This is a genomic window from Acidobacterium capsulatum ATCC 51196 (genome assembly GCF_000022565.1).
Taxonomy (GTDB): Bacteria; Acidobacteriota; Terriglobia; order Terriglobales; family Acidobacteriaceae; genus Acidobacterium; species Acidobacterium capsulatum.
Window position 1 is genome coordinate 2,247,380 of the sequence record NC_012483.1, and the last position, 115,343, is coordinate 2,362,722.

The following is a 115,343-nucleotide window of genomic DNA, read 5'->3' on the forward strand; positions in this document are numbered from 1 at the left end:
ATCACTGTATGCGTTGCACCGGCCAGCAGGCGCAGCATGCGCGCTGCATCCTGATCGTTTTCCGGTTTGCCCAGCATTTCTCCGGTGGGCGACACGACCGTGGTGTCTGCCCCCAGAACAATCGAATCGGCGGGCTGAACAGCGTGTACAGCCACGGCTTTTTCGCGCGCCAGCCGCGTTACATAGGCGATTGGGTTCTCCCCTTCGCGCACCGATTCATCAATGCCGGCCACGGCAGTAGAAAATTCATATCCCGCCTGCGCCAGCAATTCGCGACGGCGCGGGGAAGCAGAAGCAAGTACGAGCATGGACTCGATTATTTCAGACGCGGCCGAGACCGTTGTGGGCTTGGCGCTGCAGAAATCAAGCAGAGTAGATCACCCTCTGAACTCGAGCCCTACGCGCGGTCCCTGCGCATCGCATACGCCCCAGGCCATCTGCGGAGTATTATGCGCAATGCCCCAGCGCCCATCAGGGCTCAACAGAATCATGCCGGCATGGCCTTGCAGCCGCCGCGCCAGATACGCAATGGCCGCTTGCGCCGCCTCTTCCGGAGCCATTCCGGACTGCACGCGATCGGTCGCCCATTTGCCCAGGACCAGTTTCATGATGGGCTCGCCCCACCCCGTGAGCGAGACGGCCGCACTGAGGTTGTCGGCATAGCATCCGCAACCGATGAGCGAAGAATCACCCACCCGCCCCGGAGCCTTATTCAGAGTGCCGCCCGTCGAAGTCGCGGCGGCGATACGGCCCTCAGAGTCAAGCGCTACGGCTCCCACGGTGTCATGGGAGGCCAGTGGATCGTCACCGGCAAAGGTGGTGTCAGGCAGTCCGGCTTTGGCTTTTTCCTGCGCCGACCGCAACCGCTCCCGCTCGCGGTCAAGCACCAGTTCGGCATTGTCGATCAAAGCCATGCCGTGCTCCTGCGCGAACTCTTCGGCGCCCTGGCCCACAAAATAAACATGATGGCTTTTCTCAAGCACCAGCCGCGCGGCCTGAATGGGGTTCTTGAGCCGCTCCACGCATGCCACGCCGCCGGCGAGCATGCGCGCGCCGTCCATCAATAGGGCATCCATCTGCACGCGGCCATCGCGGGTCAAAAAGCTGCCGGTCGCGGCATCGAAGGTAGGGTCATCTTCGAGAACCGTAACGGCGGCCTCGACCGCATCGAGCGCGGAGCCGCCTTTTTCAAGCACGGCATAGCCTTGGGCGAGCGCCGTGCTTACACCTTGGCGGTGGGCCTCGCGCGCATCTTCAGGAATGGCCCAGGCACCGCCGTGGACCAGTAAAACCGGGGTTACTTTTCGCATATCGGACCCCTGAGTATACGGGATGGCAGCCTGTTCACGCCTTTCTGCCATCTACTTATTTGTCCCCCTCAGCAGGTGCTTTTACGGCGTCGGTCGAGATGCCTGCCTGTAACCTTTTAGGCAAGATTTTTTCGCAAGGAGCATGCATGCATCACCTTACGGTTCTTCCAGCGGTTGTTCTAGCTATTTTGGGACAGATTTTCAAAAGCGGGCAGGGACAGACGCACAGAATTATCGTAGGGACCGCCGTGCTCCTCGGTGCGCTCTTCGTGGCGTACGGTATTTACTTCGTCGTTTTCCGTTTTGTGCTCCGACGCAAGATTTCGCTGATGAACCATCGCTTTATCGGCCGCTTCAGCCGTCCGGCATTCTGGATCTTTGGCATCGCGGCCGCGATGAGCGCCGTCCCCTTCTTCCAGCTCAACGATTCGATGGCCGGCACGGTTGAGCATATTCTTCACATCATTTTTCTTATTTGCATCGGCTGGGTACTGGTCGCCTTCGTTTATACCTTTGAAGACGTCATGGTGCGGCGCTACGACATGAGCACCGCGGATAACCTCAACGCCCGCCGTATTCGTACCCAGCTTGCCGTCATTCGCCGCATCGCGCTCATCTTCGTTTTTGTGTTGACGGCGGGTCTCGTACTCTACACCTTCAATCACACGCGCATCTGGCAATATGGCGCGGGCTTGATTGCATCGGCCGGACTCGCCTCTTTTGCACTCGCCAGCGCGGCCAAAACCACCGTGGGCAACATGCTAGCGGGCATTCAGATTGCCTTGACCGAGCCGATTCGCCTCGATGACGTGGTGATTGTAGATGGCCAGTGGGGCCGCATTGAGGAGATTACCTCGGCCTATGTCGTAGTGAAAATCTGGAATCTCGAACGCCTCATCGTGCCGCTCACCTGGTTCATCGAGAATCCATTTCAGAATTGGACCCGCACTTCCTCTGATTTGATTGGCACCTTTTATATCTACGTGGACTACACCTGCCCGGTCGATCCGCTGCGCAAAGAGTTTGAGCGCATATTGAAAGAGACGACACTGTGGGACGGCAAGGCGCAGGTGCTGCAAGTCACCGACCTCTTCAAGACGACCATGCAGTTGCGCTGTCTGCTGAGTGCAACTGACTCGGGCAAGCTCTTTGACCTGCGCTGCCTCGCCCGCGAGAAGATGATCCTCTTCATCCAGCAAAACTATCCGCAGCACCTGCCGACCCTGCGCTTTGCCGAGAACGCACGCGATCAGGAGCATTCACATGAAAATGCGCTTCGGAGCGCGGCACTCGAAGCGAAGACAAACTCGCCCGCACCTTGAGTGCAGATGATTCGCTGCCGAGGCTACGAGATTCTTCGCAGCCTCGGCAGCGGGTGAAGGTTGTGCGGAGTCGGAGAGATGAACGGCTCTTGCAGAGCCTTACTCTTTGACAGGCTTCAGCGCTCGCCACACCAGCCACCAGACAATCAGTCCAATGAACGCCAGCGAGCAGACCAGCAGCAGAATCAGGTGCTTGTGTACGAGTTTGCCGAACAGAACGATGATCTCAGGCCCGTATAACACGGTGAGCAGCCCCTCCACCATGTAGCGAATGGTGCGCCCGATAAACACAGCCAGCAGAAACTGCGGCGTTCTCATCTCGAAGACGCCCGCACCAAACACAAACAGCTTCCAGGGCGTGGGTGGCGGCATCATGGACGGGATGATCATCGCCATCATCTCCTGCCGTTCAAAGCGGTCGCGCAGCGCCTCAAAGCGTTTGCGATCAATACGCCGCAGCAGGAAGAGCTCGCCACCGGCACGGCCAAGGTAATACGGAATGAGAGCGCCAATCGAGGAGCCCACGCCGGCCATGATGGCGTAGATATAAAAATGCCAGCGGTCCGACCAGGCATATCCGGCCATGATGAGGTCCATGGGGAGCGGGATTGAGCTGGCGTCGATAAATGCGATCACTCCCGCGCCCCAGAAGCCCAGCGGCTTCACAAAGGCGAGGAGAAAAACCTTCCACTTCGTCAATAAGGCGATAAAGCGCTTCAATGGACTTCCTGATCTCGGGCGGTATCGTCGTGCTGAGTGTCGCCCTGCAGCAGGCGAAGCGCATGCGGCAGCAATGGCAGCACCGCGCGCAGTGAGGTCACAGCGCCGCGCGGACTTCCCGGTAAATTCAAGATGATTGACAAGCCCGCTGTGCCGCAAAAAGCTCGGCTCAAAACGGAAAAAATTGTCTCCTGACGGCCTTCGGACCGCATCAGCTCCGCCACGCCATCGAGCGAGCGGTCACACAGGGGCCGCGTCGCGTCTGGAGTCACGTCGCGCGGGCCAATCCCAGTGCCGCCGGTCGTCACAACCAGGCGCGCCTGGGCCAGGCAGCCAAGCAGCTCCGCCTGGATGGCCGCCACCTCATCGGGCACGGTGCGTCGCAAAATCACCGAAAATCCCGCCTCCGCCAATGCCAGCGCCACCGCGGGACCGGAAACGTCTTCACGTTCGCCCCGAAAACAAGAGTCACTGACGGTGATAACCGCGGAAGAAATCATCTTTCTCGATTGTAAGGGGAAGAATTCCTTCCGGAAGTTAGGGATTTTCCGCCTTCAATGAGAGAATTTGCAGAGGAGCCACGCAGCCCCCTTCGGAAGGGGTTTTGCTTCGCCCCTGTTGCAGATTCAGCATGCCGATCACTGAAGTCCCAACGAACCAGGCACCTCCTGAGCCGCCGACGCCCAGGAATACGCGCAACCGTTACGAAGACCTGGACGCCGATCATCTCCTCCACGTCATTGAAGACCTGGAGGACGCAAAGTCGTGGGGACGCGTGCGCGAGATGATCTGGGTATCGATCATTCTGCACTTGCTCGTGGCCTGGTTTCTCATCTACGGCCCCAAGCATCTCTGGCATGTTCGCGTGGTTACGCCGGCAGAGCAGTTGCGGGAGCATCCTCCCAAGCAACTCTCCTACATCCAGCTTCCGCCCGATCTGCTGAAGCAGAAGCCCAAGCAGACCAATATTATTTCCGACCAGAATCGAGTAGCCGAAAGCAAGCACCCGGTTCCGGTCAAGAAGACCCCGCAGCAGTTGGAAGCGATGCGCAGGGCGGGAGAATTGCGTTCGCCCGGACGGCCACAACGGCCTGCCCCGCAGCAGCGGCCCGCCCCAACCCAGCAGGCGCAGCGGCCCATGCCGCGTGGCGCGCAGCCGCAGGCCCAGCGCGCTCCCAAGACACCTCCGGCGCAACCGCTGCCCAACAACAGCCAGTCGAAGTTAAGCGCTCCCGCGCCCGCGCCAAAGATTCAGAACTTCCGCGCCAGCACCAGCGTCTCGCCCGGCGAGCAGCTTCAGCAGGCTCTTCGCGCGGCCTCGCGCGGCTCCTATTACGGAGGAGGCGGAGGCGGCCAGAACGGCGGCGATGAAGGCATGAATGCGCCCGTGCAGCACAACGGCGAGCAGGGAGCCGTCGAGATTCTGAGCGACACGATGGGCGTGGACTTCAGCCACTATATCCAAAAAGTCATCGAGGCCACCAAACGGGCCTGGTATCCCATCATTCCCGAAGAGGCACGTCCGCCCCTCAATAAGCAGGGTGAGGTTGCGATCCGCTTTGAGATTTACCCAGACGGCAGCGTGCACGTGATGCAGCTTTACGGCCCATCGGGCGATGTTGCGCTCGACCGCGCGGCCTGGGGTGGCATCACGGGCGCTTCACCCTACCCGCCGCTCCCCAAGCAGTTCAAGGGCAAATATCTGGCCCTGCAGTTCAACTTCCTATACAACGAAACTCCGGGTGGTCAATAGCCATGTCAGACTCGCAGCCGTCCCGCGAGTCTGGTCCCGGCTCGCAAAAACCAGCGGCAGGGCGTGATCCGGACCGTGTGCCGCGCCAGCAGGTGCGCGGCCTGATTCTGCTGGCGGTGCTTCTCGCTTTCTTTGCGCTGATGCGGGCCAACTGGCATGCTCTCTTCGCGCCCGGCTGGTGGCGCATCTTTTGAGCCGCGTCCCCGATACAGATCCTGTCTTGCAACCACTTCTGGTGGTGCTGCTCGGCCCGACCGCAAGTGGAAAAACTGCGCTCTCCCTCGCGCTTGCCGAGCGCTTCAACGGCGAGATTGTCAGTTGCGATTCGATTGCAGTCTACCGCGAGCTGGAGATCGGTTCGGCCAAGCCCTCACTCGCCGAGCGCGCCCGAGTGCCCCATTACCTCATTGACGTCTTTGGCCCGCAGGAATGGTGCACGGCCGGAGACTACAGCCGTCTGGGCCGCGCCGCGATCGCTGAGATTAGCGGCCGCCAACATCTGCCGATCGTGACCGGGGGGACAGGTTTTTATCTGCGAGCGCTGATCGACGGCCTCTTCCCAGGGCCGCCGCGCTCCGCCAAACTGCGCGAGCGCCTCGAACGGAGCGCGCAACGTCATCCTGCGGGGTGGTTGCATCGCCTGCTCCAGCGGCTCGATGCGGCCGCAGCGGAACGTATTCATGCGAATGACACGCCAAAGCTCATTCGCGCCATTGAGGTGTGCCTCGCCGCACGGCAGCCCATCACACAGGCCTGGCAGGCAGGCCGCGATCCTCTCACCGGCTACCGCGTGCTGCGCATTGGCCTCAACCCTGACCGGCAAGCACTTTATGCACGCATCGATGGCCGCGCCCAGTCGATGTTTGAGTACGGCTTGCTCGAGGAGACCAGCTACATCATGAAGACATACGGCAATACTCTGCCTACGCTCGATGCGCTCGGGTACCGGCAGGCGAAACAGGTGCTGAGCGGCGAGCTTGCGCTGAAGGATGCCATCGCGGCCGCGCAGCAGGGCCACCGCAACTATGCCAAGCGCCAGCTCACCTGGTTTCGACGCGAACCGGAGGTCCATTGGCTGGCCGGGTTTGGCGACGATCCCGCCATTGAGGCTGCCGCGTGTCAAATCATTCAGACAGCGCTCGCCGCGCCGCATTCCACACCGGAGAAGCCACAAGAGTGAAGAAGTCTTCCCGCGCCATCTTCACCGCCATCTTCGCGCCCGCCCCCAATCGCACGCCGTGGAGCCTCTTCGCTGGGCTCACCGTGTTGATTCTCTTCGTACAGGGCTACCACCCGTGGTCAAACGACGCCGGCATTTATCTCGCCGGTGTCCGCAAGTTGATTGATTCCGGCTTATACCGCTCCGATGCGCCGTTCATCGTCTCTCACACTCATCTGTCGATTTTTGCTCCCGCGCTGGCTCATTTCATTCGGCTTACCCACGCCAACTTCGCCTGGGCAATCTTCGGCGCGTACCTGTTTTCTACCGCGCTTTTTCTCTACGCCTGCTGGCAGGTCGCCGTGCGGCTGCTGACCTCTCAGCGCGCACGCCTTGGCGCTCTTTGGATGGCCGCGGCCCTTTATTCCCTGCCAGTCGCGGGTACCGCGCTGGTCATCATGGACCCATACCTGACTGCGCGCTCTTTTTCCACGCCGCTTGATCTGCTGGCTGTCTCCGCTGCGCTCGACCGCCGCTATATGCGCACCGGCATCTGGATAGTGCTTGCCGCGCTGCTGCATCCGCTCATGGCGGCCTTTGCATTTGCGTTCGTAGTGATACTGATTGCGCTGGACCGGGAACGGCCTCGCTTTGCCCTGAGCCTCTGCATCATGGGCATACTCGCCGCAGCTATCGCCTATTGGAATGGCCTCTTCGAGCCTATTTTTCTTGCATATCGTGAGGCATTGCTGCTCCCGGCACATACATTTCTTTTTCTTGGCCGCTGGCAGTGGTACGAGATCGCAGGAGCCGTACTGCCGCTGATTCTTTTCGCTGTCACCGCGTGGAAGTCTGGCCTTCGCAGCCGCATCGCCCAGACATGCCTGGCCGCGCTACTGACGGGGGCCAGCAGCCTCATCATCGCAGCCTCCTTTGTTCCCGTGCGCGGGCCATATCTACTGGTCCCCCTGCAGGTCATGCGCATCGATCACATCCTGTATGCACTCGGTGTCATCCTCTTTGGCGGATTGGTCGCGCACCTCACACGCCGCCACACATGGATCGCATTTGTCTTCTTTCTCCTGGCCTTCACCGGCATGGGCGTTGCCGCGCACCTGAGCTATCCAGGATGCCGCGCGGTCGAATGGCCCGGCCTTGCGCCCAAAAATCCCTGGTCACAGGCATTTCTCTGGATACGCGGCCACACACCACCCAATGCAGTCTTTGCTTTCAATCCGAGGCTCGTTTACCAACCCGAAGAAGACGAGCAGGGCTTCCGCGTACTGTCAGAGCGCAGCCAGTTGCCCGATGACAAGGACGCCGGAGTCGTCGCCGTCTTCCCCAGCCTCGCCTTCCGCTGGGCACGCGAGCGCAACGCAACGCTGCACATCAACGCCGAATCCGACGCCGAGCGCGTCAAAACACTCACGCCTCTTGGAGTCACATGGATACTGCTGCCCCCGAGTGCCGCGACACAATTCTCCTGCCCCTATAGCAACGAGGTAATCAAGGTTTGCCAACTACCGAGGCATTCATAGCCCGGCCCTCTCTGGCCAGTATCGCGATGGCCACCACGCCTGAGCCGGTTGGCGTTGCCGCCAGCCAAAACACCAAGGCCGGAGCATCTGCCCCGGCCTCGTGAATTTCCACTCTTGCGTTCTACTGCACCGTCAGCGCAATGCAGGCGGCACCCGAGCAGCCCGAGCTTGACGTCGCCTGCTGCACCTGCGTGCCGTTGGACGAGTAGGCTGAAACCACCAGAGTGTAGGAGCCCTTCGGCGTTCCGGGGTTTGGGAACGGCTTGTGCAGCAGGTAGCCATAACGCGCGCCGCACGCCGTCAATCCAGCCGTACAGACCGCCAGCAACGCAACCATGCCCATCATGCGAAGCGCATTTCCGTTCTTGCGGCGCAGCGCGACCACACCGAACAACGCAAATCCGCCCGGCAACAGGAAGGCGAGATAAGTCTGTCCACGATGGAAGGGCGTCTCGTTCTTTGAGGAATAAATGCCAGAGGCCGCGTAGGTATTAATCTGCATTGAGCTCGTCATCGAGCCATTGGCGGTGAGGGCGAGAGTGTCAGGGCTGAATGCACAATCCGCCTCCTGCCCGAGTGTGGCCGGCAGGAAGGAACAGGAAAGATCGACGGTACCTGCAAAGCCGTTTACGGAGTTCACCGTGAGCAGCACCGTGGTGTACTGCCCCGCCGTCAACGTGACAGATGAGGGCGTGGCCGTCACATTAAAACTCGCTACGGTGGACGTAGTATCTGCCGACACGGCCGCAGGCACAGAGGCCGAGAGCGCATAATCGCTGGTCACCGGATGATAGACCGCGGTTACCTGCGAAACGCCCGCAGGTAGCGAACTCACTGTGAGCGATGCCGTTCCATTCTGCACAAAAGCCGATCCCAGCGAGCCCTTTGAGGTCTCAAAGCTGACCGAGCCACTGTTCAGCGGAGCGCTGGTCATGCCGGAGACCGTCGCCTGCAGTGTCAGCTTCCCGTTCACGCTACTCGTGCTCAGGTTCGTGCGCGTCACCTGCTGCGCATGCGCAGCAGGAATCGAGAGGAGGGTAAGAACGGTGAGGAGCACCACATAGATTGCCGCGCTGGGTTTGCGCTCGCCCGCGCCATACGAAAACTGCCGAATCATTCGTTAGATCTCTGCTTCCTGAACCGCTGGGGTTGGTCTGCCCGTATTGTATAGGAGGCCACTCCACGCCTGCCCCGGAATTCGACTGGAAGCTTGCCTCATGGCCTGCTTTCCGCCGGGATAGCCCCCGCAAATGCGGCCGGCACGGTACGATATTCGGTTATGGCCCATCCACTCTCTGAGCGCTCTCAACTTCGGCACCTGACCGCCCAACTCGACGAACTGAAGCAAAAGGGTACGCACTTCCGCCTGCGCGTACTGGACGACATTCAGGCCCCAGTCTGCACCTACGACGGCAAAAAGGTCATTAACCTCGCCTCCAACAACTACCTGGGGCTTTGCGATCACCCCAAGCTGCGCGAGGCCGCCATCCAGGCAATACGCGATTACGGCGTCGGCTCGGGAGCCGTCCGGACCATCGCAGGCACCATGAAAATTCACATGGAGTTGGAGGAAAAGATCGCCCGCTTCAAAAACGTGGAAGCCTGCGTCGTCTTCCAGAGCGGATTCACGGCGAATGCCGGCACGGTTTCATCCATTCTTGGCAAAGAAGACTTCATCATCTCTGACGAGCTAAACCACGCCTCCATCATCGACGGCGCCCGTCTTTCCCGTGCCAAAATCAAGGTCTTCCGTCACAAAGATGTTGCCCACGCCGAAGAACTGCTCAAAGAGGTCGCCAGCGAGCCCGGCCGCAAGCTCATCATCACCGACGGCGTCTTCTCCATGGATGGAGACATCGGCCCCGTCGACAAGCTCTGCGATCTCGCGGACAAGTATGGCGCCATCATGATGGTGGACGATGCTCATGCCTCGGGCGTGCTGGGCCGCAATGGCCGCGGATCGGTGGATCACTTTGGCTGCCATGGCCGGGTTGATGTGCAGGTTGGCACGCTTTCCAAGGCCATTGGCGCACTGGGCGGCTATGTTTGCGGCTCCAAAGATCTCATCGACTACCTCTATCACCGCGCGCGTCCATTTCTCTTCTCCACCTCGCATCCGCCATCGGTGGCCGCCACTTGCATTGCGGCCTTCGACATTCTGGAGAATGAACCCGAGCGCATTGAGCGCCTTTGGAGCAATACGCGCTACTTCAAAGAGCAGCTCGGCCACGCCGGCTTTGATATCGGCGGCAAATCCACCCCGGCCAGCGAAACACCCATAACCCCGATCATCGTCGGCGACGGCCGCAAGACCATGGACTTCTCTCGCGCGCTCTTTGACGCCGGGGTCATGGCCACCGGCATCGCCTTCCCAACCGTTCCTGAAGGCAAGGCCCGCATTCGCACCATCATGACCAGCGAACACACCCGCGAGCAGCTCGATCAGGCCCTCGACATCATCGTGAAAACCGCAAAGCAGATGTCGATTCTGTAGCGGCAAACGACACAAGAGAGAAGAGGCCTGCACATGCAGGCCTCTTCTCTTGCGCCGAAGGCGCATCCGCTTCGACAGCCAGCCTCTACCAGATATGCACCCGCTGATCGGGCCGTAGATACAGCTTGTCGCCCGGCTTCACATCGAATGCCTTGTACCAGCCATTGATGTTGCGCACCGTCTCTGCCCGGTACTGCGCCGGTGCGTGCGGATCATTCACAATCTGCGCCCGCAAAGCTGCCGGACGCACTTTTTCCGCCCAGTTCTGCGCAAATGCAAGGAAGAACTGCTGGTCGCCCGTCAGCCCATCGACTACCGGAGCCTTCTTGCCGTGCAGCGAGAGGTGATAGGCCTCATAGGCATCCGACAACCCCGCCACATCGGCAATGTCTTCATCTATGGTCTGCTTGCCGTTCACGTGTACACCGGGGAAGGGCGAGTACTGGTCATATTGCCGCGCCAGCGCCGCTGTCACAGCCTCAAAATGCGCATGATCTTCGGGAGTCCACCAGTTGCGCACTTGGCCTTCGGCATCAAAGGTTGAGCCCTCAGCGTCGAAGGTGTGCGAAATCTCATGGCCAATCACCGAGCCAATCGCGCCGTAGTTGAAGGCATCCGGCGCCTTGGGGTCGTAGAACGGTGGCTGCAGAATAGCGGCCGGAAAGTTCAGCGCGTTATCCAGAGGCAGGTTGACTGCGTTCACCGTCTGCGGCTCCATGCACCACTCGCGGCGATTGACTGGCTGGCCAATGCGTGACAGCTCGTAACGGTAATGGAAGAGCCGCGCCCGCATCAGATTGCCCATCAGGTCTTCGGCCTTGATCTCAAGGCCGGCATAGCTCTCCCACGAGTCCGGATAGCCTACGCTCACCTTGAGGCTATCGAGCTTCTTGATGGCTTCTTTCTTCGTTGAAGGTGCAAGCCAGGTATTGGCCTCCAGCCGCTTGTGATAGGTAGCAATCAGGTTCGCCACCAGTGCCTGTACCTTGGCTTTTTCCTGTGCGGAGAAATATCGCTTGGCATAAATCTGCCCCACGGCATCGCCCAACACATCGTTCACCAGCATCACGCCGCGATGATCGCGGGGCCGCTGCTGCTCTGCTCCATTCAGAGTTTTGCCAAAGAAGTCGAACTCCGCCTCTGCCATCTTCGACGGCAGACCGCTCGCATTCTGTTCGATCAGGTGATAGCGCAGCCAGTCCTTCCATGCATCGAGCGGAGTGCCTGCCACCAGCGCCGCCTCTCCCGTAAACGCGGACGGCTCCCAGACGATGAATGACTTCTGATGCGCCAGACCCGCCGCCTCAAAGTACGTCTTCCAGTCCAGCCCCGGAGCCTTGGCGGCAAACTCCGCCTGCGTCCACGGGTTGTTTGCCTTATGGATATCCTCGTTTTCTTCGAGTGACCAATGCGTCTTCGCAAGGGCCAGCTCGAGCCGGTACACACGGGCCGCGCGTTCGGGAGCGTGATCAAATCCCGCCAGTTCAAACATGGTGGCGATGTGCTTCTGGTACGCCATACGAATCTGCTGCATGTGCGCCGAAGAGTCCAGGTAGTACGCGCGGTTCGGCAGGACCAGTCCGCCCTGCAGCAGGTAAGCCGTGTAATGGTTCGGATCGTTAAAGTCCGGAGCAACCCACAGTCCAAACAAGTTCAGAGTGTGAAAGTTCGTATCGTTCAGCGCGTCCACGTCCGCACGCAGCGTCTCGCCCAGCACGCGCGCCAGGTCCTTGCGCGAATGAATTGCATCAATCTGCCGCATCCTCGGCTGCAGCGGCTTTAATCCTTCCGCATCGATGGCCTGCGTGTCCATGTAGGAGTGGTACAAATCAGCGATCATGCGCTCGTTCGTAGCGGGCGCGGTGTTGGCCTTCTCTGCGTTCTCGATGATGCTCTTCACCCGTTTATCGGTGCGGTCCGCAACGATGGAGAAACCACCGACCGCTACGCGATCCGGCGGAATCACGGTGTGCTTCAGCCACTCACCGTTGGCATACTCGTAAAAATTGTTGCCCGGCTTCACCGAATGATCGATGTGATCGACCGCTACGCCATGGCTCTGCGCCAGCAGGCCGCTCGGCGCGCAAAGAAGAAGAGAAACCGCCAAACTTTGCAGAAACTTCATGAGCAGATTGTTCCACATACGAAGATTCGCGGGCGAGCCGGAGAAACCCCGAAAAAGCAGGGCAAATTTCATGCCAAAACACGAAAAGACCGCCCGGCAACAGGGCGGCCTTTTCTTTTAGGGAGAATAGTTCCAACGGAGGCAAAGCCATCAGAACTTTCTGGCGAAATACTATGTTTGGGCAAAACCAGTGTCAAGGCAAAATACCCTCGCCTGCAACCATTTTATTTATCAACAAGTTACAAAGCTACCTTCCAGGACATGGCTGAATCATTATTTCTCCTTTTATTCGCCACTGGTCCCGCCACCTGCCCCCTAGCCCCCTCAAAGGACACCGCTTATCCCTTACCTTGCACCAATGACGGTGCAATCAGGCCAGACGGACCGTCAACCTGGAACCCAGCCAGGTTCCCTGGCCGGTCTACTTGTCGTTGATGTTCAGGGCGATGAACTCTTCGTCGTGCAGGCTGGATGCCGGCTTGCCGCGCATCACTCGATAGATGGCGCGCCCGCCGCCCAGAAACAGCCCCAGCAGAATCGAAGCTCCGCCCAAAATCACTGTGAGCAGAGCCACCGAGGTGAGCATCTGCGCAGTCTTGGCAATTTCGCTGACCTTGGGCTTCAACCGGTCCATCGCGATGTGCTCGCGAAATTGCACCTGTGCCAACAGCGCCTTTGCCTGAGCCGGCGTAAACCCTCCGCTGGTCACGGCCACACGGGTTCCGGCGCGCTTGACCAGCAGCGCTCCCGGCGTGCCTTTCACTGCGCCCTGCTGCAGCGCTCCGGCAATCGCCGCCATGCGGGCATCGGCAATCTGGGGGGTAGGGTAGGCAAGCAGCGTGAGCGTGCCCTTGCCATATTGCGCAGTGACCGCTTCAGCATCCTGATCAAAGTGAATCAGCTCCGGCGGCAGCACGCCGCCCTCCAGTTGATACGCCGCAGGGCCGATCGCATAGCGCAGACTTGCAACATCGAGCCCCTCCTGCGGCAACTGCTCCGGCAGTCCTGGCGGAACTCCGGCTGACCCCGCCGCTGACGACAATGCCATGTCCAACTGCATCATCGCCGCCTTCTCGCCAGGCAGCCCGGACGCGAAGGCCGCTTCCACCAGCAGGTTGCCCTTCCACAGCAGCCATACGTCACCGCTCCGGGCTCCGTTGTACTGCGTTGCGGGGATAAACAGTCTTGGACGCCGCCCATCTTTACCGGGCTTGCTTAGCCTGGCCGTTGCGTAACGTTCCGCCGCAATCTGTTCTGGCTGCATGCCCGGAGCATGAAGAAGCGTGAATGCGCCATAGGCGCCGGTGGCATCAGGGAACTGAAAAGCCGATACCGTGACCTTCGCTCCAGCACGTACATAGCTGGCCTGGCTGCCGGTCTGAAAGCCGAATTCTCTCCACGCGGCATCGTCCTGCACTTCAGGAGTTGCCTGCTGCACGACGCCCCGTTTCCACGAACCAAAGCTGGCAGGCAGAATGAGGGGGGGATTCGCCGCCTGAGGGAGCGAAGAAGAAGTCGTTGCCGAAGGAGTAGCTCCAGGAACAACCCCCACGAAAGACCCCAGAGTCAGCACGCCAATCAATCGAAAAAACATAGCTTTACATCTGGAGAGTACCACTCGCCATCTGCACGCGAGCGACACCGGGTGAGATGGCTGGGTTTTGCGTCATTTATGACGCTGAAATTAAAAAGATGAATTTAGTCTGAATTCGGCTTCAATCCTGAAGCTCTTCTTAATAAATTCCTTCCTTTTCAAGAGGCTGTAACAATGTGTTGAACCTTCATTCACCAGAGAGGCCGCCGCCTTTCTCATACTGCGACTAAGCAGACAACTCTGCCGGAATAGTGCGGTGAAAAGGCTTCGACTCCCATCTCGATGGCAGCTCCCCAGGCTGGAGTATCTGCTCCTGGCTCTGCTTGTTCTTTGTTGGGGAACGCAATTCAAAGCCTCTCTCTACCAGGCTGCCTCCCACGGCCGGCGTGTTCCCGTTGCCAAGCTGCTTTCTGATACAGAAGGCAGTGAGACCATGCGGACAGCCCTGGCCGCACCTGACGTGCTGGCTCGGACCGGCTTCATGGGTACATTCCACGCAACCGCATTGCCCGCATCTCTTCCGGAGCTCGTTCTGGCAGCCGCTGTGCCCTTCGATTCGCCCCATCCTGACTGGCAACTTCTCGCCCAGCGGGATTCCCTCGGCCACTTCTTCCACCGGCCACCTCCCACGCTCTAAGCCGAGCCGCGCATTCACGCACCCGGGCGCATACTCCGTCAGGCGCGCATGCGGCTCTCTCATGTTCTGCCTTCAGGCGCACTCCGCTCACCTCAAGGCGAACCACCGCTCCTCTGATCCATTGCATTGGGCCCAGCGATCAGGAAAAGCGGAAGCACTTCACAAAGCACCAACAATTTTCGGAGGAACCAACTTGCGTCGATCTCTGACTCTCATTCTCGCGATAGCATCTCTGGGCTTCTCGCCCAGTTCTCATGCTCTTGCGGCATCCGCTGCCGCGCGGCAGTACGCTACTGTCACGATTCACGGCAAGATTACCGACCCATCCGGCGCCGTGATTCCGGGCGCGGCGGTCTCGTTGACCGACCTGACCAGCAACACCGTGCTCAGCACGATCTCCGGCGCCGATGGAAGCTATGAATTCAGCGGCGTGGTCGCGCACAATCAACTGCTGACGATCGTCAAGTCAGGCTTTGAAACCTATTCGCAGCAGATCGCCCCGGCTACCCAATCCACTGCGGATGTCACGATGAAGCTCGCGGCCCTCTCGCAGAGCGTCACTGTCCGCGGCACCATCAATCCTGAAGCCACGCCGGTGCCCACGCGCGGTCAGGTCATGCTCATGCCCGGCACGGTACGCGTGATTGACCGCAAGGAAATTGAGGCCAGCGGCCCCGTTGCGGGCGGCGCACAGATGGTGCAATCGACTCCTGGCGCCAACGTCATGGGCTACGGCCAGACCGGCTCGACCAAGTACACCATCATCCTCAACGGCATTCAGCAAGGCTGGGCAGGCGAAGCCACCAGCTTTACCGGACCCGGCTCGCTCGGCATCACCTTTGACGGCGTGCCTGTCGCCGATCCGGCCACCGGTCTCTGGCAGTCGGCCACCATGCCCCAGAACCTGGTCATGCAGAATCTTCAGGTCACTTATGGCCCGGGCCAGCCCATGAATCGCTGGTATACCGACATCGGTGGGCGCGTGGACTTCGTTCCCGTGCAGCCCACCGTTGGTCATCACCTCAGCGTTGAGGGCACCCAGGGTCCCGAAGGCCAGCAGAATTTCGCCTTCGTCGGCAATACCGGCCAGATCGGCGGATGGTCCACCGTCATCGGCGGCGGCCTTGGCCGCGGGGACAGCTACCTCCAGGGTCCTGACGGCTTTGGCAATCACTCCAAGAACGGTTCCATCTTCGGCAAGACACTCAAGACCTTCTCGCGCGGCAGCCTTGCCTTTGGCGCCTTCTACTCCAAGGCCGGAGGCTATCGCCCCACCGTCATTCCCACCACGGACATCGGCCTGACGATTCCCGGAACCACCACGCACTTCAGCCAGGCCACCAGCGGCTACTACACCGTTCTGCCCTTCGCAGACTACAACAAGTACGACACCAACGAGATGGCCATGGTCTATGCGCGTGAGCACTTCCAGGTCAGCCGCAGCATGTCCTTCCAGAACCTCACCTGGTACACCCACATTCGCCGCTTCCATCACCGCACGGCCGATGCTCTCAGCGGCGGCCCCCAGGTGGATGAGTGGAACAATCCCCACAGCAACATCTTTGGCGAAAAGATCAACGTGTCACAGGTGCTGCCCTACAACACCATCAACTTTGGCGGATACTTCATCCACGAGCTTTACAACACCCGCAACATTTTCTTTAACCCCAATGACGGTGCCAGTGGCCAGAATCAGGTGGTCGGTTTCGGCTCCAAATTCCGCTCCGGATACTTCGATCAGAACAACGTCACCTTCTATGCGCAGGACGACTTCCACCCCATCCCGCAGATTCACATCATTCCGGGCGTCCGCGTAGACGGCTTCAATACCAACTACAGCGATCAGGCCTTCCGGGATTTCACCTTCGCGGCCGGCGTAACTCCCTCCACCCACTGCTCGCTGTATCCCACCACGGCCGATCCTCTCAAAAACATTCTGGGAACACCGAATGCGACAGACCAGGGTTCCCTCTGCTCCTCACACGAAAGCCGCTCTGCTGTAGAACCTTCGATCGACGTCACCGTGACCCCGAAGCACTGGCTCACGCTGTATGGAGGTTATGACACCACCTATCGCTCGCCTTCCTTCGGTGGCGGCGGCGGTCTCTTCCAGAAGGTGAACCCCAAGTACTACATCCTGGCCGAAGGCAAGTATGCGCAGATCGGCGGCAAGATTCACTTCGTGAACGCACCCGTACTTCACAACTTCATTGCCGGCATCAACTACTACCACAACACCTACAGCAACCAGGAAATCGACGTCGAAACAGCGCTTGGCGTGGAACTCACCAGCGGCGGCACCTCTGAGTATCACGGTGTAGACGCCTTCCTCGATGCCGACCCCACCTCGCAACTGCACTTCTTCGTCAACTTCGCAGGCGAAGCCTCCAGCTTCACCACTTACGTCACCGGCGGTACGCTCGCTGTGTGCGGCAAGACATCCAACCCCGCCGGAATAGCAGCAGGCTGCCAATACTTCAACAATCTGCCGGTTTCCTATATTCCCAACTACACCTTCAACACCGGTATTTACTACGCCATCCAGCACCACGGCCGCGAGATCATCGAGCCGCGCCTCTGGCTCACCAGTACGGGTTCGCAGCATCTCTGGTCGAACCAGACTGGTATGCCTGACAAGACCACCATGCCCTCATACACCACCCTGAATCTGGGCTTCAACGCTCCCATCACCTTCCACAAGCAATCTTTCAATCTCAAGCTGGATGCCATGAACGTGGCGAACTCGAAGTACAACCAGTATGAGTACATCTCCAGCGGCGGCTATTTCGCCTCCATAGCACCGGATCCGAACAATCCGCCTGCGAACTACATCAACGCCTATCCCGGAGCCCCGGCCTCGGTCTACGGCACCATCAGCTACCAGTTCTGATCGTTCTCTTCAGGACGGCAGAGCGTACAGCGAGGGCGCAGGCCTAAGGCTGTAGCCGCGATTGAAACAGGCTTCTCCGAAGACCGCCAGGTCTTACGGGAAGAAAGAGAAAACAGGAAGTGCCTCTCTTGGCGCCAGCTCAGGCTGGCGCCGATTTTTTTGTCTCGAAGGCATTAGGCTTGAAGCGCCGCCGGAAAAGAACAATTCTCATTTCCTGGCAGATGGCCCGCGGGGGCACAAAAGGGGCATCCCGACGCACGTCTTGCACGAGCCGGAACAGAGTCTGATATCTATTTGGAAGAAGAGCTGCGGCGGGCGACGATCTTGAGCTTTTCTCTGTCAAGAAGTTTGCGAATTTGCAGACGCGCATGATTGTGCCAGGGGCCGTGGGGATCGAGCTTGATGTAAGCCGTCCAGTGGCGCAACGCCTGCCGCCGCTCACCCTGCCGCTCGTAGGCAAGCGCCAGATTGTAGTGGGCATCAGCATAACGCGGCACGAGACGAATCGCGGCCTGGTAAGCCTCGATCGCTTCCGTCATGCGCTGCAATTCGTCCAGCACGTTTCCTAGGTCAAAGAATGCCAGCGCATAATTCGGGTCTGCTTCGGTCGCGCCCCGGTAGAGCCGCTCCGCGCGGGCATAATCCTTGCGGTGGTAATAGATCGTTCCCAGGTTAATCGCCGACGGTGCGTGACCGGGGGCCTGCGCCAGAATCGCCTCATACAGCGCGACTGCTTCGTCGATGTTGCCGGCCTCTTCACACTGTACCGCCTCAAGAAACGCCGCCGGCGTATGGGGCGCTGGCTCACGGCGAAAGCGATGACCATCTTCGCGGGCCACATCGGCACCATGCTCAAAGTCAAACAGGAGCTGCCCGCCAATCGGGTCCATCAGCGTGCCGGAGTGCCGAAACACCACACGGGCACCATCGCGCGCCGTACCCGCCTCCAACAGCGGATTGCTCATGCCCGAAGCCTGCTGCATCGCCTGAATGCTGGCGCGAATATGCGACGCGGAGAGGCGCGTGGAGCAAAGGTCGCGTAGCTTGCGCAACTGCACAAGATGCTCAAAACTGTACGTCTCAATGTGAGGGAAGATGCCCGCGCGTTCCCAAGCGCGCAGTTGCTGCGCGTGAATGCGGAGGATGCGAAGAATATCTCGACGCGTGTACGAGTTGACGATGACTTCGCTCACTGCCGCGATTATCCAAGCACCTCTGCCACAAGGACAAGTAGCGTGCAATAAAAATCGTGGATAAGTGGGTACTAAACTTGATTCTTTTTGAGGAGGGGAAATCGGCTGGAGCCGACGACCGGACTTGAACCGGTGACCTGCCGATTACGAATCGGCTGCTCTACCAACTGAGCTACGTCGGCCTCTTTGAGCATTTTACTTGAAGCCGAGGAGATTGTGGGGGTTCCGGGCCGGTGGTTTTCCTGTCCATCGTACAAAAAGGCACGATGAACGGGCACGCGTTCCTTGGTGCCCACGTCCGGATACACAGACGTGGGCACCCTTATGAGACTTAGGCCTGAAGCGCGGCGAGCGTCTTCTCCAGGCTCGCCTTGTCTTCCACATTGAGGCAGCTCTGCGCGCGGTCAATCTGGCGCATCAATCCGCTCAGCACCCGACCCGGGCCGACTTCAACAAAGTGTGCCGGCTGCTTATCAATGAGATTGCGCACGGACTCCACCCACCGCACCGTGCCGGTAACCTGGCGAATGAGCGCGTCGCGCAATACGTTTGCGGTGGTGACCATGGCGGCATCGACATTCACGACGACCGGCATGTTGGCATCAGCGAAAGTCAACTCGTGGAGCAGCTTGGCAAGCTGATCCTGCGCCGGCTGCATCAGCGCGCAATGGAAGGGCGCGCTGACCTGCAGAGGTACCACGCGCTTGGCTCCCCGCTCTTTGCACAACTCGCAGGCACGCTCCACGGCGGCCGCCTCGCCAGAGATGACCGTCTGCTCCGGCGAATTGAAGTTGGCCGCCGAGACAATGCTTCCTTTCTCGAGCGCCGCAGCGGCGCAGGCCTCGGCCGCAGCCTCAGAGGAGATGCCCAGGATGGCCGCCATGGCACCCTTGCCCGCGGGAACAGCCTGCTGCATGTAGGCTCCCCGATGACGCACCGTGCGCACAGCATCGGCAAAGGCCAGCGAACCGGCGGCCACATTGGCCGCATATTCTCCGAGCGAGTGGCCCGCCACAAAGCCGGGCTGAATGCCGCGCTCCTGCAGCACGCGCAGGGCAGCCACGCTCACCGTACAAATGGCAGGCTGCTGAAACTCGGTGAGCTTGAGCTGATCTTCGGGTCCCTCGAAGCAGAGCTTCGAGACAGAAAAACCGAGAGCCTCGTCGGCCTCCTCAAAAGTGCGGCGCGCGACGGGAAACTGCTCGTACAGATCGCGGCCCATGCCGACAGACTGCGAATTCTGCCCAGGAAAAAGAAATACCAGTGTAGGTGTGCTCATGTTCGTTGTTATTTCAAATGATTGGGATGCCGGAGGGCAAGGTGTGGCCCACTGCTCCACTCAAAAATGACAGGCCACTTGCCTGCATCCGGATTGCAAAATCTACTCAGATCCTGCGTTGGCCCACATCGATGCGGTTGCCATCCGGGTCGGCGAAGACGAATGCGTCCTGCCCATAATCCTTGCCGGCAAGCGACCTGATAATGCGCACGCCGGCTTGCTGACAGTGCTGATAGAGCGCCGCCACATCATCCACAAACAGATGCGCCACATTGGTCGTGCTCGCCTGATGATTGCGCTTCCAGCTCAGGTGCAGTTCGGCGTCATCTTTCTTTAACACCATGAAGCCGACCGGCAAGCCGTTCTCAAAGACCTTCTGAAAGCCAAGCACACTGCAATAAAAGTGGTGAGCGGCCTGAATGTCGCTCACCTCAAGACACGGTGCCAGGCGCCCGTAACGGATGGTTGCCACTGACTTTTCTGTCATCGCGAAGATTTCCTTGTGGTTCTTTTGCGAGCAGATGGCGACGGTGCGCTTGCCCTGTTCAGGAGCGGTGTCCCGTGAAGCAGACTAGATGGTCCGGTAAAAATCAGGCATGGGAATCGGCTGGAGCCGCAAAATCGGCTTCCAACTGCTGATTGACGCCCGCCGTGGCAAACTCGGCTGCGACCCGGATGCCATTCATGATGGCCCGGTCATTCGAGGATCCATGACCGATGATGCAGACGCCGCGCACTCCGAGCAGAGGAGTTCCACCGTACTCTGACGGATCAAGTCGGCGCTTGAACTCATCGAAAGCCCGGCGGGAGAGCAGCGCACCCACCTGCGCGGTGACCGTGCTTTTGAGCGATATCTTGAGCATTTCGCGCACCAGCTTGAGGATGCCCTCAGAGGTCTTGAGCGCGACATTGCCCACGAATCCGTCGCAGACAATCACATCGCAGTGACCGTTATAAATATCGCGGCCCTCAACATTGCCAATGAAATTCAACGGCAGCGCCTTGATGAGCGGGAAGGCTTCACGGGTAAGATCGTTGCCCTTGCCTTCTTCTTCGCCGACAGACAAAATGCCGACGCGCGGGCGGTCGACCTTGAGCACTTTGCGGGCATACATCTCGCCCATGACGGCAAACTGCTCCAGATTGTGGGCCTTACAGTCGGTATTCGCACCAACGTCGAGCAGAATGGTAGGGCCGGTCAGCGTAGGCACCGCCAGCGCCAATGCCGGGCGATCAACGCCGGGCAGCGCGCCCAGCACCATCTTGGCCGTGGCCATCGCCGCGCCCGTGTTGCCGGCCGTGAAGAAACCGGCAACCTTCTTCTCGCGAACAAGCTTGAGCCCCACGCGCATCGAACTATCGCGTTTGGTCCGAACAGCCTGAGCAGCCTTTTCGTCCATGGCGATGCGCTCGCTCGCATGCACGATCTCAATCGGCAGGCGGGCACCACGAAGCGCCTGGGCCAGTAATGGCTCCAGAACGTCCTGCTGGCCCACGAGATGAACGCGGACCGGCAGATGACGGCATGCAAGAATGGCGCCTTTGATCTCCGGTTCGGGAGCCTTGTCAGATCCCCAAGCGTCGAGGGCGATGTCAGTGAGCATCAGCGCGCGAGACTAGCTGGCAGCTTCCTTGGTTTCAATGACCTCGCGGCCCTTGTAGGTGCCGCACTTGCGGCAGATCCGGTGGGGCAGCTTCGGCTCATGACAGTTGGGGCACTCAGAGATGCCGGTCGCGGTGAGCGCGTCATGCGCGCGGCGCTTGGAGGTGCGCGCCTTGGAGTGGCGGCGCTTGGGATTGGGCATTGCAAATTCCTTTCGTTCGGCAGCGCGGGTCAGCGTGCAATGCGCCCGGCGCGCGACAAAACCTTATTCTTCTGGCTTCAGCCGGCTGCGCAGGTCTGAGAGCGCTGTCCACCGCGGATCGGACGGAACCGTATCGCAGGAGCAGGAGCCGCTGTTCAGATTTTGTCCGCAGCGAGGGCATAGCCCTTTGCAGTCTTCGCGGCAAAGCGTCTTGGCGGGGAGGGACAGAATCACCTGCTCCCGCAACACGTCTTCCAGCAATAGACCGTCATTTTGATAATAACCGATTTCCGTCTCAGAATCGCCGATGGAGTGCTCCGTCGGACCGTCTTCTACCCCGATAGGACGAAAAATCAGGTCGAAATGACCGCTCACCGGATATTCAACCGGCTCCAGGCAGCGCGCGCAAAGGATCGCGAAACGCCCGGAGTACTCAGCCCGGACACGAATGTCAGAAACGATGTCTTTGGGGCCGCGATGCTCTTCAATGAGGTCAGCCTGGCCCTTGGCCCTCAAGGAACCATGCTGGGTCAACTCGATGCCAAAATCGATCTGGCCCGGAGCGAGCGATTCGTCGAAGACAATCGACTCTTTCTGGAGTTCCTGGAGTGTGAATTGCATGGGCGAAATCCTCGTTGGGGGCTCCTTTTAGCCTAAAGACGAGGCGCGGCAGGGTCAAATGCAAGTGATTGATAGGCTGAGGAGAAGGTTTTTCTCTTCTGCCATGACCAACGCAACCTCTCGCACCAACTGGGCTGGAAATTACCGCTACAAAGCCGCGGAGCTCGCCACACCGCGCTCGATGGCCGAACTGCAGGAATGCGTGGCGCAAGCCGGGCATTGCAAGGCACTGGGCACGCGTCACTCCTTTCAGGACATTGCCGACACCACCGGCACGCAGATCTCGCTCGAACATCTGCAGGGCATCACACTCGATCGCGCAGCCTCGCAGGTGACCGTGGAAGCGGGCGTGCGCTACGGCGAGCTGGCTGCGTGGCTCGAGGCCCAAGGTTACGCGCTGCACAATCTGGCTTCGCTGCCGCACATTTCCGTGGCAGGAGCCTGCGCGACCGCGACGCATGGATCGGGCCTGCACAACGGCAATCTGGCAACGGCGGTCGCGGCCGTGGACATCGTAACTGGTGACGGCACAATTCGCCGGTTCGCTCGCAACGAGAATCGCGAAGCCTTCCAGGGAGCCATCGTTTCACTGGGCGCGTTGGGCGTGGCCGCGCGGCTGACGCTCGATGTGCAGCCGAGCTTTCAGATTGCGCAAACGGTGTATGCCGGCTTGCCCTTCGCCGTCCTGAAGGATCACCTGCTCGACATTTACGGCGCGGCCTACAGCGTGAGCCTCTTCACCGATTGGCGCGAGGCGCGCGCCACGCAGGCGTGGGTGAAACGGCGCGTGGAGGCGGGAGCGCAAACGGCACACAATGCAGAATTCTTCGGCGCGCGGGCGATGGCGCACGACGTGCATCCGATCAGCGGGCACGAAGCCGTGCATTGCACGCCGCAGCAGGATGCTCCGGGGCCTTGGCACGAGCGACTGCCGCACTTCCGGCTGCAGTTCACACCAAGCAGCGGCGCGGAACTGCAGACCGAGTATTTCGTAGCACTCGAAGATGCCTATGCGGCACTGAGCGCAGTCGAGAAGCTGAAGGAACAGATCGCTCCCCTGCTGCTGGTGAGCGAACTACGCGTCATTGCCGCCGACGACTGGTGGATGAGTATGAACTACCAGCGCGCGAGCTTTGCGCTGCACTTTACCTGGAAGCCGGAGTGGGAGCAGGTGCAGCGCGTGCTGCCCGCCATCGAAGCAGCGCTGGAGCCATTCGGCGTGCGGGCGCACTGGGGCAAGCTATTCACGCTTCCGCCAGCAAAGCTCGCGGCTCGCTACGCACGCATCGATGATTTCCGCACGCTCATGCGCGAGTGCGATCCTAAAGGCAAATTTCAGAATGCATTTCTCGCGCCACTCGCGTCGAGATAAGGCAGCGGCATCTTTTTACCCACAGGCCTCCATGCTTCGTCCCTTGGCGGCAAACCATGGAGCGGCCACGCAGGGAGCGCGAGCCGTTCTCTTCCATAAGCGCTACTGTGCTTGTTGCAAAAGCCCGAGTGTCATGTGCGCGCTGTCTGTTTCCAGCAACAAACCCTGCGATGGACTTGCCTGATAGAACACAAAACTGCCGGCGGCTGCAGGTGAAGACAGATCAAATCCGGTGAGCGAACCCCTCAGGATTCCACTTGCAAAAGTCGAGAGGCTGCCGCTAAGGGCATAGTCGGCGAGGCCCGCGCCGTCATCGGCATAGCCGGAAAGTTGCGCCGATCCACTGGATGCGGTGAACATAAGCGGGCCGGTGAAATCAAGCGGCCCGGCAGAAACCTGGCCCGCGCCAGAGCCGTACAGGGTTGCGTTCAGCCCGTAGCTGCCTTGCAAATCACTGGCGTCAAGCGTGCCGTTCTGCTGCTCAAAAGCCTGTCCTGAGAAGTAGTCATTCGGATCACTGGAGACTAGCAGTCCATTGCCATCGCCGGTGAGATACCAGTTCATGGAGTACAGAAAAGACTTGTTCGTGCTGAGGTGGGTAATCACTACGCGCCCCGCGGCATCGACGGTGTAATCGCCCGCAATGGTGGAGGGCAATGCAGGCTGGCTCCCGCTGCGATCATTCCAGTTGATATCGCCTGCCACCGTACCATCGGAATGAAACGTGAGCACACCCGCGACCTGAAGCGGACCTTTGGTATCGACTCCATTACCGCCAAAGATATAGGAGGTGTTAGCCAGAGACGCGGTGCTGAACTGGCCGGTCGCGCTGCCCTGCCCCAGCGCCGTGCCGCCCAGCACACCCTCAAAAGACGTGCTGTAGAGCCCTTGCTGCACGCCCGTCTCAACCAGTTGCATCTCTTGAGGACTGGCGATGTATGCGGCAAGCTGCACCGGCTGAAATACGGCATTCACGCCCGGGTTGACCTGGATCACAACCCGCCCATAGGAATCCGGCGCGGAGACCGTGCTCTCCCCCACGGGCTGCAGACCATTCGCGCCCACCGCATAGTCCAAAACGTCGAGCTCGCTCCCGTTGCCAGAGATGCTTCCCGCTCCGTCAAAGTTGAGCACGCCGCCCATCGTGACCTCGTATTGGTTGAACTGATCGCCGCCGCTCAAGGTGAGCGCATAGCCACCGGAGGGCCTAGCCGCGCTGGTTTGCAGCGTGAGCGCGCCATTGCTGCCGGGGGCTCCGTTGAGGTTCGCCACAAGTCCCTGGCCGCTGGCGGCGAGAGTCCCGCTCAAAGTCTCCGTGCCGTATTGGTTCAACTGCAGAGTGACTGCAAGATTGCCATCGCCCGTGCTTCCATAGCTGCCTCCGGTGATGGTGTAGTGATTCGAATATGCCTCATAAGAATAGTTCGTCTGCCCGGAATAGGTCGGGCTGGTGGGCTCGTAGTCCACCGTATCCTGCTCGCCACCAGTGATCTGGCCGTTGCTGGCAGTAAAAGCTCCGGCTGTGAAGCTAGGCATACCGCTGAATGAGTCAGGCCCGGCGAGCGAGAAGACGTATGTCCCATTGGCAAGCGTGGGAGCAGGCGCTGTGATGGTGATCGTGGCCGAGGCCGTTTTGCTGGGATCAGTCTTCGAAATCGCAGTGACTGTCACCGTTCCGCCAGAGGGAATAGTGGATGGCGCAGTATAGGTCGTGACTTGTTCCTCGGTTGTTGCATCTGGTGAAAAAGACCCGCAATCAATGCCGTCGCAGGTAGCTGACCAACCTACCTCAGGATGAGCGCTGACATCGTTCTGGATGGCAGCACTGAACTGAAATATGGAACCCGCCTCGAGCGTAGCGGGCATGTGCGCGGGAAAACTCACGGTAATAGGCTGCGGGCCAACAACGGTGATCGTCGCCGAAGCTGAGACGGAGGCATCGGCCACAGAGGTCGCTGTAATGGTAACCGTGCCTCCCGAAGGAATCGCGACCGGCGCGGTATAGACAATCGCGCCTCCTTCATCACTGGCGCTGAAGCCGCCGCAGGCTCCCGTGCTCCCGCAGGCGACTGACCAGGTCACAGCGGTATTCCGCTGCGAGGAGGCAAGGCTGTCGGAATAAATCGCATTCGCGACAAGCGTCGCACTGGCATTCACCGCCAGCGTTTTAGGCGTCGCCGAAGAGAAGATCACCGCGCTCGGCGTTTGCGGTTGACCTATCGTGGTGCGCGGCGCATTTGCGGTACAGCCGGTGAGCCATAAAATGCCACCAAACGCCAGCATGCTGCAAAAAACTCCGCGCAGGTGCATTTTCACCTCCAGAATCGGTCACAGAGCGACCTTCTGCAGGTGAGACGTGGCAACTGCGGAGCGGGTTTCGATGATGACGGAATTGTTATTGCCTAGCAATTCCGCAGTCATCGCACTGACACACGTGTATCAATGCGCCGTGATGACATACCTGCCTTGCCCTCGCAGATGAATAACCGCACGGTGTCCGCCCTCTGCAGAAGAGCTGGGGACAGACTTTCCATTCACGAGCACAGCCGAGCTCCCAGTTGGGACTGGGACAGAAACGCTGGCGGAAACATCCGGCGGCAGGGTGACGACGGTTACGTATCCGTGATCATTACGTATGGAAACTCCCAGCAGACCATGCGGCGTCGGCTCTGCGCCCTTGGCCCACTGCAGCCCCACCAGGTCGGGCCGGATGCGGACCTGCGAAAACCCCGCGGCCGTCGGCTGAATGCCCAGAACCTGTTCCATCAGCCATGGCGTCACGCCACTCGACCATCCATGCGCAAGGCTCGTATGAAAGCCTGTCTCGTTATCGGCCTGCAGAGAGCGATGAAACAGGCTGCCCTTGTACCAGGAAGGATCATAGCCCTCCCAATAACTGGTAGCACCTTCGTCAATCATGCCGCCCCAGAACTTGCGAATCCACGAAAGCGCCTCCTCGCGGTGCCCCATCTTTGCCATCGCGCTCACCACGTAATAGTTGTAGTAGGGCGTGATGATGTACGGATGATAGAGATGCTGCCCAACGCCGGAAAGTGCGTTCCTCCAGATCGAGGGATACTGATCAGGCTCGGCAACGCCAGAAACAACAGCATACGCATTCGGCTGCCAGCGATCTCCAAAGGATCCCTGGCTATCGAGCATGTGCTGCTGCGCAGCCTCGCGAAGCTCGTCTGCCACATGGCCGAAGCGTGCAGCATTGCTTGTGTCATGCAGCGCATTCAGCAAATAAGCTCCATCGCGAAACGCAGCATAATACTCAAACTGCGTAGCCATGCGTGTTTGCGGGGTATCGCTGTGCATGCGAGGCGACCAGTCGACAAAAGGCCATGCATGCGTCGCATCTACAAACAGATGTTGCTGATCCAGGTCCTTCTCCATATAGGTGAGAAGCTCGACCAGACGCGCATGAATCGTTCTCAACTGATCGGCTGAACCGAAGTGAAGGTAATACTGTGTCTCGCCCGTCACCCAAAAGGCGGAGTATCCCGGGATACCATTCACATGATCCTTGATCGGATCAGGACCCAGCAGACGATTCAGCGTGTCTTCCATCAGAAAGTGATCTGCAAAAACGTCGTCTATGGTGCGCCCGCTGACATCAAGGTCGCCCATCCAGCGGCCACGGTCGCGCTTGGGCGCATCCCATATGTCGTCCTGCATGCACAAGTGCGCCGTATAAGCACCCACTTGCCACATCTTGTTCAGTTCCGCATCAGAAGACTCAAAGTACCCCTGATATTTGACCGGATACGCGATGCCATCCAGGCGAATCGCGCGGAAATGCAGATCTCGCCCACCCACAAAGCGCACCACAGCATAGCGAAAGGCGCTCTTGGGTCCGTAGGCTGTCACGCGAGGCGCAACATATACAGGATCGGCACCCAGCCACGGTCCGTGCAGCGCTTCATCTTTTGACTCGCCATACTGCACCGTGACCTCGGCGGGGCTGTTAGAAGCGGAGATCAGCTCGATCCGCCCCGTCACCTCGCGCCCAAAATCCAACACCATCTGCGGAGCATTCTGCGCCAGCACATGCTCCGCCGGCAGAGTGACCTCCAGATCGGCCTCGCTGCTATTCACGAGCGAAGATGCGTTCTGAATTTTCCCCAGCCCGTCGTAGACATCCTCCACGCGCATCGGCCGTAGGGAATAATGCGCGAGAAAAGGCGAGATGCCGTCATAGCCCGGCCACGCATACATCCCGGCATCTGCATTCCATTGAAAAAAGTTGATGGAGCTTTCCAGGCCGCCAAGATCATCGACAGAAGGCCACGCCATATCGTCAAAAGTTGGCGTCATCCAATTCGCTGCCACCGGATGCAGTGTGGCCCTCCACCGAGCGTCACTCATCACCAGCGGTGGAGCCTCTAGTCCACGGGCGCGGGGCACAATCATCGCGGCGAGCACTTCGCCATGCGTAAATTGCACGCCTCGCCGATCCTGCGCTCCGGTGCCGACATTCGGGCCACGTACCGCTTCGATCGCGAGCACATTGCGCCCGGAGCGCAGTGCGTGCGAAACATCGCAGAGGTACACCCGAATCCCCAGTTGAGAATCAAGATTCAACGCATATTGCCCCACCTGCCGGCCATTCAGATAAATCGTCGCTTCGCGAGGACCAGCAACGTACAACGTGGCATGCGAAGGAACACTGGCCACTTCAAATACACGGCGAAAGTAATGCGGAGCCAGATCCTCGCTGGAGCCGCTATCCCATCCCGTTGCAACATCAGGGCGCTCCGGCACCGCATCCGCTTTTGTCCAAATATAGTGCTCCGGCAATGGATGATGGCGAGCGGACTCCAACGCTGAAGACGGCAAATTGCGGGCTGGATCAAGCTGCGCATCAGGAATTTTACTGGGCCCATTTCCGGGGTCGCCCATGGGTACGACGGATTGAGCAGCCGCAATCGAGACAGCGGTGAAAAGAACAACAACGGCCCAACGCTTCATAAAAATAAAACTCCTTCTTTTGATCCACTGCCATGCAAAGGCGCTGGGCATTCTGCGAATGACACACCTCAGCCAGCCCGGGATGATCCTCTTTCCGCTGAAGCAACTCCGGGCATTCCCCACGTCGCGGCAATGATAGCGCTTACACTGCGTGATGCGCTATTCCGTCCCATCCACAAAGCGCTCCATCTCATTCCAGCAGAGGCCATTTCTGATGTGTCAGCGCGTATACTTCGGCTGCAATCTCCTCAGGAGGACCTCTCAACTCTTATGGCGCTCGACCGAAGAGCTTTTCTCACTGTAACGGGCCGATTCGGCATGGCCTCCACACTTTTCCCCGGAATCCTGTACACATTGGCGACACAAGCCGAGGCGCAAGCGGCAGCCAAATCCGCAGACTCAGCTCAAGGCTTCAGCTACGCAAAAATCACTCCCGAGATGGTCGAGCAGGCAGCCGCGCTTGCCGGAGTTCCAATTCCACAGCAAGACATCGCAATGATGATCGCCGGTTTGAATGACCAGCGTGACAGCTATGAGCCGCTACGGAAACTCAATTTGCCCAACAGCATGCCCCCGGCGTTTCTCTTTGACCCGCTTCCGCCCGGCGCTAAAGTTGATTCCGTGCGCGAAACGCCCATCTACAGCAAGGCTCCGGCCATCCGCACCGTGCCGTCAAATCTCGAAGACGTGGCCTTCGACACCGTTCCGCAGCTCGCCGAATTGATTCGTACGCGCAAGGTCTCTTCGCTGGATCTCACTGAGATGTACATTCGCCGCATCAAGCGCTACAACCCGCTTCTGCATTTCGTCATTACCATCACTGAGGAGCGCGCCATCGCGCAGGCCAAGGCTGCCGATGCAGAAATTGCCCGCGGCCACTATCGCGGACCGCTGCACGGCCTGCCATGGAGTGCCAAGGATTTGCTCGCGGTGAAAGGCTACCCCACCACCTGGGGTGCCGCGCCTTACAAAGATCAACAATTCGATTACGACGCCACCGTAGTAAAGCGGCTCGATGCCGCCGGCGCCGTGCTGGTGGCCAAAGCTACCATGGGCGCGCTGGCCATGGGCGATGTGTGGTTCGGCGGCATCACGCGCAACCCCTGGAATCCGCAGCAGGGCTCGAGCGGATCATCGGCCGGCCCAGCCTCCACAACCTCCGCTGGTTGCGTGGCATTCTCCATCGGTACTGAGACACTAGGCTCCATCTCGTCGCCCTCCACGCGCTGTGGCGTGACCGGCCTGCGGCCTACCTTCGGCTTTGTGCCGCGCACCGGCGCGATGGCTCTGAGTTGGACCATGGACAAGATCGGCCCCATCTGCCGCGCCGTGGAAGATTGCGCCATCGTGCTGCAGCATATCTATGGCCCCGACGGTGAAGACGAGACCGTACGCAACGCTGCCTTCAACTGGAACGCCGATTTCGACTGGAAGAGCCTGCGCGTTGGCTACCTGCACAAGGACTTCCAGCGACCCGCACCGCAGCCCGATCACCGAAGTGCGCCCCCCAACGAAACGCCTGCGGAAAGAAAAGAGCGCGACCTCATCAACGCACTGAGCAAGGCGTATCACAATATGCATGTCTACGATCACCAGTATGATGCCGCAGCGCTCGACACCCTGCACCAGATGGGCGTAACCCTTAAACCCTTTGAGCTGCCCAACCTGCCCTTTGAGGCCATGACGCCGCTACTCAGCGCAGAAGGTGCGGCCGCCTTCAGCGAGCTGACTCTGACAGGCCGCGATAAGCTGCTGACCGCGCAGGGCCCCCACGATTGGGCCAATACCTTCCGGGTAGCACGCTTTTATCCGGCGGTCGAATACATTCAAGCCATGCGCGCCCGTGAGATGGCCGTGCGCGCTGCCGCAAAAATCTTTGATGAAGTAGATGTGCTGGTCGCGCGCACCGGCAGCGAGCAACTCGTGATGACCAATCTCACCGGCAACCCGGCCGTGATTGTGCCCAACGGGCTGCGCGGTGCGGATGCGCCAGTGCCGCCCCCGCAGATTCCATTCGACAACCGCTCCGGTGGCCCGGGTACGCCAGTCAGCATCACCTTCCTCGGCGGTCTCTATCAGGACGCAAAGCTGGCCGCATTTGCTCGCGCCTATCAGAACAAAGCCGGCTTCCTCGGCCTGCATCCGAAACTGCCGAACTAGCAGCAGGAAACAAGAAAACGTGGGTGTCCCGGGTCCGCCTGTTCAGACCCGGGGAATGGCAGAATCTCCTCCTTCCCGGGCTCCGTTCCCAAAGGGTGGGTTAGCATGAGCCTGATGCTCCTGCTCGAAGCCCGACACCTCACCAAGCGCTACGACGAAGCCATCGTGGTCGATGATGTTTCGCTCTTCATTGAGCGCGGCGAAACCCTCGGCCTCGTCGGCGAATCCGGCTCCGGCAAAAGCACGGTGGCCCGCATGGTGCTCGGGCTGATCGAGCCCACCCTCGGCGAAGTCTTCTTTGACGGCCAGCCCGTCACCCCACGGGGCGCCGCGATGCGCAAACTGCGCCGGCGCTTTCAGCCCGTGTTTCAAGACCCCTACGCCGCATTAAACCCGCGCATGCGCGTCGAAGAAATCATCGCCGAACCGCTGGTCATACACGAGAAGCATTCGCGGGCTGAGCGCCGTCGCCGCTGCTCTGAACTGCTGCGCTCCGTGGGGCTCGATGACTCAGCCCTCGCCCGCTATCCGCATGAGTTCTCTGGCGGCCAGCGCCAGCGCATCAACATTGCACGGGCGCTCGCGTTGCGGCCTGAACTGCTGGTGCTCGACGAGCCTATCTCCGCGCTGGATGTAAGCGTGGGCGCGCAGATCGTCAACCTGCTACGCGACCTGCAACGCGAATTCAGCCTGACCTATCTCTTCATCTCTCACTCCATGCCCATGGTGCGCTATCTGGCCTCACGCGTGGCGGTGATGCAGCGTGGCCGTATGGTAGAAACTGGCCCCTGCGAGCAAATCTGTTCACACCCTCAGCAGGAGTACACGCGTAGCCTGCTCGCCGCTACGCCTGAAATGCGTGTGGGCTGACAGAAGCCGGCCACCGGCATAAACTCCGCATCGGATGCGCCCCGCGCCGCATCTACAATTCAGATAGCCCGTGCATCACGATCTTGCTCACTCTCTATTTCTTGCAGCAGCTACATTCTTAGGTGGACTCATCAATTCCGTCGCCGGTGGCGGCGGATTTCTAGTCTTCCCAACCCTGCTGCAGATGGGCCTCTTGCCCATTCAGGCCAACGCCACCGGAACGGTCGCGTTGTGGCCGGGCCAGTTCACGTCCATCGCCGGTTATCGCGAAGACCTGCGCAAAAACCTGCGCATGGTCATTCCAGTGGCCATCGTCGCGGCTATTGGCGGATTTTTCGGCTCCTGGACCCTGTTGCACGGAAGCCAGAATGCTTTCCTTCGGCTGGTGCCCTACCTGTTTCTGCTTGGCTCAACCAGCTTTGCCGTCAGCGGTCCCATCTCGCGCCGCATCAAGGCCAGAGCGGCCGCGCATGCCGGCCAACAAGAGCGCATCTTCATGCTGCCGCTGCTTGGGCTACTGCTCTGCATCACCTATTACATCGGCTACTTTGGCGCGGGCGCCGGCCTGCTCACCATGACGGCGTTGGCCCTCTGCGGCGTCGAGCGCATTGCCGAAATCAACGCCCTCAAGACCGTCATCACCACCGTCGCCAACCTGGTTGCGGTAATCATGTTTGTGGTGCACCGCGCCGTGGACTGGCGCGTCTGCTGGTTCATGATGATCGCCTGTGCCATCGGCGGATACGTCGGCGCACGAAATTCACGGCGCATCAGCGACCGCATCCTGCGCCCGATTATCATTACACTGGGGTTCGCCATCGCGATCTGGTTCTTCACGCATCGCAGCCTCTGACACTTCCATGACTCTCCACATCCCGCTCCTGACGCTGGCCGGCTACTGCGCCGCTGTTTGCACCACCCTTTCCTTCGTGCCGCAATTGGTGCGCGTGTGGCGTCTGCGCAGCGCGCGCGACATCTCCCTGACCATGTTTCTGGTCTTCTCGATTGGCGTCTTTCTCTGGCTGGTCTATGGAATCTCCATCCGCTCCATCCCGGTCATTCTGGCGAATGCGGTGACGCTGGCGCTCTCGCTGGCCATTCTGATTCTCAAGCTGCGTTTTGACCGCCAGCATTGAGCCGGCGCACGAATATTCCAATTTCAGCGAAAATAGATCATATGAGCCACGAGGGAATCCGCATCGTCCACGAAGACGAAGCGCGCCGCATCGACGAGCAGAATCGCAGCCTGCCGCAGCAAGCCACCGAACCCGCCAAGGTGCGCGTCAACAAGACCGAAGGCACCGGCATGGAGATTGACTGGAAGGATGGGCACCACAGTGCCTGGAATTTCACCTGGCTGCGCAACGCCTGCCCCTGCGCCACCTGCCACGAAGAGCGCGAGCAGGAGGGCCGCCGTCCCGGTGAGCCCAAAAAGAAGCCGGCCGCCGCGCTGCCCATGTATGAGCCGCCGCCGCGTCCCGTGCTCGTCTCGCCCGTGGGCCGCTATGCCATCAGCTTTCACTGGAACGACGGGCACACCAGCGGCATCTACTCGTGGGATTTCCTGCGCCGCCACTGCAACTGCGACGTCTGCTCGAAAAAGGAGTTAAAATCCTAGCTCTGGGAGGGAAGCGATGAACTCTGCCTCAGAAGTTGCGATCGTCGTATGTGCCTTTTTTCTCGGAACATGGTTGTTCCGGCGAATGCAAGGCAGCCGCGGCAAAAAATAAGCAGCCTGTACAGATGGTGTGCCCGCTACTTCACCAGTTCATCCAGCCGCGCATCATGGGCCTGCATGGCTCCCGCAGCCCACAGTTCCTCCATAATCCGCAGCGCCTCGTCCGCGTCGGCCGCCACCTGAATCAGCGCGCGATTCTCGGGCTTCAGAAATCCTTCCGCAACACACCTATCCAGGAAGCTCAACAGCCCGTCATAATACCCGCGCACATTCACCAGCAAGCAGGGCTTGGAGTGGATACGCAACTGCGCCCACGTCAGCACCTCGACAAACTCATCGAGCGTCCCGTAGCCACCGGGCAGCGCCACAAAAGCATCGGCGCGATCCGCCATCATCGCCTTGCGCTCATGCATCGAGCGCACCACATGCAGTTCGGCCAGCCCGCGGTGCTCGATCTCGCGATCTTTCAGCACCTCAGGAATCACGCCCATCACCGCGCCACCCGCAGCCAGTGCGGCATCAGCCACCGCACCCATGGTGCCTACCGTTGCGCCACCATAAACCAGCCCGTGTCCACGTTCGGCAATCACGCGGCCCATGACACGCGCCTGATCCAGGTAATCACGGTGCCCGCCAACCGCCGACGCGCAAAAAACTGCCACCCACTTCTTCATGCGCCCAGTCTATCCCTCCCTGAAGCTTCCAGTCTGGCGCACCAAAAGTGTTAGCTGCAAAATGCACGTCGAACACTAGAATGATCGCGTGAATCCCCCGGCGGCACCTTCAAAGAAGCCCATCTCCACGCGCACGCTCTGGTTCGCATTTTCCACAGCGCTTACGCTGCGCCTGCTATTTCTCTTTGGATTTCACCTGTACACCATTCACCCATGGACGGATCACTTCCAGTTCGGATGGGAGATGGGCCGCATTGCACGGTCATTGGTTACCGGCCATGGATATTCGAGTCCATTCGGGGGTTACACCGGCCCCTCCGCCTGGACCGCGCCGCTCTATCCCTTCTTCATCGCGGCCGTCTTCAGACTCTTCGGCATTTACTCGCAGACCTCAGCGCTGGTGCTGATGCTCTGGAACGTGCTTTTCGATGCGCTGGCGGTCTTTCCGCTCTGGCACATCGCACGCCGCAGTTTTGGGCTTCGTACGGCAAGGGCCTCTGTGTGGATGTGGGCCATCTGTCCATTCACTTTCCAATACATTCCGCGCATTTGGGTCTCAACCCTGGCCATGCTGCTTTTTGCGATGATTTTTGCCTTGATGCTGCGCATGCGCGGTATCGGTGAAGCGCCACAGCCACTTTCCGCTACGGCAACTCCGCGGCGGTGGCTGCTGTTCGGCTTGCTCTGGGGAGTGCTTGCCCTCGGCGAGGCCTCATGTCTGCTTTGTTTGCCTGTCTCTCTTATTTGGCTACTTCTACCCGCATGGCGCGAACCGGGCCGCTCTCAACTGCGCGGCATGACCACACGCGCTGCCGCATCCGTGGCCATTATTGTCGCCTGCATGACACCGTGGATGATTCGCAACACGATCGCTTTCCACCGGTTCATTCCCATGCGCACCGACTTAGGTTTAGAACTGGCGATTGGCAACGGCCCCGGCGCAGAAGGCCTGCCATTGGTCTATGACCATCCCAGCGTTAACCCTGTTCAGTTCCGGCTATACAGCCGCCTCGGTGAGATTGAGTATTGCCGTGAACGCGGCAGCCTCGCAAAGTCCCTCATTCGCACCAATCCTGCACACTATGCAGCTGACACGCTTCGCCGCATCGACTTTTACTGGTTCGGAGTACCGCCACCGAGCAACCCGAACATCCTGATTCAATACTTGCCCACCGGTGTCTTTGCCTTTTTTGGCCTTTGCGGTTTGGCGGGATTGGCTCTTGCGCTGCACAACAAAGCTCCGGCGGCAAGCTTGATGGCCTTTTCATTTTTGCTCTTGCCCTTGCTCTACTACTTTGTTTTTGTAGAGGATCGCTTCCGCTATACGCTTGACCCACTGATCTATTGCTTAACGGCTTATCTCTGGCTGTGCGCCGAGGAGGGCTACCGCGTGCGCTGGCTCACTCCCGGTTGGTGGCGTTCACATTTTCCCTTAAGTAAATGAAAGCCGCACTTCTCTTCTCATACCTCTTGCGCGCAAAATAGCGGCATGCGACTCGCCGTCTTCACTCCCCTGTTCTCCGGTCTTTCGCTCTCGCAGACTCTGGCCAAACTGCGCGACCTCGGCATCTCCTCCGTCGAACTGGGCACCGGCAACTACCCGGGAGCCGCACACTGCCCGCTCACAATGCTCGATGACGATCTGGCACGCGAAGACTTTCAACGCACGCTCGCCGAATACGGGACAAACCTCTGCGCACTGAGCTGCCACGGCAATGCACTGCACCCTGATCCGGCCCGCGCGCGTGCCGCTCGCGAAGTCAGCCGCAAGACCATCCTGCTGGCAGAGAAGCTCGGCGTGCCCACAGTCGTCGACTTCTCCGGCTGCCCCGGTGGCTCGCCCAATGACATCACACCCAACTGGGTCACCTGCGCCTGGCCGCCGGACTATCAGGAGATTCTCACCTGGCAATGGGAGCAGGCCGTCGCGCCGTACTGGCGCGAACACGCTCAATTCGCCGCCGATCACGGCGTGCGCATCGCCATCGAGATGCATCCCGGCTTTGTCGTCTACTCACCCGAGACCCTGCTGCGCCTGCGCCAGATCGCCGGGCCTGCCGTGGGAGCCAACCTCGACCCCAGCCATCTTTTCTGGCAAAACATCGACCCCATCGCCGCCATTCGCGTGCTCGGCGATGCCATCCATCACGTCCACGCCAAGGACACGCAGCTCTACCCTGCCAACCTGCCACGCACCGGCGTGCTCGATACCCAGCCCTACACCGCCGAGCGCACCCGCGGCTGGCTCTTCCGCACCGTAGGCTACGGTCACGGAGCGGAATGGTGGAAGGAATTCGTCTCCACCCTCCGCATGCACGGCTACGACGGCCCCGTCTCGATTGAGCATGAGGACAGCCTGCTCTCCGCCGAAGAAGGACTCACCAAAGCAGCGGATTTTCTAAACGGCCTGCTGCCGCGCGAGCCGCCCGGCCAAGCCTGGTGGGTGTAGCCCCTTACGCCCCTAGACCCAAGGGCTTTCGCAGCAGCCTGTAAGCAATCAGTAGTCCGCCCGCACCCAGCGCGATAAACACCGATGCCACCATCATCACCTTCACCAGCGAAGAAGCGTGCTGCACCCGTGCCCCACCACCACTCTCCGTCGCCTCACTCACAAATGCCATCACCCCAAAAGTCAGTCCCGCCAGCAGAGCCAGCGGCCACGCATACCGTCGCAGCCACCCATGATCCGCAGCCTCATCCTGATCCCCCACATCCGGAACCAGCGACTCTACCAGCCAGCCGACCGGCAGGCACACAATGACCGCCCCTAGCAGCACCGTCGCCAGATGTACCCACATAATGTGAATCCAATGCTCTGGATACACCCCCAGAAATATCATTCCCGCCACCAGCGCAAGGAATCCCCGGCTCTGCAGCAAGGCCAGGGTGGATACGCGCCTCTCCTGCGAACACCTAACCAGCCAAAGCACCGTCAACGCCATACACCCAGATCCCAGTAGCAGCGTCAACAGCAAGGCGCGCGACCTCGCATGCAGCCACAGCTCAGGATGCCGCAATAGCGCCACCCCGTCGCTCGCCAGATTCACCAGCATCACGAAGCAAACTGCAATTTGTGTCCGTATCAGGTACATTTCATCGCGGCGTGAGGGTCGCCCCTCATCTCTGTAAGGCCGAAATGCCCGCAGCAGCGCTATCACCGCCAGCCCACCCGCCGCCATCACAGCGTAGGAACCGACCGCATCATAGGGGTCGTCTCCAAATGGGACCACTCCAGCCAACGCCCGCGCATGCTTGGCAAACTCAAATACCCACCAAAGCAGCGCAACCAGACCGCACACTATGAGCGAATTCGTCTTTAAGTTCCAGCGCATGGGGCGAATTATATCCACCTCGCAATAAAGTCATACGCGGCGCCGTACGCCCAACCACCTATTCCGCGTTAACCTGTATAGTCATCCTCGCCCGCCTCCACCAAAAGCTCGGGCGCAAGCCGCCGGAGCCGAACTGGCGCTGAGAGCCTGCGACGAGGGCGAGATATACCAGTACCTCATGCCGCACCGCCGCCTGCGCAATGGCGTGCGCGAGTCCTTCGTCTAGAGAGTGAACTTGGCCCAATGGTTCAATTCAGTGCAGCGTTTCACGCCACCCCGCGCCGCAGCTTCATCACCGCATTCACCGTGCGCATGCCAGCCTTCACGGCGGCAAAACCCAATCCCTGCTTCGGCCCGGTGAACTGTTCCATCGCGCGGCGCGAATCCTCCACTGCGGCAAATCCATACTTCCGCATCGCCGCCTCGTATTCCCCGACCGCGGCCAGAAGCGGCTGCTCGCCGCGCGCCGCCCGCGTCAGCGACTCGCACAGCACGCGCGCATCCTTGAGTGCGATGTTGCCCCCAATACCGCGATAAGGCGTCATGCTGTGAATGGCGTCGCCCATCAGCGTAACGCGCGAAGGCATCCACGCTGGCTGAGGACGCGAGGTACGAAAGCGATTGAGAAAAATCTGCTCCTCCTCAATCTGCTCCACCAGAGCACGCAGCGTAGGGTGCCACGATTGCACCACCGAGCGCATGATTGTCTTCAACTTCGTCCCTGGAAGGCTCTCAGCCTTTTCCTCCAGCCCGAAATACTCCGGCCGGCCACCGAGCGCACATATCAGGTAGTCCCGCTCTTGCTCCGATGGCTCTTCAATACCAAGCCTGCGCAGCGCATCGTTCGATCTTTTCACCCTGCGCCACGGTGCCACAAACAGGCTGCACGGCGCAGGTGGCAGCACCATGACAGGGTCTAGCAACATCGCCGCAGGAACCAGCTTCATCGTCTGCTCATCGAGCGGCACTGTGCCGCCAATGCCGATGCGGCCTGTGTCCACCGGCCCTGCCTCGGGCAGCAGTTGCTGGCGCACCCGCGAATGCACGCCGTCCGCACCCACCAGCACATCGGCCTCGGCCGAAGAACCATTTTCAAAGTGCGTCCGCACGCGGTCGTTGGCCAGCAATTCATAACGCGCCACGCGGTGTCCCCAATGCACACTGTCTTCCAGATCCGCAAGCAACACCCTCCGCAGGGTGATGCGGCTGATGGAGCGATGCTTACGCACCTCATCCTCGCTATCCGTGTGGCCCAGCGAAAGTAGCTCCTGCAACTGCTCGGTCATCACCGTAAAGCTCTGCGCCGAGACTCCACCAGTCGCCTCAAAAGTCTCCCACAGTTCCGGCGGCAGGCACGCATGCAGAGCTTCGCTGCCCTCCGGATCAATATGAATTCGGAAGCCTTGCGTGCGCGCGTCGGGTGCGGCATCCCGCTCAAACACGCTCACTCGAATACCGGCTCGCTTCAACCCCTGCGCCAGACACAACCCGCCCAGCCCACCGCCTGCAATTGCCACATGCAATTCCGCGCTGCTCATGCTTTTGCTCCCCGTTTTCTGGCCGCGGCCAGTTTGCGTTTTGCCCTCGCGCTCAAGAGCCAGTCTTCGGTGTGCCGGGCAATAGCATCCATCTGCTCCACATCGCGTCCTGCCACTCCTGCAAAAAGCGTCATGAGCATAGCCGTCAGTTCGCAGGGCGGCACATCCTCGCGAAAGGTGCCATCGGCCACCCCCTCTTCCACCATTTGCTCAATGCCTTGCCGCCAATGCCCATGCATCTGTTGCGTCACCGCCATCACGGCTGCATCCCGCTGAGCGCGCAGGCCAAATTCCTGCATCACCAGCAGCATTTCTGGGTGCTCACGCAGATAAAACCGCCCATCGGCAAACTCCTGCCGCAGCCGGTCCAGCGCGGGCAGCCCTGAGGGCTGAGGCGCGGGGCCATGGAGCGACACAAACTTTGCACCAATCCACTGCGCCAGCCCCTCAATCAAGAACTGCTTCGACGGAAAGTAGTAATGCAGGGTTGCAATGTTCACGCCGGCGCGCTGGGCCACGGCGCGGGTACGCAATCCCTCGAAACCAGCCTCCGCAATCGTGTCAAAAGCGGCCTCGAGCAGCGCGGCGCGGCGCTTGCCCGCGTCATCGGCCGGCTCGAGCAGAGCTCTGGTCCAGCCAGAAACGGAACGATCAATCAAAGTATCGGTCACGGGAGCAGAATAGCCACCAATCACTTGATTGTCAATCAACTGATTGAGTGAAGGCCCACGGCGGAGACCTCACACCCGCCCGTTTCCGCCCTCGGTTTACCCTGATACGTGGCCTTGCAGAGCTTCGCGAGCTCCCACTCGTCACAGGAAGCAGACACGCACATTGAGGAGAACAATGACCATCCAGCAGTTTCTTACCCCCGGGCTCGCCCAGTACGCGTACCTCATCGCCTCCGAGGGGCAAGCGGTCGTCATTGATCCCATGCGCGGCGATCCGCGCCCGGCCGCGTACGCCGCGGCACACGCGCTGCGCATCACCCATGTGCTCGAAACTCACATTCACGCCGACTTCGCCTCAGGCGCGCCCGTACTTGCACAAACCACCGGAGCCGAACTGGCGCTGAGCGCATACGACGAGGGCGAGCTCTACCAATACGCCATGCCGCACCTCCGCCTGAGCGATGGCGAACGCATCGCCGTGGGCCGCCTCACGCTCGAAGCGTTGCACACCCCCGGCCACACGCCCGAGCATCTCTCCTTCGCGCTGTACGATTCAGACCGGAACAACAGCGCACCCGTCGCGCTCTTCAGCGGCGACTTCATCTTTCCCGGCTCGCTTGGCCGTCCTGATCTCTTGGGAGAGGACGCTAAAGTCGGCCTGGCGCACGCGCTCCATCGCAGTTTGCACCACCGCATCGCGCACCTGCCCGGCACGGTACGTCTTTACCCCGGCCACGGCGCAGGCTCGCTCTGCGGTGCGGGCATTGGTGAGCAGGCCGAATCCACGCTCGGGCAGGAGCGCCTCACGAACCCGCTCTGCCAGCTCGCAGAGGACGACTTCGTCCGCGAAATCCTCGCCGGCGTTCCGCCCATGCCCGCCTACTATCCGCGCATGAAGCAACTCAACGCCACTGGAGCCGCCGCCTGGGAGACCCTCCCCACGCCAGCCGCACTTTCCCCGGCGGAAGTTCACGCGCTTGACTCCACGCAATCCATCCTGCTCGACCTGCGCACGCCCGAGGCCTTTGCCGCTGGACACATTCCCGGTGCCATTCACATCGGAGCCGGAGCCAGCCTGCCGCTATGGGCCGGATGGCTGCTCGATCCTGCACGGCCCATCACGCTCATCAGCGAAACAGGCGACGACCCGGAATCGCGACTCGCGCTGGCCCGCGTCGGCCTTGACCGCGTCACTGGCTTTCTCGCTGGAGGCATGTCCGCATGGCGCGCCGCCGCCCTGCCCGAGCGCATCCTCCCTCGGCTCTCTCCGTCCGAGGTGGAAGAAAGGGCAACCCACGCACTGCTGCTCGATGTGCGCAATCCCGGCGAGTGGCAACTCGGCCACATCCCCGGCGCGCGGCATCTCATGCTCGGCGACTTGCCCGCTCAGTTAGCCACACTTTCCCCGCATCAACCCATCATCGCGATCTGCCAGGGGGGTTACCGCGCCAGCGCCGCCGCCAGCCTGCTGGCACGCGCCGGCTTTCGCGACGTCGCCACTCTGGCCGGCGGCATGACCGCCTGGAATCAGCACACCCTCGCTCTGCAATCACGCTGATCGCCCGGCGGGGTGGGATGCTCTTCCACCAAGCAAGCCGGGCAGTCAACGAGCCTCGGATATTTTCCTGGGCATCTGCCCATCCGGAGCCGCTTCGAAAAATTAACTTGCAAATCGCAAGTTGATTGTCTTACTGTTCTCCCCGTGCCGAAGCAGTCTCGCGGCCACAATCGCTCCGGGTGCCCGGTCAGCCTGTCGCTTGAGGTCTTCGGCGACCGCTGGTCGTTGCTCATCGTGCGCGATCTGATGGTGCGCGGTTTTCGCAATTTCAAAGACTTTCAGGAGAGCGGCGAGGGCATCGCCACCAACATCCTGGCAGGACGCCTGCGGAATCTGGAGACCGCCGGCATCATCACCGCGCAACCCGATCCGGAAGACGCACGCCGCGTGCTCTACCGGCTCACCCGCAAAGGCATCGACCTCGCCCCGGTCATGTTGGAGCTGCTGGTCTGGGGCGCAACACATGAACCATCGGGCGCGCCCTGCGAGGTGATCGCCGCGATGGCCAAAAACCGCGACGCTATCCTCGCTGAAGTGCGCCGCCGCTGGGAACAGAACGACCCCACGCCACTGCTGCCATGGCTGGGCGGGCCCAAAAGAAGCAGGAAGTCGAAGTGAGTGGATTCGCAGGATTCGGAGAGTTCCATGTCGATTGCCCAAAGCATGCTGGCGGAGTTTGAAATCCAGGCCCCCATCACCCGTAAATTTCTTGGGCGTTTGCCCGAGGACAAGCTGGCCTGGCAGCCCCATCCCAAATCCATGACCGCCGGGCAGCTCGCCCTGCATCTGGCTGGCGTGCCGGGCGGTGTCATCCGCGCAGCCCAGAACGACTCCATGCAGGCGGCCGGCTTCCAATTTCCGCAGCCTACGAGCCTCGCTGCGGTGCTCGCCGCGTTCGACGAAAGCATTGCGCTGGTTCGCGAACTGCTGCCGCCTCTGGACGATCGAGCCATGCACGCCACCTGGCGGTTGATCTCAGGCGAGGAGGAACTGCTCGCCATTCCCCGCCAGGAATTTTTGCGCGACATCCTGTTCAGTCACTGGTATCAGCATCGCGGACAGTTCGGCGTGTATCTGCGCCTGCTCGATATTCCTGTGCCCGCCACCTGGGGCCCCAGTGCCGACGAGCCGCCGGTTTTCCCGCAGAGAACCACTGCCTGACGAGCGCGTGGTCCATCCAAACCCAGCCCCACAGCTTCGCATTTTGAAGAGGTTTACCCCATGAGCACCGTCGCCCACAATTCGCACATCACGCCCTTTCTCTGGTTTGACAACAACGCCGAAGAAGCGGCTCGGTTCTACACCGGTATCTTCCCCAACTCCCGCATACTAGAGACCGTGCCCAACCAAACCGGCACTTCGCCCGCGACGGCCGCAGTGCTCCTCGTTCACTTTGAGCTTGATGGCACGCGCTTTACCGCACTCAACGGCGGCCCGCAATTTCCGTTTAACGAATCCATCTCGTTTGTCGTCCACTGCGCCACACAAGCAGAAATTGACGACTACTGGGAGCGCCTCACCGCCGAAGGCGGCAGCGAGGTGCAATGCGGCTGGCTCAAGGACAAGTACGGCGTCTCCTGGCAGGTGGTACCTGCGCACATTTCTCAACTGGCCCGCAGCCGCAAAGCCATGCAGGCCCTCATGCAGATGAAGAAGCTCGACATTGCGGCGCTCGAACGTGCCGCGCAGGAATAACGCAGTTCCAACCCGGCACTGGAGCACACTCATGGAATTCGCGCCTTACGTTCACTTCTCCGGCAACTGCGCGGAAGCGCTCGCCTTCTACGTCAAAGTCCTCAACGGAAAAATCGCATTCACCCACACCTACGGCGACTCGCCCATGGCCAGCATGGTCCCGGCGGACTACGCCGGCAAAATCATGCACGCGACCTTCGACTTCGAGGGCGGCCGTCTTTATGCGTGCGATGCGCCGCCCGACCGCCAGGGCAAGATCCAGGGCATCACGCTCTCCATAGGAGCCAAAGACGCAGCCGAAGCGGAGAAGATCTTCAATGCGCTCTCCCAGGGCGGCAATGTCACCATGCCCTTTCAGCAAACCTTCTGGTCCGCAGGCTTCGGTATGTTTAACGACAGGTTTGGCGTGGCCTGGATGGTCAACACCGAGCAGGCAGCTTAGTCCCCTCCAGAAAGGAAAGAAACCATGAGCAGCGTTCGAGTTTTGGTCGGCACTCGCAAGGGCGCATTCATTCTCACCGCAGATGGCAAGCGCAAGGACTGGACCGTCAGCGGCCCCTTCTTTGCCGGATGGGAGATTTACCACATGAAGGGTTCGCCCGTGGACCCCGACTGCATTTATGCCTCGCAGACCAGCGGATGGTTCGGGCAGATCCTGCAGAAATCAGAAGACGGCGGCAAGACATGGCATCAGCCGGGACTCAAACCAGGCGAACCGGAGATGCCGGCTTTCCCCGGCAAAGCGCCGAATCGCTTCGAATATGACACCTCAGACGCAACCGGCAATCCGCTCACCACCCACCAGTGGTACGACGGCTCGCAGCACCCGTGGGAGTTCAAAAGAGTCTGGCATCTCGAACCCTCCCTAACCGAGGCAGCAACCGTCTACGCCGGCGTTGAAGACGCCGCGCTCTTCCGCTCCACAGATGGCGGCCAATCATGGAAGGAGCTCTCCGGCCTGCGCGGTCACGGCACTGGTCCGCACTGGCAGCCGGGGGCGGGCGGCATGTGCCTGCACACCGTCATCCTTGATCCCGGCAACCCGAATCGCATCTTCATCGCGATCTCAGCGGCCGGCGCATTTCGCACCGACGACGGCGGCGAAACATGGAAGCCCATCAATCGTGGCCTGCATTCCAAATATATTCCCGACCCCAACGCCGAAACCGGCCACTGCGTGCACCACATCGCCATGCATCCCGACCGCCCCAATACGCTCTTCATGCAGAAGCACTGGGACATCATGCGCACCGACAACGCCGGCGACGAATGGCACAAGGTCAGCGGCAATCTGCCCACCGACTTCGGCTTTGTCATCGATGTGCATGCGCACGAGCCGGAGACGATCTACGTCGTCCCCATCAAGAGCGACTCCGAGCACTTTCCTCTTGATGGCGCACTACGCGTCTACCGCAGCCGCACCGGCGGCCACGAGTGGGAGCCGCTCACCAAAGGACTGCCGCAGCAGAACTGCTACGTGAACGTGCTGCGCGACGCCATGGCCGTAGACCGGCTCGACGACTGCGGCCTCTACTTCGGCACCACCGGCGGCCAGGTCTATGCTTCGGCAGACGCGGGCAATACATGGAACCCCATCGTCCGCGATCTGCCTGCGGTTCTCTCGGTGGAAGTACAAACCCTGCCATGAGCGACGCAGCTACTCATACGGTGCGCGTGGAGTTGCCCTACCACCTGCGCAATCTGGCCGGCGTCGGCGAAGAGGTTGCTCTTACCCTCGCCGCGCCAGTCACTCTTGCCACGGTGCTTGACGCGCTCGAAAGCCGCTACCCCATGCTGCGCGGAACCATCCGCGACCATGGCACGCTGCAGCGCCGCCCCTTCCTGCGCTTCTTTGCCTGCGCGCAGGATCTTTCTCACCAGCCGCCGGACACGCCGCTGCCCACTGCTGTCATCGAAGGCAAAGAACCACTGATCGTACTCGGAGCCATCGCCGGCGGATAGGATTTCTTCGCCGCCTCAGCCAACCTCATAAAAAACATCAGGCGTGAGAGTCGATGCATTCGTTCGGCTCCAGCGCTCCTTACACTCCGCAGCCGCAGCTCTCCCCTCTCATGGCGCGGCGCGCCTCCTGCAAAATGAGAGGCACCGCAGCCAGCGCCGCGGCAGAATCAATCCAGCCCACATGCCAAATGAAGTTCACCGCGAGCCCCGCCAGCGTGATCGCCGCCAGATAAGCACAAGTGGCCGACTGCACCGCATCCGCAGCCAAAGCCACATTGCCAGATTTCCTCGCGAGCCGCCGTTTCTGCCATGCGAGCAGCGGCATCGCCAGCAATGCGGCCACGGTGATCGCCATCCCCGGCAAGCTCACTTCAGGCTGCATCCCCATTGCCAGCGCCGCCAGCGCGAGGGCGGCAACCACTGCCGCCAATGCATACAGCAATGCACCCGCAATGCGCGCGGCACGATCTTCGCTAAGCGGAAACCACCGCACAAATTGCATCAGCACGACCACTGCGGAAAACAGTTCCACCAGGCTATCCGCGCCAAAGGCCAGCAGCGCCGGGCTATGCGCACGCGCCGCGCTCCAGAGCGAAACGCCGCACTCCGCCAGCATCCACACAAGCGTGAAGGCCTGCAGCCCGGTGATCTTTTTCGCGGAGCAACCGGGCTCACAGGCCGCGTCGCCACAGTGTTCTGTCATGCCTTAATCGTAGCGCTCAAACACAATCTGCTTGCGATCCCATCCCATCTCCTTGAGCCGCTCGCGATTGGCCGCCACCATCTCATTCAGGCCACAAATGTAAGCGCGAATATCAAAGTCCGCGCCCTTTGGCGCCGTCACCGCACCATGCTTGGCTCTACGCTCATGCACAATGCGCGCCACATGATCCTGCACATAGCCGCGATGGCCGGTCCAGCTTTCATCCGGGCGGCTCAGCGTCTTCACGTAGTGAAAGTTCGCATGCTTCGCGGCCACCCGCTCAAAGTGGTCTTCGTAATACACCTCCGATGCATGTCGCGTGCCATAAACCAGCCATATCTCGCGGCCCTCTGAACGGCTCTCTCCTTCTTCAGGGAATAGCCATTCCACAAAACCACGCACCGGCGCAATGCCGGTTCCGGTCGCAATCAGGATCGAGTCGGTCAGCGGAGCGCGCAACACAAACATCCCGTGCGGCCCGTGAAACTCCACTTCCTGCCCGGGCTTCAAATCGCACAGCAGGTTTGAAAAAAATCCTCCCGCCACGCGATTCACACACACATCAAAGCTCGCGCCACGTGGGGCCGACGCCAGCGAATACGCCCGCATCTGGTGCTTCCCTCTCTCATCGGTCGCCACAAATGAAACAAACTGCCCCGGCTGAAAATCAAAGCTCTCAAGCTCCGGAATCGAAAACTCCAGATGAAAGCACTGTGCTGGCTCCGAGAGGAGAATCTTTTTTTCAAGGCGTGCACGATAATACTGACGATCCAAAAACAAGCTCCTGGCGCAAAGAACGGCGCAATTTGCCTCAGTCTACGCCATCCCGCATAGCCCGGCAGCCGACAGGGTGGCGTAACCTTTCCAGTCAAATCAAATCTCATCTCTGCAAGCACCGGCTGGATCATGAGAAGGTGGTGGGGCAAAATTTATGCGGCTTTTGCGCCTGCCCCGGCATCTGCAAAAGCATCCAAGGGGAAGAGCATACTTATGACAACACTGGCCAGCCCCGTCTCCGGCGACGCCATCACGGCGCTTGGCGCGCAATTTGCCACAGTGCGCCGCCAGTCGCTCGCCCTGTGCGAAACGCTCACCCCCGAAGATATGATGGTGCAGTCGCTGCCCGAGGGCAGCCCCGCCAAATGGCATCTGGCGCATACTACATGGTTTTTTGAGACCTTCATTCTTCGCGAATTCGTCTCCGGCTATCAGCCCCTCCATCCTGATTTCCTCTGGCTCTTCAACAGCTACTACAACGGCGTCTCTGATCAGCCTGAGAAGACGCTCCGTGCCATCTTCTCGCGCCCGGCGTTTGTTGACATCCTGGCGTATCGCCGTCACGTAGAGGACGCCATCGCATTCATGCTCGATCACGAGCCGGCCCAGGAAGCGCTCACACGCCTCGTGCTCGGGCTGCATCACGAGCAACAGCATCAGGAATTGCTGCTCACGGATATCAAGCATGCGCTCTGGTCCAATCCCCTGCGCCCCATCTACCGCGAGGGAGTTCTCAGCACGCATGCACAGGCCGCCCCGCTGGTGTGGCATGAATATGAAGGCGGCCTTCGCGAGGTTGGCTTTGAGGGTGATGAATTCTGCTTCGACAACGAGCTCCCGCGTCACGCGGTCTATCTGCATCCCTTCCGTATTGCCTCTCGCGCGGTCACCTGCACTGAATACCTCGAGTTCATCGAAGACGGCGGCTATCACCGCAGTGAACTTTGGCTCTCTGCCGGCTGGGACGCCGTGCGCGAGCACGGCTGGCAAGCGCCCCTTTATTGGCAACGCGAAGGCAGCGCATGGCAGGTCTTCACCCTGCATGGCCCTGCAGATTTCGGCACTCTGCGTGACACCCCTGTCTGCCACATCAGCCACTTTGAAGCCGACGCCTACGCACGCTGGCGCGGCCTGCGCCTGCCTACTGAGTTCGAGTGGGAGGTCGCTGCTTCGCCTGTGCCAACCCACGGCAATCTGCTCGAAGGCGGACGCCTGCATCCGTCCGTAGCCCTGCCGCCTGCGAGCGGAAACGCAAACCGTCACCCCCTGCAACTCTACGGCGATGTGTGGGAGTGGACTGCAAGCGCCTATCTCGGCTATCCCGGCTATCGCCCCGTACCAGGCGCACTTGGCGAATACAACGGCAAGTTTATGTCTGGTCAAATGGTCCTGCGCGGCGGCTCCTGCGTCACACCTGCCACACACATCCGCGCGACCTATCGCAACTTTTTCTCTCCCGCCACACGTTGGCAATTCTCCGGCGTGCGGCTCGCGCAGGATGTTTCATAATTTCCGCAAAGGATCGCACCGCTGCCTATGTCGCTCGCACACGCTGCCCCCGTTCTGCCTGCTGCCGCACCCTCCGCACTTGGCGCTGAAGTTCTGCGTGGACTCACCGCGACTCCAAAGACACTCTCGCCCTGGCTTTTTTATGACGCGCGCGGCTCTGAGCTTTTTGAGAAAATTACCACGCTACCGGAGTACTATCTCACCCGCACTGAGCGTGCCATCTTTCGCGAACACGCCTCTGAGATCCTCGCCACTGCGGCCGGTGATCGCCGCCTTGCTCTCATCGAACTCGGCGCCGGTACCGCAACTAAAACCGGCCTGCTGCTCAAGGCTGCTCTTGAGCGCCAGCAGAGTGTCACCTATTGCGCGCTCGATGTCTCCCCGTCGGCACTCGAAGAAGCTCGCACCACCATCACCTCGCAATTTCCCGGCGTCACTGTTGAAACGCGAGTTGCGGACTACACCGAAAACCTCAGCGCTATTCAGCCCCTGAAGAATTCGGCTACTCGCCGCCTCGTGCTCTACATCGGCTCGAGCATCGGCAATTTCGATCCGGCGGACGCCACGGGCCTGTTGCGGCGTCTGCGCCAGCGTCTCGCACCCGGTGACCATATCCTGCTCGGCGCAGATCACGCTCCCGGCACCGGCAAAGACACGGCCACACTGCTGCGCGCCTATGATGACGCCTCCAGTGTGACCGCGGCCTTTAACCGCAATGCCCTCGTGCGCATCAACCGCGAACTCGATGCAAACTTTGATTTGCACGCCTTCCGCCACATCGCACGCTGGAACCCCCAACACTCCCGCATGGAGATGCACCTGGAAAGCACGCGCAGACAGACCGTCTCCGTAGCCGCTCTGGGGCTGAATCTTAACTTCTCGCCCGGCGAGACAATTCACACCGAAAACAGTTACAAATTCACTCCCGGCAGCATCGCACACCTGCTGGCGGATGGTGGCTTTACTGTGACGCATTCTTGGACCGATGCACGCCGCTGGTTCGGCGTCTATCTCGCATCCGCTTCCCCGCTGCAGTAGCGTCTGACTCTCTGCTGATCTCGGCAGCATAGGATCATTCCGCCCCCTCGTGTCACAATCAACACGCATGCTTCGCATCCCATTTGACGATCTACACCGCGCCTTCATCGCTGCTCTCACCCACGTTGGTTTCACACCCGAACGCGCCGAACTCTGCGCGCGGCTCTTCGCTGAAACCACGCTGGACGGCGTCTATTCACACGGTGCAAACCGCTTTCCGCGTTTCCTCGCGATGATCCGCAACGGTGCCGTCGATGTGCATGCCACTCCCCAATGCATGTCTGCCTTCGGTGCGCTCGAGCGCTGGGATGGTCGTCGCGGTCCCGGCAATCTCAATGCACACGCCGCCATGGAACGAGCGCTTGCCTTGAGCCGCACGCACGGCATCGGCTGCCTGGCGCTTCGTAACACCAATCACTGGATGCGCGGCGGCAGCTACGGCTGGCAGGCCGCAAATGCCGGCTCCATCGCGCTCTGCTGGACAAACACAATGCCCAATCTACCCGCATGGGGCACGCGCGAAGCATCCGTGGGCAACAATCCGCTCATTGTTGCCGTGCCGCGCCGCGCGGGTCATCTGGTGCTCGACATGGCCATGTCCCAGTTCTCTTATGGCGCGCTTGAAAGCTACTCCCGCCGCAGCGAACTGCTGCCCATCCCCGGCGGTTTTGATGCCTCGGGTACACTCACAAATGACCCTGCAGCCATTGAGGCCTCGCAACGCCCGCTGCCCATTGGCTACTGGAAAGGCTCGGGACTCGCTCTGCTGCTCGACGCAGTCGCCGCCATGACCGCGCTTGGCAATGCCACGCATCAACTGGCACGCGACCCTCTGCAGGAGACAGGCCTTTCGCAAATGTTCATCGCCATCCACCCCGCCGCGCTGGATGCTGCAGCCGATGCCAATCACCTCGCAGACGAAATCGTCGCCTCGCTGCATGCCGCCGCGCCCGTAGATCCGGGCCGTCCCGCGCGGTATCCCGGCGAACAAACGCTGCGCCTGCGCGAAGAGAATCTTCGTCTCGGCATTCCGGTAGAGGATGTCATCTGGCAGCAGATCCTGGCCGTCTAACGATCGCTCCCTGCCCTGCATGCAAGCTGCAACGTGCGAGCGCTATCATGACTACCATGACGAACAAGCTTCGCTGGGGAGTTCTCAGCACTGCGAACATCGGCATCAAAAAAGTTCTGCCGGCCATGCAGCAAGGCAACTTCAGCACAGTCACGGCCATTGCTTCGCGCCAGTTAGCCAAAGCGCAGGAAGCCGCAAAATCGCTCAACATCCCCAAAGCGTACAGCTCTTATGAAGAGTTGCTGGCGGATCCCGAGATCGACGCCATCTACAATCCGCTGCCCAATGACCAGCATGTGCCCTGGACCATCAAAGCCGCGGAGGCCGGCAAGCATGTCCTCTGCGAAAAGCCTCTCAGCATGACTCTCGCTGAAGCAAAGTCGCTCATCGCCGTGCGTGAGCGCACCGGCGTAAAGATCGGCGAGGCCTTCATGGTGCGCAGCGCTCCCCAGTGGCTGCGCCTGCGCGCATTGCTCGACGAAGGCCGCATCGGCGAACTGCGCTCAGTCGCCGGATTCTTCAGCTACTTCAACATCCAGCCAGACAACATCCGCAACAAAGTGGAGACGGGCGGCGGCGCGCTCATGGACATCGGCTGCTATCTCATTCTCGCCGCGCGCTATGGCTTCCGGCAGGAGCCCTCACGCGTTGTCTCACTCATCGATCGCGACCCCATCATGAAGACCGACCGCCTCACCTCAGCCATCCTCGACTTTCCTTCAGGACAGGCCACCTTCACCTGCAGCACGCAGCTTGTGCCTTACCAGCGCGTTCACTTCTTCGGCGCCAAAGGCCGCATCGAGATTGAGATCCCCTTCAATATGCCCAATGACCGCCCCACGCGCATCTTCATTGACGACGGCAGCGATCTCACCGGCGCAAAGATCGTAACGGAAACATTCCCCGCCTGCGACCAGTACACGCTGCAGGGCGACGACTTCTCACGTGCCGTTCTTGAAGGCGGCGAAGTCCCCATGCCACTCGAAGAGAGCATCGCCAACATGGCCGTGATTGAGGCAGTCTTCCGTTCGGCTGCATCCGGCCGCTCAGAGAGCGTTTAAAGTCTCCAGGAGAAAATGCAAATCCCATGTCCGTGTCTTCAGACGTGGGATTCGCTCTACTCCTCAACAAAAATCTTCTCAATCGGCTCGCCAAACAATCGCGCCAGCTTGAACGCCAACGGCAGGCTCGGATCAAACCGTCCCGTCTCAATCGCATTCACCGATTGCCGTGAAACCCCAAGTTCCTGGGCCAGATCGGCCTGGCTCCAGCCACGCTCCGCGCGCAGATCACGCAAGCGGTTCTTCAACGGCTATATCTCCGCAGCAGCAGCCGAAAGCTCACCATCGTGGAAATGAGCAGCACATCCGCATTCAGCAGAATGATAGGGAATGGCTCGCCGGTGGTTGTCATCAGAGCTCCAATCAGTGCATCGGCCGCCATCGTCCACGCAATGCCCCACAGCAGCGCTCGCGTGATCAGCGCGCGAATAAACTCATCCGGCTCATGAGCCAGATAACGCGCGCCAACGAACACCGCCATCAGTACTGGGAAGAGCGTCAGCGCTGAAAGCGTAAATACCTGCCACTTCTGCACATGGCCGGGCGATCCCAGAAGCGATTTCATCCCGGGAAACAGAAGCATAAGGGGATTCGCCGCATCCGGCACAAGAAAGTTGAAGCATACCGTCAATATCATCGCCACACCCATCAACCGCATAGACCGGCGCTGCAACGGTGTCAGATTTTTGCAAAACAAGCTCATTCCCCCTCCGTCTTAGACAAGTAAACTTTACACGTCACAACGGCGCATATCAAGCCCATTTGTCCTTAGGTAAGGGAGTGCGGACTCTGATATCCGCTCTGCAGCTCAAGGCAAAAATACGCGAAAAAGCACATGCAGCAACGCCAGCACGCATGCACCCACCAGCGCCGCCGCAAAGCTGTTCACGCGAAAGCCCGGCACCACGGCGCCGGCCATCTTCAGCATGAGCGCATTGATGACCAGAAAAAATAGTCCCAGCGTGAGCAGGCCGAGTGGTAAAGTGATGAGCTTGAGCAGCGCGCCAAGCGTTACATTGAGAAACCCTATGACCAGCACCGCAATCAATGCCGAGCTTATGCTCGCTACCTCAAATCCCGGCACAATCCACGTCACGATCAAGAGCGCAAGAGCCTGCAGCAGCCAGTACACCAGCAGTCGAAGCATGGCGAAGAGTTCCTTTCTGAGTGCATGACAACGCCAAAGCACAACACGGGCATATGTTGGATGGCGCCACACGCGCTGCGGCTGTTTGTATTTATGCTCATCTTTATGGGAATCGCGCCCGCTGTGCTCCGCGCACAATCGGCGTCATCCCCGCAGCCTCCCGTGCCCGATGCGGCCACACTCCTCAACGAAGTCGCAGCTCACCAGCGGCAAATGGACGCGGTAAGAGAAAACTACACCTATCGCGAGGTCGTCGTCACCCATCTTTTAGACAAGCATGGCAAGGTTATCAAGACCACCGCCGAGACCAGTGACGTCTTCTTCGTCAACACTCATGAGGTAGACCGGCTGATTGCAAAAAACGGCAAGCCCCTCACACCCGGCGAAGAGCGCAAGGAGCAGAACCGCGTCAACAAGGCCGTCGCACTCGCGGAAAAAACGCCACCCGGCCAGGTGCCCGACCACAACACCGTGAGCATCAGCAAACTGCTCTCCATCATGCAGCTCACCAGTCCGCGCCGCATCCTTATGGACGGCCGCTCCACGCTCGTCTTCCAGTTCACTGGCAATCGCCACGCACACACGCACGGCCTGGCCGAGAATGCGTCAAAGAGGCTCGCGGGCACCATCTGGATCGACGAGCCGGATCGCGATGTCCGCCGTCTTGAGGCTCATTTCGACGCCAACTTTCGCATGGGTTGGGGACTCGCCTCCGTCGCCAAAGGCAGCACCTTCACCTTTGAGCAGCGGCGCATTCGCGGCACGCTCTGGCTGCCGGCCTCCGCGCAAATTCACCTTGTCGCCCACGCCATCGGCTTTCTGACCTATCGCGCAGACATTCAAATCATTGACAGCGGATACAAGGTCTTCCATGTTGGTACAGCACAAGCGCCCAAAGCCAGCGTGGCCTCTCCACTGGCGCCGCAGCACTGACGCGCTTGCGTCATTCCATACTCCTTTTGCAGCGCATGTCCCACCTTTGTGGCAAAAATTCCTTGTGGCGAATCCAACTCGGGACGCTACGATTTGCATATGTTGCTGGACGCAGTGCTCCTGATTCAGGACGTGCAGTTACTCTGCTTCACCGTTGTCTTCGGCCTCTTTGCCATGCAGCGGTGGAGCGACCGCACCCGTGTCTGGCTTTGGAGCACGTTCCTCGCCAATGGCGTTGGCGCGGTCCTCGATCTGGCAGGCAGTCATCTGCCTGCGTGGCTCAGCAAGGGTGTCAACATGGAGATGATCCCGCTCTCCTACGCCCTGCTCAATGTCACCCTCGCGTGCTTTGATCGCCGCGACAGGCGTACGAACTGGCTCTCGTTCGCGCTACTGCTGGCCGCTCTGCCTTTCTTTCTCGCATGGCGCAATGAGCCTGGTCTGGTACACAGTTATGCGCTAGGCGATCTGCTTATCTCACTGGAATGTCTCATCGCGATGCTGCTCTTCTTCAGCAGCAAAGAGCAGGCCACACGCGAACCTCGTGTATTGATGGGCAGCTTCCTCGCGCTCTTTGCGATTCTTGAGGCCGCCCGTTTTGCGCTGGCCTTCCCGCTGCATACCAATCCTGACTCCGTCCACTGGTTCCTCGTCACCTGTACCGTGGCATACATCGTGAACACATCCCTGCTGCCCCTGGCATTCATCTGGATGATGCACACAAGGCTCGAGTCAGAACTGCGCCAACAGAGCAGAGTCGATGCACTCACCGGAGTCCTGAATCGCCGCGGCCTTGAGGAAGCGCTGGCTCGTGAACTCGCGATCTTCGAGCGCGACCGGAAGAACTTCAGCATCGGGATTCTGGACCTCGATCACTTCAAGGTCATCAATGACCGCTACGGTCATGTCGCAGGCGATGCCTTCCTGACCAAGGCGGTCAACGTGTTGCGCGCGCATACGCGCGCAACAGACATCATCGCCCGCTTTGGAGGAGACGAGTTCATCCTGCTGATGCCCGGTACCAGCACGGCTGAGGCCGGGCGTCGCTTTGTGCAACTCTGCAAGGCGATTCGCGACTACTCTGGCTGGGTGGCGGGGGAGCCAGTCAACTTCACCGCGAGCATCGGCTTCACCAACACTGACAGCCGGCAAAACATCTCCAACAGCGGCCTGTTGCGGGAGGCCGATGCCGCCCTTTATCAGGCCAAGCACAACGGCCGCGACCAGGCCCGCCACTACGAGACCGAACTCGTCAATCCTGCGCCCGGATAATGTTGCCGGGAATTTCCCCTGAAATTGCTACTCTTGAAATAGAGGGTAACTTTATCTCCACTTCGTGAAATCGCGCCCGCCGCCAATCCCATGCGGCACCCTGAATAGCGCCATTAACTATCTGCCTTGGGCCTAAATGGCGTTGAAAACAAAGGATTTACGAGACTAATGTTTTATAAGCCACTTGGAATCAACAAGTTCCGGGACGTTAATGGTGATTTTTTTTGCCGCCCCATCCCTCGCCGCGAGGGGCTCCCACATACTAGTTCGGCGTGTTGGCACCGCCGCCATTTTGCGCAATGCGCAGCCCGTTGAGCGTGCCGACATATTTCGCCACACCCTCATAAAGTGCCTCCGCAATGCGCTCGCGATACGAGGGCTCCGTCAGCAGATGAGCCGACTTCGAATTCGAGATGAAAGAAATCTCCGCCAGAATCGAGGGCATGTTCGCACCAATCAGCACCACGAAGGGCGCCTTGTGCACACCGCGATTCTCAAAACCCGGGCCATTCACCGGCGCAAGATCTCCATATAAGCTCCGGTCCACATCCTCGGCAAAATCGCGCGACTCATTGATCTTGTCGGAGAGAGCAATCTTCTTCACCAGGTCTGAAAGCTGATGGATCGACTCATTCGACACCGCATTCTCGCGCGCCGCCAACTGCAGTGCATCCGCTGAACTGGTAAAGCTCAGGTAATACGTGGCCACGCCGCGCGCCGCCGCATCCGGGCTCGAGTTCACGTGGACCGAAATGAAAAGATCAGCCCGGTCCTGATTTGCAATCGCCGTGCGCGTCTCGAGCGGTATGAAGCGATCCGTATCGCGCGTGTAAACCACATCCGCGCCCAGCTTCTGCTTCAACAGCCGTCCCAGCCGCAACGCCACGTCAAGCGCCACAGTCTTCTCTTCCAGGCCATTTGGCCCGATGGCTCCCGAGTCATGGCCGCCATGACCGGCATCGATCACAATCCGGTTGATCTTCAGTCCCAGCGCGCGCACCATCGTCGGCGCGGTTGCCGAGAGCGGTGGAACAACCGCGGGATGCCCGGGCACCACAGGTTGCATGCTCTCGAGCGGCGCAGGCAGTGAGCTTTCCGCTGCAGGCTTCGGCGAGCTTCTCCCCGTCGTGGCACGATGCGTCATCCTCGGCATCACTCTTGTGGCAGCAATGGCGGGCCGCGTGCCCGGCACCTTCGCGGCCACAGGCTGCGTCGAGGGCACTGGAGCGGTAACGGCCTGAGCCGCATGCGCAAAAGGATGCACCGGACGCGCCGGAACCGCAGCACGCTCCACCGGCGCGGCATAGGTTCTCACCACAGTGTTGGAGGAGTTCGGGTAACCCACCCGGTTGGAGATTTGCGTCGTCTGCTCCGAGCCCGGCGCGCGCCCATGCACATCAATAATCAAACGCGGCGGATCAGGCAGATAGAACGCATAATAATCGCTGACCGGACTCACATTCAGTTCGATTTGAGCCACACCCGGGCGCTCTTCTGTGAGATGAATCTGCTTCAGAAAGCCGTTGTCGATAATCTCAGACGACCGCCCATTCAACCGCGAAGAAAGCCGCGCACCATACAAGTCAAAGTCAATGCGGTCAGGGTTCGTCTCCCGCGAAGCCTCATAGCGAACCTCCTGCTGCAGATTGATCGCGACACGCGTATAGCTCGGCGTTGACCAATGCCGAATACTCGTCACCAGCGGCAAAGGGCCATGAAAACTCGCCACCGCGGGTGCTTGCTCTACGACAGCCCGAACCGGCATTGCAGGAGCGCTTCGCTCCGATTCCGCAGCCGCTCGCGCAGCAGGCCGCATCATCGGCTCGGTGGCCGCGCGCTCCACCCTCTGCGTCGAGGCTATGCGCTGAACGGGCGGCGGAGCCTCCTCAATGCTGTGCGCTGCAGAAGACCGCGAACGCAACGGACCCGCAGCCGCCTCCCGCTGTCCATCATCCCGGCGAAGATTCGCCAGCGCGTAGCGCGCTTCATTCGCCATGGCGCTGTGCGGATACATCTTCAGAAATAGCTTCAGCTTCGTCTGCGCGGCCCGATCCTCATGCAGATCACGCGCCTCAATCTCGCCTTCATCCAGCAGTGCCAGCACGCGATACGAGCTGCCCGGGTACTGTTTGCGCAAAAACTCGTACTGCCCTATCGCATCGCGTGACGCCTTTGGGTCATGAAACGTCTGTCCATATTCGGCGAGCAGCGTGCCAACGGCATAGACCGAAGCTGCCGCATGCATCGAGCCAGGATCGCGATGATACACCACGCGATACGCATCCAGCACGCGCTCATACTCGGCCTCTGTGCGGTCCCGCGCAGGCTTCTGCTCAAGCGCCGAACGCAGGCGTGCCGCCTCGGCATAAGCATCCATGCGATGTCTCTGCCCGGCATGAGCCTGCCACCCTGCGCAAGCCACAAGTCCAAACAGACACCAACCGCAAATAGTAGATAACCGGTGCATGCGCGTCATCAAGACTAGCTCGATTATAGGTTTCGCACGCACCCGATCCCGCATGGGGAACCCACCTTGGAACGTGATATCCAGATGCAGGAATCGCCTTCCCTATACGGGAAATGCAACAGCCGGAGATGCCCAATGCCATAGGCTCCTCCGGCTGTTCATGAAGTCGGATGATGATCAGCGCATCTATCCCAGCAGCGCCTTCACCACCTCAGGCACACCGGCCAGCGCGGCATCCAGTTGCGAGGCATCCTTGCCGCCAGCCTCCGCCATGTCGGGCCGTCCACCGCCCGATCCGCCGACCTGCTTCGCCACCTGGGCCACCACCTTGCCGGCCTGCACCTTGCCGGTGAGGTCCTTGGTCACACCCACAATCAGCGCAACCTTACCCTCTTCCTGGGCCGAACCCAGCACCACCACGCCCGAGCCCAACTGGTTACGCAGGTTATCCACCAGCGTGCGCATCTGTCCGCGATCCAGTTGATCCACTCGCTGCGCCAGCACCTTAACGCCGTTCACCTCGGCCGCCTGGTTTGCCGCACCCGACACTGCCGAGGCCGCGGACTTCATCCGCACCTGGTCCAGCTCGCGCTTGAGCTTCTTCAGCTCTTCGTCCTGCGCCGCCAGCCGATGCTGCAATGCCTCTGCCGGAGACATCTCCGCACTCGGCGCCAGTTGTGCCGCCAGTTGCGCCACCTGGTAGCCGCGCCGGAACTCATCGAGCGCACCGAGTCCGGTCACCGCTTCCACGCGCCGCACGCCAGAGGAGACGCTACCCTCGCTCATCAGCTTCACGACGCCAATCTCGCCCGTCGCACCCGTGTGCGTACCGCCGCAAAGCTCCGTCGAGAAGTCGCCAATCTTCACCACGCGCACCCGCTCGCCATACTTTTCGCCAAAGAGCGCCATCGCGTGATACTCATTCACCGCGACATCAATCGGCACATCCTCAATCGTCTCCACGCGCGTATTGACCAGCACCTGCCGGTTGATGAGGTCTTCAATGTCCTTGAGTTCCTCATCGGCAATCTGCGTGAAGTGCGAGAAGTCAAAGCGCAGCCGCCCCGGCTCCACCAGTGAGCCGGCCTGCTTCACATGCGTGCCCAGCACCTCGCGCAGCGCCGCATGCAGCAGGTGCGTGCCGGTATGGTTGCGGCGGGTCGCCGCGCGGAAATCCGCATCCACCACCGTATCCACCTTGTCGCCAAGCGCCAGCGTCTGCCGCAGCACGGCCTTGTGCGCAAACACGCCCTGCACCGGCTTCGTGCAGCCGCTCACCTCCGCCACCACTGAGTTGTGATCGTCAGAATAGAGCCAGCCATGATCGCCCATCTGGCCGCCGGAGTCGGCATAGAAGCTGGTCGCGTTCAACACCACTTCCACCGCATCGCCGGGATTCGCCGCCTTCACGCCCTGCCCATCCTTCACAATGGCGAGCACCTCGGCGCCCTCCACCCGCAACTTGCCGTAGCCTTCGAAGATCGTCTTCGGCAACTCCCGATACACCGGGCTCGCGGATTGCTTCGCGCCGCCCTTCCACGAAGCACGCGCCCGCGCCTGCTCCTCGGCCCGCGCCTCTTCAAAACCGGTCAGATCGAAGTCAATGCCCGCATCCCGCGCCGCATCCATCATGAAATCAAGCGGCAGACCATAGGTTTCATACAAATGAAAGGCTTCGCGTCCATGCAGCACACGTCTTTCACTGCCGGAACCATCACCAAAACCCGCGCCGCTACCGCTACCACCGCCAAAGCCGGAACCATCACCAAAACCCGCGCCGTCGCCTGTCCCCGCGCCTGAACCCCATCGGTCGCCAGAATCAGAACCATTGCCTGCAGCTTCAGATCGAATAAGCTGGTCGAGTTGCGCCGACCCCACCTCCAGCACCCGAGCAAACTGCCGTTCCTCGGCCTCCACCACTTTCGCCACGCGCTCCGCGCTCTCCTTCAACTCCGGATACGCCACCTGCATCTCATCGCGCACCGCATACACCATCTGGCCCATGAAGGGCTGCTCCTGCCCAAGCAGGCGTCCGTGCCGAATGCCGCGCCGCAGAATCTTGCGCAGCACATATCCGCGCCCTTCATTGGCCGGCAACACTCCGTCTGAAATCAGAAACGTTGCCGCGCGCGCGTGATCGGCGATGATACGCAAAGAAGCGTTGCCGGTGAGTTCCTTACCCTCGGGGGCTAAAACCCCTTCCTGTTTTGCGCCATGAGCGGCACGACTCAAGTCGTTCCCGGATACATCGCCTTCGCCCTGACTGCCCTTGGCTGGCTCGCTGACTTGCTGACTGGCTGACTGGCTGACTCGCACGCCCGTCAGCTCCGCAGCCTTTTGTATCAGCGGAGTGAACAAATCCGTCTCAAAGTTACTGACCTTACCCTGCAGCACCGAGGCCAGGCGCTCCAGGCCCGCGCCGGTATCAATCGAGGGCTTCGGCAGCAGCGCCAGCTCCCCATTCGCGCTGCGGTCAAACTGCATGAAGACCAGGTTCCAGATCTCCACATACCGCGCATCGTCCTGCCCAAAAGGCTTGTCCACGCCCGGCGTCTCGGCCGCGTCCATGCCCATGTCGTAGAAGATCTCCGAACATGGTCCGCAGGGGCCCGTATCACCCATCTGCCAGAAGTTATCCTTCGCGCCAAACTCAAAAATGCGCTCGGCCGGCACGCCTTGCCCGCGCCACAGCTCATACGCCTCTTCATCGCGCGGCACGCCATTCTCGCCCTTGAAGATCGTGACGTAGAGCTTCTCCTTCGGAATGCCCAGCCAGTCCAGCGAGGTCACCAGCTCCCACGCATAGGCAATGGCGTCGGCCTTGAAGTAGTCGCCAAAGCTGAAGTTGCCCAGCATCTCAAAGAAGGTATGGTGGCGCCGCGTGAAGCCCACGTTCTCGAGGTCATTGTGCTTGCCGCCCGCGCGCACGCACTTCTGCGAGGTCGTGGCGCGTGCATAGTCGCGATGCTCCAGCCCTAGAAACACGTCTTTGAACTGATTCATGCCCGCGTTGGTAAAGAGCAGCGTCGGATCGTTCGCCGGCACCAGCGACGAGGAATGGACACGGCGGTGTCCCTTGGTTTCAAAGAAGCGGAGGAATGTCTCGCGAATGTCAGAGCCAGAGCGGTATTGCATAGCTCCAGTGTAATCAACGGCCTGAGCTTGCGCTCAATCGCCCTGCGGCACCCAGATGCGGAACCCAGATGCGGCCCTCCAGCCGTTCGTCCCCCTCGGCGGCCTGCGCCAGATGCGCAAACTGTTCGCGATGCCGCCACATGCCCAGCGCCGACAGCAGCGCATCGAAAGCATCTTCTGACGCAGCAGCCTCCGCCAGCAGGTCCTCGCGCAGCCACTTCCTGCAGGCTTCGTCCTGCATCAGCTTCCTCAGTTCCCGCGCCCTCTCCGCTGCGCTCGACTTGGTGCAGTCGCCCGTAAAAACACGCGGATAAATCTCCACCACCAGCGGCGCATCCGGCAGCGCCGGTTGCTCAAAAGGCCAAATCCTGAAACCCGCCCGCCGCAACGCCTGCAATAGGGGAATGCCCCGCAGCGTCCCGGTGCCCACCGCCCCCGCGCCCCCTACCTGAAAAGGCGACTTCGGCTGCGTTCTACGAATGCCCGCGAGCGGCTCACGATCCGTGCGCCGAAAGCCACGCTCCGGCCGCTCCACAAATTCACCCGGCTTTTTCACGCCGGGCCGTCCCCAGAACCACGGCTTCGCGCCGCGCATCCACGACTCGCCTTCAGTCGCGGCGACACTCCAGAAGTCGGCAGCGCTCCCGCAGCCGCACTCCTCGCGCACAAACCATGCCGGATAAGAAAATGCGAAGTCGAGCCCCACTACCAGATTCCGAGTCTCCGCGGCGGCTTCCATCAGCCATTCAGCGGTCTCCTCGCGCGTGCGGCCCGCCGTTAGAGTCAGAGGCCGCTCATGGCGCTCCGGCCACAAATCCGCCACCCAGATGTGCCGTTTCTGGCCGCTCTTTGCCTCCGCGCCCGACCAGTCCACGGCAATCATCCGCGCGGGCTCTCTCCGCATCTTCTGCTTCGCAGGCAAAGCCGCTACTCAGCCTCGCATTTGAGCACCAGCAGCGTCATGTCATCATGCTGCGGAGCGCCCGCTGTAAAACGATCCGCCGCCTGCAGAACCGCTTCCAGTATCTGCGCGGCCGATCCCTTCGCAGCCTCGCGCGCAGCCCCAATCATGCCCTCTTCGCCCCATTCTTCTTCTCGCGCCGTCATCGCCTCACTGATGCCATCCGTATAAAGCAGCAACAGGTCGCCCGGTTCCAGAACAATGCGCTGCTCGGCATATTGCGCCTTCGGCAGCAGGCCCACCACCGGCCCTGAAGCCTCAATGCGAATTACCTCTTCGCCGCGCACAATCAGCGGCGGATTGTGTCCCGCATTCACGCACTCCAGCTCGCGCGTCTTCGCGTCAAAGGCTCCAAAGAAAAAGGTGGCATACCGGTTCTGCGCCGAGGCCTCATACACCAGGCCATTCATCTGCTCCATCAGGCAGGCAAAATTGTTATGGCTGGCCAGCGTCAGCCCGCGCAGCGAAGCCCGCAGGCTCGCCATCAACAGCGCCGCCGAGATTCCCTTGCCGGAAACATCGCCAATCGCAATGCCCACGCGCCCATCGCGCAACAGCAGCATGTCATAGTAATCGCCGCCCACGCCCTGGGCCGGACGGCAATAGCCCGCCAGCGAGAGCCTGGGCAGCGAGGGCGCATCCTGCGGAAAGAGCCGCTCCTGCACCTCGCGCGCAATCTCAATCTCTCTCTGCGTGCGTTCGCGTTGCGCGGCTTCGTGCGCCAGCGACTGCACCAGCTCGCTCACCTCCAGCGCCAGGCCAGTCTGCGAAGCCACCGTCTGCAGCAGGCGCAGGTCACTGCGCGAATAAGCCGCCTCTGACTTCTTCGGCCCCAGCGCCATCACGCCCATCAACCGTTGCCGCCCCGGCACCGGCAGCAATACCTCGGCATGCAGCCCATCGAGCGTCTGCCGCTCCGTGGAATCCGCCATCAAGTACCACGCATCGGGCCGCCGTTCTGAGAGCCGCGCCGGTTCATTGCTCAGCGCCAGCCGCCGCACCGCCGAGGAATGCGCCGTGAGCGTCAGCGTACCGTCAATGGGCAGTCCAATCGCCTGCTGCAACTGGAACGATTCGCCACTGCGCAACAGCAGCGCGATATTCTCCACGTGCAGCGTGTCGGCAATGCGGCGCACCACCGTCTCCAGCAGCGGCTGCGCATCGGTGAAGCGCAGCACCTCTTCTGACAACTCGGTCATCACCAACTCGGCGTTGTAGGCCTCGCGAAAGAACTTGCGGTCGAGCCACTCGCGCGCACGCTTGGGCGCTACAAAAAGCAGCAGCAGCACAATCGCGATAAAGATTGCCGGGCCCACCCAACGCAAGCTGCTGTGGCTCGACTCATGTGTCCCCGGAGCCAGCAGAATCAACGCCGCCCCCAGTATCAGCACCACCTGCAGCACCCAGATGCCGGTGCGCGCCAGCAGATACCGTGTCCCCGAGCGCAGCAGCACCCGCACATCCATGGCCCGCTCCACCAGCACCACATAGACCATGGAGGCCGGAGCAAAGGTGAAGAACAACGTTCCCACATAGGTGAGCCACATGCCATGAGCGCGCAGATTCACCCCCAGATCGGGCAGCAGAACAAAAACGATCAGAACCGCGCCGAGACCAACAGACATGCCCGTGAGAAGCACGCGCATGCGCCGCCGCGTATCGGCGGAGGACGCCGAGCGCAGTTTGTCCACCATGAGCGCAACACAACTCAGCACACAAAGCAGATTCAGAACATTGTCCGCGTTCTGCGCAAACGTTGACGCGGCAGCGAGCCAGGGAGGATTGCCATCGGCCACCATCTCGCGCACAGCGACCGGAGCAAGGACCGCGAAGGCACACAGCATGGGAACGATAATCAGATATTTCAGCCACGGAAAGCGGATGTCGATGCGCGAGCGCTCGGGAAAATATAGACCAAATAAAAGTAAGCAAAGAATGCCGTAGAACTGCAGCAGCTGATACCAGGCCATCTCCGGCACGAACAAGGGAACTGGCGCGTTGCCGGGCTGGTAGAACATCACGCTGGGAAAAGCCAGAAGGAAGTAGAAGAGCCAGGCGTTGAGGTCCGTGGGCCGGGCAAAGAGCACCCACGAGCCCAGCAGCAGGCAGATCAGCGACATTCCCAAAAAGACCCCGGCCTCGCCCCAGTACTTGCTGGCAGAGACCACAGGCTCGGGTGCCATCCGGATCGCCGCCGTGCCCTGCTGGCCGTTTGCCGACCGGTAGCCCACCAGCAGCAAGGTGCCGGGCGCCACGGCGGTCAGTTGGTTCCACTGAATCTGGCCGTGGTAGGGCACATGATTCAAAGAAACAATCCTGTCGCCCACCTTCAGGCCAGCCTCGGCGGCCTCGGGTTTGACAGAGGTAACCCTCAGAGAATCACTGTCAAAACCAAAGGGATCCCGCACATGATGGCTGGCATGAACCGTCCAGTCCCAGTCGGCCGCAGTGCTAGAGACCCAGTAGCCCAGTCCAGCCAGGATGCAAAGCACCGCCAGCGCTCGCCACCATCCCACCCGCAGATTCTGACCGGTCTTCATGTGCCCCCATACTAACCGGGCATGAAGTGGGTCTCCCACAACATTCTCGTGCCCGGCGCGCCACTCTCAAATGCCTTACGGGCAGTAGGCCGCGGTGGTTCCCGAGGAGTATGGTGTTAGGCGAATCCATTTGGAGGGATTTACCCCAATGAATCGTTTGATCGGCCTGGCCGCGGCGGTCGCGTTTTCGGCTACCGCCTTCGCACAGGCCCATACCCCGGCGCGACCGCCCATCACAGGCGTCTCGCACATCTCCGTCTATACCAGCCACCCGGAGCAGGCCCAGCACTTCTACCAGCACGACCTCGGCTTCAAGAAGATGCCCGACCCTGAGAATCCGGCCGGAGTCCGCTACTACGTCGACTCCCGGCAATTTGTCGAGGTGCTGCCGCTGCCGGCCGGCCAGGGCGTCAATCGCCTTGACCACATCGGCTGGATCACCACCAATGCTCGCGCGATGCGGCTCTATCTCAAGGCACACGGCGTCACCGTTCCCGAGCAGGTGCAGCACGGCAACGACGGCAGCTACTGGTTCAACGTGCACGATCCAGAGGGCAACAAGGTCCAGTTCCTGCAGCCACCCGCGCATGGCGTCTCCATGGCAGGCGCTGACCCCATCGGGCATCGCATGATCCACGTCGGCATGCTCGTTCACAGTCGCGCGAAGGAAGACACTTTTTACCGCGACATTCTCGGCTTCCGCCCCTACTGGTACGGCGGCATGCAGACCGGCAAAATTGACTGGGTATCGCAGCAGGTGCCCAACGGCCGCGACTGGCTCGAATACATGCTCACCAGCGGCCCCTCCGGCAGCGGCATTCCCGCAAACATCTCCCAGCACCAGCTTGGCGTTCTCGACCACTTCTCCATCGGTGTCGTCAACATGGAGAAGGCCGTGACCACACTCGACTCCGAGGGCCGCCTCAAGGGCAATGAACACCAGCATGGTCCGCAACTGGGCCGCGACGGCAAATGGCAGTTCAATCTCTATGATCCGGATGAGATTCGTGTCGAGCTGATGGAGTACAAGCCGGCAGAAAAGCCTTGCTGCTCCCCCTTCACCGCCGCCAACCCGGTGCCGCCCACGCACTAAGCTTTGCTGCACACAAGGGCTCGTTCGCCGCACCCTCCGCGGCGGGCGAGCCTTTTATTTCCCTGCCAGTAAGGACTCCAGCGCATCACAGGCAGCGAACACGCCGTCTTCGGCACGCACCTCTTCCGCAATGGCCGCCGCACTCTCGGCATAGCTGCGGTCTTCGAGCAACGCCCGTAGAGATTTCGCAGCCGTGCGCGCATTGTAGTGAGGGCGTCCAATCACCTCAGCCACGCCAAGCCGCCGAACCCGCCGGGCATTATCCGGCTGGTCATGGCTATAGGGCATCACCAGCATCGGCTTGCCGGCACGCAGCGTCTGCGCCGTCGTGCCCACGCCACCCTGGTGAATCACTGCGGAAGCAAAAGGCAAAATGCGCGAATATGGCGCATAATCCGCCACAAAAATGTTCTCGGGCAGCCGGCGCTTCGGGCGATTCGCCGCATCGTGCCCCACCAGCAGCACGGCACGCTGGCCTAACTCCTCAGCCACCCGCGCGCTCTCTTCATAAAAATTCCCGGGATCCAGAACCGCCGCCGAACCCAGCGTAAAAACAAGCGGAGCTGAACCTTCCTCCAGGAATTGCTTCAGTTCCGGAACCAGATTCCGCTCCCCCGCATCGCCGTCATAGTAGACAAAGCCGGTCACGCGAGTCTGCTTCGGCCAATCCTTTTGCGGCTCGCCCAGCGCGCCTGAAAACAGGGCCAGCACCAGCCGCTCCGAGTGCTTTGCGTCAAAGATGGGGTCCTTCCCGTGCGGCAATCCCAGCTCCCGCCGCAGCGCATACACCGGCTCAGGCCACTTGCGGGTGACGTAGCGCGCAAATCGCGCCACCACCTGCCCCGTGCCCGGCACAATTGCCTGCACCTTCGCCAGCAACGGGTAAGGGGGCAGCACTGGCGGATCATAAGCTGAAAAAAACGAGAACGGCGCCAGCACATAGCTCGCCCACGGTATGCCGGTCTTCTCCGCCACAATCGGCGCGGCATAGGCCAGTTCTCCGGCCACCAGCAGATCTGCGCCGCCCTTCGCGCTCACTGCGGCCATCAGGTCTTCGTAGCTCTCGCGAATTGACGGAAACAAAAACTCCCGCAGGCCCCGCTCGGTACCATGCTTGATGTCATAGATCATGGCGACCAGCCGCTTGTCATGCGGATCCTGGTCCGGGCGCACCGGCGCAAACTCAATGCCCAGCGGTTCGATCTTTTCCCGAAACATCTCCGGAACCGCCAGCACCGGCGTATGCCCCCGCCGCTTCAATTCAAGCGCAAGACCGATCAGCGGATTCACATCCCCAAACGTTCCAAAGGTAGAAAAAACAATCCGCATGACTTAAAAACTTGCCTCAAACAAGTGAAAACGCCGTTCCAGCTCCCATTCTTCTTGCGCCTTTTGACTGTGATGCACCAGCTCCGCGCAGGCTCCCGACGGCTCGGCATTCCCTAGCTGGCCACGGCAGGCGGCCACTGGCGTCGTCAGCCGCTCTGGAGTTGTTTGTTCCCATAGGCTCCTGCCCGGCAGAAATGCATGCTCCATCGACGTCCGAGCCAGCAGCTTCATATCCATATAACTCAGTGGATACGTATCCGCGGCCATCACATACTCATGCGTCAGATCAATGCGTGAAACACCCTCATCATCGGTCGAAAGCGCCACCGGCACTCCATACGCGCGATACAGCATCAAGGGATGCTCCTTGCCCTTGACGCCCAGAATCACGGCATTGCTGGTGAGGTTGATCTCTACCATCACGTGCTTGCGGGCCATCTCATGCAGCAGTTGGGCGGCATCATTCTCATAAGAGATATCCACTCCGTGGCCAATGCGCTCCGCATCGGCTTCTTCCACTGCAAGGCGGATATGAAAACGCAAATCCCGCGGCGGCACCAGCCCCAGCGTCAGCTCGCCCGCATGCAGCGAGATATGCACCTTCGGATACATCAAGTGCAGCGCATGCACCATCGCCATATGCAGGCGGTAGTCATGAATGGAGTAGTAGGCATCCTCCGGCTGCACCATGTTGATGCCCACCACTTGTGAATCCGCCGAGGCCACCTCAAAGCCCAGCAGCAATTGCGCAAATACATCCGCCGGCTTCATGTTGCGCAGCACCTGGTAAAGAAACCGCACCTTGACCTGACATGCCGGCGCCGCGCCCGGCTCGCCGCAATGCTCCATCGCCTTGCGGCGCGTCTGCGCCTCATCAAAGTAAGCCTCCGCCGGCGGCACCAGCTTCCCAAAGCCCGCCGCCATCAGCCGGTCCCGATACTGCACATAATTGCTGTCAAAGCCTAGCTTCTCAGCCAGCGCCGTCGCGGCAGAGAAGCTCGGCGTCATCATGATTTCGAGATACTGCTCATTCTGCGCGGCCGCGCGCGCCGCCACATCGTCCACCCACTCGGCGTCATGACTCACCGCAAGGCCGCTGAAGCGGTCAAACGTATCAAAAAACTGATCGTGCCCCGAGTCGCCCGTCACCGGAACAAACGTCCGCATGGAGAACGAGTCCACCAGCTCGTCATAAAGATGCTGATCGTTGGGCAATGCCGTCGCAGCCACATCGCCCTTCGGGCAGTCCGGCGAGTGATGCGCCGCGTCAAAGCGCAACCCCGCCACATTCACGCACAGGCGATCCTCCGCCGCATCCTTGAGAAATGTCTCGGCATACACCGCGCCCGAGAGATGCATGTGCAGGTCGCCGCCCTTCGGCATGCGGCGCAGAAATATCTCCAGCGCCGGCGGCCCCTCTTTTTGCGCGGCGGCAAAGGCGCGCGCGGCGCGCATCTCCGGCGTAGCCTGCGCCCGTGCGGACGCCGGTCCCAAGACCCATCCGGCCACGGCAAGCAGACTTACGAGGCAGACTCCCCGCAACCTTTGCTCGGATTTTCTCCTCATTCCGGCAAGCTCCTGAAAAGACTCGTGCGACCAGTGTAGCCGCCGCGCCATCCCGACCGGCCTCACGCCGGCCCGGGCATCAGGATTTTCACAGAAGTGCGCCGAATCTCCTCCCGGCGCGTCGCTTGTCCATCGCTGCACACGCTTCGGCGGTCTGCTATACTTTCAAAAGTTGTATGGCAGTAGATTGAGCCTTCCCGGGATCCCTCCCGGCCGTATCGCTGGCTCCACAATCCCTCGCCACCCACAACTTCCTTGGAACTCCAAGGCCAGATAGCTCAGTGGTAGAGCGCGGCCCTGAAAAGGCCGGCGTCGGCGGTTCGATCCCGTCTCTGGCCACCACTCCCCCCCTCCCAAAACAACCCTCCAGCCGCGCTCGAATTTGAAGAGCGGAGCTCAGACTTATAGCTCGCGGCACTGCGCAAGGCCGGCGTCCGCGGTTCGATCCCGTCTCTGGCCACCACTCCCCCCAAAGCAACCCTCCAGCCGCGCTCGAATTTGAAGAGCGGAGCTCAGACTTATAGCTCGCGGCACTGCGCAAGGCCGGCGTCGGCGGTTCGATCCCGTCTCTGGCCACCACTCCCCCTCCCAAAGCAAACCTCCAGCCGCGCTCGAATTTGAAGAGCGGAGCTCAGACTTATAGCTCGCGGCACTGCGCAAGGCCGGCGTCCGCGGTTCGATCCCGTCTCTGGCCACCACTCCCCCCTCCCAAAACAAAGCTCCAGCCGCGCTCGACATCCCGAGCGAAGCTCATGATAGTCAGCAGCGTGCCTCAAAACACGCACCTCAGCTTCATAGCCGGGTACAGCTTTCCCGGCTAGTATTCAGTAGGCATTCATTAAACAATCGTTTTTCTTCAGTGAAAACGCTTGACAGCCGCTATGCCGCCCTGTTTCCATCATCTGCGGATTCGGAGGGAGACCGCCAAGCCGTTTAGACAATGGTTTGTCTATCCATTCTCTCAACCTCCTCCCCCGGCATATTCGCACTTGAGGTGATCTTCATGAAGACCAAAGCGGCCTGCTGGCTGCTGTCTCTCGCCCTTCCGCTGAGCACGAGCCTGCTGGCCGGCGCGCAGCAGATTCCTGCCGCGCACGAATGGCTCACCACGGCTTCCCGCTCGGCATTGTTTGCCGAGCAGCCCGGCTCGCTCGCATTTGCTTCCCCTGCCAATCAGTTGCCCGTGATCGATGTCAACGACATGCAGCAGTTCCAGTCCATGCTGGGCTTCGGCTGCGCGCTCACCGGCGGCAGCGCGCGCCTGCTCATGCAGATGGGCGCAAGCCAGCGCCACGCTTTGCTGGAGCAGCTTTTCGCCAAACAGGGCAATGGCATTCACATCAGCTTTCTGCGTGTCAGCATCGGCTCCTCTGACATGAACACCCATGCCTACACCTATGACGATCTGTCGCAGGGCGAGACCGATGCTTCGCTCAGCCACTTCAGTCTTGATCCTGACATGCACACCGTCATTCCGGTGCTCAAAGAGATTTTGGCCATCAATCCCGACATTAAGATTCTCGGCTCGCCCTGGTCCGCGCCTGCATGGATGAAGACCGATGACAGCCTCAAGGGCGGCCACCTCAAAAAAGAGGACTACCCCGTCTACGCCCGCTATTTTGTGAAGTACCTCGAAGCCATGCGCTCGCACGGCATTCACATCTACGCCATCACCGTGCAGAACGAGCCGCTCAATCCCAAAAATCTGCCCAGCATGGTCATGTTCGCGCCCGAGGAAGCCGCCTTCATCGCCAACGATCTCGGCCCCGCGCTCCACAAAGTCGGCCTCGATACCAGGATCTGGGTCTATGACCACAATCCTGATGTGCCGTCCTATCCGCTCTCTATCCTGGGCGATTCTGCAGCCAGCGGCTACGTCGATGGCACGGCCTTCCACCTCTATGGAGGCACCGCGGCCACCTTCACCAAGGTGCACAACGAATATCCGAACAAGAACCTCTACATGACCGAGCAATCCGTCGGCAGCCCGCACACCGGGCCGCTGCCTATAGCGGAAACCCTCCAGCGCGTCGCCATCGACTCCTCCCGCAACTGGAGCCGCAACGTGCTCTACTGGAACCTCGCCGCCGACCCCAACGACGGCCCTCACACGAACGATGGCGGCTGCACTGGATGCCAGGGTGCCCTCACGCTCGACGGCAATCAGGTCACCGACAATCTCGCTTACTATGCCATGGCGCACTTTTCAAAGTTCGTGCCGCCCGGCTCAGTCCGTATCGGCTCCAGTCAGCATGAGCAGCTTTTCACCGCCGCCTTCCGCACGCCAGACGGCCACATCGTGCTCGTCGCCGCAAACACCGGCAACTTCGCCAAGCCCATTGACGTGAAATACCACGGTCAATGGTTCCAGACCACGCTGCCTGAGGAATCGGCCGCCACCTACGTCTGGTAGCACCGCTCTTTGCAATGCCTCCAACTCCAGTCTCCGGGAATCCGCACATCGGCTTCCCGGACTTTTTTTGCCTCTTCCCGGCTGACTCCGCAAACATCCATGCGTCCCTGCAGAAATCTTTCTCTCCTTTTGCACCTTTCCTCTACCCCATCGAATCTTGAACCCATGCCGAAGCTTTGCTCGCGCATCTGCTCCAGGGCGCCGGGCAGAATGTATAAATAGGAGAGTTTAACGCTCCTATCCACTCTTCCTGCTGGGGTCTTCCAGATGTCTCAATCCTCTGTCGCTCCACGGCCCGCGGCCGCCGCCAGCGATCAGGATTTCCATTACGAGCACTGGACCCCGCGTTTCAATCCGTGGGTCATCACCTTTACGGTGACTCTTGCCACTTTTATGGAGGCGCTCGACTCCAGCATCGCCAACGTGGCGCTGCCGCACATTGCGGGCTCGCTCGGCGCAAGCCAGGACGAAGCCACCTGGGTCCTCACGTCTTATCTCGTCTCCAACGCCATCGTGCTGCCCATCAGCGGCTGGATCTCCAACCGCATCGGCCGCAAGCGTTTTTACATGGCCTGCGTGGCCGCCTTCACTCTCTTCTCATTCTTTTGCGGACTCGCGCCCACTCTGACATGGCTGGTCATCTTCCGCGTCATTCAAGGCGCGGCCGGCGGAGGCTTGCAGCCCAGCGAGCGCGCCATCCTGGCCGACACATTCGCGCCGGAGAAACGAAGCCTCGCCTTCTCGCTCTACGGCATGGCGGTCGTGCTCGCACCCGCCATCGGTCCTACCATCGGCGGCTGGATCACCGACAACTACACCTGGAGATGGATCTTCTTCCTCAACATCCCCGTCGGCATCCTGTCACTGCTGCTCACCAGCCGCATTGTGGAGGACCCGCCCTATCTCAAGCGCCAGCTCGCCCGCCTCAAAGAGTCGGTGGATGGCATCGGGCTCGGGCTCCTCGCGCTCTGCATCGGCGCCGCGCAGATTGTCTTTGACAAGGGTCAGCAGGATGACTGGTTCGGCTCTCACTTCATCGTTGGCTGCACCATCGTGGCCGTCGTTTGCCTCGTGCTCTTCCTCTATCGCGAAAGCACGGTCGAGCACCCCATCGTGGACCTCAAGCTCTACCGCACCCGCAACTTCGCCATGACACAGATCGTCATGCTGCTCATCGGTGCCGCGCTTTACTCCACCACCGTCATGATTCCGCAATTCCTGCAGGTGCTCATGGGCTACACCGCCACGCAGGCGGGCCTCGCACTCTCCATCGGCGGCGTCGTGCTCATGATCCTCTTCCCCATCATGGGCTTTCTCGGGCAAAAGATGGACCCGCGCCTGATGATCACCCTCGGCTTCGCCGTGCTCACCTTCGGCATCTGGCGCATCAGCGATCTCAACCTCAACATCAGCTTCGGCACCGCGCTGAGCTGGCGAGCGGTGATGGTGCTCGGCATGCCAATGCTGTTTGTGCCCATCAGCGTCATGTCCTACGTCGGCATTCCGCAAGAGAAGAACAACGAGGTTTCCGGCCTCACCGCACTGGCCCGTAACATCGGCGGCAGCGTCGGAATCTCCTTCGTCACCACCCTCATCACCCGGCGAACGCAGGTGCATGAAAACTATCTGGCCGCGCAGGTCAACCCGTCCTCGGCGCAATACCAGTCCCTCGCCCAGGGCATGCAGGGCTTCCTCGCCCAGGCAGGAGCCGGCACCGGCAATGCCGCCCACGCCGCTGCCGCGCAGATTTACAACATCATGAAGCAGCAGGCCGCCGCCCTCGCCTACGTGGATACCGTCCACGTTCTCGTGCTGCTCACCGCCTGCCTCATCCCCATCGGCTACCTCATGAAAAAGCCCCGCTACCGTAAGCGTTCCTGAAGCGTAGCCTCCTTGCCTCCCACCGTCACAACAGGGCAAAACGCTGTCATCTGGCCTTCATTTTTCCGATAATATGAAACTCGCAATACCCAGGCCGCGCGGGTGTACGAGACCGGCGGATCCCAATGTTCGAGGCCCCCATGGATTCCGCAACTTTCCGCCGCCACCTGCTGCGGCTATGCTGGGTCCCGGTTCTGGCGCTGTTCCTGCTCTGCCTGTTGCTCGGCTACGAACTGGACCGCATCACCATGGCGGCGCAGTGGGTCGATCACAGCGACCGCGTCATCGCCCAGATGAACCAGGTCAGCCGCGCCATCGCCGACAGGCAATCTGTCCTCCGGGCCTATCTGCTCACGCAGCAGCCTCATTATCTGCACGCCTATATCCGCGATCAAGCCGCCATCCGCGCGGGCTTTGATGATCTTCGTCAGCTTGTTGCCGACAATCGCGAACAGATTGCCGCCGTCGATCAATGGAGCAGGGACTATCAGGCTTGGAGCGATCTCGATCCCCGCTCTGTCGCTCAGGATGACCGCTCAAGCCTGTTGGCCTATCTGCAGTCGCAAAAAATAGCGATGCATCAGGCCTTGCAGGATCGCGAAACCATGATGCGCCGCGAACTGGAACTCCGCGAGCGACGCACCGTCGTCCTCGAACGCCTCGACTGGATGTCGGTGCTTGCCTTCTTCATTCTCGCCATCGGCGTCGGCGCGCTGATTGTCTGGCGCACCACCCGCACCTTTCATCTCGTCCATACCGGCTATGACCAGCGCGTCAATGAAGCCAAATCCCTCTATGAAGAAACGCTGGCGCGCCGGCAATGGCTTGACACCACTCTGCGTAGCATTGGCGACGCCGTCATCGCCTGCGACGCGGAAGGCCGCATCGCCTTCATGAATCCCGTGGCGGAGCAGCTCACCGGATGGAACGAAGCCGAGGCACGCGGCCTCGATCTCTCTGCAATCTTCCGTATCGTCAACGAAAACACCCAGCTCGCCGTAGAAAACCCAGTGGAAAAGGTGCGCCGCCAGGGCACCATCGTCGGGCTGGCAAATCACACACTCCTCATCCGCAAAGACGGCGCTCAGATCCCCATCGATGACAGCGCCGCGCCCATCCGTAACAGCGACAGCAATCTCATCGGCGTCGTGCTCGTCTTTCGCGACATCACCGCAAAAAAAGAGACCGAGCGGGCACTCCTGCGCGCCGAAAAACTCGCCTCGGCCGGCCGCCTGAGCGCTTCCATCGCGCATGAAATCAACAATCCGCTCGAAGCCCTGATGAACCTGCTCTACCTGACCCGCCACATGGACAATCTCACAGAAGTCCACGAATATCTGGCCCAGGCAGAGTCGCAGTTGCGCCGCATCTCTCACATCGCCCGGCAATCGCTCGGCTTTTATCGCGACAGCACCGTGCGCTCCACCTTTTCCATGCGCGGTGTCATCGGGCAGGCCGTCGAGTTCTATGCTGCCCGTGCTGCTATGCAGGGCGTCCGCATGGAAGTTGCGGCAGCCTCCGATGTTTACGTCTTCGGATCAGCCGACGAGATCATGCAGGTCCTCTCCAACCTGCTCGCCAACAGTCTGGATGCCATGCCCGGCAGCGGCATCATCCGCATTCATCTGCGCCAGACGACGGCCAGCCCTGACGGGCGGGCTGACGGTGTGAGGCTGTATGTCTCTGACAACGGCAACGGCATCCATCCGGAGCAGCGCCAGCAGATCTTCGATCCCTTCTTTACCACCAAAGGCACCACCAGCACCGGACTCGGCCTCTGGGTCACCCAGCAACTCATTGAAAAGCACGGCGGCTCCGTCGCGGTGCGCTCCCGCACGCAGGGAACCTGGCGCGGCACATTCTTCCGCATCTATCTGCCGCAAACACCCGGCACCGGCTCTGACCGCAAGCCAAACCATGCCATCCTTGAGCCTGCGCCAGACGAATCCGGCCCGCGGTCGTAAAATAAGGATTGAGTGAGGACCATGGCACACAACGTATTCTGCGCACGCTACAAGCAGGAGATGGAAGGACTCGACGAGCCTCCCTTCGACAGCGACTTTGGCCACAAAATCTACAACAACGTATCCAAGCGCGCCTGGGGCGAATGGATCGAGCACCAGAAAATGCTGCTGAACGAGTATCGCCTGCAGCCCTGGACGCCACAGGCTCAGGAGTTTCTGGTCGAGCAGATGAATCAATACTTCTTCGGCGAAGGCGCTCAGCTTCCCAAGGAGTACGTTCCCCCGTCGCCGCGCTAGCTTTTTCTAAACCGCGTTCCAGCGATCCACGGTTACAAATTCACGGCCCTCCCCGCTCTGCGTCAACAGCATCTCCACCGCGCGCAGGGTGTGGGAGCGGTCAGCCCCCATCGCCAGATGGCCGCCGTCATGCAGCAGCAGGTTGCTCGCGCGGCCTCGCTTCTGATTCCGCTCAATCCCCGCCGTGAGAATCCCCGCCACTTCCTCGGCCGGGCGCGGATTCCAGTCATACCCCGTCACATTCCACATCACCGGCGTCAGCCCAAGCGAGCGTGCATGCCGCAATACATACGGCCGCCGCGCTCCAAAGGGCGGGCGAAAGTATCGCACCGGCTGCCCCAGAACATCCTCAAGAATCGCGTTGCAGCCCGACAACTCTTCGCGCACCTGCGCTGCCGAACAGCGCATCAACATCGCGTGCGTCACCGTGTGATTGCCAATCAAGTGCCCGGCATCGCGCACCGCGCGCGCAATGTCCGGCCGCTGCCGCACATACTGGCCCACCATGAAAAACGTAGCCCGCACCTCATGCTTCGCCAGAATCTCCAGCAGTTGCAGCGTGCAGCGGTCATTCGGGCCATCGTCAAAGGTCAGCGCAATCTCATTTGAATTGCGGCCCGCCAGCAGCGTGCGGCCAAAGATCTGCGAGGCCGGCCAGATGCCCGCATAAAAATATCCGCCCACTCCCAGCCCGGCCACACCGGCCGCCGCAATTGACGTCGCAATCAGATTCACGCCGTGCCTCTTGCCTAAACTTCCTGCTCGCCGGCCACGCCGAGCTTCACATGAAAGACCATGCGGCGGCCATCGCGCAGCACTGTCACCGTGATGACATCGCCGGGCTGATGGCTGTTCATAATGTCAGAGATATCCTGCTGGCTCGCCACCTGCTGGCCATCCATCGCGATGATCAGGTCGCCCCCAATCTCGATCTGCTGGTTGCCCAGGTACGCTGTTTGCGAGCCGCCATGCAGCCCGGCGCGCGCGGCGGGTCCGCCCGGAATCACCTGCTCAATCAGCACGCCATACTGCGCGCCCAGATTCATCTGCTGTGCAAGGTAGGGCCCAATCGGCAGCGTCACCACGCCCAGCGAGGGACGCATCGGATGCCCGTACTTCTGGAAATCCTTGAGCACCGCCTTCGCCGTATCAATCGGAATCGCAAATCCGATGCCCGCGCTCTGCTCCACCGGAACCTGGTCATTCGGATTCGTCGCAATCAGCGAGTTGATGCCAATCACCTCGCCCTGCGAATTCAGCAGCGGGCCGCCTGAATTGCCCGGATTGATCGCCGCATCCGTCTGAATCGCATTCTCAATCGGCGCGCCCACCGGCCCGCGCACTGAGCGAATCGCGCTGATGATCCCCGACGTCATCGTGCCATTCAACCCAAACGGATTGCCGATGGCATACACAATCTGTCCCACCTGCAGATTCCGCGAGTCGGCCAGCACCGCCGGATGCAGATTCGGAGCATGAATCTGCAACAGCGCCAGGTCATGCGTGCGATCCCGCCCGATCACCACCGCCTTGTAGCGGTGCTTGTCCCAGGTCTGCACCTCGATATTCTGTGCGCCCGCTACAACGTGATAGTTGGTCAGAATGTGGCCGGCCTTGTCCAGAATGAAGCCCGAACCCTGGCCTTGCTGTGGCACCAGCCCATAGAAGAAATCAAGCCCCACCGAGGTCGAGGTGATGTTCACCACCGAGGGCATCGCCCGCTTGTAAACCGCAATGTTGTTCTGCTCCTGCGGCAGATACTTCGGCTGGGTGCTGACCTCGGTCAACTCAAGCTGCGGGTTCGCAGGATTGGCGAAGACGCCAAAGCCTCCATCGGTGCCCAGATGCGAGAGTACGAACCAGAAGCCGCCCACAAGGAGCAGCACCAGAGCAATGCGGCGAAAATTCATGCGCGGATTGGCCTCGGATCGAATTGGATTTCAGCCCCCGCCGCCATCCCATCGAACAAAGCAGCGAAGCATCTCCTCTATTTTACCGGGAGCCTCTCGCCGCTCCTCTTCGCGATCAGCGCGCAACGCCCCGCGCCGCCAGGCGCAGTTCTTCGGCCAGGCGCTCCACCTGGGCGCGCGTCTCCGCCAGCGTGCCGGTGTTATCAATCACCGCATCACAAAGCGGAATCTTCTCTGCATCCGGAATCTGCCGCGCCAGCCGCGAGCGCGCATCCTGCTCAATCGCAGCCCTGCGCTCCGGCGTTGCATCCGGCTCCATCGCCAGAATGCGCCCCACATAGCGGGCAATCTTCATTTCATCCGGCACCGTGACCAGCAGCACGCGATCAAAACGGTCTCGCCATCCCGGCACGCTGCTCGCTTCATGGCTCGCCTCAAAAATCAGCGCGGACTCTACCATCGCCACGGCCTCTGGATCACGCGCAAACACCTCGCGCATCCACTCCTCCTGCGCCGCAATCACCAGCGGATGCACCAGCGCGTTCAATTCCGCCAGACGCCCTTCGCGAAAGGCCATCTCCGCCAGCCGCGCGCGGTCCAGCGTCCCATCGGGTCGCACGACTTTGTCGCCGAAGTGTTCCACCACGGCGCGGTACGCGCTCTGCCCCGGCTCCATGAGCGCCCGGCCCACGGCATCGGCTTCAATTACGGACATGCCCAGTTCGCGAAACATCTGCGCCACTGTCGATTTTCCGCTTCCAATGCCGCCGGTGAGTCCCACACGCAGCAATGCTCTGCTCCTCGCGCGCCGGTTACACTGGCGCTATGCCATTTCAACTGCTGGACTTGATTGTATGTCCCGCCTGTCACGGCCCGCTGGCCGAGTGCACCGGCCAGGCCGATGCGCCTGCGCTCGTCTGCACATTCTGCGGCCGCGAATACAGCCTGCTCGACGGCATTCCCGTGCTTATTCCCGATCGCGCAAAGCAGTAACCACGCGGCCCAATCTGCATCTCATCCATTTCTCATGCCACTTGCGTACCAATGGATGAGAGTTGCACAGGAAGAACATGCTTTGCTGAATTTCCTTTCGCACAGCAACACTCACGGCTACTCTGGTGTCTCACTGAACAGCAACATCCAAAGAAAGGAAGATCGCCCATGCAGGAGAAAGTGGATCGAATCGAGAAGTTCTCCGTCGCCGAGTTGGCAAATCTGCGTGCGGAATTGATGCGCTCGGGCCTCGACAGCCGTCAGGCGGCGGAAATTCTCTCGACCTTCCTGATCGGACGCGGATACGGCGTCGATTCGCAACGAGTCACCGAGGCTGCGCTCCGCATGGAGCGTTCCGGCTGTACCACGGACTGCATGCAGGCCGAACTCGAAAGTGTCGCTCTCATTATGTAGTGGTCACCGGGGCAGCGCGACCGCTGCCCCGTCCACCACTTAACCTTTCTGCGCCAGGTACGCTTCCACCACCGGCAAATACTTCGCCAGCCACTCCGGATGCGCAGGCCATGCCGGAGCCGTGACCAGGTTCCCATCCACCACCGCCGCCGTCATCTCCACCGCAACGTAGTGTCCGCCCGCAAGTTCCACCTCTGGCGCGCATGCCGGATAAGCGCTGACACGCTTGCCCGCAATGCACTTGGCCGCCGCCAGCAGTTGCGCCGCATGGCAGATAGCCGCAATCGGCTTCTTCGCCTCGGCAAAATGCCGCACCATCGCGAGCACCCTCTCATTCAGCCGCAAATATTCCGGAGCCCGCCCACCCGGCAGCACCAGCCCGTCGTACTCCGCCGGGTCAATCTCCTCAAACGTGGCATTCAACCCAAAGTTGTGGCCGCGCTTCTCCGAATAGGTCTGATCCCCTTCAAAGTCGTGAATCGCCGTGCGAATGGACTGCCCGCTCTTCTTGCCCGGGCAAACCGCATCCACCCTGTGCCCCACCATCTGCAGCGCCTGGAACGGCACCATCGTCTCATAATCCTCGGCATAATCGCCCACAATCATCAACAGCTTGGCTTGGCTCATCGCAAAGACCCTCCGCCTCATTGTGACGCGCAATGACGCGCCCGCGATCCAGAATCACATGTAAAAATCCTTCCGAATCTCCCAAACATGCCTTTAGTACCGTTGGCCCACTCCCCCGCTCGGGTGATGCTGTTGCTTCCCATGCTTTTCAAAGCTCTGAGCGCCGCGGTGTACGGCATCGATGCCAACATCATCGATGTTGAAGTCGATTTCTCCGGCGTGACCACGCTCGAAAGCCGCTTCAACATGGTGGGCCTGCCCGACGCCGCCGTGCGCGAAAGCCGTGACCGCGTGCGCTCCGCCATCAAAAACTCCGGCTTTGAGATTCCCACCACCAACATCACCATCAACCTCGCTCCGGCCGACATGAAGAAGGAAGGCTCCGGCTTTGACCTCCCCATGGCCATCGGCATTCTGGGCGCTTACGGCGCGCTGCAGATCAAGGACATTCGCGAATTCCTCCTGGTCGGCGAGCTTGGCCTCGATGGCGCACTGCGCCCCGTGCCCGGCATGCTGCCCGTCGCCGTGGCGGCGCGCGAGCGTGGCATTCGCAATCTCGTTATTCCCAAGGCCAATGCGCGCGAAGCGGCGGTCGTCGAGGGCGTCAACGTCTATCCCGTCGAAACCCTGAACGACGCGCGCGAGTTGCTCAACGCTGCCGGCAATGGAGGCATCCACACCCCGCCCTTCCGGGTGCATGCCGAAGAAACGCTCGAGTCCGATACCTATTTCGGCCCCGACTTCGCCGATGTGCGCGGCCAGCAGGCCGCCAAGCGCGCCCTTGAAGTGTCGGCCGCAGGTGGACACAACATTCTCATGATTGGCCCTCCCGGCTCCGGCAAAACCATGCTCGCCAAGCGCCTGCCCTCCATCCTGGCTCCGCTCAGCTTTGACGAGGCGCTCGAGACTACCAAGATTCACTCCGTCGCGGGCGTGCTCGACGCCGAGGCCGGACTCGTCACCCAGCGCCCCTTCCGCTCACCGCACCACACCATCTCTGACGCCGGGCTCATTGGTGGCGGCATCATTCCCCGTCCCGGCGAAGTCTCGCTCGCACACAACGGCGTGCTGTTCCTCGATGAACTCCCCGAGTTTCCGCGCAACGTGCTCGAGGTCATGCGACAGCCGCTCGAAGACCGCAACGTCGTCATCGCGCGCGCCTCCATGTCTCTCACCTTTCCGGCATCGTTCATGCTGGCGGCAGCCATGAATCCCTGCCCCTGCGGATACTTCAACGACCGCTCGCGCGAGTGCCACTGCACCCCGCCGCTCATTCAGCGTTACGTGGCCAAGGTCTCAGGCCCGCTTCTTGACCGCATTGACATTCACATCGAGGTGCCGGCTGTGCAATATCGTGAGCTACGCGGGGGAGCCGCCAGCGAGGGTTCGGCAGCCATCCGCGCCCGCGTGCTGCAGGCGCGTCAGCGGCAGGCAGCGCGCTTTGGCAACATTGCGGCCGCTCCATCCGCCAGCCGTGCTCAAAAAGAAAAGTCCCGCACCTACTCCAACGCCCAGATGACCACACGACAGATTCGCCAGTTCTGCGAGCTCAGCCCCGAATCTGAAAAGCTCCTCGAACGCGCCATGCAGCAGCAGGGACTCACCGCCCGTGCCCACGACCGCATTCTCAAAGTCGCACGCACCATCGCCGATCTGGCCGGCGAAGAATCCGTCGCCGTCCCCCACATCGCCGAAGCCATCCAGTACCGCACCCTCGACCGCAGCTACTGGAGCTGAGCCTCACGCGCCTCATCGCGCCGCTCTCTCCCGCGTCCTCTTCTTGCGCCTCAAATTCTCCCAAAAAACTGCGCAAATCGCCGCTTTTGGCTCCCCATGTCAATTGTCAGTGAATGACCTGTCAATGTTCGGCAAATCGCTCTTTTTTTAAGGTTGCCTTCAGCTTCGCGTTTTTAGACTGACCCAGCCGGAACTCTCATAACAATCAGCCGGCGCGTGGATCCTCCTTGCGAGACTCCCCTCTCAGTCGTCATTCCGCACCGCGCGACTGGGCTCTCACTCGCGTCCGGGAACCACATCGCCACAAGGCAATTCGGCTATCTGCTTCATGCGTCCAGTCGGCGGCCTTCGCCCCTGCACGGTGAATTGCAAACAGTAAACAGGCCTCTTCAAGGAGAAGTAATGCCAGTTCATGCACGCCGTTGGAGTAGCTGCGTCACGCTGCTCGTTCTCACCCTTCTGCTCTGCGGAATTCTGCCCCCCGCCGGCGCGTCGTCCATCAGCACCATGGCCGAACCCGCGCCCAGCTCGACCGGATCCATCTCAGGCACCTTGACTGACTCCGCTGGCGCTGTGCTGCGCGGCGCACGCGTCTCCATCCCCGCCAGAAATCAGGTCGTCTTCACCGACCAACAGGGCCGCTTCTTCTTCAGCGGCCTTCAGCCTGGCGAATACACCGTCTCCGTCAGCTATGTTGGCTTCAAAAAGGTCACAAAGACCGTCACCGTAAGCGCCGGTTCCTCCACCTCTCTGAACCTGCAGCTTCAGGTCGCCTCCAGCAATCAGACCGTCCTTGTTTCCGCCGCCAGCGCTTCCGCTGAGGTCGAGGCCGTCAATGAAGAGCGCGCCGCCGACAACATTATGCAGGTGCTGCCGGTCAAGATGATCACCAGCCTGCCGGCCCCCAATCTCGGCAACGCGCTCGGCCGCCTGCCCGGCGTCAGCCTCACCCGCAATGAAGGTCAGGACCAGTACGTGCAGGTGCGCGGCACCGAGCCCCGCCTCACCAACACCACCGTTGACGGATTCAACCTGCCATCCGCTGACCCCGGCGTGCGCGAATACGACTACTCCGTGCTGCCTCCGAGCATCATTGATTCCGTGCAGGTCAGCAAAACGCTCCAGGCAAACATGGACGGAGACGGCATCGGCGCCTCCATCAACATCATCACCAAGACGGCCACTGACACTCCCACCTACGAGTTCACCGCGCTCGGCGGCTACAACCCGATCGAGAACGGACGCGGCAGCACCGACGAGTACGGCACCTGGGGCCGCCGCTTCGGACCCGGCAAGAAGTTAGGCTTCATCATCAGCGGCGAATACAACTACGACGGCACCGGCATCAATGACATGGAGCCCACGCCCGACATCGCCACGCTCCCCAACGGCCAGACCACCGGCTGGTTCGACGCGCAGGATCTGCGCACCTACATGTTCCACCGCCCCCGCTGGGGAGTAGGCGGCAGCCTCGACTACCGCATCAAGCCCGGCCACACCATCTATCTCCGCTACCTCTACTCGCACTACAACGACAGCGGCGACAAGACCGTCTACACACTGCATGACAATACGCCCGGCGTCCAATTGCTGGTCCCCGGCAACAGTGGTTGTACCGGAACCCCCACAGACAGCGGCGCAACCACCGCGCCCTGCAATACACCGCCCAGCTTCTATAACCAGCAGGAGGACGCGCAGATCTCCACCGGCGCGCTCGAACTCAGCAGCATGCATGTGCTCAAGAAGGCCTGGTACTCCTGGGGTGCCGACGTCGCCACCAGCATCTTCGGCGGCGAGCCCTTTGACTCCGGCAACTTCAACAACAACTCCACCGCGGGCGACTGCCACTATGAGCCCGGCAACACCACGGACTACCACCTGCCGCAGTGGAGCCTCGCCTGCTTTGCCGAGATCAATCAGCCGCAGAACTACGTCTTCACCGGCACGCAGCGTTCGCCCGGCCACAGCCAGCAGATCAACATCGGCTTCAATGTCTCGGCCGGATACAACTGGCAAATCGGCAAGAAGTACGACTCGCTGGAATACGGCGCCAAGTTCCGCAGCATGCACCAGTACGCCAACACCTACAACCTCAACGCCACGGCCAACACCGCCATTCCCATGTCGATGTTCCCCAACCGCCTCAAGCAGCCCAGATACTACAACGGCTCCTATCAGGACGGTTACAACGTCTTTTATAGCGACGTGGCAAAGTACGTGAAGCAGAACCCCACAGACTTCACCTTCAACGATGACAAAGGCGTCGATCCCTCTGACTTCGGCATCGTCGAGCACATCCCCGCGTTCTATGCCATGAACACCATCGACTTCGCGCGCGGCATCCGTCTCGTCGCCGGTCTCCGCGCTGAAATCACGACAGACAAAATTCACAACCTGACCTTCGATGCCAACAACAACGCATCGCCTAATCACTTCTCCAACACCTACTACGACATCCTGCCCAGCGCTTCGCTCCGTCTCCCCGCAGGCCACGGCAGCTTCGTTCGTGTGGACTACTCGCGCGGCGTCTCCCGCCCCGAGGAAGTCAGCCTGGGCCAGGCCATCAGTTGGAGCCAGAACGGCAACGGCTCCTACAAGTACACCGCATCGCTCAACAATCCCAACCTCAAGGCTGAAGTCGGTGACGATGTCGATGTGCAATACGATCACTACTTCAAGACCTTCGGCGTCTTCACAGCCGGTTACTTCTACAAGCACCTCTCCTCGCCCATCGTGACCGAGCAGAGCTTCGCCCCCAACTATCAGCCGCCCGGCGGCCCGCAGGGCTCTTATCTCATCAGCCAGCCCATCAACGCCGGCACCTCGTGGCTGCAGGGCATCGAACTGCAATACTGGCAACACTGGACCGGCCTGCCCGGCCTGCTCGGCGGCCTCGGCATGAATGCCAACTACAGCTACGAGACCTCCCGCATCAGCAGCATCACCGGGCGCACAGACCATCCCCGCTTGCCCTATGACGAGCCCAACAGCTTCAACATTGGGCCCACCTACAATCGCGGACCGCTCTCCATGCAGATGGCCCTCAACTTTAACCAGGCCGCAATCTTCGCCTATCAATACACTGACGGCACCGCCGGCGGTCCCAAGGGCCCGCTCGGAGACATCTACTTCTACAACCACACGCAACTCGACGCGCAGGGCGGCTACAAGTTCGGCCACGGACTGCAGTTGATCGTCTCCGCCTGGAACCTCAACAACGAGGAATTCGGCTTCTACAACGGAAGCAAGCAGTATCCCATCCAGCGCGAGTTCTATCAGCCCACCTACACCTTTGGCCTGCACTGGACACCCAAGCCGAAGCACTAAACCACTCACACGCAACTCACCGCAACGGCGCGCCGCACTCACGGCGCGCCGTTGCTTTTCGTCAAAGCTCAAAGTTGCGGTCAGGAATCTTCCTCTGCTAACGTCAGCATCAGTCATGCCGCTCACACGCAGCCATCACGCCAAGGCTCACGCCGGCACCTCATGGGTGCAGCGCCTGCTTGCGTGCGGCATGCTTCTCCTCGCTGCCTTCCTGGTGCTCGATCCGCTCTGGGAGTGTGCCGATCATCTCGATGATCTCCGCCATCTCGGGCCGCACGGCATGCTGATCATCCTGCTGCTCGTCGCCTGCGCAGGCATCTCTCTGCTCAAAACCTTTCAGTGGATTGGCCTGCTCCTGCATTACGTCGCCGCGCGCCTGCGCCCATTCGCGCTCTCGCGGCAAATCTACGCATGCATCATCGCTCCCGTCTGCGTCGCGTCTCCGCCGCCTCTGCGAATCTGATCTTCGGAATCTCTGCGCCTTTCGGCCTGCTCATCAGGGCACATTCTTCCTTGCCTATGTGACGAGCGCCGCTGTGCTTCCTCTCACGCAGAAGGATTCCACTCGTGCTTTTCCCTTTGCCCAAAAGTCTTCGCAGACCACGCGCGTCTGCAAGCCGCCGCATTTTTTGCGCGGCACTCACGCTCATGGCTCTGCCCATCCACGCCCAGTCCACCGGCACGATCACTGCGCAGCGCGTCTCATCCACGCCTCATCTGCGCGCATACGCACAGGTCGTGCCCATCAGCACCCTGCCCCTGAACGCAGCGGAAACGGGCACACTCGCCGGGCTCACCATCACACCGGGCACCCACGTGCATACCGGCCAGGTGCTCGCCACCTTGCGCGGGCCAGAGATTGACAGCCTGCTCCTCGAGCTGCAGGCCAGCCTGCGCAGCGCAAAGGCACAGCTTCGCAACGCGGAAAAAGCGCTCTCCATTCAGCGCGAACAATTACGCGCGCATTTAAGCACGCGCCAGAGCCTGCATCAGGCCATGAGCGCCGAGGCTTCTGCACAGGCAGCGCTTGAGACCATCCAGTCCCGGCTACACGCCACCCGGCAAATGGCGCAGATCACCGCGCCCTCCGACGCACTCGTGCTCTCGCTGCAGGCTGCGAGCGGAGAACGAGTCAGCGCCGGCCAGCCCATCGTCACCCTGCAACCCTCCAGCGCACTCTGGTTGCGCGCGTCCTTTTACGGCGGCAATACCGCACAAATCCATCCCGGAATGACCGGCCTCTTCACGCCCGCCAGCGGCGGCAAGCCCATCGCGGTTCGCGTCCGCGCCATCTCCGGCGTCACCAACCCGTCCGGCAGCGAATACGTAATGATGACGGCTGCAAATGCATCCTCACCTTGGCAAAACGGACAATATGGTACGGTCACCCTCAACCTGCCCGCCGCTCAGGTCATCGCCGTTCCCACCCGCGCGCTCATCCTCAGCCAGGGCAGTTGGTGGGTCATGGTTCACACCGCGCAAGGCGACCAGCCCCGCAAAGTCATCCCTGGCTCCGCACGCGGCTGGACAACCTCAATCCTGAGCGGCCTCAAGCCGGGCGAACAAGTCGTCGTCCAGAATGCCTATCTGCTTTTCCAGTCAAAAACCGCCGGCCAATATCAGATTCCGGATTAGGCACCATGACAGATACAAATTCGTTCCGAAGAATCCTCTTCCAGCCTCTGCTATGGGCGCTCCTCTACGGCGGCCTCATCGCCTATGGCATCTACGCCTATGTCAACATCCCGGTTGAAGTGCTCCCCGCCTTCAACTTTCCTGAGATCAGCGTCATCGCCCATGAGCCCGGAGCCACCGCCACCGAGCTCGAGACCGGCATCACCCGCCCCATCGAGGGCGAACTCCTCGCCCTGCCCAATCTAGACAGCGTGCGCTCCAGCATGGGCAGTGGCACCGTCGAAATCGACACCCGCTTCCACCAGGGAACAAATCCCACGCAAGACCTCATGGCCGTCAACAGTGCCATCGATCACGTCCGCAGCCAGATGCCTGCCTCCGTTCAGCCCCTCGCGCAGATCATGGGCAACGGCATCAACGAGGTCGCCGATTACAGCCTGCAAATCCCTCCCGAAGACTCACCCGCCGCGATCGAGCAAACCCTGAAGGCAGAGGTCATCCCTCAACTCCGCGCACTCCCCGGCGTCTATCAGGCTCAGGTCTACGGTGCAGGGCAAGAGGCGCTCTGGGTACAGCCCGACATCTCCGCGATGCGCCGCTACGGCATTCCCGTCACTGCCATTGTGGCGGCCCTGCGGCAGCACATCCTGCTCAAGCCCGGCGGCTATCTCACCCTCGGCCATCAGGACGCTTTCATCGAAGTCCGCAGCCTTCCCACGCACATTTGCAATCTTGAAAGCATCGCCGTCCCCGGCGCCACCGGCCCTATCCCACTCAGCGATCTCGCGCGCATCGTGCGTGCTCCGGTGCCCACGCTCAATGCCGCCATGCTTGACGGAGTGCCCTCCATCGCTCTGCTCGTCTTCAAGCAGCCCTCGGCCTCCACCGTTCCCGTGGACCAGAGCGTGCAAAGAGTCCTGCATGCAAGCCTCTCGCAGCTTCCGCCCGGCGTGCATTGGATCAACATCTACAGCCAGGCACATCTCGTACACAGTGTCGGCTCTGATCTCGGCCGCAACCTGCTCATCGGCGGCATCCTCGCCATCGCCGTCTTGCTGGCGGTGCTCGGCGCAGGCCGCGGCATCTGGATTCTCGCCCTCAGCATCCCGTTCTCGCTGCTGCTCGGCATCGCTGGTCTCTACGCCACCGGCCACACGCTCAACCTGTTAACGCTCGGCGCGCTCACCATCGCTGTCGGCCTGCTCTGCGACGACGGCATCATCGTGCTCGAGAGCATCTATCACCGGTGGGAGCAAGGCGACGACCACTGGACAGGCATCATCCGCGGCCTCAAAGACATCGCAGGGCCAGACGTAACGGGCACGCTCACCACCGTCTCCGTATTCCTTCCATTGCTCTTCGTCGGCGGCCTCGCAGGGCTCTTCTTCATTCCCTTCGCGCTCGCCATGACCTTCTCTCTGCTCGCCTCGCTACTCATCTCCGTCACGCTCATCCCGCTTTGCCTCGGCTTTCTAAAGACCAGCCCGCGTCCCCGGCCCACGCGCGCCGCCACGCTCCTCGACCGCCTGCGCAAGCAGAACGAACACCTCTTCACGCGCGTCGCACACCATCCCAAAGCCAGCCTCGGCATCTGCATTGCGCTTCTCCTTCTCAGCCTCGCCGGACTTGTCCTCGTCCCCATCAATATCCTGCCCTTGCCCAATGAAGGCGTGCTGCTCATGAGCTTCACGCTGCCCCCCGGCTCCTCTCTGCTCGACACCGAGACAGCCGTTTTGCACATGACCCACCGCATGCAGGCAGACAACGCAGTCGAGCACGTCTTCGCCCGCATCGGCTCACCCTCCAACGGTCTCTACACTGAGCCCGCCTACGCAGGCGAAATCCAGATCACACTCAAGCCCGGCATCCACGTGAACTCTCTTGATGCCATCGCCAATCGCCTCACACACGAGAGTCAGACTCCCGGCGTTCAGATCTCCGTCGATACGCCCACCATCGAGCGCGTCGGAGAAAGCCTCTCCGGCCTGCCGCAGCCCTTCGTGATCGATGTCTTCGGCAACAGCCTGCAGACGTTGCGCAGCGTGTCAGAAAAAATCACCCACCGTCTCAGCAGCATCCCCGCACTGAGCGGCGTATTCAACAACGACGGCTATCGCGTGACGGAGCTACGCATCACACCCAACGCATCTGCCTTGGCCGCGCAACACATGACGCCCGCGCAGCTCTACGCGCAAATCGCGCCTCTGACAAATGGCGAAATCGCTGGCGAAGTTCCCCAGGGCAACACCTCACTCGCGATTTACGTTCGCCTTGCCAACGCGCATCACCAATCCATCGCATCGCTCGTGCAATTGCCCATCCGCACAACCGGATGGACCCCGCTCGGAGAACTCGCCACCATCCAACTCGTCGCAACGCCCAACCAGGTACGGCACATCGACGGTGCGCGAGCACTCGAAATCATGGCGACTCCGAACGGCCCGCTCGGCAGCACCATCGCTTCCGCGCGCAAGGCTCTGCGAGGTCTCGCTCTTCCGCCCGGCTATCGCGTTGCTTTCGGTGGCCTTTATCCGCAACTGGAGAGCGCGGCCCTCGGCCTCCTCGCCGCTGCGACTGTCGCATTTCTTCTCATGCTCGTTCTCATGATTCTGCAATTCGACGGCTTTCTCGTCCCCGCGCTGCTCCTGCTGCAAATTCCACTCGCATTTACCGGAGGCGCATTCGCGCTGCTCATCAGCGGCGTCGGCCTCAACGCCATCGGGCTCGTCGCCATCCTCACGCTCGTCGGCATCTGCCTCAATCACGGCATCGTGCTGCTCTACCGCGCCCGCAAAAACGAAGCCGGCGGCATGTCCATCGAAGACGCCGTCAAAGAAGCCGTCCACGTCCGCTTCCGCCCCATTGTTCTCACTACGCTCACTGCGGTGCTCGGCATGCTGCCCACCGCCCTGGGCTGGGGCCAGGGTGCCGCGCCCGAGCAGGGTCTCGCCGCCGTCATTCTTGGCGGCATTCTCTGGAGCGCTCTGCTCAGCACCAACCTGCTGCCCGCGCTCTACCTGCACGCACGCCGCAGGCAATTGGCCAAAGGAGCTACCGCATGAAGCGCCCCTTCTCTGTCGCGGGCAGCCGCATCGCTGCAGGCCTGCTCTGCATCTTGCTGGCCGGTTGCGCCACTTACCATTCGCGGCCTCTGCCGGTTGCGCCTGACCTCACCCGCGCGCCACAACTCATGATTCCCGCCAGTCAGTTCCAGTTGCCCGGGCTTGCGCCCCATGCCATTCCGCGCAAAGGACTCGACCAGGCCACCATCCTCCTGCTCGCTGTCTGCAATGATCCTGATCTGAAAGCGGCCCGCCTCCAGGCCGGCATCGCCCGCGCGCAGATGCTCCAGGCCGGCCTGCTGCCCAACCCCACCTTCAACGCCGGCTTCGCCCAATCCGCTCGTACCTATGGCGGAGCACTCGGCCTGAGCGAAGATCTGCAGGCGCTCATCACCCGTGGAGCCACCCGCGCCGCGGCCTCCGCGGCACAACAGCAGGTCCACCTCAACATTCTCTGGCAGGAGTGGCAGGTTGCCGCCAAAGCCAATCAGGCATTCCTTGAGGCTCGCGGCAATGCACGGCAAATCACCCTCCAGCGCGTGGAAGAGCATCTGCTCGCCAGCCGTTATCAGGCAGACCGCAAGGCCATGCAGCAGGGCGACATGCTCAGCACCACTGTCTCGGCCGATCTCGTCCAGTTCTCCAACGCGCAAGACCGTCTGCGCCAATTGCAACTGGCGCAGAACAGCACCATGCATCAGCTAAAGCAGCTTCTCGGACTCAAGCCCGGCGCGCCGCTCCAACTGCTCGGCACACCCTCCGCTTCCGGCCTCAGCCCGTCGCAGTTTCACTCCGCTCTTGCCGCGCTTCCGCATCGCCGCGCGGATCTGCTCGCCCTCCAGGCCGGCTATCAATCCCAGCAAGCCGCCCTGCGCAGGGCCATCCTCATGCAGTTTCCCGCCCTCAGCGTTGGCGTCAACATCGAGCGCGATCCCGTCGAAGGTGTCAACAGCCTCGGCCCTGAGGCCAATCTCAGTCTGCCCATCTTCAATCACAATCAAGGCAGCATCGCCATCCAGCGCGCCACCCGCGCCTATCTTTGGCAAACGTATCAGGCCAGGCTCGATGCCGCCGTCAGTCAGGCGCACGAGCTATGGAAGGCCAATCAACTCCTCGCCGCCCAGCTTCACACGCTGCGCGCCACTCTTCCCCGCCTCAAGGCGAGGGCCGAGGCCGCCCGGCAAAGCCTCCAGCAAAATGACCTGGATGCAGCCGCTTACACCGTGCTCGAAGAGGGCTATCTCGCCAAACAGCAGGAGGCCGTCCAACTGCAAACCTCCCTCGCCATCTCACGCGCCACCCTGCACATGCTCCTCGGCCTGCCCATCGTCACACCGGCAGAGCACACCCGATCGCGATAAAAACGCAAATCCGCGTAGAAAACATGAAAGATCTCAGGAGAAAAAGGCAAATCGGAGAAGGCAATCCACCCGGTAATGAGACTGCAGAGAATGCTCTTTAGGAAGGGGAAATCGGGAATTCAGGAGGGAGTTTTGGTGGACCTGATCGGGATCGAACCGATGACCTCTTCCATGCCATGGAAGCGCGCTCCCAGCTGCGCCACAGGCCCACTCGTGTTGCTCTTCTTATTGTCGGTGAGCCGGGCATTTTCGTCAATTCCCGCTGCCCCCTCCACGCGTGAGCCACAAGGAACCTTCTCCACCCCCTCGGTGTCTATACAACCAGCGGAAGGCAGAAGCCAGGACTCTTCCGCGAAGGCGCGCGTTTTCCTGTAACCTGAAGGGGGTCAGAAGTGGCCGCAGGAACTGCAGTGGGAAATTTAGCAAGCGCAATCGGATCCCGTCCCGAAGAAGCCGCCATCGTCGCGCAACTGCGCGAGGGTTCAGAAGAAGCCTACGCCTGGCTCATCTCCAAATATCACCAGCCGATCTACAGCCTCGTAGCGCGAACCATCCCCAATCCCTGCGACGCCGCCGACCTCACCCAGGAAATCTTCATCAAGATCTTCCGCGGCGTCGGCAAGTTTCATGGCGATGCCAGCCTGCGCACCTGGATTTACCGCATCGCCCTGCACGAGGCCTCCAATCAGCGCCGCTGGTGGTCGCGCCATCGCCGGCAAGAGATCACCATTGAGACCGAACTCTTCGCAGCAGAAGAAGGCGACGCCCTCTGCCTCAAAGACACACTCATCGACGAACACGAGTCGCCTTTCGACAATGCGGCCCATCGCGAGGTCGCTGATCGCGTCGAGGCTGAGCTGCGCCTCATCCCGGAGCCCTATCGCACCGTGGTCGTACTGCGCGACATCGAGGGCTTTGCCTACGAAGAAATTGCTGAAATCCTCTCGACCAATCTCGGCACCGTCAAATCCCGTCTCATGCGCGGCCGCGCGCAATTGCGTCAGCGGCTTCAGCCCTACGTAGAAGCTGCACGCCGTAAGCCAGTGCAGCCGGCCATCCGCTTTTCCCCGTCTTCTGCAGAGGAGGCGCCATGAATTCCTGCCGTGCCACCCGCAATTCCTTTTCCGGCTATCTTGATGGAGCACTCAGCGGAGTGGAAATGCAGTCCATCGCCGCTCACCTCTCCTCCTGCACGGCTTGCGCCGCGGAGTTCGAGAGCTGGCGCGCCATGCAGGACGCACTCTACCGCCTCGGCCCCGCCAAGGCGCCCGAAGATCTCGCGCTCCGCCTGCGCGTAGCCGTATCGCGCGAACGCGCCCGCACACCCCGCAACTGGCTCGCCGACTTGCGCGTCCGTTGGGAAAACTCGCTTCGTCCGCTGGTCCTGCAGGCCTCGGCGGGCTTCGTCAGCTCCGTATTGCTTATCGGCACCGTCGCGCTCATGGTCGGCACTCTGGCAGCGCCGCCCGCGGCAGTCGCCAGCAACGACTCGTCCGAAACCGCCACCGCGCCCCGCCTGCTTTACTCCAATGCCGAGGGCAGCGGCGCTTTTTTCAGCCCGTCTCACGCCGTTGTGGTCGAGGCCTACGTGGACGGCCAGGGCCAGGTCTACGACTACCGCATCGTCGCCGGCCCGCGTGACCCCTCCACCCGCGCCGCCGTTGAGAATATGCTGCTCTTCAGCATCTTTCAGCCGGCCATGATGTACGGCCAGCCCGTCCGTGGCGTCGCTCTCATCTCCTTCTCCGGCGTTGCCGTCCGCGGATAATCGCTCCGGCGCAACCTCTGCGCCGGCAGTGGGTGATTGCATCTCCCTCGGCTCGATGCATAGACTGGCATACAAGTCAGGTCCATATTCCAGCCCATGCCGTCTTTGATTCGTCTCCGCTCTTTCGTCAGTGTCTTCACCGCCGCGCTGCTCTGCTCCGGTGCTGTCTTTGCGCAATCTGCCAGCGATGTCTCTTCTCCTGCGCAGCAGCAGCCTCCCGCGTTGATTGACCCCGCCGGACCATCCATCAGCCTGGCCACCAGCGAAGTGCTCTTTGACTTCGGCGTGGCGCTCAATGCCTGCGGCTACAATGACGGGCTGGCCAACTCCGAGCCGGTTCGCATGAAAATCCGGCAGGAAGTGGATCAGACGCTGGCCACCTCCACCGCCGCCACTGCGGACCGCGATAAGCTCTGCGTCTTCTTTGAGCGCCACGATTTCGGCAACTCGGCAAAAAATGTCGCGCAGTACGTCTCGCTCGGGCTTTACCTCACGCCGCCCCCGAACCTCAAGCTCACCGTGCCGCAGCAGAGTCTGCCGCCAGATGCCAACGGCGTTCTTGATGTGCTGCCCTTGCTGCGCAGCTTCGTGCAGGATGCGGATCTGCACGCCACCTGGGTCAACAACCACGCGGCTTATGACAAGCTGGTCTCCGTGCTGCATGGTCCCATCACCCAGATGACGCTCAACACTGACATCTATTTGAAAGAGCCCATCAGCACCTATACTGACCGCCGCTTTCTCATCGTCGTGGCGCCCATGCTCAACCCCGGCGACACCAATGCCCGCATCTATGGCGGCGACTATATCGTTGTGGTTTCGCCCTCAAAACAGGGCACGATTCACATGCACAACGTCCATCAGGCGTATCTGCACTATGAAATCGACCCGCTGCTTTACACTCGCGCCAACGCCATTGACCGCCTGCAGCCCTTTCTGAACATGGTGCAGAACGCCCCCATCAGCTTTCAGGACAAAAGCGGCATCATCCCCTTCGTCATCGAATGCCTCATCCGCGCCATTGAAGCCCGCACCATGAACACTGGCGTGCCCGTCTACAAGATTCCCGCCAACGCGCCTCGCCGCGAAATGACCGCCGACTACCGCAAGCGCACCGCCTACCTCAAGCAGGTGGCCCGCGTACGGCAAAACTATGTAGACAAGTCCATGCTGCAGGGCTACATCCTCACCCAATACTTCTATCGCCAGCTCATCGCCTTTGAGCGCACCCCCACCTCACTCTCACAAAGCATCGGCCCCATGGTCTACGGCATGGATGTGCCCTCGGAAATCGGCCTCATCAAGAGCCTGCACCTGCACTTCGACGCGCAGCCAACATCCGAGGTGGTCGAGAACACGCTCGCCGCGCCCGATGCTCTCGACCACGCCGAATCGCTCCTGGCGCAGAATCATCCCCATGCCGCCGCCGCCATCGCCAATCAGGCGCTTGCCGATCGCACGTCCTCGCCTGACCGCGCCTGGTACGTGCTCGCCCGCGCCAGCCTTGTGAACGGCAATGTCCCCAATGCCGTCGAGGACTTCCAGAAAACCATCTCCGTCTCCAAAAATCCACGCCTCGTCGCCTGGTCGCACATCTATCTCGGCCGCATCGATGACGTGAACGGCGACCGCAACGCCGCCCTCGCGCAATACAAGCTGGCGCTCGAATTCCAGGACGACTCCAGGGACACCATCCAGGCCGCGCAGGGCGGCCTCGCCAGCCCCTACCGCCTGCCCGGCGAGCCCCCCGCACCCGGAGCATCCAACTCCACTCCGGCCACCGGCAAACCGCCCGCGCCCAGGACCAAAATCAAGCTGCCAAACCCGGCCCTGCCCCCGCAACCCGAATAGCGCAGCCAGACAAGCAAAAGCCCACGCCCGCAAGCGTGGGCTTTTCTGTGCCCACTCTGGAACTCGTCTCATAAATACGCGGCTGCTGATTGTGGAAAGTGTGAGACCCGCCGCCGAAGCGGGGCTCATACCCCCTATCGAATAAAAGATCTATATATGAGACCAGTTCTACGCGTCCTCGAGCACGCCAATCATGCGCAGAATCGCCAGCGCGTTCGAACGCGCCGCCACTCCCGGCTTCAACCGGTAGTCAAAGTGCAGAGGATCCTCCGCATCTTCGCTCTCCATATGCACGTTCACTCCACCCATAGGCCCGCGTTCCGCAATCGCCGCCAGCGCCAGATCATGCGTGGAGAGCGCTCCTACGGCTCCATGCTGCATCAGCACATTCACGAGACCTTCCGCGGCCACGCGGCGGTCCTGTGAATTGGTGCCGCTGAAAATCTCGTCCACCAGGAAAAGCAACGGGCCATCCTTAGCCAACCTCACCATCTCCCTTAACCGTTCCCCTTCGGCAAGAAAGCGCGACCGTCCATCCAACAGCGAGTCGGCGGTCGTGATCGACGCGCCCAGCCGCATCTCACTCAGCCGGGCCGCGCGTGCCCGCACCGGAGCGCCAGCATAAGCCAATACCGCATTCAGCCCCACCGTCCGCAACAGCGTGCTCTTCCCGGCCATATTAGAGCCGCTGATCACGTAAAAGCGCTGCTCCGCATCCAGCCGCACATCGTTCCCTACGCAGCTTTTTCCCGGCAACAGTGGATGCCCCAGCTCTTCGGCTGCAAATGCAACCGTATCTGCTACAAACTCAGGAAAAACATGCTCTGGATGCTCAAACGCATAGCCCGCCAGCGCCAGGAGCGTTTCAAACTCGCTCCATGCATCCACCCATCCCTTCAAAGCCGCCCCATAACGGGCACGCCAGCCTTCCATGGCCAGCAGAATCTGCACCTCGGCTCCGGTCACCCAGGACGGTACATAAAACCATTCCTTGCGGCACTGCTCCAGTCCGCGTGCCAGACGCTGCAACTCGCCAATGCGCTGGCTCGCATCCGCTCCCTGCACAGCAGCCAGCAGGCCCTTGAGTTTGGGCGCAAGAAATGCCTGCTGCTGCTGCAGCCGAAGCCCATCGCGAAGCACTGTCAGCTCGTCGGCCAGCAGCACAGCGGAATCGACGCGATCTCTCAGCAACCCACGCAGCGGAAGCAATAGCAAAAGCTGCGCCCCCAGCAGCGGCAGCACAATCCAGAGCGCGGGCCAGAGCGGCAACAAACCGGTCAGCGCCAGCAACCCCGCAGCCGCCAAACCCACTCCCAGCACCAGCATGACTCCAGGCTTCCAGCGCGATACCGGCACAGGGGCAAACTGCATCCACCGCTCCAGAATCTGCACCTCGCCTCGCTGAAAGGAGTACTCCCCCAGCGCCGCCACTGACTCCCGCAACGCAAGCTGCGGCTGCAACTCGTGCACCGCCTCTTGCCGGCTACGAGATTCCCCGAGCGGCACCGCATCCAGCAGATAGTCCGCCAGTCGCGACGCCCCGACCTCTGACCGCGTGGTCCGCAGCAAGGTAAACAGCGAACGCTCGCCTACCACCTGCAAATCATGCTGATACAGGTGCTCGTCCCTCGCATAGTCAAGTCCTGTATCCGGCAGCTTGGTCCACGCACCGCGAAGACGCTCCAGGCCTTGGGTATAAAAGTTGCTGCGGCGTGCGATATCCAGCCCCCTGCGGCGCGACTGCGCGTAGCGGCGAAAGGCAAAAGCCACCGCTGCCAGCAGCAGAGAGGCCAGAGCCGCAGGTGGAGCAGGCCAGTCCCGCACCACCAACCCCGCCAATCCTGCGGCCAAAGCAATCGCGGCAACCTTGGCCCTCTGCTGCGTCTTCCCCAGTTCGGACAGCCGCTGCCCTAAAGCCTCCAGATGCTCTTCATACACCTGCCAGACTGTCTTCTGCTTCACGGCAGTTCCCTCCGCCGTTTGCGCGGCGCTGATTTCCATCTCCAGCAGCCTCCTCAAGGTCCCACCCAGTATAGGCAGACCCTCGCCTGCCCATGCGAAACTACCAGTAGCATGTCCCGTCTGGCGCTCGTTCTATTCTCGGCCTGCCTGCTCCCCTGCTCACTATGGGTGAGCGGCTGCAACTACCACGCGATGGACACTCCCTCGCACCTGCCGCCCAGCCTCGGCCGCCAGTCCGCGCAGACGCTCGCCATCCCCACCTTTGTCAACCACACCAACGCCTATCACGTCGGCTTTGACTTCACGCAGGCCGTCATCCGCCAGTTCACCAGCCGCTCGGCATGGCACATTGTGGACCACCGCGACCCCGAGGCCAGCGCCACGCTCTACGGCCAGATCAACAGCTACTCCGTCGTGCCGCTCACCTACGACAACACCACCGGCCGCTCCTCCAGCTTCGTCATCACCATCAAGGCCAGCCTGCGCGTCATCAACCGCCGTGGCAAGGTCATCTACCAGAATTCCTCCTACACTTTCCGCCAGCAATATGAAGAAACCCAGAACCTCGCCAGCTTCATACAAGAGGATTCCCCTGCGGAAGAGCGCCTCGCAAGGGACTTTGCCTCCGCTGCCGTCTCCGATATTCTGGACTCCTTCTGATGCTTTTCCCCGCTTCCAATTCGCAGCTCTTTTCCACACAAACCAGGGCATCCCGCGCATCTGAGCGAGGCCGTCTCTAATGGGCGCGGGCTTCGCATCCACTGAGCGCTTCCTGGCAGAACTGCACGAGCAGCGCCTGCGTCCGGGCTACGTCTTTGCCGGCGACGAAATCTTCCTCTACGAGCGCTGCCGCAAAGCCATTCTCACGGCCCTCGTTCCGCCGGAGATGCGCGACTTCTGCCTCTCTGACCTCGACCTCTCAGAAGTGAATATCTTCGAGGCGCTCGACCGCGCACGCACGCCCTCACTCATGGCGCCCTTCCAGGTGCTCTTTCTCCGCAATCTCAAAACCCTCTACACGCGCGGCTCCAAAAAAGAGGAGTTCGCCGCCATTGAGGAGTATTTCCGGTCGCCTAACCCGCAGGCGCTCGTGCTATTTGTCGCCGATCATCTCCGCATCCCCGCCGACCCGCGCCGCATGGACATGGACGACAAGAACCGCTACGAGCGTCTTCGCGAAACGCTCGGTGAGTGGTGCGGCATGGTCGAGTTGGCTCGCGTTGACGAAGCCGACGCCCTGCGCTGGCTTACTGCGGAATCGAAACAGTACGAGATACAAATAGACAGCGACGCCGCGCGCGAGCTGGTCGACGCCCTCGGCGCAGACATGATGATGGTTTCCAACGAGTTCGAAAAACTCGTGCTCTACGTCGGCGAAAAAAAGCGCATCACTCTCGGCGATGTCGAGACCATGGTCCTCGCCGCCAAGCAGCGCTCGCTCTATGAGCTCACCGACGCAATCTCCGCCAAGGACAAGGTGCGCGCCATCTCTCTCCTGCACGGCCTGCTCAATGCCTCTGACGGCGGCGAAGACTCCGCCATCGGCCATCTCTACATGCTGGCCCGCACCTTCCGGCAGATGCTCGTCATCCTTGAGAAAAACGTGCGCGACTCGCGCGCCATCTGGCAGGCGCTGTGGCAGGGCTTCCGCATGCCGCCCTTCGCCGCCGATGACCTCATCCGCCAGGCACGCCGCTACAAATCCCGCCGCGACCTCACCCGCGCACTTCGCCTCATCGCCCGCGCGGACATGGAACTCCGCTCCCAGCCTCCCGACAAGCGCCTCGTCCTCGAGCGTCTCGTCCTCGAACTGGCCAGCGAACCACGCCCCGCCTCCGGCTCCACCGCCCAATACGCCATGGAGTGGTAACTTTCGCAAAGTTTAAGTTATTACTTCCCATATCTCCTATGAAGTGTTAAAGTTCGGCTCACTCTCCTGAAACCACTCTTGAAAGTGAACTGCCATGAAAGTTGCAGTGCTTGCGTTATGCGCTCTCTTAGTCGCATCCCAGTCCGCCGATGCTCAGCAATCGGCCCCAGTAGTAAAAAGCGCCACGACTACCCCGGCCAAAACTTCCAATACGTCAACGATCCCAAAGCCACACACCCTCTTAGATGGAACCCCGATAAAGCTACGACTTGATCGCACAGTATCTTCCGCGACGGCCAAAGTGGGAGACGAAGTGAACTTTGATGTCCTTGAGGATGTTTCTGTAGATGGAGTCGTTGTTATCCCCAAAGGCTCCCTGGCGCTGGCTACGGTCACGGTTGCTCAGCATAAGCGCAGTATGGGGCGGGCAGGAAAGCTCAACGTAAATATAGATAGCGTCCGTCTTTCAGACGGCGAAAAAGATGCCCTCCGCGCGACAGAAGGCGGCAATGGACATGGGCATGTCGGTGCAATGACTGGCGCTATGGTAGCAACCGGAATCGTCTTCTTTCCGGCGGCCCCGCTGTTCCTCTTTATGCACGGCAAAGACATCACGATTCCAAAAGGAACCGAGATTACCGCCTACACCGACGGAGACATGAATCTCGATCTCGCGAGATTTGAACCAAAAGCCGCCCCGGCAGCCGCAGTCGCGGCCACATCGCAAATCACGATCAACTCCGATATCCCAGCTTGCGACATTGAAGTAGACGGGGCCTTTGCCGGCAATACTCCATCCACACTCTCGCTCGCTTCGGGCAAACATGTAATCACCGTCCAGAAGGCAGGCTACACTTCATGGACAAGAACCATGCTGGTATCAGGCTCTTCGGTTCATATAGATGCAGACCTGACACCGCAGCAAAATGCAACTAAACTCTCAAGCCAATAACTCTGTTTTGAAATTACAATGGCCCCGGAGCAGTCTCCGGGGCCATTGCATTTATAACTCGATCCGCAGGGATCCCTTACTGCACCGAAGGCGGCCCGCCAGCCGAACCGCTCCCATACCCGCGAGGCCCGCCCGTCTTCACACTCAAGGTCAACTGCGTTCCGCTGCCCAGCGAGATATTCTTGCCCCGGGCAATCAGGGCCACGCTGCTATGGTTCGCCGCCGAATGGCTCAGCCGGACGCCTGGCAGTCCGGCCACCTGGCCGCTGCCCGAGCCCTGCATACCATAATTCGCGCCGTTTCCGGCCATCGCGCCCGTTCCGGGGCCGACTTGAGCGCCGTTATTGCTTCCCAAGGAGCCGGTTGCCCCCAGCGCACCGCCGGCATTCGGAACCCAGCCACCGGCCACTCCTCCATTGCCGTTCATTGACGATCCGGCGGCCATGGCGCCTCCCGGCATTTGAGCCGCACTTGCCCCACCCGCGCCATAGGCTCCGCTACTCGCCGGCTGCTCTGAAACAGACGTAACCACCGCATCAATCGGAATCGTGCGTCCGTGCTTCACCTCCGCACGGTCAAAGTTGAAGGCCAGCCGCGCGCTGCGCTGGGCGTGCGACTCTGCCTGCGCCTGCGTCACCTGGCCAATCAGCCTGGTGCCGCGCGGCAGTTGTGTGCCATTCTGCAACCTGGCCGCGCGGGTGGTGCGCGCCACCACTTCATCGCCGGCCTTGGTGTGCTTGGCGTTGATTTCTTTGGTGAGCCGCGCACTCACCGGTGTGCCTTGCGCCATGCGATTCATAGCGCCTTGGCTCATCTGACCCGTCGCCTGCGCGCCGCCATTGTCCGGACTCTGCCTCTGCGCAGTCGCCGGCACCGCCTGCGTCTGAAGTGCAATCGCAATCAGCGAAACGGGAAGGAAGGAAGCCCACTTCTTCATCTCTATTCTCCAGCGGAAAGTCACTCGAACCATCGAACTCCGGGCCTTCGCTCAAAAGCCCCCATAGTTCTGTAGTTGCTGGGAGAAATACCCGCGTTGCCTTGGCCCGCACGCCGTCCCGCCACGCGGCAAGACCATTCGGCAGCGAACCACTTCATTCCCTTCGTTCTTCCCGCTCGAAAATAATTCTGCTCGCCGGTTATTCCAGCACACTGTCCGGTTCCACATGCCCGGTCATCGTCAGCACCACCGCAGCCGTAATAATCAACGCGCCGCCCAGCCACGCGCCCGGCCCCAGCCGGTCACCCAGCAACTCCACTCCCAGAATCGATCCCAGCGCCGGCTCAATATTCAAAAACACACCCGCCCGCGAAGCCGGCACACGATGCATGCCCCAGTTCCACAACAGCGTCGTGGCCGCCGTGCAGGCCAGCCCGCTCGCCGCCAGCGCAAACCACACCTGCCCGCTCAGCCCATGCACCGGCGGCATACCCTGCCGCCACACCACCCACACCGCCAGCATGGCCGTGCCGGTCAGCAATCCCCACACCGTCACTGACAGCGGCGAATGCCCCTCCCGCATCAGCTTCTGATTCACCAGGATCCAGCCCAGCGCAAACACCATCGCCAGCACCACCAGCAGATCGCCTGCCAGGCTCGGCCCCTTGCCGCCCGCCGCGCCATGCCGCCCGCCCAGAACAATCAGCGCCACGCCGGTCGTCGAACCCGCCAGCGCCAGCCATCCCTTCCAATCCAGCTTCTCGCCCGCGAACAGCCACGCACCCACCGCTAAAATCACCGGCATCGTGCCCACCATCAGCGAAGCATGGCTCACCGTCGTCATCGAGAGCCCATAAAACTGCACCAGAAACTGCACCGGAATCCCCACAAACGACGCCGTCAGCAGCCACGCCCATGCACGCCGGGTAAAGCGCGGCCACCGCACCACCGGAAGCAATCCCACACACGCAAACAAAAACCGGTAGAGCACCATGTGCCCCACCGGCAATTCCGTCAGCGCAATCTTCCCAAAGTAAAAACCCGTGCCCCACAGGCACCCGGCCAGCGCGCACGCACCATAGCCAAGCACACGCGTCATCGACGTGGAACGCGGCGCACCAGAACCCCTGACTTCGCGGACAGGCATGTCCCCAGCTTACGTGGGAATCACCACTCTTTGGAGCCATCCCTTTATGCGAGACTAACCCGCTGAACAATCCCGGCTGGAAGCGTCTTGATGGCATCGATCTGTTGCGTGGTCTCGCTATCTTTTTCGTCTTGATGAACCACGTCAATATTCAGCTTCCGTTCCCGCCTGCGCCCTCGCAGGCTCTATAGCACTCCTCCAGGCGAACACGGAATGACAATCCGAACACTCACAAAACATTCGTAACCGTCATTGTCATCTATGACGCAAACTTCACTACGCCGTCATTCATTCTGAGTTCTGGCTGCAGTAGATTGTGATCGGAATCTCCCCCTGCGGAGGCAATCATGAGCCGTAAACTATCTCTGTTCCTCATCTGCACGCTCACGGCCGCTACGCTGAGTCTCGCGCTGCTCACCGGCTGCAGCAATGGAACAATGGCGGCATACACAAGCCCATCAACCGGTGCTGCCCCAGCTTCTTCCTCCAGTTCTTCCATGCTGATCACAGTGGGCGACGCACCGCCCAGCAGCATTCTCGCCGCGCAAGTCACCATTTCATCCATTGCGCTCACACCCGCCGCAGGCGGCAGCCCGGTCATCGCTCTCAATACTCCGGAACCCGTGGAACTCTCCAGTCTCGGCGCAATTCAGGAGCCGCTCGAAAACATCAGCGTACCCGCCGGAACTTATAACTCCGTCACTGTGACGATCAGTGCCGCGCAGGCCACCTACCTCAATTCCAGCAATGCGGTCACCACCTCATCGGCGGCTCTTTCTCAAACGCAGGCGACCATCGCCCTCAACCCGGCATTGTCCATCACCACGAGTCAGAATGTTCAGTTGCGCCTCAACTTCAATCTTGCGCAGTCATTCAATTTGACCGGCACAACTCTCAGCTTCACACCTTCCATCACTTCGGCGGCCGCTGCCATCGATGGTGAAAGCTCTGCCGATCGCCAGGTCGAGGTCTCCGGATCAGTCACCGCCATCAGCAGCACCTCCATCACTCTTAAGTCTTCTGACACCGGCCTCTCCTCTACCTTCGCCATCAATTCCTCTACTCACTTCTCCAACGGAGCCTCTGCCGCCACCATCCAGACAGGCTCCATCGTCGCCGTCGTGGGCGCCATACAGGCAGACGGAACCCTGCTCGCCACCAACATTTCCGTGAGCATGAGCGGACAAGCGATCCAGGGAACGCAAAGCGGAGGAAGCGGCATCATCACCGCCGTCTCCAGCGATAACACCGGCGCAGTAACATCGTTTACCTTTGTTCCACGTGAGGACTACGGCGATCAGACAACGCACACGCCCTTGACCGTCATGCTCAATGCATCCACCGCCTACAGCGTCAGCGAAGACGCCGTGCAGCAGGGCATCGCTGCGACTGCCTTCAACAACGCGCAAATCTTTCCCGGCCAATCCGTAGAGGTCATCGGCACCGGCTCCGCATCTTCCGCCATCACTGCGCAATCGGTTCGTCTCGCCGCGGAAAGCCTCAGCGGAACCCTCACCGGCTCTCCCCAAGGCGTCTCACCCACCTACACATTTGCCTTGCAACTGCCAGCTTCGTCCTTCCTCACCACTTATCAGTCCCTCACTACGCTCAACGCTGCTACCGATGCGCAAACGCAATACGAAGACAGTCTCGGCACCACGGCTTTCACTTCCCTGACGTCGTCCGCCAATCTTGAAGTGCATGGGTTCCTGTTGCGTGACAGCTCCGGAAACTTCCTGCTCACCGTCGCTGACATCTCGCAAATACAAGACACCTCAACCGGCAGCGGAGATAACTGACACCAAAACCTTCCTGTAGTCGCTCACAACGCAAAGCGGCAGCCATTCATGGCTGCCGCTTCCAATTACCCAACTTATAGTTACAAATAATCACAATTTAAAGGCCGCGGGAGTTTCCCCTAGCAGCACATTATCAATCAGCCGCGTCGCGCCCACATACGCCGCCACCGTCGCCAGCGCGGGTCCGCTCACAGCCTCTACATCCACCAGCGTCTCCGGATCCACCACCCGCAAATAATCCACTCTTACCGCTGGCTCCTCGGCCATCACCGACGCGCCCGCCGCCAGCAGCCTCCGCCCATCGCGCTCGCCGGCCGCATGTCCGGCCTCCATCGCGCGCAGCGCCCGCGACAATACCAAACCCTGCCGCCGCTCCTCCACCGATAAGTAACGGTTACGGCTACTCATCGCCAGCCCGTCGGCTTCGCGCACAATCGGGCACACCACCACTTCCAAATCAAAATCCAGATCCCGCACCATGCGCCGCAGATTCGCTACCTGCGCCGCATCCTTCTGCCCAAAATACGCGCGGTCCGGCCCCACAATGTGGAACAGCTTCGCCACCACCGTCGCCACGCCGCGAAAGTGCCCCGGCCGCGAAGCCCCATCCAGCCGCCCGCTCAGCTCCTCCACTTCCACCCACGTCGTCGCACCCGCCGGATACATCTCCTCGACCTGCGGCAGAAACACCGCATCCACGCCCTCGCGCTCCAGCAGTGCGCAATCCGCCTCCACCGTGCGCGGATACTTCCCGAAGTCCTCATTCGGCCCAAACTGTGTCGGATTCACGAAGATCGAGGCCACCACCGCATCGCATTCCGCCTTGGCCGCGCGCACCAGCGACAAATGCCCCTCATGCAACGCGCCCATCGTCGGCACAAAGCCAATGCTGCGGGTGCCCCACGTCTCGCCTTTGAGACGTGGGTTCTCCCTGTATCTCAGCTCCCTTACCGCCGCCCGTATCTCCGCAATCGTCTCCGCGCGCCGCATCATGCCTTCCGCGCCATCGTCTCGCGGGCCTCCGCCGGCAAGTGATAGCTCTCACTGTCTGCCGGAAAGCTCCGGCCCGACACATCCCGCACATACCCGGCCAGCGCCTCGCGAAACAGCGCCGCCGCATCGCCATACTGCCGCACAAACTTCGCCGGCTTGGCAAAGCTCAAATTCACCAGGTCATGAAACACCAATATCTGCCCATCGCAATCCGGCCCCGCGCCAATGCCAATCGTCGGAATCCCCACCTCCGCCGTGATCCGCGCCGCCACTTCGCGCGGCATGCCTTCCAGCACCAGCACTGACGCGCCCGCCGCTTCCAGCGCATGCGCATCGTGCAGCAGCCGCCCAATCGCAGCCACCGTCTTGCCCTGCACCTTATAGCCGCCCATCCGGTGTACCGCCTGCGGAGTCAGCCCCAGATGCCCCACCACCGGAACCTCGGCATCCACCAGCCGCTCCACCAATTCCGCTCGGCTCGCGCCGCCTTCAATCTTCACGGCCTCCGCGCCGCCGTCTTTTACAAAGCGCGTCGCATTCGCCACTGCCTCATGCACCGTCACCTGGTAGCTGCCATACGGCATGTCCGCCACCAGCAGCGCGCGCCGCACCGCACGCCGCACGGCCCTCGTATGGTGCAGCATCTCGTCCACCGTCACCGGCAGGGTGCTCTCGTAGCCCATCACCACCATGGCCAGCGAATCCCCCACCAGAATCAGGTCCACGCCCGCCTCATCCACCAGCCGCGCCGTGGCGTAGTCGTAGGCGGTCAGCGCCACAATCGGCTGCTTCTGCTCTTTTTTCTCTTGAAGGGTTGCGAGGGTCACCTTGGCGGCACCCTGCCCGGCGGCGCCATCGGCGCTGCGGAAATGCGGTAGGCTCATCATTCTCTCCAGTGCAGCTCCCCTCCAGCGGGGGATGCTACCCGAACGTCTTCCACCCTACGCCTCTCCGCCGCTCTTCGTAAAGCTGGAAACTCCCGGAATCAATCCAGCTTCACAAAATCGGGAAAACCTCCGCCGCGCCAAAGACGCAATTGCCTCGACGGCCATTGGTCTTATGATTTTATGAATTCCCACAACGCCCAACCTATGTGATTTCGGATTTCCGCCCCGCCCCTAAACCCTTAAGCCATTGAAAACAATAAAAACCACAAACGGCATGAGGATTGCCATATAGATAGGCAGCCAGAGACGCGAAGAGGTTCCCACGCAGGCACCTCTCCAGCGAGACCGCTCCGGTACGTGAGAGCTGAGACCCACAGGGTTTCGCCCCGGCCGGAGCAACAAGTCCCAGATTCCACCACAAATGGAGCGGGCATTTTCCGGGAGGCCAGTGACTGGCCATTCACAGCAGCCGTCTGCCCACACGCAGACGGCGCTTGTGCTTTCGGCCGATCCCGGCCGAAGCAGGCCCGAAATGGGAACCAGCTCCGCTTCCCGCCGCCCCTTTTCGTTCGCAAACTCGCCCCTCGCACGTTACAATTTAGTGAAGGCAAGCAGGCCAGTCGCGAGTCTCACAAGATGACTTGTCAAGGCATGCCCCAGGGAGTACTATCAACTTTGCCTATCGAGCGGCTGATGCCTTCCGGCTCGCTGCATGATTCGACAGTCAAGAACCCTGTGATCTTAAAAAGAATTCACCCTGTATCCCTGCTGTCCACGCAGTCGTGATCCGGTGGTTGGTGAAACCTTTCGGAGTGTTGCTCGTTCGAGATTTGATGCGGTGGCGCAGCCTGACCACGCGGACCCAGTCCGCCAATCCCGTTGCGCCCCTCACTCGCGGCACCATTGGCCTGTCGGCCCTCCGATTCAACACAGAAGCTTGAAACCCAGGCCTGCGGGCTTTCCCAAAAGTCCCGGCTACCGAACGTAAAGTGCACCAGGAAGTGCAAGCATGACACCAGAGCAAAACGAGCCCCAGGGCTTCGCAGAAGCGCCGGCAGCTTTTCCGCCGCCCGCCGCATCCGCCGCTGATAACTCCGCCAACGGCCAGCAGAACTCGCCCTCCCACAGCAGCCGCCGACGGCGTCGCCGCAAAAAGAGCAAGGGCGGCCAGCAGAACGGCCAGCCGCAAAGCGCCGCGCAAAACCAGAATCAGGGCCAGAGCCAAAGCCAGGGCAGCCAGCAGGCCAGCGGTGGCCAGCCTCCGCGCAAGCAGAAAAAGTTCTTCCAGAAGCAGCAAAACCCCGGCAACGGATACGGCAGCGGCAACGGCGGCAAGCAGCGCAAGCAAAAGCAGCGCAAGCAGCCGCCCTCCTTCGTCGGCCCCATGGACCACAGCTACCGCGCCACCAACGGCAACGTGGCCGACGCCCCCCCGTCCACCATGGACTTCCGCAGCAACGGCGGCCCCAACGGCAACATCGCCAGCTATGCTGACTCGCCCTACGAGGCGCCCGTCTCCATGCGTCAGGACGCGCCCACGCGCATCTTCTGCTTCATTGACGATCTCTTCTTCAATGCCAAAATCAACGAAGTCTCGCGCAAAACCGGCATCAAGGTGGGCTTCCTCAAGGGCGCGGACAAAGAGGGCATCGCCAGGCTCACTGACGCGCCTGAAGAGGAGCGCCCGTCGCTCATCATCTTCGACCTCAACAACGCCAACGCGAAGCCGCTTACGCTGATCCCCAAGCTCAAGGCCAAGCTCAAGCGCGGAACCTCGATCATCGGCTTCCTCTCCCACATCCAGGGCGACCTCAAGGCCAAGGCCATCGAGGCCGGCTGCGACACCGTCATGCCCCGCAGCGCCTTCTCGCAAAACCTCCCCAACCTCCTCCGCCGCCACGCCGAAGAGGAAGAAGAGGAATTCGAAACCCTCGAAGCCTGAGCAACACCGCAACACCCAGGAAAGTAGAAGAAAAACTGGTGCCCCATTCAATCCAGCCGTTGGATTGAGTGGGGTTTTTCTCTTGACCCGTCATCCCGGTCGAAGGCTTCGATACCCACCCTCCCTTGTCATCCCGACCAAACGAAGTGCAGCGGAGGAACCTGCATCTTAAGCCGGTGCCCCATTCAATCCCGCTTTTGGATTCAGTGGGGTTTTATTCTGCGTAGTGCTCCACACCATCCCGGCTCTGGCTTGAGTGGGGTTTTCTCTTGTGCATCGCGACCTTCCCCACACAAGCCAGGGTGCCCCGGGTCCATCCGTTCGGACCCGGGATCGACAATCTCCAACCTGCGGCCCGCCCCAAACCGCAACGCCTGTATCAGGGCATGGCTTCAGCCATGCCATAAACCGCGAATAGAGAACCGGGCTTCAGCCCCCGGCCACTTCCCAGAGGAAAACTCACCCCTCGCGCGCGTCATTCTGAGGCCAACAGCCGAACCGGGGCCTCCCGGAACAGCTCTTCATTACCGGGATGGACAGCCGAGGAACCTGCATCTTCTCCGCCATGAAGGGTACGGGCTTCAGCCCGTACATCAACGTCGCAAAAGAAAAGGGCTTCAGCCCCCGAGGGATAAACATCTTCGCGACCGCACTCCTCGCCCCACGCAACCATCCCAAGACTCCGCAAACCCTGCCGGTAATTACCCCCAAATTCGCTATCCTGAAAATAGGGGAGAGAAATCAAACTTCCCAACCTCCCCAGACCCAACAAAACAATGCCCTGAAAACAGGGCATCCTCACGAGACAGCCAACACTAATACGCATTGAAAATAAAGGACTTGCGGGACTAGTCTCGCGTAAGCCCCCTACAATCAGCCACTTCCAGGACGTTAATGTGAGTTTTTTTATTTCGCTTTCGGAGCCGCCCGCTGGCTCTCCAGAAACACCAGTTTCCACTGCCCGCCCACCTTCTTGAGCGCGCCCGACTACAGCCAGACCATCGGTTTCCGGTCCGCCGACCCCACGTTCACTTCGCGAAACCATGCCATCTGGCAATCCGCCTGCATCTGCATTTACTTCACCCGCACCAGCTCGCCCTTGCGCAGCTTGAAGTGCTGCCCCCGCCACACGACGGTGTCCGACGCATAGCTCCACGCCCATAGCCCGAGCGCGATCAGGTCCCGCGGCAGCAGCATCCACAGGTCGCGCATCACCTGCCGGTCACCCAGAACGCCCACGCCCACGCCCAGCGCCGTGGCCATCCGCACCAGAAACACCAGGCTGAAGAGCGCCAGGCTGAACGGGTCAAACGCCGACGCCACCATATTGAGCGCCGCCCACGCCAGGCCATAGGTGAAGATCATCCCGAAGTAGCCCCCGGGCCGCGAAACACGCACCGCCCGCGCCCACCGCAGCTGGTGTGCCGCAAAGGCTCCGAACTTGTAGGCCGGCACGCTCGTCTCCACCACCTCGTGGCTCAAGTGCACCTGAAAGCCCGCCGCTGCAATGCGCGCGCCCAGTTGATAGTCATCGGCCAGTTGCGTCACCAGCGGCTCAAAGCCCCCGGCCGAAACCAGCGCCAGCCGCGAAAACGCGAGCGTCGAGCCCAGCCCGAAGCGAATCCCCTTCTCCATCACCCGCGCCACCAGCACGCCCGGGAAGAAGTCCGTCGCGATGCCCAGCGCCTCCAGCCGCGAGGCAAGCGTGCCGTGCGCCCGGCCCCGGTAAGGCGCCGTCACCAGCCCCACCCGCGCATCGCGCATCGGCTCCACCATGCGGCTCAGGTAATGCCGCCCCACAGTGATGTCGCTGTCGTTGAGCACAAAGGTGTCATAGCGCGCCGCCGGAAGCATCTGCACCAGGTTGCTCAGCTTCCCATTCGGCCCCAGCGAATCCGGGCACTCCACCACGCGAATGCTGCGCTCCGGAAAGGCCCTCTGCAGCCGCTCAATCGCCGCCACCGCCGGATCATCCAGGCTCGAAACCCCGAACAGAATCTCGTATTCGCCCGCATAATCCTGTCGGCAATGGCTGGCAAAGGCCTCATCCATGCCCGGATCAAGCCCCTTCACCGGCTTCAGAATCGTCACCGGCGGATGAAACGGCGCACCTGCGGCAGACTCCGGGTCCCCGGCTTGCGGCTTCAGAAAAGCCCGCACGCTCCACAGCACCACAAAGTAGTACGCGCAGCCGGCCAGTGCCAGCACAGTGGTGAGAAATGAGATCAACTCGGCGACAGTCAAAGCGGCCATGCAGACTCTAGTCTACTGGCCACCCGCGCCAATGCCCTACTCGTAGCGCAGCGCCTCAATGGGGTCGAGATGCGCCGCCTTCCATGCCGGATAAATGCCAAACACCAGCCCGATCGCGCACGAACCCAGAAATCCCGTCAGCGACCAGAAAGTGGACATCGTTGCCGGCAGCATCAGCCGCAGCGCCAGCGTAATCAGGCCGCCAATGGCAATGCCAATCAGCCCGCCAATGGCGCACAGCGTCGTCGCCTCGGTCGTGAACTGCATCATGATGTTGCCGCGCGTCGCGCCAATGGCCTTGCGCACGCCAATCTCGCGGGTGCGCTCCGTTACGGAGACGAGCATGATGTTCATCACGCCCACGCCTCCTACCATCAGCCCCAGGCTTGAGATGGCCACCATAAAGAGCGCAATACCGCCCGTGATCTGCGTCCACAGGCGAGTGATCGCGTCAGGCGATGAAATCACAAAGTTGTCCGGCTGGTCGGCGCGCAGCCGCCGGTCGCGGCGCAGCACGCTTTCGATCTCATCCTGCACCAGGGCCTTCACCTTATCGCTCGAATACTTCACTTCAATGAAGTAGTCGTCCTCCTCGGGATGCAGCTTGCGGAAGGTGCCATCCGGAAACGTCGCCTTGTTGTCTTCCGGATTCTTGCCGCTGCCGCCAAACACCGACTTCGTCTTGTCAAAGACGCCGATCACAGTGAAGACCTCGCCGCCAATCTGCACCTCTTTGCCGACTGCGCTCTGAATGGGGTCAAACAGTTGCGCTGCGGTGTCGTGGCTCAGGATCACCACATTCGCATGCCGGTTGGCCTCTTCTGGCGTGAACATGCGTCCGGCCAGCAGATGCAGATCTTCCGTCTGCGCCAGGCTGGCCATATCGCCTTGCAGAATCGTCCCGGCGACCTTCTTCTTGCCGTAGCGCACGCCAATGTCTCCCGGCTGAAAAGCCGGATTGTAGCGCATGCCCGCATCCACGGCCACCACGCCCGGCAGGTGCGCCATATCTTCGGCTTCCTGCACGGTGAGCTTGGGCCGGTTCAGCATCTCGGGCGAAGGCCGCGAGGTTTGAATCAACGGCATGCGGTAGACCCAGAACAGATTGGTGCCAAATGAGCTGACCAGGCTCGAAACATTGTTGTTCAGCCCATTGATGATCGATGAAATGGCAATCACCGTCGTCACGCCAATCACAATGCCCAGCACGGTGAGCCCCGAGCGCAGCTTGTTGTTGCGCAGGGTATCGAACGCCATGCGAATCGATTCTCCTGAATTGCTGATCGGCATCGCGAGCTCTCCTTACAGTTCTGACCGCAGGGCCACAATCGGGTCCAGTTTGGCGGCGCGGCTGGCCGGGTAAACACCAAAGAACATGCCAATGCCGCTGGACACAAACAACGCCAGCAGCACCGACCACAACTGCACCGACGACGGAAAATGCACCAGCGCCGTCACCAGGTAAGCCGCGCCCACACCAATGGCAATGCCGATAGCTCCGCCTATGGTCGACATGGTGGCCGACTCAATCATGAATTGCATCAGCACATCGCTTGATCGCGCGCCCAGCGCCTTGCGCACCCCAATCTCGCGCGTGCGCTCGGTGACTGAGACCAGCATGATGTTCATGATGACGATGCCGCCCACCACCAGCGAAATCGAAGTCACGCCCACAATCACAATCAGAATTGTCGAGCTGATGCTCTTCCACAAGCCGATGAAACTTGAATTCGTGTCGATCGAGAAATCATCCGGCTCGCCCGGCCGGTCGTGTCTGCGCACACGCATGATGGTCTGCACCTCCTGCGTGGCCGCATCGAGCGGCGCGCCCGTGGCTGGCGCTTGAATCGAGAGCGTAACGCTCTGCCCCGTGCCATAGGTGTGCTCAAAGGTCGTGAGCGGTACGGCAACAAAGTTGTCCTGGCTCTGCCCCAGCGTCGAACCCTGTTTCTCCGCCACACCAATCACCGTGTAGGGCTCGCCATCCACGCGAATCTGCTGCCCGATGGGATTCACGCCCATGCCCAGCAGATCATGCTGAATGTCGTAGCCAATCACGGCCACATGACGTGCATACGTCTGGTCGGAAGGAATAAACGCTCGCCCGGTCGCGATATTCAGATTCGAGATTTCGAGCATATTCCACGTCCAGCCCCGAATATCCGTGTTCGTGCTCGATTTTTTGCCCGCTACCACTGAGCCTGACGAGTCAATCAGCGCGCCCACCTGCTTGCACGCATGGCAAAGCTGCTGCACGGCCTCATAATCGGCCATCGTGAAATCTTTACGCTTCTGGTATTTCAGATACTCCGCATAGCTCAGAATCACCTGCGGCTCTTTGCCCACAGTGAACACATTGGCGCCATAGCCATACACCTTGGTGGCGACGTACTTGTTCACTCCGTTGGTGAGCGTGATGACGGTAATCACTGAGGAAACGCCAATGATCACGCCAATCAGCGTAAGCACCGTGCGCATCTTGTTAGCCCACAGCGACTGCAGCGATATCTTGAGCGCTTCCCAGAATCTCATGGCGGAGCCGTCTTCCCTCAAATTCCCCATCATCCGCTGCACGAACCCGTCAGGTTTCAGAGCGCGATGGGCATGTCACGCGGGGTTTCCAGAAGTGTAACAAGGTGCGGGCACGACTCTTTGCGGTCTCACGCAAAGAAACCAGACCTTAGCGGAAAGATACGCAACGGCGGCCACTCCGGTTCCCCGGAACAGACTCAAAGAAAAGCAAAAAGTGGCATTCTGCCGCTCCGTCTTGAGGAGCGGCAGAACCCAGTCTGCAAGCAGGGCCTGTAAGCCGGATTCTGTCGAGGACGGCCATTCCTCTAGGCGGCGCATTACTGCGCGCGCTCCAGCAACCTACCCGGAGGTTTCCGCCGCCGGCAGCCGAAGCCGCCTGCGAAGCCCACGTGGGCGCACCGGGCCGGTACGCAGAACGGCGAACTGGGCCACGCCGTTCTTCCCTCCCTATTTGGTCTTGCTCCGTGTGGGGTTTACCCTGCCCCCGGGCGTTACCGCCGGGGCGGTGCGCTCTTACCGCACCTTTTCACCCTTACCGGAGCGCCTCACGGCGATCCGGCGGTATCTTCTCTGTGGCACTAGCCGTCTTGCAGCCTTCACGCTGCAATCCCGGACGTTATCCGGCACACTGCCCTGCGGAGTCCGGACTTTCCTCTCCCGCCCAGGCTTGCACCCGCACGGCAGCGGCCGCCCAGCCCGCCTGCAAACTCTATTCTAGCCGCGAAGCTGCCCCATCCGGGCACGGAATCCGCACGCCCCTCGGATCGCCCCTGCCCGCCAGACGGTCATTTTTATTTGGAACCCTGCCGTAAGTCTGCGCGTACACTTTGGTTGAAATTGGAGGAGAAGCTCCCCATGCCTGCAAATCAGTCCCTGTCTCGCCCCTTGCCTTCAGCCATCGTCCGCCTGGCCTGCGTGCTCACCGCCGCCGGATGCCTCCTGGTCACCGGCTGCAAAGTCGATGTACACAAGAACACCAATGGCGATAACAAGGACGTGAAGATCCAGACGCCCTTCGGCGGCATGAATGTGCAGTCCAACCAGACCACCGCCACTTCGCTCGGGCTGCCGACCTACCCCGGCGCGCAGATGGTCACCGATGACGGAGACAACAAATCGGCCAATGTGGAGATGGGCTTCGGCCCGTGGCACCTCGTGGTCAAGGTAGTGCATTACCAGACGTCAAACCCGCGCAAGGACGTGGTTGATTTCTACCGCAAGGCGCTCTCACAGTTCGGCACGGTCATTGCCTGCAATGACGACACGCCGGTGGGTACGCCCACCACAACGAACGAAGGGCTCACCTGCAACGAAAGCCATGGGCACACTCACGTCGATCTGCATGACTCAGACAACGGCTATAACCTGCGCGCCGGCTCACCGCGTCATCAGTGGATCGTCGGCTTCAAAGACAGTGGCCCTGGCACGCGCTTCTCGCTCGTAGAGCTGGAACTGCCCGTCAACGACAACCAGAGCAGCGCCAAGGCCGACTGAGTCCAATCCGCTATCCGCTGCCTCTCACCGCTGCAATTGCCTTTGCCGCGGTGAGAGTTTAGCTTCAAGTGCATGGGCACCCCCTGCTACCGCTGCCACGAGACCCTCACCGGCGAAGAACCGTTCTGTGCCCACTGCGGCGCGCCGCAACTCTGTGTGCCCGAAAGCGAAGCCGTACTCTCCGCGCAGGAGGGCTCGGTACAGCACACCATCGATCAGGCTGCGGGCATGCTGCGCTGGCGGGCCGCCGTGCATGCGGCGCTGCTCGTGGCCGTACCGGCCGCGCTGCTCTCGGCGCTGCTCAGCCCCGGCACCTTGTGGGTCTTCGCTGGGGGATTCCTCACCGTCGCGCTCTACCGCCGCCGCACCACGTCGCCCACCAACGGCAAGCTCGGCTGGCGCATCGGCGGACTCATGGGCATCGTCGCCGCCGCGCTCTCCATGGCCATTCAGGGTGCCTCGCTCGTCTTTGACCGCTTCGTGCTCCACCAGGGCCCAAAGATAGACGGCGAGTTCCAGACCGAAATGCAGTCAGTGCTGCACGCCATGCAGCAGCAAAATCCCGACTTTGCCACGCAGTTGCCGTGGTTCTCGCACTTCATGCTGACGCCCTACGGCATCGCCGCCGTCTTTCTGGCCGGCAGCCTGATGCTGGCCCTCAGCATGGTGCTCTTCTCCGCGCTGGGCGGCGCCATCGGCGGACGCTACCTGCGCACACGCCCGTTTACCCGGCCCACAGCCTAGCGCTTCCTCATTCCGCCCTCAAACCGGGAAGCAAATTGGCTTGCGGCATACCCTCGATTGACGCCTTACAGACCGTTATCCTTGCCCCGCACCCGGATCGGCTCGTATCATCCCGTTTGAACCTCTTTTCTGCACATCATGTCTGAAAACACACCCAAGCTCCGCGAAAAAGGCCGCCTGATGTCCGCATCCGAGATTGAACGGACGCTCGTACGGCTCGCCCACGAAATCATCGAGAAAAACGACGGCGCCGACGGTCTCGGCCTGGTCGGCATCAAGCGGCGCGGCATTCCGCTCGCCCAGCGCCTGGCCGCCCTCATCAGCTCGATTGAAAAGCGCCCGGTCGATTGCGGCACGCTCGACATCAGCTTTTACCGCGACGATCTCTCCACCTATGACACGCGCCCGGTCGTCACGCCCGGCTCCATCGGCTTTGACATCAATGACCGCAAAATCATTCTGGTGGACGACGTGCTCTACACCGGCCGCACCATTCGCGCCGCGCTCGATGCGCTCTTTGACCACGGCCGCCCGCGCCAGGTGCAACTGCTCGCGCTCATTGACCGCGGCCACCGCGAACTGCCCATTGAGGCCAGCTTCGTAGGCCGCACCATCCAGACCACGCAGCGCGAAATCATCGAGGTCAAGCTGCGCGAAATCGACGACGACGAGCAGGTTCTGCTGGTCGAGCGCGTCGACTGATTCACCGGACCGGGACAGAAAGAATCATGGCCCCCAGGAAAGCATCCACGGCAGCACGCGCACGCACGGCTAAAAGCAAAGCTGCTCCTACTCTTTCGCTGCACCCGGGCGCTCTCGTCTCGGTGCGCGACCTGACGCCCGAGCGCGCCCGGGCCATTCTGCAACTGGCCGATAAGCTTGAAACACAGGATGTGTTTGAGCGTGCGAAGCGTCTGCGCAAGCGCCGCGTGGCGCTACTCTTTTACGAGTCGAGCACGCGCACCCGCACCTCATTTGAGCTGGCCGCAAAATCTCTCGGCGCCGATACCACGCTGGTCAGCGCGCTTTCTTCAAGCATCGAGAAGGGCGAGTCGCTCAAAGACACCGGCATCACCCTCAAGGCCCTCGGCGCGGAGTGCATCATCCTGCGCAGCCCCTACTCCGGCGCGCCTTATCTGCTGGCGAAATCCACCGGCCTGCCCGTGCTCAACGCCGGCGACGGCATGCATGAGCACCCTTCGCAGGCGCTGCTCGATCTGCGCACCATGCTGCGCTTCCTCGGCATCAAGGCCGCAAAGCTTAGCCCCACCGCGCTCAAGGGCGTCACCGTCACCATCTGCGGAGACATTCTGCACAGCCGCGTCGCGCGCTCCAATGCGCTGCTGCTGCCCAGGCTCGGGGCACAAGTCACCTTCTGCGGACCCACTCCGCTGCTGCCCGATCTGGCCGCCGACATCGGCCCCGGCGTGAGCGTGGAGCGCGACTTTGAAGCCGCCCTGCGCCGCTCGCAGATCGTGATGATGCTGCGCATTCAGGCCGAGCGCCTCGCCGGCCTAAAGATTGATCTTGACGATTACAAACAGCATTACCAGGCCAACAGCGAGCGCGTCGCCGCATGCGCGCCCAAAGCGCTCATCATGCATCCGGGGCCGATCATTCGCGGACTTGAAATCACCAGCGAAGTTGCCGATGGACCCCAATCCGCCATCGCCGAGCAGGTGCATCACGGCCTCGCGATTCGCATGGCGCTGCTGGCACAGGCGCTCGACAAGAGCAAGCAAAGGACGCGCGCATGAAGCCCATTCTGATTCGCGGAGGCCGTGTCATTGATCCCGCGGCCAGCCTCGACGGCCGTTACGATGTGCTGCTGGTCAACGGGAAAGTGGCCGCAGTCGAGCCGGCCGGCAAGCTCAAGCAGAAAGATGCCGAGGCCATTGACGCCGGCGGACTCATCGTCGCGCCCGGCCTCATCGACATTCACGTGCATCTGCGCGAGCCCGGCCAGGGCTACAAAGAGACCATCGCCAGCGGTACGGCAGCAGCGGCAGCCGGCGGTTTCACCACCGTCTGCGCCATGCCCAACACCATTCCCGTAAACGACTCGCCCGAGATCACCGCATGGATGCTCGCGCCCGAGCGCGGCGCGGCCATTCGCGTCTTCCCCATCGGCGCGGCCACGGTCGGCTCCATGGGCGAAAAGCTCACCGACTATGCCGCGCTTAAAAAGACCGGCGTCGTGGGCGTCACCGATGATGGCAAGCCGATCCTCGGCGACGCCATCATGCATGAGACCCTCAAGGCCGCCACTAAAGCCGGCCTGCCCGTCATTCAACACGCCGAAGACACGCGCATGACCGGCGGCTGCTCCATGAACGCCGGGCCGCTCGCCTTCCGGCTCGGCCTGCGCGGCATGCCCGTCGAGGCTGAGTCCTCACTGGTCGAGCGCGATATCTCGCTCGTCCGCAAGGTCAAGGGCGCGCACCTGCACGTGGCGCATCTCTCCACAAACAAAGCACTCGATGCCGTCAACGCCGCGCGCGCCGAAGGGCTGAACGTCACCTGCGAGGTCGCGCCGCACCACTTCGTGCTCAATGAGGAGCGCGTCGGCGACTACGACACGCACGCCAAAATGAATCCGCCGCTGCGCGCCGAGGCTGACCGCCTCGCCATGGTCGCCGGCATTCTCGAAGGCCGCGTCGACTGCATCGCCACCGATCACGCCCCTCACGCCGCGCATGAAAAAGAGCAGGAATTCGAGCGCGCGCCCAACGGCATCACCGGACTCGAAACCGCGCTTGGCCTCACTCTGGCCTCGCTCCATCGCGAGCACGGCATGCCCATCGATCGCGTGCTGGCCATGCTCACCAGCCGCCCCGCGCAGGTGCTTTCGCTCCCTGGCCGTGGCACGCTGGCCGTCGGTTCGTTTGCGGATGTGGTGCTTTTCGATCCGGAAGAGAAGTGGGCCTTCCGCGCGCAGGACTCGCGCTCCAAATCAAAGAACACGCCCTTCGACGGATGGACTATGCACGGCCGTGTGCAGATGACCATCAGCGAAGGCCGCATCGTCTATAAGCGTTAGCCGGTTGGGCGAAAGCCGTTCCGT

At 61.0% G+C, this 115,343-nt stretch carries 97 protein-coding genes, 3 tRNA genes and 1 other RNA gene (1 of these 101 cut by a window edge); 56 read left to right on the forward strand and 45 right to left on the reverse strand.

All coding sequences use genetic code 11. The features are described 5' to 3' along the window. Positions 1-308, reverse strand: the 5' portion of a protein-coding gene (locus ACP_RS09105; RefSeq protein WP_015897019.1) for a Maf family protein. 265 nt of this gene lie to the left of the window's left edge; only the first 308 of its 573 coding nucleotides appear in the window; its start codon is at positions 306-308; the stop codon falls past the left edge of the window. A 69-nt stretch (positions 309-377) separates the two neighbouring features. Next, on the reverse strand, positions 378-1,310 hold the full coding sequence (locus ACP_RS09110; RefSeq protein ID WP_015897020.1) for an isoaspartyl peptidase/L-asparaginase: 933 nt from the start codon (positions 1,308-1,310) through the stop codon (positions 378-380). A gap of 329 nt (positions 1,311-1,639) precedes the next feature. On the opposite strand from ACP_RS09110, the gene ACP_RS09115 reads away from it, so the two are divergent. Then, positions 1,640-2,632, forward strand: coding sequence for a mechanosensitive ion channel family protein (locus ACP_RS09115; RefSeq protein ID WP_238525517.1), 993 nt, complete (start codon positions 1,640-1,642; stop codon positions 2,630-2,632). A gap of 99 nt (positions 2,633-2,731) precedes the next feature. Here the strand turns inward: ACP_RS09115 and ACP_RS09120 are convergent, their stop codons facing one another. Continuing rightward, positions 2,732-3,331 (reverse strand): YqaA family protein, encoded by a 600-nt coding sequence (locus ACP_RS09120; RefSeq protein WP_015897022.1) that lies wholly within the window; start codon positions 3,329-3,331, stop codon positions 2,732-2,734. A 17-nt stretch (positions 3,332-3,348) separates the two neighbouring features. After that, on the reverse strand, positions 3,349-3,852 hold the full coding sequence (locus ACP_RS09125) for a MogA/MoaB family molybdenum cofactor biosynthesis protein (RefSeq protein ID WP_015897023.1): 504 nt from the start codon (positions 3,850-3,852) through the stop codon (positions 3,349-3,351). A gap of 131 nt (positions 3,853-3,983) precedes the next feature. Between ACP_RS09125 and ACP_RS09130 the strand changes: the two genes are divergently transcribed. From ACP_RS09130 to ACP_RS09145, 4 genes are read left to right on the forward strand one after another with little or no spacing between them, the layout of a single operon-like run. Further along, positions 3,984-5,105 carry a cell envelope integrity TolA family protein gene (locus ACP_RS09130; RefSeq protein ID WP_041839445.1) on the forward strand — a complete coding sequence of 374 codons (1,122 nt, stop codon included), beginning with the start codon at positions 3,984-3,986 and terminating at the stop codon, positions 5,103-5,105. A 2-nt stretch (positions 5,106-5,107) separates the two neighbouring features. Beyond that, positions 5,108-5,299, forward strand: coding sequence for a hypothetical protein (locus ACP_RS09135; protein ID WP_015897024.1), 192 nt, complete (start codon positions 5,108-5,110; stop codon positions 5,297-5,299). Between the two features lie 26 nt (positions 5,300-5,325). Continuing rightward, positions 5,326-6,285, forward strand: a complete 960-nt coding sequence (gene miaA / locus ACP_RS09140) for a tRNA (adenosine(37)-N6)-dimethylallyltransferase MiaA (protein WP_015897025.1) — start codon at positions 5,326-5,328, stop codon at positions 6,283-6,285. Further along, positions 6,282-7,802: a hypothetical protein gene (locus ACP_RS09145; RefSeq protein ID WP_015897026.1), complete on the forward strand. Its 1,521-nt coding sequence runs from the start codon at positions 6,282-6,284 to the stop codon at positions 7,800-7,802. Before miaA ends, ACP_RS09145 begins: the two co-directional genes overlap by 4 nt. 121 nt (positions 7,803-7,923) lie before the next feature. Here the strand turns inward: ACP_RS09145 and ACP_RS09150 are convergent, their stop codons facing one another. After that, a complete protein-coding gene (locus tag ACP_RS09150) occupies positions 7,924-8,919 on the reverse strand; it encodes an Ig-like domain-containing protein (protein WP_015897028.1) in 996 nt (331 codons plus the stop codon). 162 nt (positions 8,920-9,081) lie between these two features. Here ACP_RS09150 and ACP_RS09155 point away from each other — a divergent pair, with 162 nt between their 5' ends. Further along, positions 9,082-10,296, forward strand: coding sequence for a glycine C-acetyltransferase (locus ACP_RS09155; RefSeq protein ID WP_015897029.1), 1,215 nt, complete (start codon positions 9,082-9,084; stop codon positions 10,294-10,296). Between the two features lie 85 nt (positions 10,297-10,381). Here the strand turns inward: ACP_RS09155 and ACP_RS09160 are convergent, their stop codons facing one another. Together ACP_RS09160 and ACP_RS09165 are read right to left on the reverse strand one after the other, a co-directional pair. Beyond that, the gene (locus ACP_RS09160) at positions 10,382-12,421 is read right to left on the reverse strand and encodes a M13 family metallopeptidase (RefSeq protein WP_041840143.1); all 2,040 of its coding nucleotides are present in this window, start codon (positions 12,419-12,421) and stop codon (positions 10,382-10,384) included. A 421-nt stretch (positions 12,422-12,842) separates the two neighbouring features. Next, positions 12,843-14,015 (reverse strand): DUF6599 family protein, encoded by a 1,173-nt coding sequence (locus ACP_RS09165; RefSeq protein ID WP_148215106.1) that lies wholly within the window; start codon positions 14,013-14,015, stop codon positions 12,843-12,845. Positions 14,016-14,448: 433 nt separating this feature from the next. On the opposite strand from ACP_RS09165, the gene ACP_RS18100 reads away from it, so the two are divergent. Both ACP_RS18100 and ACP_RS09175 read left to right on the forward strand, forming a co-directional pair. Beyond that, positions 14,449-14,652, forward strand: coding sequence for a hypothetical protein (locus ACP_RS18100; protein ID WP_148215107.1), 204 nt, complete (start codon positions 14,449-14,451; stop codon positions 14,650-14,652). A 193-nt stretch (positions 14,653-14,845) separates the two neighbouring features. Continuing rightward, a complete protein-coding gene (locus ACP_RS09175; RefSeq protein ID WP_052294771.1) occupies positions 14,846-17,542 on the forward strand; it encodes a TonB-dependent receptor in 2,697 nt (898 codons plus the stop codon). Positions 17,543-17,832: 290 nt separating this feature from the next. Here the strand turns inward: ACP_RS09175 and ACP_RS09180 are convergent, their stop codons facing one another. The 7 genes from ACP_RS09180 to ACP_RS09210 form a co-directional block, all read right to left on the reverse strand. Next, positions 17,833-18,735 (reverse strand): tetratricopeptide repeat protein, encoded by a 903-nt coding sequence (locus tag ACP_RS09180; RefSeq protein WP_015897033.1) that lies wholly within the window; start codon positions 18,733-18,735, stop codon positions 17,833-17,835. A gap of 106 nt (positions 18,736-18,841) precedes the next feature. After that, a tRNA-Thr gene (locus ACP_RS09185) sits at positions 18,842-18,917 on the reverse strand. Between the two features lie 149 nt (positions 18,918-19,066). Then, positions 19,067-20,014, reverse strand: a complete 948-nt coding sequence (gene fabD / locus ACP_RS09190) for an ACP S-malonyltransferase (protein ID WP_015897034.1) — start codon at positions 20,012-20,014, stop codon at positions 19,067-19,069. Positions 20,015-20,120: 106 nt separating this feature from the next. Next, positions 20,121-20,501 carry a VOC family protein gene (locus ACP_RS09195; protein ID WP_015897035.1) on the reverse strand — a complete coding sequence of 127 codons (381 nt, stop codon included), beginning with the start codon at positions 20,499-20,501 and terminating at the stop codon, positions 20,121-20,123. Between the two features lie 103 nt (positions 20,502-20,604). Then, positions 20,605-21,618 carry a phosphate acyltransferase PlsX gene (gene plsX / locus ACP_RS09200; protein WP_015897036.1) on the reverse strand — a complete coding sequence of 338 codons (1,014 nt, stop codon included), beginning with the start codon at positions 21,616-21,618 and terminating at the stop codon, positions 20,605-20,607. Positions 21,619-21,630: 12 nt separating this feature from the next. Then, positions 21,631-21,819, reverse strand: a complete 189-nt coding sequence (gene rpmF, locus ACP_RS09205; RefSeq protein ID WP_015897037.1) for a 50S ribosomal protein L32 — start codon at positions 21,817-21,819, stop codon at positions 21,631-21,633. Positions 21,820-21,882: 63 nt separating this feature from the next. Next, on the reverse strand, positions 21,883-22,440 hold the full coding sequence (locus tag ACP_RS09210) for a YceD family protein (RefSeq protein ID WP_015897038.1): 558 nt from the start codon (positions 22,438-22,440) through the stop codon (positions 21,883-21,885). A gap of 103 nt (positions 22,441-22,543) precedes the next feature. Here ACP_RS09210 and ACP_RS09215 point away from each other — a divergent pair, with 103 nt between their 5' ends. Further along, on the forward strand, positions 22,544-23,812 hold the full coding sequence (locus ACP_RS09215) for an FAD-binding protein (RefSeq protein WP_015897039.1): 1,269 nt from the start codon (positions 22,544-22,546) through the stop codon (positions 23,810-23,812). 102 nt (positions 23,813-23,914) lie between these two features. Here the strand turns inward: ACP_RS09215 and ACP_RS09220 are convergent, their stop codons facing one another. Both ACP_RS09220 and ACP_RS09225 read right to left on the reverse strand, forming a co-directional pair. Next, positions 23,915-26,095, reverse strand: a complete 2,181-nt coding sequence (locus ACP_RS09220) for a hypothetical protein (protein ID WP_015897040.1) — start codon at positions 26,093-26,095, stop codon at positions 23,915-23,917. Positions 26,096-26,251: 156 nt separating this feature from the next. After that, positions 26,252-28,786 carry an alpha-L-rhamnosidase-related protein gene (locus ACP_RS09225; protein WP_015897042.1) on the reverse strand — a complete coding sequence of 845 codons (2,535 nt, stop codon included), beginning with the start codon at positions 28,784-28,786 and terminating at the stop codon, positions 26,252-26,254. 270 nt (positions 28,787-29,056) lie between these two features. Here ACP_RS09225 and ACP_RS09230 point away from each other — a divergent pair, with 270 nt between their 5' ends. From ACP_RS09230 to ACP_RS09250, 5 genes are all read left to right on the forward strand, one after another. Further along, positions 29,057-30,946 carry an amidase gene (locus ACP_RS09230; protein WP_041839449.1) on the forward strand — a complete coding sequence of 630 codons (1,890 nt, stop codon included), beginning with the start codon at positions 29,057-29,059 and terminating at the stop codon, positions 30,944-30,946. A gap of 105 nt (positions 30,947-31,051) precedes the next feature. After that, on the forward strand, positions 31,052-31,816 hold the full coding sequence (locus ACP_RS09235) for an ATP-binding cassette domain-containing protein (RefSeq protein WP_015897044.1): 765 nt from the start codon (positions 31,052-31,054) through the stop codon (positions 31,814-31,816). Between the two features lie 70 nt (positions 31,817-31,886). Beyond that, the gene (locus ACP_RS09240; protein WP_015897045.1) at positions 31,887-32,669 is read left to right on the forward strand and encodes a sulfite exporter TauE/SafE family protein; all 783 of its coding nucleotides are present in this window, start codon (positions 31,887-31,889) and stop codon (positions 32,667-32,669) included. Positions 32,670-32,676: 7 nt separating this feature from the next. Continuing rightward, on the forward strand, positions 32,677-32,952 hold the full coding sequence (locus tag ACP_RS09245) for a SemiSWEET transporter (RefSeq protein ID WP_015897046.1): 276 nt from the start codon (positions 32,677-32,679) through the stop codon (positions 32,950-32,952). A 41-nt stretch (positions 32,953-32,993) separates the two neighbouring features. Further along, entirely contained in the window at positions 32,994-33,434 is a 441-nt protein-coding gene (locus tag ACP_RS09250) for a gamma-butyrobetaine hydroxylase-like domain-containing protein (RefSeq protein ID WP_015897047.1), read from the forward strand. A gap of 137 nt (positions 33,435-33,571) precedes the next feature. Here the strand turns inward: ACP_RS09250 and ACP_RS09255 are convergent, their stop codons facing one another. Next, the gene (locus tag ACP_RS09255; protein WP_015897048.1) at positions 33,572-34,168 is read right to left on the reverse strand and encodes an LOG family protein; all 597 of its coding nucleotides are present in this window, start codon (positions 34,166-34,168) and stop codon (positions 33,572-33,574) included. A gap of 244 nt (positions 34,169-34,412) precedes the next feature. Here ACP_RS09255 and ACP_RS09260 point away from each other — a divergent pair, with 244 nt between their 5' ends. Both ACP_RS09260 and ACP_RS09265 read left to right on the forward strand, forming a co-directional pair. Then, positions 34,413-35,612 carry a glycosyltransferase family protein gene (locus tag ACP_RS09260; protein WP_148215108.1) on the forward strand — a complete coding sequence of 400 codons (1,200 nt, stop codon included), beginning with the start codon at positions 34,413-34,415 and terminating at the stop codon, positions 35,610-35,612. Between the two features lie 45 nt (positions 35,613-35,657). Next, positions 35,658-36,617 (forward strand): sugar phosphate isomerase/epimerase family protein, encoded by a 960-nt coding sequence (locus tag ACP_RS09265; protein WP_015897050.1) that lies wholly within the window; start codon positions 35,658-35,660, stop codon positions 36,615-36,617. 4 nt (positions 36,618-36,621) lie between these two features. Here ACP_RS09265 and ACP_RS09270 read toward each other — a convergent pair whose 3' ends face one another. The 3 genes from ACP_RS09270 to ACP_RS17365 all read right to left on the reverse strand — a co-directional run bounded on the left by ACP_RS09270 (position 36,622) and on the right by ACP_RS17365 (position 39,709). Continuing rightward, positions 36,622-37,500 carry a hypothetical protein gene (locus ACP_RS09270; protein WP_015897051.1) on the reverse strand — a complete coding sequence of 293 codons (879 nt, stop codon included), beginning with the start codon at positions 37,498-37,500 and terminating at the stop codon, positions 36,622-36,624. 266 nt (positions 37,501-37,766) lie between these two features. Then, entirely contained in the window at positions 37,767-39,038 is a 1,272-nt protein-coding gene (locus ACP_RS09280) for an FAD-dependent oxidoreductase (protein ID WP_015897052.1), read from the reverse strand. Then, on the reverse strand, positions 39,035-39,709 hold the full coding sequence (locus ACP_RS17365; protein WP_202944462.1) for a TetR/AcrR family transcriptional regulator: 675 nt from the start codon (positions 39,707-39,709) through the stop codon (positions 39,035-39,037). Before ACP_RS17365 ends, ACP_RS09280 begins: the two co-directional genes overlap by 4 nt. Positions 39,710-39,884: 175 nt before the next feature. Here ACP_RS17365 and ACP_RS09290 point away from each other — a divergent pair, with 175 nt between their 5' ends. The 7 genes from ACP_RS09290 to ACP_RS09320 all read left to right on the forward strand — a co-directional run bounded on the left by ACP_RS09290 (position 39,885) and on the right by ACP_RS09320 (position 44,924). Next, entirely contained in the window at positions 39,885-41,267 is a 1,383-nt protein-coding gene (locus tag ACP_RS09290; protein WP_015897054.1) for an MBL fold metallo-hydrolase, read from the forward strand. Between the two features lie 144 nt (positions 41,268-41,411). Then, a complete protein-coding gene (locus tag ACP_RS09295; RefSeq protein ID WP_015897055.1) occupies positions 41,412-41,885 on the forward strand; it encodes a winged helix-turn-helix transcriptional regulator in 474 nt (157 codons plus the stop codon). A gap of 27 nt (positions 41,886-41,912) precedes the next feature. Further along, a complete protein-coding gene (locus ACP_RS09300; RefSeq protein WP_015897056.1) occupies positions 41,913-42,428 on the forward strand; it encodes a DinB family protein in 516 nt (171 codons plus the stop codon). 60 nt (positions 42,429-42,488) lie between these two features. Then, positions 42,489-42,962 (forward strand): VOC family protein, encoded by a 474-nt coding sequence (locus ACP_RS09305; RefSeq protein ID WP_015897057.1) that lies wholly within the window; start codon positions 42,489-42,491, stop codon positions 42,960-42,962. 31 nt (positions 42,963-42,993) lie between these two features. Further along, a complete protein-coding gene (locus ACP_RS09310; protein WP_015897058.1) occupies positions 42,994-43,404 on the forward strand; it encodes a VOC family protein in 411 nt (136 codons plus the stop codon). Between the two features lie 24 nt (positions 43,405-43,428). Continuing rightward, positions 43,429-44,610, forward strand: a complete 1,182-nt coding sequence (locus ACP_RS09315) for a WD40/YVTN/BNR-like repeat-containing protein (protein WP_015897059.1) — start codon at positions 43,429-43,431, stop codon at positions 44,608-44,610. Further along, the gene (locus ACP_RS09320; protein ID WP_015897060.1) at positions 44,607-44,924 is read left to right on the forward strand and encodes a MoaD/ThiS family protein; all 318 of its coding nucleotides are present in this window, start codon (positions 44,607-44,609) and stop codon (positions 44,922-44,924) included. Before ACP_RS09315 ends, ACP_RS09320 begins: the two co-directional genes overlap by 4 nt. Positions 44,925-45,003: 79 nt before the next feature. Here ACP_RS09320 and ACP_RS09325 read toward each other — a convergent pair whose 3' ends face one another. Both ACP_RS09325 and ACP_RS09330 read right to left on the reverse strand, forming a co-directional pair. Continuing rightward, the gene (locus ACP_RS09325; RefSeq protein WP_015897061.1) at positions 45,004-45,627 is read right to left on the reverse strand and encodes a cation diffusion facilitator family transporter; all 624 of its coding nucleotides are present in this window, start codon (positions 45,625-45,627) and stop codon (positions 45,004-45,006) included. 3 nt (positions 45,628-45,630) lie between these two features. Beyond that, positions 45,631-46,401 (reverse strand): ferredoxin--NADP reductase, encoded by a 771-nt coding sequence (locus ACP_RS09330; RefSeq protein WP_015897062.1) that lies wholly within the window; start codon positions 46,399-46,401, stop codon positions 45,631-45,633. 216 nt (positions 46,402-46,617) lie between these two features. On the opposite strand from ACP_RS09330, the gene egtB reads away from it, so the two are divergent. The 4 genes from egtB to ACP_RS09350 all read left to right on the forward strand — a co-directional run bounded on the left by egtB (position 46,618) and on the right by ACP_RS09350 (position 51,084). Beyond that, positions 46,618-47,913 carry an ergothioneine biosynthesis protein EgtB gene (gene egtB / locus ACP_RS09335; RefSeq protein WP_015897063.1) on the forward strand — a complete coding sequence of 432 codons (1,296 nt, stop codon included), beginning with the start codon at positions 46,618-46,620 and terminating at the stop codon, positions 47,911-47,913. Between the two features lie 27 nt (positions 47,914-47,940). Next, positions 47,941-48,951, forward strand: a complete 1,011-nt coding sequence (egtD, locus tag ACP_RS09340) for an L-histidine N(alpha)-methyltransferase (RefSeq protein WP_015897064.1) — start codon at positions 47,941-47,943, stop codon at positions 48,949-48,951. A gap of 67 nt (positions 48,952-49,018) precedes the next feature. Further along, the gene (gene yiaK, locus ACP_RS09345) at positions 49,019-50,023 is read left to right on the forward strand and encodes a 3-dehydro-L-gulonate 2-dehydrogenase (RefSeq protein WP_015897065.1); all 1,005 of its coding nucleotides are present in this window, start codon (positions 49,019-49,021) and stop codon (positions 50,021-50,023) included. A gap of 47 nt (positions 50,024-50,070) precedes the next feature. Then, a complete protein-coding gene (locus ACP_RS09350; RefSeq protein ID WP_238525518.1) occupies positions 50,071-51,084 on the forward strand; it encodes a Gfo/Idh/MocA family protein in 1,014 nt (337 codons plus the stop codon). Between the two features lie 56 nt (positions 51,085-51,140). Here the strand turns inward: ACP_RS09350 and ACP_RS09355 are convergent, their stop codons facing one another. The 3 genes from ACP_RS09355 to ACP_RS09365 form a co-directional block, all read right to left on the reverse strand. Then, on the reverse strand, positions 51,141-51,332 hold the full coding sequence (locus tag ACP_RS09355) for a helix-turn-helix transcriptional regulator (protein WP_015897067.1): 192 nt from the start codon (positions 51,330-51,332) through the stop codon (positions 51,141-51,143). Next, positions 51,329-51,649: a hypothetical protein gene (locus ACP_RS09360; protein WP_148215109.1), complete on the reverse strand. Its 321-nt coding sequence runs from the start codon at positions 51,647-51,649 to the stop codon at positions 51,329-51,331. The genes ACP_RS09355 and ACP_RS09360 overlap by 4 nt, the downstream gene beginning before the upstream one ends. A gap of 243 nt (positions 51,650-51,892) precedes the next feature. Next, positions 51,893-52,231 carry a phage holin family protein gene (locus ACP_RS09365; protein WP_015897069.1) on the reverse strand — a complete coding sequence of 113 codons (339 nt, stop codon included), beginning with the start codon at positions 52,229-52,231 and terminating at the stop codon, positions 51,893-51,895. Positions 52,232-52,291: 60 nt separating this feature from the next. On the opposite strand from ACP_RS09365, the gene ACP_RS09370 reads away from it, so the two are divergent. Both ACP_RS09370 and ACP_RS17370 read left to right on the forward strand, forming a co-directional pair. Further along, complete coding sequence (locus ACP_RS09370) at positions 52,292-53,164, forward strand: hypothetical protein (protein ID WP_015897070.1); 873 nt, start codon at positions 52,292-52,294, stop codon at positions 53,162-53,164. Between the two features lie 99 nt (positions 53,165-53,263). Beyond that, positions 53,264-54,436, forward strand: coding sequence for a GGDEF domain-containing protein (locus tag ACP_RS17370; RefSeq protein ID WP_052294773.1), 1,173 nt, complete (start codon positions 53,264-53,266; stop codon positions 54,434-54,436). A 262-nt stretch (positions 54,437-54,698) separates the two neighbouring features. On the opposite strand, the gene ACP_RS17375 is transcribed toward ACP_RS17370, so the two are convergent. The 4 genes from ACP_RS17375 to ACP_RS17380 all read right to left on the reverse strand — a co-directional run bounded on the left by ACP_RS17375 (position 54,699) and on the right by ACP_RS17380 (position 63,539). Continuing rightward, positions 54,699-56,813: an N-acetylmuramoyl-L-alanine amidase gene (locus ACP_RS17375; RefSeq protein ID WP_052294774.1), complete on the reverse strand. Its 2,115-nt coding sequence runs from the start codon at positions 56,811-56,813 to the stop codon at positions 54,699-54,701. Between the two features lie 276 nt (positions 56,814-57,089). Further along, positions 57,090-60,038 (reverse strand): alanine--tRNA ligase, encoded by a 2,949-nt coding sequence (alaS, locus tag ACP_RS09385; protein ID WP_015897073.1) that lies wholly within the window; start codon positions 60,036-60,038, stop codon positions 57,090-57,092. 13 nt (positions 60,039-60,051) lie between these two features. Beyond that, positions 60,052-60,942, reverse strand: coding sequence for a DUF429 domain-containing protein (locus tag ACP_RS09390; RefSeq protein ID WP_041840151.1), 891 nt, complete (start codon positions 60,940-60,942; stop codon positions 60,052-60,054). 23 nt (positions 60,943-60,965) lie between these two features. Next, positions 60,966-63,539, reverse strand: a complete 2,574-nt coding sequence (locus ACP_RS17380) for a SpoIIE family protein phosphatase (protein ID WP_015897076.1) — start codon at positions 63,537-63,539, stop codon at positions 60,966-60,968. A gap of 148 nt (positions 63,540-63,687) precedes the next feature. Between ACP_RS17380 and ACP_RS09400 the strand changes: the two genes are divergently transcribed. Then, positions 63,688-64,632, forward strand: a complete 945-nt coding sequence (locus tag ACP_RS09400) for a VOC family protein (RefSeq protein ID WP_015897077.1) — start codon at positions 63,688-63,690, stop codon at positions 64,630-64,632. Positions 64,633-64,686: 54 nt separating this feature from the next. Here the strand turns inward: ACP_RS09400 and ACP_RS09405 are convergent, their stop codons facing one another. Together ACP_RS09405 and ACP_RS09410 are read right to left on the reverse strand one after the other, a co-directional pair. Beyond that, positions 64,687-65,961, reverse strand: a complete 1,275-nt coding sequence (locus tag ACP_RS09405; protein ID WP_015897078.1) for a glycosyltransferase — start codon at positions 65,959-65,961, stop codon at positions 64,687-64,689. A 3-nt stretch (positions 65,962-65,964) separates the two neighbouring features. Beyond that, the gene (locus ACP_RS09410; protein ID WP_148215110.1) at positions 65,965-67,527 is read right to left on the reverse strand and encodes an adenosine deaminase family protein; all 1,563 of its coding nucleotides are present in this window, start codon (positions 67,525-67,527) and stop codon (positions 65,965-65,967) included. A 267-nt stretch (positions 67,528-67,794) separates the two neighbouring features. On the opposite strand from ACP_RS09410, the gene ACP_RS09415 reads away from it, so the two are divergent. The 5 genes from ACP_RS09415 (at position 67,795) to ACP_RS09435 (ending at position 74,082) form a co-directional block, all read left to right on the forward strand. Then, positions 67,795-67,869: transfer RNA gene (locus ACP_RS09415), tRNA-Phe, on the forward strand. Between the two features lie 661 nt (positions 67,870-68,530). Further along, complete coding sequence (locus tag ACP_RS09420) at positions 68,531-69,940, forward strand: glycoside hydrolase family 30 protein (RefSeq protein ID WP_015897080.1); 1,410 nt, start codon at positions 68,531-68,533, stop codon at positions 69,938-69,940. Positions 69,941-70,207: 267 nt separating this feature from the next. Further along, on the forward strand, positions 70,208-71,821 hold the full coding sequence (locus ACP_RS09425) for a DHA2 family efflux MFS transporter permease subunit (protein WP_015897081.1): 1,614 nt from the start codon (positions 70,208-70,210) through the stop codon (positions 71,819-71,821). 140 nt (positions 71,822-71,961) lie between these two features. Further along, positions 71,962-73,785, forward strand: a complete 1,824-nt coding sequence (locus tag ACP_RS17385) for an ATP-binding protein (RefSeq protein WP_169305958.1) — start codon at positions 71,962-71,964, stop codon at positions 73,783-73,785. 21 nt (positions 73,786-73,806) lie between these two features. After that, positions 73,807-74,082, forward strand: a complete 276-nt coding sequence (locus tag ACP_RS09435) for an oxidative damage protection protein (protein ID WP_015897083.1) — start codon at positions 73,807-73,809, stop codon at positions 74,080-74,082. 6 nt (positions 74,083-74,088) lie between these two features. Here the strand turns inward: ACP_RS09435 and ACP_RS09440 are convergent, their stop codons facing one another. The 3 genes from ACP_RS09440 to coaE all read right to left on the reverse strand — a co-directional run bounded on the left by ACP_RS09440 (position 74,089) and on the right by coaE (position 76,773). Further along, positions 74,089-74,817 carry a polysaccharide deacetylase family protein gene (locus ACP_RS09440; RefSeq protein WP_015897084.1) on the reverse strand — a complete coding sequence of 243 codons (729 nt, stop codon included), beginning with the start codon at positions 74,815-74,817 and terminating at the stop codon, positions 74,089-74,091. 14 nt (positions 74,818-74,831) lie between these two features. After that, positions 74,832-75,992 carry a S1C family serine protease gene (locus ACP_RS09445; RefSeq protein ID WP_015897085.1) on the reverse strand — a complete coding sequence of 387 codons (1,161 nt, stop codon included), beginning with the start codon at positions 75,990-75,992 and terminating at the stop codon, positions 74,832-74,834. A gap of 115 nt (positions 75,993-76,107) precedes the next feature. Continuing rightward, positions 76,108-76,773 (reverse strand): dephospho-CoA kinase, encoded by a 666-nt coding sequence (gene coaE / locus ACP_RS09450; RefSeq protein ID WP_238525699.1) that lies wholly within the window; start codon positions 76,771-76,773, stop codon positions 76,108-76,110. A gap of 44 nt (positions 76,774-76,817) precedes the next feature. Between coaE and ACP_RS09455 the strand changes: the two genes are divergently transcribed. Together ACP_RS09455 and ACP_RS09460 are read left to right on the forward strand one after the other, a co-directional pair. Next, on the forward strand, positions 76,818-76,985 hold the full coding sequence (locus tag ACP_RS09455; RefSeq protein ID WP_015897087.1) for a Trm112 family protein: 168 nt from the start codon (positions 76,818-76,820) through the stop codon (positions 76,983-76,985). Positions 76,986-77,153: 168 nt separating this feature from the next. Next, on the forward strand, positions 77,154-77,399 hold the full coding sequence (locus tag ACP_RS09460) for a hypothetical protein (RefSeq protein WP_041839453.1): 246 nt from the start codon (positions 77,154-77,156) through the stop codon (positions 77,397-77,399). Positions 77,400-77,438: 39 nt separating this feature from the next. Here the strand turns inward: ACP_RS09460 and ACP_RS09465 are convergent, their stop codons facing one another. After that, positions 77,439-78,026, reverse strand: a complete 588-nt coding sequence (locus ACP_RS09465) for a DJ-1/PfpI family protein (RefSeq protein WP_015897089.1) — start codon at positions 78,024-78,026, stop codon at positions 77,439-77,441. 141 nt (positions 78,027-78,167) lie between these two features. On the opposite strand from ACP_RS09465, the gene ACP_RS09470 reads away from it, so the two are divergent. The 6 genes from ACP_RS09470 to ACP_RS09495 all read left to right on the forward strand — a co-directional run bounded on the left by ACP_RS09470 (position 78,168) and on the right by ACP_RS09495 (position 89,148). After that, entirely contained in the window at positions 78,168-79,763 is a 1,596-nt protein-coding gene (locus tag ACP_RS09470; protein ID WP_015897090.1) for a YifB family Mg chelatase-like AAA ATPase, read from the forward strand. 402 nt (positions 79,764-80,165) lie between these two features. Beyond that, a complete protein-coding gene (locus ACP_RS09475; protein WP_015897092.1) occupies positions 80,166-83,090 on the forward strand; it encodes a TonB-dependent receptor in 2,925 nt (974 codons plus the stop codon). A gap of 115 nt (positions 83,091-83,205) precedes the next feature. After that, a complete protein-coding gene (locus ACP_RS09480; RefSeq protein ID WP_041839454.1) occupies positions 83,206-83,553 on the forward strand; it encodes a hypothetical protein in 348 nt (115 codons plus the stop codon). 185 nt (positions 83,554-83,738) lie between these two features. Then, positions 83,739-84,725 carry an efflux RND transporter periplasmic adaptor subunit gene (locus ACP_RS09485; protein WP_041839455.1) on the forward strand — a complete coding sequence of 329 codons (987 nt, stop codon included), beginning with the start codon at positions 83,739-83,741 and terminating at the stop codon, positions 84,723-84,725. Positions 84,726-84,730: 5 nt separating this feature from the next. Continuing rightward, positions 84,731-87,787: an efflux RND transporter permease subunit gene (locus tag ACP_RS09490; RefSeq protein ID WP_015897095.1), complete on the forward strand. Its 3,057-nt coding sequence runs from the start codon at positions 84,731-84,733 to the stop codon at positions 87,785-87,787. After that, on the forward strand, positions 87,784-89,148 hold the full coding sequence (locus ACP_RS09495) for a TolC family protein (RefSeq protein WP_015897096.1): 1,365 nt from the start codon (positions 87,784-87,786) through the stop codon (positions 89,146-89,148). Before ACP_RS09490 ends, ACP_RS09495 begins: the two co-directional genes overlap by 4 nt. A gap of 133 nt (positions 89,149-89,281) precedes the next feature. Here the strand turns inward: ACP_RS09495 and ACP_RS09500 are convergent. Beyond that, positions 89,282-89,357 (reverse strand) — tRNA-Ala (locus ACP_RS09500). A gap of 201 nt (positions 89,358-89,558) precedes the next feature. Between ACP_RS09500 and ACP_RS09505 the strand changes: the two genes are divergently transcribed. From ACP_RS09505 to ACP_RS09515, 3 genes are all read left to right on the forward strand, one after another. After that, positions 89,559-90,242 carry a sigma-70 family RNA polymerase sigma factor gene (locus tag ACP_RS09505; protein ID WP_238525519.1) on the forward strand — a complete coding sequence of 228 codons (684 nt, stop codon included), beginning with the start codon at positions 89,559-89,561 and terminating at the stop codon, positions 90,240-90,242. Further along, entirely contained in the window at positions 90,239-90,916 is a 678-nt protein-coding gene (locus ACP_RS09510) for a zf-HC2 domain-containing protein (protein ID WP_041839456.1), read from the forward strand. Before ACP_RS09505 ends, ACP_RS09510 begins: the two co-directional genes overlap by 4 nt. Positions 90,917-91,012: 96 nt before the next feature. After that, positions 91,013-92,767: a tetratricopeptide repeat protein gene (locus ACP_RS09515; RefSeq protein WP_015897099.1), complete on the forward strand. Its 1,755-nt coding sequence runs from the start codon at positions 91,013-91,015 to the stop codon at positions 92,765-92,767. Positions 92,768-92,935: 168 nt separating this feature from the next. On the opposite strand, the gene ACP_RS09520 is transcribed toward ACP_RS09515, so the two are convergent. Beyond that, entirely contained in the window at positions 92,936-94,729 is a 1,794-nt protein-coding gene (locus ACP_RS09520) for a MutS-related protein (RefSeq protein ID WP_169305959.1), read from the reverse strand. A 111-nt stretch (positions 94,730-94,840) separates the two neighbouring features. Here ACP_RS09520 and lptE point away from each other — a divergent pair, with 111 nt between their 5' ends. From lptE to ACP_RS09535, 3 genes are all read left to right on the forward strand, one after another. Beyond that, positions 94,841-95,389, forward strand: coding sequence for an LPS assembly lipoprotein LptE (gene lptE, locus ACP_RS09525; protein ID WP_041839457.1), 549 nt, complete (start codon positions 94,841-94,843; stop codon positions 95,387-95,389). Positions 95,390-95,468: 79 nt separating this feature from the next. Beyond that, the gene (holA, locus tag ACP_RS09530) at positions 95,469-96,599 is read left to right on the forward strand and encodes a DNA polymerase III subunit delta (protein WP_015897103.1); all 1,131 of its coding nucleotides are present in this window, start codon (positions 95,469-95,471) and stop codon (positions 96,597-96,599) included. 94 nt (positions 96,600-96,693) lie between these two features. After that, complete coding sequence (locus ACP_RS09535; RefSeq protein ID WP_083770567.1) at positions 96,694-97,551, forward strand: PEGA domain-containing protein; 858 nt, start codon at positions 96,694-96,696, stop codon at positions 97,549-97,551. A gap of 76 nt (positions 97,552-97,627) precedes the next feature. Here ACP_RS09535 and ACP_RS09540 read toward each other — a convergent pair whose 3' ends face one another. Both ACP_RS09540 and ACP_RS09545 read right to left on the reverse strand, forming a co-directional pair. After that, entirely contained in the window at positions 97,628-98,488 is an 861-nt protein-coding gene (locus ACP_RS09540; protein WP_041839458.1) for a TraB/TrbI/VirB10 family type IV secretion system protein, read from the reverse strand. Positions 98,489-98,687: 199 nt separating this feature from the next. Next, complete coding sequence (locus tag ACP_RS09545; protein ID WP_238525520.1) at positions 98,688-99,635, reverse strand: DMT family transporter; 948 nt, start codon at positions 99,633-99,635, stop codon at positions 98,688-98,690. 347 nt (positions 99,636-99,982) lie between these two features. Between ACP_RS09545 and ACP_RS09555 the strand changes: the two genes are divergently transcribed. After that, positions 99,983-101,434, forward strand: coding sequence for a DUF5666 domain-containing protein (locus ACP_RS09555; protein WP_083770568.1), 1,452 nt, complete (start codon positions 99,983-99,985; stop codon positions 101,432-101,434). A 90-nt stretch (positions 101,435-101,524) separates the two neighbouring features. Here the strand turns inward: ACP_RS09555 and panC are convergent, their stop codons facing one another. Continuing rightward, complete coding sequence (gene panC / locus ACP_RS09560) at positions 101,525-102,424, reverse strand: pantoate--beta-alanine ligase (protein ID WP_015897107.1); 900 nt, start codon at positions 102,422-102,424, stop codon at positions 101,525-101,527. Then, entirely contained in the window at positions 102,424-103,311 is an 888-nt protein-coding gene (panB, locus tag ACP_RS09565; protein ID WP_015897108.1) for a 3-methyl-2-oxobutanoate hydroxymethyltransferase, read from the reverse strand. The genes panC and panB overlap by 1 nt, the downstream gene beginning before the upstream one ends. Positions 103,312-104,323: 1,012 nt before the next feature. Between panB and ACP_RS18465 the strand changes: the two genes are divergently transcribed. Beyond that, positions 104,324-105,256, forward strand: a complete 933-nt coding sequence (locus ACP_RS18465) for a hypothetical protein (protein WP_041839461.1) — start codon at positions 104,324-104,326, stop codon at positions 105,254-105,256. A gap of 1,074 nt (positions 105,257-106,330) precedes the next feature. On the opposite strand, the gene hpnI is transcribed toward ACP_RS18465, so the two are convergent. The 4 genes from hpnI to rnpB form a co-directional block, all read right to left on the reverse strand. Next, entirely contained in the window at positions 106,331-107,509 is a 1,179-nt protein-coding gene (gene hpnI / locus ACP_RS09580; protein ID WP_015897110.1) for a bacteriohopanetetrol glucosamine biosynthesis glycosyltransferase HpnI, read from the reverse strand. A 36-nt stretch (positions 107,510-107,545) separates the two neighbouring features. Continuing rightward, positions 107,546-108,766, reverse strand: a complete 1,221-nt coding sequence (locus tag ACP_RS09585) for an ABC transporter permease (protein ID WP_238525521.1) — start codon at positions 108,764-108,766, stop codon at positions 107,546-107,548. Positions 108,767-108,811: 45 nt separating this feature from the next. Next, positions 108,812-110,041, reverse strand: a complete 1,230-nt coding sequence (locus tag ACP_RS09590) for an ABC transporter permease (RefSeq protein ID WP_015897112.1) — start codon at positions 110,039-110,041, stop codon at positions 108,812-108,814. A gap of 256 nt (positions 110,042-110,297) precedes the next feature. Continuing rightward, an RNA gene (gene rnpB / locus ACP_RS17565) (RNase P RNA component class A) lies at positions 110,298-110,744 on the reverse strand. 152 nt (positions 110,745-110,896) lie between these two features. On the opposite strand from rnpB, the gene ACP_RS09595 reads away from it, so the two are divergent. From ACP_RS09595 to ACP_RS09615, 5 genes are all read left to right on the forward strand, one after another. After that, positions 110,897-111,535, forward strand: coding sequence for a hypothetical protein (locus ACP_RS09595; protein ID WP_015897113.1), 639 nt, complete (start codon positions 110,897-110,899; stop codon positions 111,533-111,535). Positions 111,536-111,607: 72 nt separating this feature from the next. Further along, complete coding sequence (locus ACP_RS09600) at positions 111,608-112,279, forward strand: hypothetical protein (RefSeq protein WP_041839463.1); 672 nt, start codon at positions 111,608-111,610, stop codon at positions 112,277-112,279. Between the two features lie 138 nt (positions 112,280-112,417). After that, entirely contained in the window at positions 112,418-112,981 is a 564-nt protein-coding gene (pyrR, locus tag ACP_RS09605; protein ID WP_015897116.1) for a bifunctional pyr operon transcriptional regulator/uracil phosphoribosyltransferase PyrR, read from the forward strand. Between the two features lie 26 nt (positions 112,982-113,007). After that, on the forward strand, positions 113,008-114,036 hold the full coding sequence (locus tag ACP_RS09610) for an aspartate carbamoyltransferase catalytic subunit (RefSeq protein ID WP_015897117.1): 1,029 nt from the start codon (positions 113,008-113,010) through the stop codon (positions 114,034-114,036). Continuing rightward, positions 114,033-115,319: a dihydroorotase gene (locus ACP_RS09615; RefSeq protein WP_015897118.1), complete on the forward strand. Its 1,287-nt coding sequence runs from the start codon at positions 114,033-114,035 to the stop codon at positions 115,317-115,319. The genes ACP_RS09610 and ACP_RS09615 overlap by 4 nt, the downstream gene beginning before the upstream one ends. Positions 115,320-115,343 lie beyond the last annotated feature (24 nt).

Excerpts from the sequence above, each read along its gene's own strand:
- holA (WP_015897103.1), top strand. The coding sequence starts at position 95,469 with ATGGGCGCGGGCTTCGCATCCACTGAGCGCTTCCTGGCAGAACTGCAC.
- ACP_RS09320 (WP_015897060.1), top strand. The coding sequence starts at position 44,607 with ATGAGCGACGCAGCTACTCATACGGTGCGCGTGGAGTTGCCCTACCAC.
- ACP_RS09405 (WP_015897078.1), bottom strand. The coding sequence starts at position 65,961 with ATGCGGATTGTTTTTTCTACCTTTGGAACGTTTGGGGATGTGAATCCG.
- plsX (WP_015897036.1), bottom strand. The coding sequence starts at position 21,618 with ATGCTCACTGACATCGCCCTCGACGCTTGGGGATCTGACAAGGCTCCC.
- ACP_RS17385 (WP_169305958.1), top strand. The coding sequence starts at position 71,962 with ATGGATTCCGCAACTTTCCGCCGCCACCTGCTGCGGCTATGCTGGGTC.
- ACP_RS09445 (WP_015897085.1), bottom strand. The coding sequence starts at position 75,992 with ATGAATTTTCGCCGCATTGCTCTGGTGCTGCTCCTTGTGGGCGGCTTC.
- ACP_RS17370 (WP_052294773.1), top strand. The coding sequence starts at position 53,264 with ATGTTGCTGGACGCAGTGCTCCTGATTCAGGACGTGCAGTTACTCTGC.
- ACP_RS09280 (WP_015897052.1), bottom strand. The coding sequence starts at position 39,038 with ATGAGCAGCGCGGAATTGCATGTGGCAATTGCAGGCGGTGGGCTGGGC.
- ACP_RS09155 (WP_015897029.1), top strand. The coding sequence starts at position 9,082 with ATGGCCCATCCACTCTCTGAGCGCTCTCAACTTCGGCACCTGACCGCC.
- fabD (WP_015897034.1), bottom strand. The coding sequence starts at position 20,014 with ATGAGCACACCTACACTGGTATTTCTTTTTCCTGGGCAGAATTCGCAG.
- yiaK (WP_015897065.1), top strand. The coding sequence starts at position 49,019 with ATGCTTCGCATCCCATTTGACGATCTACACCGCGCCTTCATCGCTGCT.
- ACP_RS09130 (WP_041839445.1), top strand. The coding sequence starts at position 3,984 with ATGCCGATCACTGAAGTCCCAACGAACCAGGCACCTCCTGAGCCGCCG.
- ACP_RS09585 (WP_238525521.1), bottom strand. The coding sequence starts at position 108,766 with ATGGCGTTCGATACCCTGCGCAACAACAAGCTGCGCTCGGGGCTCACC.
- ACP_RS09210 (WP_015897038.1), bottom strand. The coding sequence starts at position 22,440 with ATGCAATTCACACTCCAGGAACTCCAGAAAGAGTCGATTGTCTTCGAC.
- ACP_RS09290 (WP_015897054.1), top strand. The coding sequence starts at position 39,885 with ATGACCATCCAGCAGTTTCTTACCCCCGGGCTCGCCCAGTACGCGTAC.
- ACP_RS09245 (WP_015897046.1), top strand. The coding sequence starts at position 32,677 with ATGACTCTCCACATCCCGCTCCTGACGCTGGCCGGCTACTGCGCCGCT.
- ACP_RS09255 (WP_015897048.1), bottom strand. The coding sequence starts at position 34,168 with ATGAAGAAGTGGGTGGCAGTTTTTTGCGCGTCGGCGGTTGGCGGGCAC.
- ACP_RS09390 (WP_041840151.1), bottom strand. The coding sequence starts at position 60,942 with ATGCGGAGAGAGCCCGCGCGGATGATTGCCGTGGACTGGTCGGGCGCG.
- ACP_RS09235 (WP_015897044.1), top strand. The coding sequence starts at position 31,052 with ATGAGCCTGATGCTCCTGCTCGAAGCCCGACACCTCACCAAGCGCTAC.
- ACP_RS09460 (WP_041839453.1), top strand. The coding sequence starts at position 77,154 with ATGCAGGAGAAAGTGGATCGAATCGAGAAGTTCTCCGTCGCCGAGTTG.
- ACP_RS09615 (WP_015897118.1), top strand. The coding sequence starts at position 114,033 with ATGAAGCCCATTCTGATTCGCGGAGGCCGTGTCATTGATCCCGCGGCC.
- ACP_RS09595 (WP_015897113.1), top strand. The coding sequence starts at position 110,897 with ATGCCTGCAAATCAGTCCCTGTCTCGCCCCTTGCCTTCAGCCATCGTC.
- ACP_RS09515 (WP_015897099.1), top strand. The coding sequence starts at position 91,013 with ATGCCGTCTTTGATTCGTCTCCGCTCTTTCGTCAGTGTCTTCACCGCC.
- ACP_RS09360 (WP_148215109.1), bottom strand. The coding sequence starts at position 51,649 with ATGAAATCGCTTCTGGGATCGCCCGGCCATGTGCAGAAGTGGCAGGTA.
- ACP_RS09590 (WP_015897112.1), bottom strand. The coding sequence starts at position 110,041 with ATGAGATTCTGGGAAGCGCTCAAGATATCGCTGCAGTCGCTGTGGGCT.
- ACP_RS09400 (WP_015897077.1), top strand. The coding sequence starts at position 63,688 with ATGAATCGTTTGATCGGCCTGGCCGCGGCGGTCGCGTTTTCGGCTACC.
- ACP_RS09230 (WP_041839449.1), top strand. The coding sequence starts at position 29,057 with ATGGCGCTCGACCGAAGAGCTTTTCTCACTGTAACGGGCCGATTCGGC.
- ACP_RS09470 (WP_015897090.1), top strand. The coding sequence starts at position 78,168 with ATGCTTTTCAAAGCTCTGAGCGCCGCGGTGTACGGCATCGATGCCAAC.
- ACP_RS09365 (WP_015897069.1), bottom strand. The coding sequence starts at position 52,231 with ATGCTTCGACTGCTGGTGTACTGGCTGCTGCAGGCTCTTGCGCTCTTG.
- egtB (WP_015897063.1), top strand. The coding sequence starts at position 46,618 with ATGACAACACTGGCCAGCCCCGTCTCCGGCGACGCCATCACGGCGCTT.
- ACP_RS09490 (WP_015897095.1), top strand. The coding sequence starts at position 84,731 with ATGACAGATACAAATTCGTTCCGAAGAATCCTCTTCCAGCCTCTGCTA.
- ACP_RS09300 (WP_015897056.1), top strand. The coding sequence starts at position 41,913 with ATGTCGATTGCCCAAAGCATGCTGGCGGAGTTTGAAATCCAGGCCCCC.
- ACP_RS17375 (WP_052294774.1), bottom strand. The coding sequence starts at position 56,813 with ATGGATGCTTATGCCGAGGCGGCACGCCTGCGTTCGGCGCTTGAGCAG.
- ACP_RS09225 (WP_015897042.1), bottom strand. The coding sequence starts at position 28,786 with ATGAAGCGTTGGGCCGTTGTTGTTCTTTTCACCGCTGTCTCGATTGCG.
- ACP_RS09495 (WP_015897096.1), top strand. The coding sequence starts at position 87,784 with ATGAAGCGCCCCTTCTCTGTCGCGGGCAGCCGCATCGCTGCAGGCCTG.
- ACP_RS09260 (WP_148215108.1), top strand. The coding sequence starts at position 34,413 with ATGGGCCGCATTGCACGGTCATTGGTTACCGGCCATGGATATTCGAGT.
- ACP_RS09315 (WP_015897059.1), top strand. The coding sequence starts at position 43,429 with ATGAGCAGCGTTCGAGTTTTGGTCGGCACTCGCAAGGGCGCATTCATT.
- ACP_RS09165 (WP_148215106.1), bottom strand. The coding sequence starts at position 14,015 with ATGTTTTTTCGATTGATTGGCGTGCTGACTCTGGGGTCTTTCGTGGGG.
- ACP_RS09270 (WP_015897051.1), bottom strand. The coding sequence starts at position 37,500 with ATGCGCTGGAACTTAAAGACGAATTCGCTCATAGTGTGCGGTCTGGTT.
- ACP_RS09485 (WP_041839455.1), top strand. The coding sequence starts at position 83,739 with ATGGCTCTGCCCATCCACGCCCAGTCCACCGGCACGATCACTGCGCAG.
- ACP_RS09160 (WP_041840143.1), bottom strand. The coding sequence starts at position 12,421 with ATGAAGTTTCTGCAAAGTTTGGCGGTTTCTCTTCTTCTTTGCGCGCCG.
- ACP_RS18100 (WP_148215107.1), top strand. The coding sequence starts at position 14,449 with ATGCGGACAGCCCTGGCCGCACCTGACGTGCTGGCTCGGACCGGCTTC.
- ACP_RS09555 (WP_083770568.1), top strand. The coding sequence starts at position 99,983 with ATGAGCCGTAAACTATCTCTGTTCCTCATCTGCACGCTCACGGCCGCT.
- ACP_RS09325 (WP_015897061.1), bottom strand. The coding sequence starts at position 45,627 with ATGACAGAACACTGTGGCGACGCGGCCTGTGAGCCCGGTTGCTCCGCG.
- ACP_RS09215 (WP_015897039.1), top strand. The coding sequence starts at position 22,544 with ATGACCAACGCAACCTCTCGCACCAACTGGGCTGGAAATTACCGCTAC.
- ACP_RS09540 (WP_041839458.1), bottom strand. The coding sequence starts at position 98,488 with ATGAAGAAGTGGGCTTCCTTCCTTCCCGTTTCGCTGATTGCGATTGCA.
- pyrR (WP_015897116.1), top strand. The coding sequence starts at position 112,418 with ATGTCTGAAAACACACCCAAGCTCCGCGAAAAAGGCCGCCTGATGTCC.
- ACP_RS09480 (WP_041839454.1), top strand. The coding sequence starts at position 83,206 with ATGCCGCTCACACGCAGCCATCACGCCAAGGCTCACGCCGGCACCTCA.
- ACP_RS09535 (WP_083770567.1), top strand. The coding sequence starts at position 96,694 with ATGAAAGTTGCAGTGCTTGCGTTATGCGCTCTCTTAGTCGCATCCCAG.
- panB (WP_015897108.1), bottom strand. The coding sequence starts at position 103,311 with ATGAGCCTACCGCATTTCCGCAGCGCCGATGGCGCCGCCGGGCAGGGT.
- ACP_RS09250 (WP_015897047.1), top strand. The coding sequence starts at position 32,994 with ATGAGCCACGAGGGAATCCGCATCGTCCACGAAGACGAAGCGCGCCGC.
- ACP_RS09420 (WP_015897080.1), top strand. The coding sequence starts at position 68,531 with ATGAAGACCAAAGCGGCCTGCTGGCTGCTGTCTCTCGCCCTTCCGCTG.
- lptE (WP_041839457.1), top strand. The coding sequence starts at position 94,841 with ATGTCCCGTCTGGCGCTCGTTCTATTCTCGGCCTGCCTGCTCCCCTGC.
- ACP_RS09110 (WP_015897020.1), bottom strand. The coding sequence starts at position 1,310 with ATGCGAAAAGTAACCCCGGTTTTACTGGTCCACGGCGGTGCCTGGGCC.
- ACP_RS09475 (WP_015897092.1), top strand. The coding sequence starts at position 80,166 with ATGCCAGTTCATGCACGCCGTTGGAGTAGCTGCGTCACGCTGCTCGTT.
- ACP_RS09125 (WP_015897023.1), bottom strand. The coding sequence starts at position 3,852 with ATGATTTCTTCCGCGGTTATCACCGTCAGTGACTCTTGTTTTCGGGGC.
- hpnI (WP_015897110.1), bottom strand. The coding sequence starts at position 107,509 with ATGGCCGCTTTGACTGTCGCCGAGTTGATCTCATTTCTCACCACTGTG.
- ACP_RS09545 (WP_238525520.1), bottom strand. The coding sequence starts at position 99,635 with ATGCCTGTCCGCGAAGTCAGGGGTTCTGGTGCGCCGCGTTCCACGTCG.
- egtD (WP_015897064.1), top strand. The coding sequence starts at position 47,941 with ATGTCGCTCGCACACGCTGCCCCCGTTCTGCCTGCTGCCGCACCCTCC.
- ACP_RS09350 (WP_238525518.1), top strand. The coding sequence starts at position 50,071 with ATGACTACCATGACGAACAAGCTTCGCTGGGGAGTTCTCAGCACTGCG.
- ACP_RS09195 (WP_015897035.1), bottom strand. The coding sequence starts at position 20,501 with ATGACAGAAAAGTCAGTGGCAACCATCCGTTACGGGCGCCTGGCACCG.
- ACP_RS09510 (WP_041839456.1), top strand. The coding sequence starts at position 90,239 with ATGAATTCCTGCCGTGCCACCCGCAATTCCTTTTCCGGCTATCTTGAT.
- panC (WP_015897107.1), bottom strand. The coding sequence starts at position 102,424 with ATGCGGCGCGCGGAGACGATTGCGGAGATACGGGCGGCGGTAAGGGAG.
- ACP_RS09265 (WP_015897050.1), top strand. The coding sequence starts at position 35,658 with ATGCGACTCGCCGTCTTCACTCCCCTGTTCTCCGGTCTTTCGCTCTCG.
- ACP_RS09135 (WP_015897024.1), top strand. The coding sequence starts at position 5,108 with ATGTCAGACTCGCAGCCGTCCCGCGAGTCTGGTCCCGGCTCGCAAAAA.
- ACP_RS09465 (WP_015897089.1), bottom strand. The coding sequence starts at position 78,026 with ATGAGCCAAGCCAAGCTGTTGATGATTGTGGGCGATTATGCCGAGGAT.
- ACP_RS09305 (WP_015897057.1), top strand. The coding sequence starts at position 42,489 with ATGAGCACCGTCGCCCACAATTCGCACATCACGCCCTTTCTCTGGTTT.
- ACP_RS09455 (WP_015897087.1), top strand. The coding sequence starts at position 76,818 with ATGCCATTTCAACTGCTGGACTTGATTGTATGTCCCGCCTGTCACGGC.
- ACP_RS09150 (WP_015897028.1), bottom strand. The coding sequence starts at position 8,919 with ATGATTCGGCAGTTTTCGTATGGCGCGGGCGAGCGCAAACCCAGCGCG.
- ACP_RS09600 (WP_041839463.1), top strand. The coding sequence starts at position 111,608 with ATGGGCACCCCCTGCTACCGCTGCCACGAGACCCTCACCGGCGAAGAA.
- ACP_RS09220 (WP_015897040.1), bottom strand. The coding sequence starts at position 26,095 with ATGCTGGCGTTTGGTGGCATTTTATGGCTCACCGGCTGTACCGCAAAT.
- ACP_RS09425 (WP_015897081.1), top strand. The coding sequence starts at position 70,208 with ATGTCTCAATCCTCTGTCGCTCCACGGCCCGCGGCCGCCGCCAGCGAT.
- ACP_RS09310 (WP_015897058.1), top strand. The coding sequence starts at position 42,994 with ATGGAATTCGCGCCTTACGTTCACTTCTCCGGCAACTGCGCGGAAGCG.
- ACP_RS09370 (WP_015897070.1), top strand. The coding sequence starts at position 52,292 with ATGGCGCCACACGCGCTGCGGCTGTTTGTATTTATGCTCATCTTTATG.
- alaS (WP_015897073.1), bottom strand. The coding sequence starts at position 60,038 with ATGCAATACCGCTCTGGCTCTGACATTCGCGAGACATTCCTCCGCTTC.
- ACP_RS09435 (WP_015897083.1), top strand. The coding sequence starts at position 73,807 with ATGGCACACAACGTATTCTGCGCACGCTACAAGCAGGAGATGGAAGGA.
- rpmF (WP_015897037.1), bottom strand. The coding sequence starts at position 21,819 with ATGCCCAATCCCAAGCGCCGCCACTCCAAGGCGCGCACCTCCAAGCGC.
- ACP_RS09610 (WP_015897117.1), top strand. The coding sequence starts at position 113,008 with ATGGCCCCCAGGAAAGCATCCACGGCAGCACGCGCACGCACGGCTAAA.
- ACP_RS18465 (WP_041839461.1), top strand. The coding sequence starts at position 104,324 with ATGACACCAGAGCAAAACGAGCCCCAGGGCTTCGCAGAAGCGCCGGCA.
- ACP_RS09115 (WP_238525517.1), top strand. The coding sequence starts at position 1,640 with ATGAACCATCGCTTTATCGGCCGCTTCAGCCGTCCGGCATTCTGGATC.
- ACP_RS17380 (WP_015897076.1), bottom strand. The coding sequence starts at position 63,539 with ATGAAGACCGGTCAGAATCTGCGGGTGGGATGGTGGCGAGCGCTGGCG.
- ACP_RS09410 (WP_148215110.1), bottom strand. The coding sequence starts at position 67,527 with ATGAGGAGAAAATCCGAGCAAAGGTTGCGGGGAGTCTGCCTCGTAAGT.